Annotated in this window: 99 protein-coding genes and 4 pseudogenes (1 of these 103 cut by a window edge); 62 read left to right on the top strand and 41 right to left on the bottom strand. The window is 65.6% G+C overall.

What is annotated here, in order from left to right:
- Positions 1-190 precede the first annotated feature (190 nt).
- Positions 191-1,756, top strand: a complete 1,566-nt coding sequence (locus EB75_RS03625) for a GmrSD restriction endonuclease domain-containing protein (RefSeq protein ID WP_217267676.1) — start codon at positions 191-193, stop codon at positions 1,754-1,756.
- 20 nt (positions 1,757-1,776) lie between these two features.
- Here the strand turns inward: EB75_RS03625 and EB75_RS03620 are convergent, their stop codons facing one another.
- The 5 genes from EB75_RS03620 to EB75_RS03600 all read right to left on the bottom strand — a co-directional run bounded on the left by EB75_RS03620 (position 1,777) and on the right by EB75_RS03600 (position 5,159).
- Positions 1,777-2,583, bottom strand: coding sequence for a hypothetical protein (locus EB75_RS03620; protein WP_073694101.1), 807 nt, complete (start codon positions 2,581-2,583; stop codon positions 1,777-1,779).
- The gene (locus tag EB75_RS03615) at positions 2,570-3,163 is read right to left on the bottom strand and encodes a recombinase family protein (RefSeq protein ID WP_073694100.1); all 594 of its coding nucleotides are present in this window, start codon (positions 3,161-3,163) and stop codon (positions 2,570-2,572) included. The genes EB75_RS03620 and EB75_RS03615 overlap by 14 nt, the downstream gene beginning before the upstream one ends.
- A 294-nt stretch (positions 3,164-3,457) precedes the next feature.
- A complete protein-coding gene (locus EB75_RS03610; RefSeq protein ID WP_286150068.1) occupies positions 3,458-4,042 on the bottom strand; it encodes a hypothetical protein in 585 nt (194 codons plus the stop codon).
- Positions 4,043-4,089: 47 nt separating this feature from the next.
- On the bottom strand, positions 4,090-4,305 hold the full coding sequence (locus EB75_RS03605; protein ID WP_286150067.1) for a DUF2188 domain-containing protein: 216 nt from the start codon (positions 4,303-4,305) through the stop codon (positions 4,090-4,092).
- A 545-nt stretch (positions 4,306-4,850) separates the two neighbouring features.
- Positions 4,851-5,159: a hypothetical protein gene (locus EB75_RS03600; RefSeq protein WP_174557614.1), complete on the bottom strand. Its 309-nt coding sequence runs from the start codon at positions 5,157-5,159 to the stop codon at positions 4,851-4,853.
- Between the two features lie 215 nt (positions 5,160-5,374).
- On the opposite strand from EB75_RS03600, the gene EB75_RS03595 reads away from it, so the two are divergent.
- From EB75_RS03595 to EB75_RS03565, 8 genes are all read left to right on the top strand, one after another.
- Positions 5,375-6,235: a GIY-YIG nuclease family protein gene (locus EB75_RS03595; protein ID WP_083611946.1), complete on the top strand. Its 861-nt coding sequence runs from the start codon at positions 5,375-5,377 to the stop codon at positions 6,233-6,235.
- 39 nt (positions 6,236-6,274) lie between these two features.
- On the top strand, positions 6,275-6,847 hold the full coding sequence (locus EB75_RS03590; protein ID WP_083611944.1) for a hypothetical protein: 573 nt from the start codon (positions 6,275-6,277) through the stop codon (positions 6,845-6,847).
- A gap of 214 nt (positions 6,848-7,061) precedes the next feature.
- Complete coding sequence (locus tag EB75_RS28650; RefSeq protein ID WP_142239408.1) at positions 7,062-7,796, top strand: ScoMcrA-related endonuclease; 735 nt, start codon at positions 7,062-7,064, stop codon at positions 7,794-7,796.
- Positions 7,797-8,077: 281 nt separating this feature from the next.
- Positions 8,078-9,697: a peptide ABC transporter substrate-binding protein gene (locus EB75_RS03585; RefSeq protein WP_286150066.1), complete on the top strand. Its 1,620-nt coding sequence runs from the start codon at positions 8,078-8,080 to the stop codon at positions 9,695-9,697.
- 3 nt (positions 9,698-9,700) lie between these two features.
- Complete coding sequence (locus tag EB75_RS03580; RefSeq protein ID WP_073694097.1) at positions 9,701-10,627, top strand: ABC transporter permease; 927 nt, start codon at positions 9,701-9,703, stop codon at positions 10,625-10,627.
- A complete protein-coding gene (locus EB75_RS03575; protein ID WP_073694096.1) occupies positions 10,620-11,579 on the top strand; it encodes an ABC transporter permease in 960 nt (319 codons plus the stop codon). Before EB75_RS03580 ends, EB75_RS03575 begins: the two co-directional genes overlap by 8 nt.
- Positions 11,579-13,273: a dipeptide ABC transporter ATP-binding protein gene (locus EB75_RS03570; RefSeq protein WP_073694095.1), complete on the top strand. Its 1,695-nt coding sequence runs from the start codon at positions 11,579-11,581 to the stop codon at positions 13,271-13,273. The genes EB75_RS03575 and EB75_RS03570 overlap by 1 nt, the downstream gene beginning before the upstream one ends.
- 56 nt (positions 13,274-13,329) lie before the next feature.
- A complete protein-coding gene (locus EB75_RS03565; RefSeq protein ID WP_073694094.1) occupies positions 13,330-13,785 on the top strand; it encodes an SRPBCC family protein in 456 nt (151 codons plus the stop codon).
- An 8-nt stretch (positions 13,786-13,793) separates the two neighbouring features.
- On the opposite strand, the gene EB75_RS03560 is transcribed toward EB75_RS03565, so the two are convergent.
- A complete protein-coding gene (locus EB75_RS03560; RefSeq protein WP_073694093.1) occupies positions 13,794-14,477 on the bottom strand; it encodes a GAP family protein in 684 nt (227 codons plus the stop codon).
- Positions 14,478-14,710: 233 nt separating this feature from the next.
- Here EB75_RS03560 and EB75_RS03555 point away from each other — a divergent pair, with 233 nt between their 5' ends.
- The 4 genes from EB75_RS03555 (at position 14,711) to EB75_RS03540 (ending at position 17,802) form a co-directional block, all read left to right on the top strand.
- A complete protein-coding gene (locus EB75_RS03555) occupies positions 14,711-15,106 on the top strand; it encodes a hypothetical protein (protein WP_142239407.1) in 396 nt (131 codons plus the stop codon).
- A gap of 72 nt (positions 15,107-15,178) precedes the next feature.
- Complete coding sequence (locus EB75_RS03550) at positions 15,179-16,012, top strand: SDR family NAD(P)-dependent oxidoreductase (protein ID WP_073694121.1); 834 nt, start codon at positions 15,179-15,181, stop codon at positions 16,010-16,012.
- A 17-nt stretch (positions 16,013-16,029) separates the two neighbouring features.
- Positions 16,030-17,085 carry a DUF6670 family protein gene (locus EB75_RS03545; protein WP_073694120.1) on the top strand — a complete coding sequence of 352 codons (1,056 nt, stop codon included), beginning with the start codon at positions 16,030-16,032 and terminating at the stop codon, positions 17,083-17,085.
- A gap of 111 nt (positions 17,086-17,196) precedes the next feature.
- Positions 17,197-17,802, top strand: coding sequence for a TetR/AcrR family transcriptional regulator (locus EB75_RS03540; RefSeq protein ID WP_073694119.1), 606 nt, complete (start codon positions 17,197-17,199; stop codon positions 17,800-17,802).
- On the opposite strand, the gene EB75_RS03535 is transcribed toward EB75_RS03540, so the two are convergent.
- Positions 17,799-18,296, bottom strand: a complete 498-nt coding sequence (locus EB75_RS03535) for a nuclear transport factor 2 family protein (protein ID WP_073694091.1) — start codon at positions 18,294-18,296, stop codon at positions 17,799-17,801. The two genes, EB75_RS03540 and EB75_RS03535, sit on opposite strands and share 4 nt — an antisense overlap.
- Positions 18,293-19,156, bottom strand: a complete 864-nt coding sequence (locus tag EB75_RS03530; protein WP_073694090.1) for an LLM class F420-dependent oxidoreductase — start codon at positions 19,154-19,156, stop codon at positions 18,293-18,295. The genes EB75_RS03535 and EB75_RS03530 overlap by 4 nt, the downstream gene beginning before the upstream one ends.
- Positions 19,157-19,255: 99 nt before the next feature.
- Here EB75_RS03530 and EB75_RS03525 point away from each other — a divergent pair.
- The 3 genes and pseudogenes from EB75_RS03525 (at position 19,256) to EB75_RS03515 (ending at position 21,199) form a co-directional block, all read left to right on the top strand.
- A pseudogene (locus EB75_RS03525) lies at positions 19,256-20,067 on the top strand (SDR family NAD(P)-dependent oxidoreductase).
- A gap of 2 nt (positions 20,068-20,069) precedes the next feature.
- Positions 20,070-20,672 (top strand): TetR/AcrR family transcriptional regulator, encoded by a 603-nt coding sequence (locus EB75_RS03520; RefSeq protein ID WP_073694089.1) that lies wholly within the window; start codon positions 20,070-20,072, stop codon positions 20,670-20,672.
- 11 nt (positions 20,673-20,683) lie between these two features.
- Positions 20,684-21,199 (top strand): nuclear transport factor 2 family protein, encoded by a 516-nt coding sequence (locus EB75_RS03515; RefSeq protein ID WP_073694088.1) that lies wholly within the window; start codon positions 20,684-20,686, stop codon positions 21,197-21,199.
- 10 nt (positions 21,200-21,209) lie between these two features.
- Here EB75_RS03515 and EB75_RS03510 read toward each other — a convergent pair whose 3' ends face one another.
- From EB75_RS03510 to EB75_RS03500, 3 genes are read right to left on the bottom strand one after another with little or no spacing between them, the layout of a single operon-like run.
- Entirely contained in the window at positions 21,210-21,521 is a 312-nt protein-coding gene (locus EB75_RS03510) for a hypothetical protein (protein WP_073694087.1), read from the bottom strand.
- 21 nt (positions 21,522-21,542) lie between these two features.
- On the bottom strand, positions 21,543-22,907 hold the full coding sequence (locus tag EB75_RS03505) for a neutral zinc metallopeptidase (protein WP_073694086.1): 1,365 nt from the start codon (positions 22,905-22,907) through the stop codon (positions 21,543-21,545).
- 3 nt (positions 22,908-22,910) lie between these two features.
- The gene (locus tag EB75_RS03500; RefSeq protein WP_073694118.1) at positions 22,911-23,447 is read right to left on the bottom strand and encodes an anti-apoptotic protein; all 537 of its coding nucleotides are present in this window, start codon (positions 23,445-23,447) and stop codon (positions 22,911-22,913) included.
- Positions 23,448-23,683: 236 nt separating this feature from the next.
- On the opposite strand from EB75_RS03500, the gene EB75_RS03495 reads away from it, so the two are divergent.
- Positions 23,684-24,415 (top strand): LpqN/LpqT family lipoprotein, encoded by a 732-nt coding sequence (locus EB75_RS03495; RefSeq protein WP_073694085.1) that lies wholly within the window; start codon positions 23,684-23,686, stop codon positions 24,413-24,415.
- A 4-nt stretch (positions 24,416-24,419) separates the two neighbouring features.
- A complete protein-coding gene (locus EB75_RS03490; RefSeq protein WP_073694084.1) occupies positions 24,420-24,821 on the top strand; it encodes a hypothetical protein in 402 nt (133 codons plus the stop codon).
- A 1-nt stretch (position 24,822) separates the two neighbouring features.
- Here the strand turns inward: EB75_RS03490 and EB75_RS03485 are convergent, their stop codons facing one another.
- The 3 genes from EB75_RS03485 to EB75_RS03475 form a co-directional block, all read right to left on the bottom strand.
- Positions 24,823-27,903, bottom strand: coding sequence for an ATP-binding protein (locus EB75_RS03485; protein ID WP_073694083.1), 3,081 nt, complete (start codon positions 27,901-27,903; stop codon positions 24,823-24,825).
- Positions 27,904-28,007: 104 nt separating this feature from the next.
- Positions 28,008-28,604 carry a DUF3592 domain-containing protein gene (locus EB75_RS03480; RefSeq protein WP_073694082.1) on the bottom strand — a complete coding sequence of 199 codons (597 nt, stop codon included), beginning with the start codon at positions 28,602-28,604 and terminating at the stop codon, positions 28,008-28,010.
- Between the two features lie 159 nt (positions 28,605-28,763).
- Positions 28,764-29,933, bottom strand: coding sequence for a S1C family serine protease (locus tag EB75_RS03475; protein WP_073694117.1), 1,170 nt, complete (start codon positions 29,931-29,933; stop codon positions 28,764-28,766).
- A gap of 522 nt (positions 29,934-30,455) precedes the next feature.
- Between EB75_RS03475 and EB75_RS03470 the strand changes: the two genes are divergently transcribed.
- From EB75_RS03470 to EB75_RS03445, 6 genes are all read left to right on the top strand, one after another.
- Entirely contained in the window at positions 30,456-30,893 is a 438-nt protein-coding gene (locus EB75_RS03470; RefSeq protein WP_073694081.1) for a hypothetical protein, read from the top strand.
- A 145-nt stretch (positions 30,894-31,038) separates the two neighbouring features.
- Complete coding sequence (locus EB75_RS03465; RefSeq protein WP_237162773.1) at positions 31,039-32,670, top strand: metallophosphoesterase; 1,632 nt, start codon at positions 31,039-31,041, stop codon at positions 32,668-32,670.
- 48 nt (positions 32,671-32,718) lie between these two features.
- Positions 32,719-34,401, top strand: coding sequence for a serine/threonine-protein kinase (locus EB75_RS03460; RefSeq protein ID WP_073694080.1), 1,683 nt, complete (start codon positions 32,719-32,721; stop codon positions 34,399-34,401).
- Positions 34,402-34,456: 55 nt separating this feature from the next.
- The gene (locus tag EB75_RS03455) at positions 34,457-35,083 is read left to right on the top strand and encodes a TetR/AcrR family transcriptional regulator (RefSeq protein ID WP_073694115.1); all 627 of its coding nucleotides are present in this window, start codon (positions 34,457-34,459) and stop codon (positions 35,081-35,083) included.
- Positions 35,080-35,736 (top strand): enoyl-CoA hydratase-related protein, encoded by a 657-nt coding sequence (locus EB75_RS03450; RefSeq protein ID WP_073694079.1) that lies wholly within the window; start codon positions 35,080-35,082, stop codon positions 35,734-35,736. The genes EB75_RS03455 and EB75_RS03450 overlap by 4 nt, the downstream gene beginning before the upstream one ends.
- A gap of 34 nt (positions 35,737-35,770) precedes the next feature.
- The gene (locus EB75_RS03445) at positions 35,771-36,277 is read left to right on the top strand and encodes a pyridoxamine 5'-phosphate oxidase family protein (protein ID WP_073694078.1); all 507 of its coding nucleotides are present in this window, start codon (positions 35,771-35,773) and stop codon (positions 36,275-36,277) included.
- A gap of 49 nt (positions 36,278-36,326) precedes the next feature.
- Here EB75_RS03445 and EB75_RS03440 read toward each other — a convergent pair whose 3' ends face one another.
- Together EB75_RS03440 and EB75_RS03435 are read right to left on the bottom strand one after the other, a co-directional pair.
- The gene (locus tag EB75_RS03440) at positions 36,327-36,638 is read right to left on the bottom strand and encodes a GNAT family N-acetyltransferase (protein ID WP_073694077.1); all 312 of its coding nucleotides are present in this window, start codon (positions 36,636-36,638) and stop codon (positions 36,327-36,329) included.
- A gap of 78 nt (positions 36,639-36,716) precedes the next feature.
- On the bottom strand, positions 36,717-37,013 hold the full coding sequence (locus EB75_RS03435) for a WhiB family transcriptional regulator (RefSeq protein ID WP_064978846.1): 297 nt from the start codon (positions 37,011-37,013) through the stop codon (positions 36,717-36,719).
- A gap of 351 nt (positions 37,014-37,364) precedes the next feature.
- Here EB75_RS03435 and EB75_RS03430 point away from each other — a divergent pair, with 351 nt between their 5' ends.
- The gene (locus tag EB75_RS03430; protein WP_502689329.1) at positions 37,365-38,135 is read left to right on the top strand and encodes a transcriptional regulator; all 771 of its coding nucleotides are present in this window, start codon (positions 37,365-37,367) and stop codon (positions 38,133-38,135) included.
- A gap of 20 nt (positions 38,136-38,155) precedes the next feature.
- On the opposite strand, the gene eccB is transcribed toward EB75_RS03430, so the two are convergent.
- Entirely contained in the window at positions 38,156-39,664 is a 1,509-nt protein-coding gene (gene eccB / locus EB75_RS03425) for a type VII secretion protein EccB (RefSeq protein ID WP_073694076.1), read from the bottom strand.
- 133 nt (positions 39,665-39,797) lie between these two features.
- Here eccB and eccE point away from each other — a divergent pair, with 133 nt between their 5' ends.
- The 3 genes from eccE (at position 39,798) to EB75_RS03410 (ending at position 42,953) form a co-directional block, all read left to right on the top strand.
- Positions 39,798-41,426 (top strand): type VII secretion protein EccE, encoded by a 1,629-nt coding sequence (gene eccE, locus EB75_RS03420; protein WP_073694113.1) that lies wholly within the window; start codon positions 39,798-39,800, stop codon positions 41,424-41,426.
- Between the two features lie 39 nt (positions 41,427-41,465).
- A complete protein-coding gene (locus tag EB75_RS03415; RefSeq protein WP_073694075.1) occupies positions 41,466-42,254 on the top strand; it encodes a DUF5336 domain-containing protein in 789 nt (262 codons plus the stop codon).
- Between the two features lie 204 nt (positions 42,255-42,458).
- A complete protein-coding gene (locus EB75_RS03410) occupies positions 42,459-42,953 on the top strand; it encodes a hypothetical protein (protein ID WP_083611938.1) in 495 nt (164 codons plus the stop codon).
- A gap of 20 nt (positions 42,954-42,973) precedes the next feature.
- Here the strand turns inward: EB75_RS03410 and EB75_RS03405 are convergent, their stop codons facing one another.
- Both EB75_RS03405 and eccA read right to left on the bottom strand, forming a co-directional pair.
- Positions 42,974-44,020, bottom strand: a complete 1,047-nt coding sequence (locus EB75_RS03405) for a MinD/ParA family ATP-binding protein (protein WP_083611950.1) — start codon at positions 44,018-44,020, stop codon at positions 42,974-42,976.
- A gap of 64 nt (positions 44,021-44,084) precedes the next feature.
- The gene (gene eccA / locus EB75_RS03400; RefSeq protein WP_073694073.1) at positions 44,085-45,899 is read right to left on the bottom strand and encodes a type VII secretion AAA-ATPase EccA; all 1,815 of its coding nucleotides are present in this window, start codon (positions 45,897-45,899) and stop codon (positions 44,085-44,087) included.
- 163 nt (positions 45,900-46,062) lie between these two features.
- Here eccA and EB75_RS03395 point away from each other — a divergent pair, with 163 nt between their 5' ends.
- From EB75_RS03395 to EB75_RS03340, 12 genes are all read left to right on the top strand, one after another.
- Positions 46,063-46,398, top strand: coding sequence for a hypothetical protein (locus tag EB75_RS03395; protein WP_073694111.1), 336 nt, complete (start codon positions 46,063-46,065; stop codon positions 46,396-46,398).
- A complete protein-coding gene (locus tag EB75_RS03390) occupies positions 46,395-46,745 on the top strand; it encodes a YbaB/EbfC family nucleoid-associated protein (protein WP_073694072.1) in 351 nt (116 codons plus the stop codon). Before EB75_RS03395 ends, EB75_RS03390 begins: the two co-directional genes overlap by 4 nt.
- A gap of 113 nt (positions 46,746-46,858) precedes the next feature.
- On the top strand, positions 46,859-47,140 hold the full coding sequence (locus EB75_RS03385) for a hypothetical protein (protein ID WP_286150065.1): 282 nt from the start codon (positions 46,859-46,861) through the stop codon (positions 47,138-47,140).
- Positions 47,141-47,153: 13 nt separating this feature from the next.
- Entirely contained in the window at positions 47,154-48,548 is a 1,395-nt protein-coding gene (locus EB75_RS03380; RefSeq protein WP_142239404.1) for a WXG100 family type VII secretion target, read from the top strand.
- 15 nt (positions 48,549-48,563) lie between these two features.
- Positions 48,564-48,860 (top strand): PE domain-containing protein, encoded by a 297-nt coding sequence (locus EB75_RS03375; RefSeq protein WP_073694069.1) that lies wholly within the window; start codon positions 48,564-48,566, stop codon positions 48,858-48,860.
- A gap of 55 nt (positions 48,861-48,915) precedes the next feature.
- The gene (locus tag EB75_RS03370) at positions 48,916-49,989 is read left to right on the top strand and encodes a PPE domain-containing protein (protein ID WP_073694068.1); all 1,074 of its coding nucleotides are present in this window, start codon (positions 48,916-48,918) and stop codon (positions 49,987-49,989) included.
- Positions 49,986-50,798 (top strand): ESX secretion-associated protein EspG, encoded by an 813-nt coding sequence (locus tag EB75_RS03365; RefSeq protein WP_073694067.1) that lies wholly within the window; start codon positions 49,986-49,988, stop codon positions 50,796-50,798. The genes EB75_RS03370 and EB75_RS03365 overlap by 4 nt, the downstream gene beginning before the upstream one ends.
- Before the next feature lie 75 nt (positions 50,799-50,873).
- Entirely contained in the window at positions 50,874-51,143 is a 270-nt protein-coding gene (locus EB75_RS03360) for a WXG100 family type VII secretion target (protein WP_073694066.1), read from the top strand.
- A gap of 15 nt (positions 51,144-51,158) precedes the next feature.
- A complete protein-coding gene (locus EB75_RS03355; protein WP_073694065.1) occupies positions 51,159-51,449 on the top strand; it encodes a hypothetical protein in 291 nt (96 codons plus the stop codon).
- 72 nt (positions 51,450-51,521) lie between these two features.
- The gene (locus tag EB75_RS03350) at positions 51,522-51,878 is read left to right on the top strand and encodes a hypothetical protein (RefSeq protein ID WP_073694064.1); all 357 of its coding nucleotides are present in this window, start codon (positions 51,522-51,524) and stop codon (positions 51,876-51,878) included.
- 25 nt (positions 51,879-51,903) lie between these two features.
- The gene (locus EB75_RS03345; RefSeq protein ID WP_073694063.1) at positions 51,904-53,355 is read left to right on the top strand and encodes a hypothetical protein; all 1,452 of its coding nucleotides are present in this window, start codon (positions 51,904-51,906) and stop codon (positions 53,353-53,355) included.
- A 12-nt stretch (positions 53,356-53,367) separates the two neighbouring features.
- Positions 53,368-54,135 carry a hypothetical protein gene (locus EB75_RS03340; RefSeq protein ID WP_073694062.1) on the top strand — a complete coding sequence of 256 codons (768 nt, stop codon included), beginning with the start codon at positions 53,368-53,370 and terminating at the stop codon, positions 54,133-54,135.
- Here EB75_RS03340 and EB75_RS03335 read toward each other — a convergent pair.
- Both EB75_RS03335 and EB75_RS03330 read right to left on the bottom strand, forming a co-directional pair.
- The gene (locus EB75_RS03335) at positions 54,132-55,553 is read right to left on the bottom strand and encodes a 9-bladed beta-propeller domain-containing protein (RefSeq protein ID WP_142239403.1); all 1,422 of its coding nucleotides are present in this window, start codon (positions 55,551-55,553) and stop codon (positions 54,132-54,134) included. The genes EB75_RS03340 and EB75_RS03335 overlap by 4 nt on opposite strands.
- Positions 55,554-55,597: 44 nt before the next feature.
- Positions 55,598-56,596, bottom strand: coding sequence for a 3-oxoacyl-[acyl-carrier-protein] synthase III C-terminal domain-containing protein (locus EB75_RS03330; protein WP_142239402.1), 999 nt, complete (start codon positions 56,594-56,596; stop codon positions 55,598-55,600).
- Between the two features lie 169 nt (positions 56,597-56,765).
- Between EB75_RS03330 and EB75_RS03325 the strand changes: the two genes are divergently transcribed.
- The 10 genes and pseudogenes from EB75_RS03325 (at position 56,766) to EB75_RS03295 (ending at position 68,350) form a co-directional block, all read left to right on the top strand.
- Complete coding sequence (locus EB75_RS03325; RefSeq protein ID WP_142239401.1) at positions 56,766-57,560, top strand: hypothetical protein; 795 nt, start codon at positions 56,766-56,768, stop codon at positions 57,558-57,560.
- 142 nt (positions 57,561-57,702) lie between these two features.
- Entirely contained in the window at positions 57,703-58,035 is a 333-nt protein-coding gene (locus tag EB75_RS28645; protein ID WP_142239400.1) for a hypothetical protein, read from the top strand.
- A gap of 153 nt (positions 58,036-58,188) precedes the next feature.
- Positions 58,189-58,665, top strand: a complete 477-nt coding sequence (locus EB75_RS03320) for a YbaB/EbfC family nucleoid-associated protein (RefSeq protein ID WP_073694058.1) — start codon at positions 58,189-58,191, stop codon at positions 58,663-58,665.
- Positions 58,662-58,964: a WXG100 family type VII secretion target gene (locus EB75_RS03315; RefSeq protein WP_286150064.1), complete on the top strand. Its 303-nt coding sequence runs from the start codon at positions 58,662-58,664 to the stop codon at positions 58,962-58,964. Before EB75_RS03320 ends, EB75_RS03315 begins: the two co-directional genes overlap by 4 nt.
- Before the next feature lie 41 nt (positions 58,965-59,005).
- A pseudogene (locus EB75_RS30260) lies at positions 59,006-61,723 on the top strand (WXG100-like domain-containing protein); the annotation flags it as partial.
- Between the two features lie 100 nt (positions 61,724-61,823).
- The gene (locus EB75_RS30255) at positions 61,824-62,351 is read left to right on the top strand and encodes an SUKH-4 family immunity protein (RefSeq protein ID WP_502689334.1); all 528 of its coding nucleotides are present in this window, start codon (positions 61,824-61,826) and stop codon (positions 62,349-62,351) included.
- 374 nt (positions 62,352-62,725) lie between these two features.
- Entirely contained in the window at positions 62,726-65,578 is a 2,853-nt protein-coding gene (locus EB75_RS30250; RefSeq protein ID WP_502689333.1) for an alpha/beta hydrolase, read from the top strand.
- Positions 65,579-65,646: 68 nt separating this feature from the next.
- The gene (locus EB75_RS30145; RefSeq protein ID WP_073694055.1) at positions 65,647-65,850 is read left to right on the top strand and encodes a GAD-like domain-containing protein; all 204 of its coding nucleotides are present in this window, start codon (positions 65,647-65,649) and stop codon (positions 65,848-65,850) included.
- Between the two features lie 78 nt (positions 65,851-65,928).
- Positions 65,929-66,810 (top strand): DUF7161 family protein, encoded by an 882-nt coding sequence (locus tag EB75_RS03300; RefSeq protein ID WP_168175972.1) that lies wholly within the window; start codon positions 65,929-65,931, stop codon positions 66,808-66,810.
- 25 nt (positions 66,811-66,835) lie between these two features.
- Positions 66,836-68,350: a hypothetical protein gene (locus tag EB75_RS03295; RefSeq protein ID WP_142239399.1), complete on the top strand. Its 1,515-nt coding sequence runs from the start codon at positions 66,836-66,838 to the stop codon at positions 68,348-68,350.
- 143 nt (positions 68,351-68,493) lie between these two features.
- On the opposite strand, the gene EB75_RS03290 is transcribed toward EB75_RS03295, so the two are convergent.
- From EB75_RS03290 to eccCa, 5 genes and pseudogenes are all read right to left on the bottom strand, one after another.
- The gene (locus EB75_RS03290) at positions 68,494-68,880 is read right to left on the bottom strand and encodes a hypothetical protein (RefSeq protein ID WP_142239398.1); all 387 of its coding nucleotides are present in this window, start codon (positions 68,878-68,880) and stop codon (positions 68,494-68,496) included.
- Between the two features lie 159 nt (positions 68,881-69,039).
- Positions 69,040-70,461, bottom strand: a pseudogene (locus tag EB75_RS28355) (nucleotide-binding protein); the annotation flags it as partial.
- 923 nt (positions 70,462-71,384) lie between these two features.
- Entirely contained in the window at positions 71,385-72,716 is a 1,332-nt protein-coding gene (gene mycP / locus EB75_RS03275) for a type VII secretion-associated serine protease mycosin (protein WP_083611934.1), read from the bottom strand.
- A 32-nt stretch (positions 72,717-72,748) separates the two neighbouring features.
- A complete protein-coding gene (eccD, locus tag EB75_RS03270) occupies positions 72,749-74,242 on the bottom strand; it encodes a type VII secretion integral membrane protein EccD (protein WP_073694048.1) in 1,494 nt (497 codons plus the stop codon).
- Positions 74,239-78,270 (bottom strand): type VII secretion protein EccCa, encoded by a 4,032-nt coding sequence (gene eccCa, locus EB75_RS03265; RefSeq protein WP_073694110.1) that lies wholly within the window; start codon positions 78,268-78,270, stop codon positions 74,239-74,241. The genes eccD (EB75_RS03270) and eccCa overlap by 4 nt, the downstream gene beginning before the upstream one ends.
- Before the next feature lie 99 nt (positions 78,271-78,369).
- On the opposite strand from eccCa, the gene eccD (EB75_RS03260) reads away from it, so the two are divergent.
- Positions 78,370-79,869 (top strand): type VII secretion integral membrane protein EccD, encoded by a 1,500-nt coding sequence (eccD, locus tag EB75_RS03260; RefSeq protein ID WP_073694047.1) that lies wholly within the window; start codon positions 78,370-78,372, stop codon positions 79,867-79,869.
- A 30-nt stretch (positions 79,870-79,899) separates the two neighbouring features.
- Here eccD (EB75_RS03260) and EB75_RS03255 read toward each other — a convergent pair whose 3' ends face one another.
- From EB75_RS03255 to EB75_RS03225, 7 genes are all read right to left on the bottom strand, one after another.
- Complete coding sequence (locus tag EB75_RS03255; protein ID WP_073694046.1) at positions 79,900-80,079, bottom strand: hypothetical protein; 180 nt, start codon at positions 80,077-80,079, stop codon at positions 79,900-79,902.
- Entirely contained in the window at positions 80,076-80,663 is a 588-nt protein-coding gene (locus EB75_RS03250; RefSeq protein WP_073694045.1) for an RHS repeat-associated core domain-containing protein, read from the bottom strand. The genes EB75_RS03255 and EB75_RS03250 overlap by 4 nt, the downstream gene beginning before the upstream one ends.
- 395 nt (positions 80,664-81,058) lie before the next feature.
- Positions 81,059-81,277 (bottom strand): hypothetical protein, encoded by a 219-nt coding sequence (locus EB75_RS28640; protein WP_142239397.1) that lies wholly within the window; start codon positions 81,275-81,277, stop codon positions 81,059-81,061.
- Between the two features lie 12 nt (positions 81,278-81,289).
- Positions 81,290-87,247: a putative T7SS-secreted protein gene (locus tag EB75_RS03240; RefSeq protein WP_073694044.1), complete on the bottom strand. Its 5,958-nt coding sequence runs from the start codon at positions 87,245-87,247 to the stop codon at positions 81,290-81,292.
- A gap of 34 nt (positions 87,248-87,281) precedes the next feature.
- The gene (locus EB75_RS03235; RefSeq protein WP_073694043.1) at positions 87,282-87,881 is read right to left on the bottom strand and encodes a hypothetical protein; all 600 of its coding nucleotides are present in this window, start codon (positions 87,879-87,881) and stop codon (positions 87,282-87,284) included.
- Entirely contained in the window at positions 87,878-88,273 is a 396-nt protein-coding gene (locus EB75_RS03230) for an SseB family protein (protein ID WP_073694042.1), read from the bottom strand. Before EB75_RS03230 ends, EB75_RS03235 begins: the two co-directional genes overlap by 4 nt.
- A gap of 81 nt (positions 88,274-88,354) precedes the next feature.
- Positions 88,355-89,557, bottom strand: coding sequence for a MinD/ParA family ATP-binding protein (locus tag EB75_RS03225; protein WP_073694041.1), 1,203 nt, complete (start codon positions 89,555-89,557; stop codon positions 88,355-88,357).
- 342 nt (positions 89,558-89,899) lie between these two features.
- Between EB75_RS03225 and EB75_RS03220 the strand changes: the two genes are divergently transcribed.
- The 6 genes and pseudogenes from EB75_RS03220 to EB75_RS03195 all read left to right on the top strand — a co-directional run bounded on the left by EB75_RS03220 (position 89,900) and on the right by EB75_RS03195 (position 98,066).
- Positions 89,900-91,291, top strand: coding sequence for a MinD/ParA family ATP-binding protein (locus EB75_RS03220; protein WP_073694040.1), 1,392 nt, complete (start codon positions 89,900-89,902; stop codon positions 91,289-91,291).
- Positions 91,292-91,359: 68 nt separating this feature from the next.
- Positions 91,360-91,473: pseudogene (locus tag EB75_RS29815) on the top strand (hypothetical protein); the annotation flags it as partial.
- Positions 91,474-91,572: 99 nt separating this feature from the next.
- A complete protein-coding gene (locus EB75_RS03210; RefSeq protein ID WP_073694038.1) occupies positions 91,573-92,667 on the top strand; it encodes a hypothetical protein in 1,095 nt (364 codons plus the stop codon).
- Positions 92,668-92,768: 101 nt separating this feature from the next.
- Positions 92,769-94,247, top strand: a complete 1,479-nt coding sequence (locus EB75_RS03205; protein WP_073694037.1) for a neutral zinc metallopeptidase — start codon at positions 92,769-92,771, stop codon at positions 94,245-94,247.
- A 55-nt stretch (positions 94,248-94,302) separates the two neighbouring features.
- Complete coding sequence (locus tag EB75_RS03200; protein WP_168175975.1) at positions 94,303-97,350, top strand: ATP-binding cassette domain-containing protein; 3,048 nt, start codon at positions 94,303-94,305, stop codon at positions 97,348-97,350.
- Between the two features lie 11 nt (positions 97,351-97,361).
- Complete coding sequence (locus EB75_RS03195; protein ID WP_083611932.1) at positions 97,362-98,066, top strand: sensor domain-containing protein; 705 nt, start codon at positions 97,362-97,364, stop codon at positions 98,064-98,066.
- Here the strand turns inward: EB75_RS03195 and EB75_RS03190 are convergent.
- From EB75_RS03190 to EB75_RS03160, 7 genes are all read right to left on the bottom strand, one after another.
- On the bottom strand, positions 98,063-100,081 hold the full coding sequence (locus EB75_RS03190) for a serine/threonine-protein kinase (RefSeq protein ID WP_073694034.1): 2,019 nt from the start codon (positions 100,079-100,081) through the stop codon (positions 98,063-98,065). The genes EB75_RS03195 and EB75_RS03190 overlap by 4 nt on opposite strands.
- A gap of 9 nt (positions 100,082-100,090) precedes the next feature.
- Positions 100,091-101,266, bottom strand: a complete 1,176-nt coding sequence (locus EB75_RS03185) for a DUF7373 family lipoprotein (RefSeq protein WP_083611930.1) — start codon at positions 101,264-101,266, stop codon at positions 100,091-100,093.
- Between the two features lie 97 nt (positions 101,267-101,363).
- A complete protein-coding gene (locus EB75_RS03180) occupies positions 101,364-101,702 on the bottom strand; it encodes a YbaB/EbfC family nucleoid-associated protein (RefSeq protein WP_073694032.1) in 339 nt (112 codons plus the stop codon).
- Positions 101,703-101,981: 279 nt separating this feature from the next.
- Complete coding sequence (locus EB75_RS03175) at positions 101,982-102,239, bottom strand: HPr family phosphocarrier protein (protein WP_073694031.1); 258 nt, start codon at positions 102,237-102,239, stop codon at positions 101,982-101,984.
- Positions 102,240-102,275: 36 nt separating this feature from the next.
- Complete coding sequence (locus EB75_RS03170) at positions 102,276-104,294, bottom strand: PTS fructose transporter subunit IIABC (RefSeq protein ID WP_073694030.1); 2,019 nt, start codon at positions 104,292-104,294, stop codon at positions 102,276-102,278.
- A 25-nt stretch (positions 104,295-104,319) separates the two neighbouring features.
- Positions 104,320-105,297: a 1-phosphofructokinase gene (pfkB, locus tag EB75_RS03165; RefSeq protein ID WP_073694029.1), complete on the bottom strand. Its 978-nt coding sequence runs from the start codon at positions 105,295-105,297 to the stop codon at positions 104,320-104,322.
- Positions 105,294-106,073, bottom strand: coding sequence for a DeoR/GlpR family DNA-binding transcription regulator (locus EB75_RS03160; RefSeq protein ID WP_073694028.1), 780 nt, complete (start codon positions 106,071-106,073; stop codon positions 105,294-105,296). The genes pfkB and EB75_RS03160 overlap by 4 nt, the downstream gene beginning before the upstream one ends.
- 102 nt (positions 106,074-106,175) lie before the next feature.
- On the opposite strand from EB75_RS03160, the gene ptsP reads away from it, so the two are divergent.
- Positions 106,176-107,915, top strand: a complete 1,740-nt coding sequence (gene ptsP, locus EB75_RS03155; RefSeq protein WP_073694027.1) for a phosphoenolpyruvate--protein phosphotransferase — start codon at positions 106,176-106,178, stop codon at positions 107,913-107,915.
- A gap of 64 nt (positions 107,916-107,979) precedes the next feature.
- On the top strand, positions 107,980-108,954 hold the full coding sequence (locus EB75_RS03150; RefSeq protein ID WP_073694026.1) for a pirin family protein: 975 nt from the start codon (positions 107,980-107,982) through the stop codon (positions 108,952-108,954).
- On the opposite strand, the gene EB75_RS03145 is transcribed toward EB75_RS03150, so the two are convergent.
- Entirely contained in the window at positions 108,955-111,129 is a 2,175-nt protein-coding gene (locus EB75_RS03145) for an FUSC family protein (protein ID WP_073694108.1), read from the bottom strand.
- 257 nt (positions 111,130-111,386) lie between these two features.
- On the opposite strand from EB75_RS03145, the gene EB75_RS03140 reads away from it, so the two are divergent.
- From EB75_RS03140 to EB75_RS03130, 3 genes are all read left to right on the top strand, one after another.
- A complete protein-coding gene (locus EB75_RS03140) occupies positions 111,387-112,022 on the top strand; it encodes a TetR/AcrR family transcriptional regulator (RefSeq protein WP_020099981.1) in 636 nt (211 codons plus the stop codon).
- 27 nt (positions 112,023-112,049) lie between these two features.
- Entirely contained in the window at positions 112,050-112,982 is a 933-nt protein-coding gene (locus EB75_RS03135; RefSeq protein ID WP_073694025.1) for a class I SAM-dependent methyltransferase, read from the top strand.
- Positions 112,983-113,063: 81 nt separating this feature from the next.
- Positions 113,064-114,121, top strand: partial view of an aldehyde dehydrogenase family protein gene (locus EB75_RS03130; RefSeq protein WP_073694024.1) — the 5' portion only. 352 nt of this gene lie beyond the right edge of the window; only the first 1,058 of its 1,410 coding nucleotides appear in the window; the start codon lies at positions 113,064-113,066; its stop codon lies off the right edge, out of view.

The following is a 114,121-nucleotide window of genomic DNA, read 5'->3' as shown; positions in this document are numbered from 1 at the left end:
GGGCCACGGGACTCTAAAACACGCTGGACTCATTCACAGGGAACACGCCATCGACCTCGACACGCACGATGGACCATCGCCTCCAGATTATAGAGTCGCGAAGCGGCATCTGGTCGACTTTCGATGAAGTACGCTGGCAATTCTTGGCGAGCTGCGGGGAGCGACAATGCCTCTTACTATCCGGAAGATCTTGGAACAGGTCCAAAATGGAACAATTCGAGTTCCAGCATTTCAGAGGGGCTTCGTTTGGGATGCCGAACGCGTTGCGTACCTTATGGATTCGATCCATAAGGGCTACCCATTCGGTTCCCTAATACTATGGCGGACGAAAGAAAAGCTCATCCATGAGCGGCAGCGCGGCCCGTTTGTACTTCCAGACATCGAGCCCGAGTATCCGATCGACTACGTCCTCGATGGTCAGCAGAGGCTGACATCCATATTCGGCGTATTTCAAACAGAGCTAAACCCGGTGGAGGACGCGTCTTGGACGGATATCTACTTCGACATGGCTGCGGAGTCTGACCTCCAAGAAAGCCAATTCTTGTGCCTACCACGTGAAGAAGTGGACATTGAGCGCCACTTCCCTATAAGAACACTATTCGATGTAACAGCGTATCGACAGGCAACCGAGCACTTAAACTCGGACGAAGCGAAGCTGATCGATAGCGTTCAGGCCATCTTTAAAGAAGCTGCAATACCTACGCAAGAAGTAGCTACTGAAGACCGGGCTAAGGTCGCGATCGTATTCGAGCGTGTAAACCGGCTTGGAGTGGAACTGGATACATTCCAACTACTATCTGCATGGACATGGAGCGATAATTTCGATTTGCAGGAGCGAATTCGAAACCTTACGGAAGATGTCGCACCCTATGGTTTCGGGGATATCGCGGAGGACACCAACCTGATCTTGAGGTGCTGCGCAGCAATCGTCGCAGACGACGCGTCACCTGCGACATTGATGGGCCTTAAAGGGACGGAGGTCAGGTCAAGGTTCGACGAGATCGAAAACGGAGTGCGCGGGGCGATTGACTTCTTGCGCGCAAACTTGAGCGTAAAAACACTTGCAAACCTGCCGTATGCGTCTCTCCTGGTGCCGTTAGCCGTCTATTTCGCCGCGCCGGAAACTTCTAGTGTGAAAATGACCGATTCTCAGCGCGGAACCATCGAACGTTGGTTTTGGAGAGCGTGTTTCTCCAGGAGATTCAGTGCTGGTGTCCTACGGAATCTCAAACGAGACATTCACGAAATGAAAGCGTTGAAAAGGGGCGAGTCTTCTGCTCTAGACTCCTTTGTGGCGTCGTTGGATCAAGAATATTTCATCGAGCAGTCCTTCACTATAGGGACGGTTCACACGAAGGCATTAATTTTGATGCTAGCGCACAAGGGTCCGCGCTCGTTTATTTCAGGTCAGATCGTCGATCTCGGCCCCGTTTTACAGGCGTACAACCGTGAAGAGTTCCATCATCTAATGCCTCGTAGCTTTCTAAAGAAGCTCGGCAAGACCACGACAGACATAAACCGACTCGCAAATTTTGCGATTATATCGTCGATTGACAACAAGGTACTGAGCGGTGATGCGCCAAGCGAATACCGGAAACGTATGCCAGTCGCGGCGGTCGACGAAATAATTGCAGCCGCCATCTGCCCGAATTCCCTATTTGATGACGATTACGAAGCCTTCACCCGAGCACGTGCAAAAGCGCTCCTCGAATATGCGCGGGAGCTGATGGGCTTGACCAAATCTGTCACGAGTTAGTTAGGCATGCCTGAGTGGGGTCAGCCACTCGAGGACCTGAGCGGGGAAGGGAAGACGATAGGCAGTTCGTTGTCGTCTCCTACCTCGTTCTGTGGGCGAATTACAACCACAGCCATGGTGCATGGGGTTGGCGGCGCACTCCCACCGGTGATCAGCATGTCTCGTTGGGCGCCGAAGGCCGTCAGACCTTGGCTAGCGAGTTCATCGAGCCCGCGGCGCAGGTCTCGCTGCGCTTCGCGGATCGACTCGAATCCACTGTCTGTAATCACGTCGTGCAGTTCGCCGTAGTCCTTGAGGTTCGTGAGGAATTTGTCGGCGATGTCGCACGCTTCCGGCGAAGCGTCATCCTCGTCGACAGGGTCAAGGAGATAGAACGAAGAGCCGATGACGGCGTGCCAGGCGTCCTTGCCTGTGCGTAGGCGCGGTAGGACCATTCCGAGGCCGGGGTGTTTGAGGCGTACGCCCACGGGCGTGCTCGCCGATTCATCGGGCATGACATGTAGCCGATCGTGGACCCACTGCTCATGTTCGGACCTAATCGTGCGCAGCTTCTCAACGGTGTACGTGTGTGGCTGCTCATCGACGATCCGATGATCGATGCGGCACAAGAGAATTCGGTTGTAGTAGCCGTCGAAGTCCATCCCGGGAACAGAGGCAGAGCCGCGCGGACCGTTGCGGGATGCACTGATGATGTGGGCTTCTTCGCCGACGAGGGCATCGCGGTCATCGGGGTGTTCGGCCTGGTGGACCAGCCCTTTACGGCAAATGCTGCAGGTCCCCGCTGCTTTCCCCCACAGCTTCTTGCGGTCATGGTCAGTCATCGCCATGGGCTCTGTCTCCCGTCGTTCCGGTGATCGCGTTTTGGCGCAGTGCCCGATATACCGTCGAGCGTCCGACGAGCAGGGTGTCGGCAATCTCCGTGACCGCGACACCAGCGGCCGCCATCTCTCGCGCGTGCACCAGCCGGCTGCCGCGCAGCGCCCGGGGTCGGCCGCCAACGCGGCCCCGTGCCCGGGCGGCCGCAAGTCCAGCGATCGTGCGCTCGTGGTTGAGACTGCGCTCGAATTCGGCCAGCGCCGCAAAAACATGCAACACCAACCTGCCGGTCGCGCTGGTCGTATCAATTTGCTCTGCCAGCGACCGCAGCCCCACCCCGCGGTTCGTCAAATCCTCAACGAGATTCAGAAGATGTGGCAGCGACCGGCCTAATCGATCCAGTCGGCTCACCATTACGGTGTCGCCTTCTTGTACAACAGCGAGCAGCTCATCGAGCGCCGGTCGTCGTGCGCGCGCGCCGGATGCCACTTCGGCCCATACCTGCTCGCACCCGGCCGCCGTGAGAGCGTCGAGTTGGCCGGCACAACTCTGCTCGGGGGTGGACACGCGCGCGTAACCCAGTAAGCGCATGCCTTTGGTTTACCACGGGGCACCGACAGTTCTGGCACACGTTTTCGGGGCAGCAAACCGGCAGGTCGGCGTGTCGCGATTGAGATGTCCCAAAAATGGTCGTTATTGGCGTGGGTCCCGGCCGCCCACGGTCGGCGACAGTTGCGACCTACTTGAGGTCGCAACGTCTGTTGTGGATCCGAGTATCGAAGCACGGTCCTCGGAGACTCTTCGTCGCCGCGGGCTATGCACGGATATGTATGCCGCAGTTGATGAGTCGGTGTTTGGGCACTGCAAAGTCCAGTGCCCGCGTGCCTAGGCGGCCGGCCGTCCAATCGACCGAAGCATCCGCAGAAACGCCGACACCTCGCCCGAGAGCCAGGCGTCATAGTCACGCGAGCGGCGTTGGCGCGCTTGGTGAAGACGTGCTCGCCGAACATCAAGGACTGCTGCGCGACCATGCTCAGCACCGAACGTCAACTCAACAATGCGGGTCGCGGCCTGTGCGGCGTCGGTCGAGAGTTCTTCACCCTTGTAGTAGGGAACGACGAGTCGGCTGCCGCCGCGCTGCCGCCAAATGAAGGCCGGTGACACGTTCACTTGCAGTTGCTGCTCGCGCCACTTCTCGGTTGTGGCGAACACGGACAGGGCCTTGCGCTGGCGCCACTGCTCCCAGCCCGCGGCAACTGCCCGGTAGCTGTCCCGCCTATTGTCGCCGGCGTGGCTTGCTGCGGCTTCGTTCAGGCGGCGGACGTCATCGCCGCGAATGATCCCTTCGCGCAGCGCTTCTCGGACGTCTCGGTAGAAGTCGGGGCCCCGCGTGTAATCCTCGGCGTACATCTCTGCGATGGACCGCACCACGGTGATTCGCTGGCTGGCCTTCGCGGTAACGAAGTCCATGAAGCTGACGAGGCTGATCCTGGTCTCGAGTGGATTTGACAATGGATTCAGCCCTTCGGCGGGAAGGGGTCGTTGCCGGGGGCTACGGTGCTGGAATCGCGGATCTTGCCGTCGCGTCCGTGGATGCGGACTTCGCCTCCGCCGCTGTTGCGCACGATCTGCGTGGCGCGCCGGGTTGCTTCCTTCTGCGTCTCCGCGTGGGCACTCGAGCGGGTCGCCCCGGGCTTTTTCACGTCCCAGCCGCCGCCTTTGCTTGGAACCACGTGTCGGGCGTTCGGCCCCTGCCTGGTTGTCACTTTGTCGTCTCCTGTCTTCGCAAGTTGCGTAAGGTCCATCCGCACGCAAAAGCGAAGCCCAGGGTCGGATATCGGTGGGTTACCGACACCCCCAGCCGGCGCTGGTGTTACCGTCGAGGCCTGCCTGCCAGAGCAGCCAAGAGGTTCCAGACCGTGGGCTTCGGCTCCAACCCAGGTTCCTGGTCTGGAGCTTCTTGGATCATAGGACGCGCACCGGACACGACACGGCATCGCGAATCAACAACATTTCGGCGACGGTGTGGATACTCGGATCGAGACCGCCGCGCTTCTGTGGACAACTTCGTAAACACACAGTTCAGCGGGCTAGACGCCAGAATTACACAAGTGTAATTCTTTGTGGATAACTGCAGTGGGAAGCGGTCGTGTCTCGGCGTGTCGTGTCGCCGGGACGGCATCGAGATTTCTGTTCCGCGAGTTATCGATGAGGGCATCGCGGCTTGGCGCCGTACTCGAGATCCGATCCACCGGTATGCCTGGCCGCGGCGCACGGCTCATCGGCGACTCTCGGTCCGGCGGGCGTAGTCGTCACGCGCTGCGCGACGTCCGACGCTGGACGGCTCGGTGTTGAACTCCGTGGCCAGCTGGGCGTAGTCGACATCCAGAACGTGCTCCTTGAGGGCTTCGGCTCCCGCTTGCAGCAGCGCGCGCAACGCCGCCGCTTCCGACTTGATGTCGCCGGAGGCGTCGTGTTCGTTGGCCCAACGGCTTAGCACCTCGACGGCAGGTGAAACCTTGTCCAGGTAGGGACCAATCTGGGCCTCGTCTGAGTCGCTAAGGATCAGGCTCACACGCTTACTCATGATGAGAATTCTCGGCGCATAACCCAGCGCATATTGCGCGCTTTCTGGCCATGAGCGGTTGTGCGGAGGGTACGAATCGGCCTTGCGCACCGAGCCGAAGTCCACTCGAACGGCGATGCCTCGCAGGGGTTGTTCGATAGTCCCCGTGCGCGGCTATCGGTGGCTGCTCAAAGCGGGGTGATTGGGTGGATAACCTGTGAGCGCGAGGAGGTTCTATGGGTAAACAGCCGCATCAGCGCAAGCCGGATCTGGCTTCAATACCGCTGCGTGGGCTATTCGGCAATTTCGACGAGTCGGCCTTCAAGTTGCACTGCGCTGTAGTCAACGAACAGCAAATTCAGCCGATCGACGTTTTGGCCAACGATTGGGATGAGTGGGTCGGATGGAGTCGATGGCGCGGTGCTGTCGACCATTTCAAGCGTGACTTCATTTTCACAATGGCGCGAGAGCGCAAAGCCGCCGATCGATGGCTATTCGGCGGAGTGTTCGAGGTGGTGGGGCGCCAACCCATTTCGAACGCGCGCTCCTATGAACTGGAGCTGCGCGAGGACATCTTGGGCGAGTACATCAAACGCCTCGTGATTCAGTTCCGTCCCCCTGGGCGCAATACGCGGTTGAACCTGGAAGCACATATGGACCAGATGACTGTGGCATCAGTGCTGGAGCAGCCATACGAAGGTGAGGAGTTTCCGGGGGTCGACAGCATCGACCACTCGTTGCGGGAATTGCAGCGAATTGTGCGGCACAACCGCCCCGATTGGCGGAGCGCGCTGGAGGCGATGAAGGGCGTGTATGTGATCCACGACCAGCAGACCGGCGCCCCGTACGTCGGGGCCGCATACGGCGACACGGGGATCTGGCAGCGTCTCTGCACCTATGCGACAACGTTGCACGGCGGGAACGTTGAACTAAAAGCGCTCGTCGCGGAGAAGGGCGAACAGTACGCCCTCGAAAACCTGCGGTTCGCACTCCTTGAATTTCTGCCGTTGCGCACCGATGACCAACGAGTGATTGACCGAGAGGTGTATTGGAAGCAGGTCCTCATGTCGAGAACCTTTGGAAACAACCGAAACTAGCGGACCTTTGCTAGGGAGGATTCGCAGAAGGGATGGACTATGCCCCACGACAAGCACGGCGCCTTTGTCGAGATGAAGGACGCGTACGACGCGTGGGAGCCGTTCGCCATTGGGCTCCTTCGTGACACTGCCAGTCATTACAACAGTTTCGTCACCTACAAGCAGCTTGCTGAGTTTGTCCAGGACCAGACCGGCATCACCCACAAGGCGCTGATAACGAACTGGATTGGTGAGCTCCTCGGCCGTGTCATCAGGCACTGCGTCCTTAATGACCTCCCACAGCTCAGCTCACTATGTGTGACGGCGGAGGGAACCGTAGGAAACGGCTATCGCGCCGTGCTTGCAGCCGATCATCAGAAGAATGCCGGCGACCGCGGCCCGACGGAAACACTCGAGCAACTCGATGATCACGCTGCGAGGACGCGACTCGACTGCTACCGCTACTTCGGCGCAGACCTTCCACCCGACGGCGGCGAACCTACACTAACTCCGCAAGCCAAGGCATCGCGGGACTACAAGCGAGCGCAGGCCAAACGTGAAGCACCGCCAAAGCTCTGCCCTGTCCACCACACCCAGCTACCTGCAACCGGCGTGTGCGACTACTGCCCATAGTGCCAAATAACATGCCGTTGACCCGGTGCCCTCACGGACGGTCGGGGCAGGTCCGATCAGAGCCCCCTGACATGTTGGGCGGTGTTAGCCAGCGAGAATCCGAACCGCTGAACAGCAGACGCTCACGTGGGACAGTGCGTTCGACCCCAATGCAAGGCATCAGAATCCATCCGAGCAGCTCCCGAGTCCGAGCTTCACACAAGGAACGCGACCGATGACCAAACTGAGCAGTTCTGCAATCGAACGGGCCCACGTCCTCGCAGCGGTGGCAGATTATGACCGACGCGGACGGGGCGATTTCCTGCGGCATTACCGCTTCGGCGAGGCACGGTCGATATTTTTGCTGCACGACGGACGCCACTACGAGGCGAAGGCCATTGTCGGTGTTGCCAATGGCTACGCAACCGGCACCTTCATTACCGGCGGCGATCCGGACTACAAGGCAGGGCAGGCCCGCAACGTACTTCGGCGCCTCGGATTGACAGTCACCGATGAACTACCGTCGGCTCCGGCCAAGCCAGATCAGCGTGTATATGTGCGTTCAATCGCTCTGGAACAGAGCATTTCAGAGGTGTATACGGTGCAGTCGCCATTGGAGCCAGAGGGCGTGCGCCAACGAAACGAGGCGCTCCTTGTCGATGCATACGCGGCCCATCTCCGATCCCAAGGCCATACGGTCTATCGCCAGACAATCTCTGTCGAGGGTGAAGTACTGGTCACTGACCTCTTCGATGAGACGACAGGCGAGCTAACCGAAGCTAAGTCCTCGGCCGATCGTGGTGCGATACGGCTCGCTTTGGGGCAGATTTTGGACTATGCACGATATGTGCGTCCGGAGCTATTGACTGTACTTGTGCCGCACCGACCCTCTGCTGACCTATGTGCGCTACTGAAAGCGAATGAAGTAACTGCAATTTGGCCCGAGGATGACGGCTTCGTCCGAGATTGATTGCGGGACAATGAAAGGGTCTGCAATTGGGCCTTCGAGCAGCACCGCGCTGGGCGGCCAGACCGCGGGTGCGCGTGGGGTCGAGGATTCCCGCCGCGGATACGAAAGAACGCCGAACGGCGGTTCGTCATTCACCACAACCCGACGATGAACGCACTCGTCCTACGCGAGCGCGTAGCCGGCACCTAGCGATTCTTGCCTGGCCGACGGCATCGACCTGTGGAAATGTGAAGGCCCGCGATCGGAGGTCCACAGTGAAATGGGCAGCGAGGTCATTGTGCGTGGCGGCGACGGGCGTGGTGCTGGCTGCGTCGGGGTGCAGCCTGGAAGGCGCGCGCGGCAACTATGGCACCGGCCCGGACGCGATCATCACCGTCAACGGTGGTGAACCACAGAACGGTCTGGTGCCGACCAACACCAACGAGAACATGGGCGGTCGCGTCGTCGATTCGTTGTTCACGGGGCTCTACAGCTACACCGCCGACGGCACGCCGGTGTTGGCGAACGCGGAGTCTGTGGACACCACCGACAACCAGAACTACACGGTTCACCTCAAACGGGACTGGACCTTCACCGACGGCACCCCGGTGCGAGCCGAAAACTACGTCCGCGCATGGAATTTCGGTGCGGCCACCGTCAACGGGCAGCTGCAGCAGAGCTTCTTCTCGCCGATCGAGGGATACGAGGCCGTCGCCGCCGAGGGTTCGCCGCTGACCGAGATGTCGGGCTTGAAGGTGGTGGACGACTACACGTTCACGGTGCGCCTCACGAGCCCCAACATCGATTTCAAGCTGGGGCTCGGATTCACGCCGTTCAAGCCATTGCCCGATGTGTTCTTCACCGAGGGTGCGGCCAAGTTCGGCGAGCATCCCGTCGGGAACGGCCCGTACATGCTGAAGGGCCCGGACGCCTGGCTGCACAACGTCAAGCTCGACGTGGTGCGCAACCCGAACTACCAGGGTCCGGACAAGCCGAAGAACGGTGGCCTGAGCTTCATCTTCTACAGCAGCTTCGACACCGCGTACACCGACCTCGAGTCCGGCAACCTCGACGTGCTCGACACGGTGCCGGTGAGTGCGTTGGGCACGTACAAGAAAGTGCTCGGGCGCCGGGCGCTGACCAAACCGACCGCCCAGAACCTGCAGATCGGAATCCCCTATTACCTGCCCCATTTCAGCGGCGAGGAGGGTCGCCTACGACGCGCGGCGATCTCGATGGCGATCAACCGGCCCGAGATCATCAAGGTGATCTTCCGCGGCGCCCGTGGCGAGGCGCAGGACTTCACCGCCCGGTCGCTACCGGGCTGGGACCCGAACATCCCGGGTAACGATGTGCTGAAGTTCGACCCGGTCAAAGCCAAGCAACTGTGGGCGCAGGCTGACGCGATGGCGCCCTGGTCGGGATCGTTCGAGGTCGCGTACAACTCCGACGGCGATCACCAGGTGTGGGTTGACGCGTTGTCGAATCAGTTGAAGAACGCGCTCGGCATCGACGCGCACGGCGCTCCGCAGCCGACGTTCAAGCAGGTCCGGGACGAAATCACCAAGCGGACCATTCGCACCGCATTCCGCAGCGGATGGCAGGGCGACTACCCGTCGATGATCGAGTTCCTGCAGCCCCAGTTCGTGACCGGCGCGGGCTCCAACGATCCGGTCTACAGTTCACCGGCGTTCGACGCGAAGCTCATCGAGGCCGAACGGGCGCTCGACCCGAACCAGTCGTACGCGCTGGTCAATCAGGCCCAGGCGATCCTGATGCACGACCTCCCGGTGATACCCCTCTGGGACTACATCGCGGCCGGCGGCGTCGGACCGGGCGTGACGGCCCAGCTGACCTGGAACGGTCTGGCCGATTTCACCCAGATCACCAAGGGCGACGTCGCCGAGAACACCAAGGGATAGCCGATGCTGAGATACGGATTGAGCCGGCTCGGACAGGTGGTGATCGTGTTCTTCGGCGCCACCTTCCTGATCTACGCGCTCGTCTTCCTGCTGCCCGCCGACCCGATCTCCGCGCTGGGCGGCGGCAAGCCCATGTCACCCGCGCTGATCGCGACACTGCGTGCGCAGTATCACCTGGACCAACCGTTCTACCTGCAGTACTGGCACTACATCAGCGGAGTGTTCCGGTTGGACTTCGGCACCTCCTTCTCGGGCCAGCCGGTGTTCGACGTGATGAAACGCGCCTTCCCCGTCACGGTCGACCTCGCGCTCATCGCGCTGGCTGTCGAGGCGGTGTTCGGCGTGACGTTCGGCGTGCTGGCGGGCTTGAACAAGGGAAAGTGGTTCGACACCACGATCCTGATCGTGACGCTTCTCATCGTCGCCGTCCCGATCTTCGTGATCGGCTTCGCGGCTCAGTACCTGTTCGGTGTGCGCTGGCAGATCGTCCCCGTCACCGTCGGCGGCCACCTGGACCTCTATCACCTGCTGCTGCCGGGATTCGTGCTCGGCGCGGTGTCGTTCGCCTACGTGGTCCGGCTGACCCGCTCGTCCATCGCGGAGAACCTCTCGGCGGACTACGTGCGGACCGCGACGGCGAAGGGGCTGTCCCGCCCGCGGGTGATCCTGGTGCACGTGCTCCGCAACTCGCTGATCCCGGTGGTGACGTTCCTCGGCGCCGACCTCGGTGTGCTGATGGGCGGCGCGATCGTCACCGAGGGAATCTTCAACATCCCGGGAGTGGGCGGCACCATCTATCAGGCGGTGATCCGGGGCGAGTCGTCGACCGTCGTGTCCTTCGTGACTGTGCTGGTGCTCATCTACCTGGCGTCCAACGTGGTGGTCGACTTGCTCTACGCCGCCCTCGACCCGAGGATCCGCTATGCCTGAGGGCCGGACTCAACCCACTCTGTACCCCGGCCAGGAGCGCTTCGTCGCGGGCCCCGACGAGGTCAGCGTCGGCGCCATCGACGCGGTCGCCGCCGACGTGCAGCCCGCCGGCTTCTGGAAGTCGGCGTGGCTGGAGCTGCGCACCAAACCGGAGTTCATCGTGTCGATGCTGCTGCTCGCGATGATCGTGGTCGTCGTGCTCTTCCCGGGACTGTTCACCAGTCAGGACCCGCATTACGGCTCGCTCGAGCAGTCGCTGCTCCCGCCCAGCTCGGAGCACTGGTTCGGGACCGACCGGCAGGGCTACGACATCTACACCCGAACGATCTACGGCGCCCGTGCTTCCGTGGCGGTGGGCGTGCTGACCACGATCGTCGTGGTCCTGATCGGCGGCCTGCTCGGCACCGTAGCCGGCTTCTTCGGTGGCTGGATCGACTCGGTGATCGCGCGGCTGTCGGACATCTTCTTCGGCATCCCGCTGATCCTCGCGGCGGTGGTCACGATGCAGATGATCAGTTCTCGCACCGTATTCACCGTGGTGATCGTGCTCGCGATCTTCAGCTGGCCGCAGATCGCGCGCATCGCCCGAGCGGCCGCGATCGCGGTCCGCAACGAGGAGTTCATCACGGCGTCACGCTCGCTGGGAGCGTCCCGGGTTCGCACCCTGTTCACCCACGTCATACCCAACGCACTGGGCCCGGTGATCGTCGTCGGCACCATCTCGCTGGGCATCTTCATCGTCACCGAGGCGACCCTGTCGTATCTCGGCATCGGGCTACCGTCCACGGCCGTGTCGTGGGGCATCGACATCGCGGCCGGGCAGCAATTGCTCCGCGAGGGCACGCCGATCCTGTTCTATCCCGCGGCGGCGCTGGCGATCACCGTCCTCACCTTCATGATGCTCGGTGACGTGCTGCGCGACGCGCTGGATCCGAAAGCGAGGACCCGCTGATGGCTCAGACACCGAACGACGGCGCCGCGCCGCTGCTCGACATCCGCGACCTGCAGGTCGAGTTCCGGGCGCAGGGCAGGTCGGTGCCCGCGGTGCGGGGCGCGAGCCTCACCGTTTACCCGGGGCAGACCGTGGCCATCGTCGGGGAGTCCGGGTCGGGCAAATCGACCACGGCCGCCGCGGTACTCGGCCTGTTGCCGGGGACCGGCAAGGTGACCGGCGGTCAGATCCTGTTCGACGGCCAGGACCTGGCCACCGCGTCCCGCCGCGACTTCGAGAAAATCCGGGGCAGCGGCGTCGGCCTGGTCCCGCAGGACCCCAACACCAACCTGAATCCGGTGTGGCGCGTCGGATTTCAGATCCGCGAAACCCTGCAGGCCAATGGCGCGGCAAAGCGGGGTGACGCACGCAAACGCGCGATCGCGCTGCTCAGCGAGGCAGGCATGCGCGACCCCGACAAGCGGGTCAATCAGTTCCCGCACGAGTACTCGGGCGGCATGCGCCAGCGGGCGCTGATCGCGATCGGACTCGCCTGCCGGCCGAAGCTGCTGATCGCCGACGAGCCGACCTCGGCCCTGGACGTGACCGTGCAGCGGCAGATCCTGGACCACCTCGAGGATTTGACCACCGAGCTCGGCACCGCGGTCCTGCTCATCACGCACGATCTCGGGCTGGCCGCGGAACGCGCCAGCCACCTTGTCGTCATGTACAAGGGGCGGGTGGTCGAGTCGGGACCGGCCCTGCAGATCCTGCAGGACCCGCACCACGAGTACACCAAGCGGCTGGTCCGCGCGGCGCCCTCGTTGGCTTCCCGGCGTACCAACGGCGAGCTTGTCGGCGACCAGGCGCTGCAGCCCAAGGTCGGCACCACCCAGCACGCGCCGTCCGGCCCCCAGGACGTCCTGGTTGCCGCGAACCTGGTCAAGGAATTCCCGATCCGCGGTGCCGTCCCGTTCCGCGGCGGGTCCACCTTCCGTGCCGTCAACGATGTCAGTTTCACCCTGCGGCGCGGGACGACCACCGCGGTGGTCGGTGAGTCCGGCTCGGGAAAGTCGACGGTGGCGCGCATGGTGCTCGGTCTCCTGGAAGCTTCCTCGGGCACAGTGCATTTCGACGGGAAGGACGTCACGTCGCTACGCGGCGCCGACGCGAAGGAGTTCCGCCGCCGGGTGCAGCCGGTGTTCCAGAACCCCTACGGGTCACTGGATCCGATGTACTCCATCTACCGGGCCATCGCCGAGCCGCTGAACATCCATGGCATCGGAGACAAGTCCGCCCGCACCGCGCGAGTGAAGGAGCTGCTGGACCTGGTCGCGCTGCCGCAGTCGGTCATGCAGCGCTTCCCCAACGAGCTGTCCGGTGGTCAGCGGCAGCGCGTCGCGATCGCCCGCGCGCTCGCGCTCAACCCTGAGGTGGTGGTGTGCGACGAGGCAGTGTCAGCGCTGGACGTCCTGGTGCAGGCGCAGATCCTGACGCTACTGCGCGATCTGCAGAACGAGCTCGGCCTGAGTTACCTGTTCATCACCCACGACCTGGCGGTGGTGAAGGAGATCGCCCACAACGTGATCGTGATGTCCCGCGGCGAGGTGGTGGATTCCGGGCCCACCGAGCAGGTGTACGAGAACCCGACGTCCGACTACACCCGAATGTTGATCGACGCGATCCCGGGCGGAACGATCGGGCTCGCCGGCTGATCCGGGTGGACAAGCCAACGGGTCTGACGGGAATCACAGGTGGATAGGATCGCCGCATGAAAGGTTCGGTCACCGTCCACATGAACGCCCCGGCGGACCGGGTCTGGAACCTGATCGCCGATATCCGCAACACCCCGAAGTACTCGCCGGAGGTGTTCGAATCTGAATGGCTGGACGGCGCGACCGGACCCGCATTGGGAGCGCGGTTCCGCGGCCACGTCAAGCGCAACGAGATCGGGCCGATCTACTGGACGACGTGCCGCGTCACGGCCTGCGAGCCCGGTCGCGAATTCGGCTTCGCGGTGCTTGCCGGCGACAAGGCGGTAAACAATTGGCACTACGCCCTGGCGCCGGCCGGTGACGGCACGGATGTCACCGAGTCGTTCTGGATGACGCCCGGCCTGCTCGACACCGTGTTCGGCATCTTCGGTGGCCAGCTGCGCACCCGGCGCAACATCCGGGACATGACCACGACGCTCAACCGGATCAAGGCCGAGGTCGAGACTGTCTGAGGTCGGTGTCACCACCATCGGTTGCGGTGAACCACTGCGTCCGCGAACAACGCCACTCCAGCGACCAGGAACAAGAGGCGCACTCCGATCGGACCGTATCGGGTGAGACTTCGCACCAACCAGCGCTGCGCCTGGTCGGCCCGTTTACTTCCGCTGGTGGACAGGCCGAGGAGCACCATGCACGGCAGCATGGTGAGGACCGAGTACACGATCACTATTACTGGCCAGGTCGGCGGACGAGGGTTCAGAGCCGAGATCATCGCCAGGCCTGCCAAGTAGGGAACAGCGGTAGGAGCCTGGCCGAGACCGATTGCGGCGCCGAGGAATCCGAGGAGCCACGGGCGCTGGCGCATCGCAGCCAGGGCCCACCCCGGCGCAGTGGTTTGGGCGACCATCGGGAAGAACGCCAGCACGATCAGAACCAGTCCCAGCACGATCTCGCCCCAGTACCTCACCGTAGGCGTCAGCTGGAAATTGGTCAGTTCTGTTAGTAAGCCCAGGCCCAGGACGGCACACAAGCCGAAAACCGTTGTCACCGCCAGGACTCCGGCAATGAAACACACGCCACCCGGTATCGCAGACTGACGGTTCAATCGACTGCCGTAGATCACCGCCGAGACGACACCGATGTTCAGGACATTGAGCGAGTCGAGGAACGCCAAACCCGCCAATGTCAGCAGGAGTGCTGTCATGCTCCGCAGCCAAACCGCATTGAATCTCCAGCCCCCACCGGGCCAGTATGGCGGAGCCGCCGGCGCTGCCCATGGCAAGCGGGTGGCAGCGGTCGTCATGACCAGCGGGCCGGATGCTCTAGGCGCCGAATCTTTGATTTGTGCGAGGAACCTGGCCGATCAGGCCGGCGATCCTTCCTTGATCACGGTGCCCATGCCCACACTCGGTGCACGAGCTGGGGAAGGGGATCGGCATGAGGGCACAGATGGTCCACGAAATCCCGGCACCTGCGTGGGTCGCACCCGAACCCGGTGTCGATTGGCGGACCGTCGTGGAGGCGGCGGCGACGTCCTGGCGCCGGCCGTCGGTGCTCCGGTGGGCCGCCGATGTCGATGAACGCGGGACGCACCACCGCAGCGAGCGATACGACATCTCTGAGCAGTCTGTACCGGACCTGCCCAAGTACGTGCTGACCGGCTACGGGCTGGATTTCATGAGTGGCAGTGTCGACTTTCTGAAGTCGGTGGCCGACGAACACTACGAGCGGATGACACGTCGCCGGCGGTGGAGCGGCCTGAATCCGTACGCCGCGAAAGGCGACCATTGCGAGCCCCCGTTGTGGATGGGCGGATCCAGCATTGCAAGCTGACACCGCGCCCAATAAGTGACCGCATGGTAATATCGGCGACGTCCCGGTGAGATCACCGTGTGGGAGGAAGCCATGTCCGTTCGCAACGCCATCCTGGATCTCGTCCAGCGCCGCACGCTGCTGCCCGAGCGGCTCGACACCGCGCTGGCAGGGCCGGGGCGAGATGTCGGTGACCTGACCGTCGTGGTGACGGGCGCATCGGCCGGTATCGGGCGTCAGGCCGTCACCCAGCTCAGGGCCCGCGGAGCCACTGTCATCGCTGTCGCGCGCCGCGAGGACGAACTGCGAACCCAGGCCGACGAGACCGGATGCTATTGGCGCACTTGTGATCTGGCCGACCAGAACGCCACCGCCCGGATGCTCGAGGACCTCACCGGCGAGCGGGTGGACGTGCTCGTGAACAACGCCGGCCACTCGATCCGGCGCAGCATCGTCGACGCCACCGACCGGCTGCACGACTACCAGCGCACCATGTCGCTGAACTACCTGGCCGCCGTGCAGCTGAGTCTCGGATTGCTGCCGGGCATGATCGAGCGCGGCCGCGGTCAGGTGGTCAACGTCTGCACCTGGGGGCTGCACGCCAACACCTTTCCGCGGTTCTCGGCGTACGCGGCGTCGAAGAGCGCGCTGGCGATCTTCGGCCGCAGTCTCAACGCCGAGCGGCCGCATCCCGGAATCTGCGCCACCAACGTGTACTTCCCGCTGGTGCGCACCGAAATGATCGCGCCCACAGTCGAATACGCAGGTGCCGCCGCATTGTCGGCGCAAGAGGCGGGACGCTGGATCGTCCGGGCCGTGACGCACCAGCCGGTCGAGGTCAGCCCCGCCGTGCTGCGCGCGGTGCTGCCGACCATCGACCTGATCTCCCCCACCGCGGCCGACCGCGCTCTCGCGGCCCTCACGTGACCCCAGGCAAGGACCCCATGAAGAAGCACATGATCTCCCGCGCGCTGTCGCGCGTCGTCATCGACGGCGTGCTGCCACTGGTCGACAGTCGGTTGCCTGCGTCTCGCCGGCCGTTCGACGCCCCGGAGATTCTCCGGCCCCACGATGTCTCCCGATCCTGGGGCGTAACGCATTTCGGGGTATTCGTTCCGGATCTCCCGGACCCGTACCGCTACCTGAACACCATGACACTGCTGGGTGCGTCGGGTGCGGAACTGTTCGACCTCGACCACCTGGTGGCCCCCGACGCGCGCGATACGTCGACGGTGTTCTCGTCGACGGCGCACGCGGACCAGCGCTTCTACCGGGCCTACGACATGCACACCGACTGCTGGTTCACCAGTGACGCTCGTCGGCTGCGCTGGGCCGACGACCTGGCCATCAATGTGGCGCTGCCCCACGTCGTCGTCCGCGGCCGCTACCCCGAGTTCGATGTCGACCTGAAACTCGATGTCACAGACCAGGTTTCGTATTTCGTGAAGTCGCCCATCTACGACCACCTGAGCCTGCTGGCGCCCTACACCGGCACCGTCGACGGCGTCGAGGTCGGCGGTCTGGGCACCTTCGAGTACGCGAGAATCCGCACGCACCAGGCACTTACGCGCCGTCCGGTGCCGGCCCGGCTCAAGCTGCCGCTGGACTTCTTCACCTACCAGATCATCAACCTCGACGCGCGCACCCAGGTGCTGCTGACCGACGTCCGGGCCCGCGGCCGGACCGCCTGCAAGTTGGCCCACGTGCGCGTCCTCGGCGGAGAAACAGAGGTCTACTCGGACGTCCACTTCGCGGTCACCGAGTACGGCGAACCCTTGGTCGACGACCGCGGCAACACCATGCGCCGGCCCCGGAGGTTCAAGTGGTCGGTGCGTGATGGCAGCCGTGAGGTGCTGGCCCTGGTCGGCACCGTCGACTCGCCGTGGCGCCACGGACACGGACCGGGATATGTCGCCGCGTACTCCTATACCGGTACCTGGGGTACCGGACCGGTCTCGGGCAGTGCGTATCTGGAGTGGATCGACGTCCAGCCGGACTGAATCGGCCCGTTCGTCCCGGGTAGCGGTCAAGAATGTGTCATGAACGTCAGCCGGCTCTAGGCTATCCCGATGACCACGCGGCCCGTCAGCGGCAGAACCGGCACCAAAGGGGTGCCGCGCGGTGAGCGTGAGCAGCTGATCATCGAGGCCGCGATCGCCGAATTCAGCCGAGTCACCTACGCGGGTGCGTCCCTGGCCGCCATCGCCGCCCAGGCGGACGTCTCCAAGACGCTGATCATCAGCTACTTCGGATCCAAGGAGGCGGTCTACGCCGCATGCGTCGCCAAGATCGGAAACCAGATCGAGGCGGCGGTCGGCGACGCGCTCAAGTCGCCTGATCACCTGACGGGGGCGGGTGCCGCCGCAGGTGAGCCGGTGCTGGCGGCCATCTTCTCGACCTTCGAAGGGCATCCGGGCGACTGGCATGTGCTGTTCGACCGGTCGGTCCCCCACGGCCCGGCACGTGACGCCGCGCGAGAGCAGCGGACGATCCTGCGCCAGCAGGCGTTCGCGGGGGTGTCACGCTCCCTCGGAGGGGTCGGGCTGACGGATCCCGTGGATCTCGTCGCCGCCACCGGCGTGTGGGAGCACATGGTGTCGGCGCTGATGTTGTTCTGGCGTAATCACCCCGAGGAGTCCGCGGCGGCGATGGTCGCCCGTGCCCACCGGGTCCTGGCGGCCATGGCCGGGCAGACGCTGGACAGCGCGCGGGGCTAGTTCAGGATCCGTCCTGCGATGCCCGCTGCCAACAACCGGCGGGGCGGCTCGGTCCCGTCGAGCAGGCGCGTGACGCGTTTGACGATCAGCCAACCGTGCGGCGATTCCGCGGTGCGGCGCAGGTGGAAGTAGCTGACACCGGCCCGGATGGCTTCGTAAGTCGTTGTGCGCCTGAGCAACAGCGTCGACTCACACACCGCGACGGCCTCGTTGCCGTCGATCGTGACGACGGCAGGGCTCAGGAAATGGGTGCACCCGGTGGTGATGAACTCCTGGTGGCCGGGTGAGCGCACCATGGCCGCGACGTCGGCGGGTCCCGTCATGAGCCAGTTCTCGACGTCGTACACCCCGTTCGGTGCCCACATCGCGGCGACGGCGTCGGCTTCGCCGGCGTCGACGAGTGGCCCGTAGGACGCGATCATCCGCTCGACGGCGCGTTCGTCCTCGATGCGGCGCAGCCGGGCCTCGAGCTCTGCGAGCCGTTGTTCGGTCACCGTTGATCCGTGAGGAGGTTCGTCAGATCGGCCAGCGCGCCGAGCTGTTCGCAGCAGTGCGCCGCGGATCGGGAGGCGATGACGCACGTCGCGGCCGTCGCACCGGCGTCGTCGAGCACGCCGAGTTCGTCGAGCGTCTGTTGTGGCGAGCCCATCGGATCCAGCGGCCGCGTGGTGAGCACGATGTCGAAGAACTCGGGAAGTTCCACCGCGGCAAGCATTGTCGAGATCTCGGCTACCGAGAGGCCGAAGGGCATCCAGCCGTCCCCGAGTTCGACGGCGCGGCGAAGCGAACGGCGGGTCCGGCCGCCCACCCAGATCGGTACCCGGTGTTGCAGCGCGCAGGGAGCCATGACGAGCGAGTCGTACTTGTAGTAATTGCCTTGGTGCACTGGGCGATTGGTGGACAGGGCGTCTCGCACGGCGCTCATCGCCTCGTCGGCCCGGGCCCCGCGGTCATCCCAGGCGGCGCCCAGCAGATCGAACTCTTCGCGCAGCGATCCGACGCCCACGCCCAGGATCAGCCGGCCACCGCTGACCTGGTCGAGGGTGCCGTAGCGCTTGGCGATCTCCAGCGGATGGTGGTAGCCCAGCACAAGAACCGAGGTGGCCAACCGAATCCGTGACGTGCGTCCGGCGATGAAAGCCAACGTGGCCAACGGATCCCAATACGTCGATCCCCGGATGGCTGCGACGTCTGATGGCACGACGACATGCTCGGAGCAGGTCAGGTAGTCGATGCCGAGCAGGTCTGCGACGGCGGCGATCTCACCGATCTCGGCTGCGCCGGCGCTCGCTTCCCACGTCGACGCCGTGGCGGGAACTTGGATCACCACGGGTGTCTGCAGGCCTATCCGCATGCGTACGCCCTTCCATTCAGGCGTCTGGATCGGATACCCTCGGACGCAGAAAACTAAAATGAATTTTAGATATGGAGCGAGAACTTGTCTAGCGAGGACATGCTGCAGGTGCAGCAGTACGGGCCGTGGGCGGTCATCGCGGGTGGCTCGGAAGGCGTCGGCGCCGAGTTCGCGGCCCAGCTCGCGCAGGCCGGCCTCAACCTGGTGCTGATCGCACGCAAGCCCGGGCCGCTGCACGCCACCGCGGCCCGCTGTCGCGACCTCGGGGCGCCGAGGTACGCGAACTTGCCGTCGACCTCACCACCGAGGATGGCGTCGACGAGATCATCAGTGCCACAGACGATCTGGAGGTAGGCCTGGTCATCTACAACGCCGGCGCCAACACCCACAGCGCGGAGTTCCTCGACGGCGACCTCGCCGCCTTCCAGCGCGTCATCGACCTGAACGTCACAACCCCACTGCGGCTGGTTCACCACTTCGGTGCCCCGATGCGCGAGCGTCGCCGGGGTGGGCTGGTGCTGGTCGGCTCGCTCTCGGGGCACCTCGGCTCGGCTCGGCACACCGTCTACGGCGGAGTGAAGGCCTTCAGCCGGATCTACGCCGAAGGCCTCTGGCTGGAGTTGCGCGAACACAACGTGCACGTGCTCGAACTGGTCCTCGGCCTCACCCGGACGCCGGCGATGGAGCGGGTCGGCCTCAACTTCGACATCCCCGGGATGCCGGCGTCCGATCCGGCCGACGTCGCGCGCGAAGGGCTGGCAAACCTCGCCAACGGTCCCGTCCACATCATCTCGACGCACGCCGGCAGCCCGGCCGTCCATGCCACCGACAACCGCGGCCAGGTGCTGCTGGCATCCCACGCGATGATCCAGAAGATGTTGCAGGGCACCCCTTCTGGGCCACCGGAGTAACCATGCCCCGTGCACCACTCGACCGGGAACCGGCCATTCCGCGGACCCCCGCGCAGATCGATCGTTGCGAGCGGATACTCGCCACCGCGGCGCGGCTCGGGGCGCGGCACGGACTGGAGGAAGTCCGCATGCAGGACGTGGCGGACCAGTCCGCGGTGTCGATCACCACCGTCTACCGCTACTACCCCACCAAGCACCATCTGTTCGCGGCGTTGTTGTTTCACTACACCCAGACGGCCGCACCGCCGGGCCCGACGACGGGCCATCCCGTCGCCGACGTCACCGAACTGATGACCGGCATCATCCGGAACATGTTGGCTCGCCCCCGACTTGCCCGCGCGATGATCACGTCGGTCAACGCCCGGCGCGCCGAATCGACGGTCAGCGGCGACTACAACCTGCGGAGCAACATCCTCACCGTTGCCGGGATCGCCGCGCCCACCGCCGATCAGACGCAGATCGCGCTCCTGCTCGAGCAGTGCGCGTACGGCATCTTGTCCTGGGCCATCACCGGAGAGACGACGCCCGAACAGGCCGAGCGCGACATGCGCCGGGCCTGCGAACTGCTCCTGGCGCCCTGGCGCCGGCGCACCCGAACCACCTGAAACGAGATCGCATGACCACCGAGATCACCCTGAGCACCGGCGACCAGGCGCACGCCATCGAGGCCATCAAACGTACCTTCGCCCGCCGGCTGCGGTGCATGGACACCAAGCAGTGGGAGGTCTATCCGACCTTGCACACCGACGACGTCGTCTCTGAGACCTGGGATGGGTTGCCCGACAACAACAACTGGACGCCCAAGCCCGGATCCACGAACCGCGTGGTCGGCAAGGAGCCGCTGACGCGGGCCATCCGGTCACTGCTCGACGGCGGCACCACCGTCACGACCGTCCACCACGGCCACACCCCCGAGATCGAGTTGACCAGTGACACCACAGCCACCGGCATCTGGGCCATGGAGGACAAGTTGTGGTGGACCAACGGAGACGTCGAGGAACACCTGCACGGCTACGGCCATTATCACGAGCAGTACCGTCTCGAAAACGGCGAGTGGCTGATCAGCTACCGCAAGCTGACCCGGCTTCGGGTCGACACCACACCGCACTTCTTCGCGTTCCTCAAGCGGTAGGGGCGCACGCTCACTTCAGTTGACTGGCCGCGTACTCCTCGGGCCTGTTCGTCTTCATCCAGGCGCGCAGGGGCCAGAACAACACCCACAGCACTCCGTACCCGGCGTAGTAGACGGCTCCGCACAGCGGCGCCGCGATCAGCCAGCCCGGATAGATCAGCAGCAGACAGAACTGCAGAAACTGTTTGACGCCAACGGGATAGCCGTCGGCCATCGAGAAGAAGACCTTCGGGTGCATCGAGTTCAACAGGCCGCGCCCGGCCGAGGTCTTCTGCTCCTCGGGTACCTCGCCGGCGGCGGCGGTCGGGTCGGGTTGGGTCATGGTGCTCCTTGATGAGGGATATCAGAGGGTCAGGCAGGGCTTGGCGCCGTCGTACACACCGCGGTGGTAGGCGTCGATGCGTTCGGTCCCCTGGCCGTGGTGTTCGACGTCGCCGCCGTCGGTGCGGTAGAGCAGCAGGGCGGCGACGGCCTTGTCCAAGTCGCCCGGTGAGAGGCTGTATCTGCTGTTGGGGCGGTTGTGCAGCAGGATGCTGGCAGCCCAGGAACCCGCCAGGCAGTCTGCGCGCAGCGAGGTCTGTTTCGAGTCCTGAGGCTGACCCATTCGCATCAGCGCCGCCAGCCCGTACTGCGTTGCGATGAGCGTCGCGACCGAGAAATCGCCGCCGCTGTCATAGATCTCGGGCATGGTCTTCACGTTGTCGAACGCGACGTAGTCGCCGTCCACGCAGTAGTACAGCACCTGGCCCTTCATCGACTTGCCGCCGCAGTCGGGTGCCTTTTCGGGATCGATCTTGCGCGGCGCCTTCAGCGGTGTCCAGTCGTATTTGCCGTCGGTCAGCTCGGGGATCAGCTGCGTGAAGTAGTCCTCGAGATCCTCTGGGACACCGTCGATTATCGCGTCATACGGGGCCTCGCCCCCCGAGGCCTGGTCGGCGGCGTCGTTGAAAGGCAATTCGACCACGACCGGGTCGCCGTTGCGATAGTCCGCACAGGCCTTCGGGCCCTTGCTGAACCCGGTGCGGAACGAGCTCACCCGGTCGAACCCACTGCCGTGCGCACTCAGATCGTGCTTGGCGGTGCCCGGTTCATCGCGCAGGAACAGGAAACCGGCGAGGGCGTAGTCCATATCGCCGCCGCTGACGTTGTAGATGTCTTTTGCGTGGGCGGCCCACGCCCCGGCGAAGCAGTCGGCCTGGATTTCTTTGGTCACGGTCTCGCCCTGGAAGTTGGCCCGCGCCTGGATGGCGTGGCCCCACTCGTGGGCCAAGACGACCGGAATGACGAAGTCACCGAATTTCTTTTGCAAGTCGGGTAGCAGCCCCGTCGCGTCCCAGGCCACATCGTCGCCCTTGGAGCAGTAGAACGCATTGCCGGCGACCTCCTCCGGCGAGTCCGCGCAGGGCGGCACCGGGCCCTTCTTCGGGTCCACGCCGTAGAAGCCGCCCTTGACCGGCGTGTAGTCCTTCTTGTAAAGCTTGGGAAACTCGCTCGTCCAGTAACTTTCGATGTTGCCGATGGCTTGGGCCACGATCTTGTTCACGGGATCCGAGGCGTCGCCGTGGATCTCGGCAGGCGGTGCCATCGGCTTCGTCGACGACGACGGCTCCGCTGCGGGCTTCAGGTGCTTGTCGCCGCAGCCGGCGACAGCCAAGGTGCAGACCGCCAATAGCGCGGAGGCCCGCCGGAGGGCCCGGTGAATTCGCATCGCTTACGACTTGGGCTTGTCGTCGACCTTGAACCCGTAGTTCACGTCGGAGCCGTCGACCTTGTTGACGGTGACCGTGACGCCGTACGTCTGGCCGCTGTCCTTGAGTTCACACCGAAGGGTCGCGCCGGGTGTGCCTTTCAAGTTCTCCGGGCAGGTCAACGATTCGGGCTTGGTCCCGAACTGCTGGCCCAGCTCCTCGCTGATCTGGTTGGCGACCTGGTCCTTGTCGATGGTCTGGACCATGTCGAACTTGACCTGTTCGCCTTCGATGCTGGTGACCGTGACGTTGACGGTGCTGGTCCGGTCGCCGACCTTCATGGTGCAGTTGATCTCGGCGCCCTTCTGGCCGGCAAGGTTCTCGGGGCAGGTCACCGAATCGGCTTTCTTGCCGTCCGTCCCGGTCATCTTGGTCATGATCTGGCTCTCGACGTCCTTCTTGCTCACGGACGGCGTCCCGCTGGAGCAGGCGGCGGCGCCGAACACGGCAACCGTGATCGCGGATGCCAGAACGAGCCTCTGACACGTCGTGTTGGTCATGTCGCCAACCCCTTCCAAGTTCGGGCGCCAACCACCGGCGCCGCACTGATCAAGCCGGACGGCAAAAGTTAGCGCCGCGGAGTTGGAATCCGGTTGGAATTCCGCCCAGGTCAGGTTGGCGAGCGGCGGTATTCCAACCACCGACGGCACCGGGTTCAACGAAATTCCAATCCACCGTCAATACGGTGACGCCGAGGACGTGACCGACGTCCGCCGCCTACCCCTGAGGAGTCACGATGCAGATGTCGCATCGGCCTGTCATCGCCGTCGCCACCGCGGTCTGCCTGAGCTTGACGCTCGGCGCGTGCGGAGGCAGCGACAAGGGCAAGAGCACGAGCAGCTCGAGCTCTACCTCGTCGAGTTCGAGCAGCAGCTCGAGCGCTACGTCGTCGGCCAAGGCGGCGCCCAAGCTCAAGCCGCGCAAGGCCGACGAGTCCGGCGGCAAGAACCAGACCATCGCCGACTACATCAAGGAAGAGAAGATCCAGGAGACGTCGATCCACCCGGGGGATCCAGGTTCGCCCAACGTGGACATCGACCGCCCGGCCGGCTGGGACAGTGCCGGCGATGACACCCCGGACTACGCGTACGGCGCACTCGTCTACACCGGGGAGGGCGCGCAGAACATGAGCTACACGCCGAACATCATCGCGCTGGTGTCGCGCCTCGACGGTCCCGTGGATCCCGACAAACTGCTCAAACTCGCCGGTGGCGAGGTCAAGAACCTCCCCGGTTTCGAGTCCGTCGGTGAAGAAGCGGGCGAGTCGGCCGGCTTCCCCGCGTTCCGGATCGCCGGTACGTACGACATGCAGGGCGGCAAGGCCGCCTTCGGTCAGGAGACGGTGGTCTTCAAGGGGCCCGACGGTCTGTACGTGCTGCAGATCAACGCGACCAGCGACGAGAGCCAGGGCCACGAGCTGTTCCAGGCGCTCGAAGCGGTGGACAAATCGTTGAAGATCACGTTCTGACGCAATGGCGACCGCGCCACCCCGGTCCAAGGCATATCTCCTCAAGAGCCGCACCGATACCTGGGTGGTGAACGTCGAGCTGGAGTTGACGGACACCCAGGTGCGGTGTCTTGCGTCCGAGTACTCGAAGTGGGTTGACGACCGGCTGGGCCTGGCCGACTACAAGGCGAGGCTCTCCGCGGGTGAAGAGGTGGTGATCTTCGACTTCCCGCGCGACGCGGTGACGGTCACCTGGCTACGTCAGTTGTACCGGGGAGGCTGCGAGGTCAGTCGCGGAAATTCCCGCAAATGGCTTGTCTCCCTGGTATATCCGTCCGGGTTCGGCAGTGTGCTCGACCTGATGACGGACCGGGCGATCTGGCGACAGTGGCGCGAGGAGCTGCCCGACCGGGCAGCGCGGGCCTGACTCAGACGGGCTCGACCGACTGGGCGGCCAGCCGCTGCGCGATGCCCCGGGCGAAGGCGTGTTCGCCGGTGGCATCGGCCAGGCGGCTGGCCCGCTGCAGCAGGTCGCGGGCGCTGTCGGGACGGCCCTGGTGCAACTCGATGTCCGAGAGCAGGCACAGGAACATCGTGTTCATCACGGTGGTCCCGTCGCAGGTGTACTCCTCGAATGCCCGGAACGCCACGTCCGCGTCGCCCTCCCCGGCGCCGAGGACCTGGGCCCAGACCCGGACGATGCGGGCACACGCAGCCCACTGGGGGCTGCCCGCCGCGCAGAATTCGACGTCGACCCGGTCGGCCAATTCCACGATGCCGTCGGTGATACCGAGGACGGCCGCGCATTCGACGTAGGTGAGTCTGGCCGCCAGGATGTTGAAGACGTCGCCCCGGCTCTGGGCGAGATGCAGTGCGCGGCGGTGGTATTCGCGCATGGCGTCCAGATCACCGCGGACGGCTTCGGCGATGGCCATCCAGCAGTACACACGCGGATGGAAGAAGTGCAGCGGGTCGGTGACGGTCTCGGGCGGCGGAAAGTTGTCCATCATGTGCAGCCCGGTGCCGATCAGCAGGTCGGTGTTGCCCCGCAGCGTGTAGAGCAGGATGTGCACGAAGTCGTTGACCAGACCGATCACCGGATCGGTGGATTTGTCGTACTGGTCCTGCAGGCCGACGGCGATGATCTCGACCTCGTCGATCCGCCCGTGAGCGCACAGCATCATGGACTGCAGTGCGATGGCGCCATAGAAGTTGCGGCCCTTGACTTCCTGGCCGATCTCGAAGGCGCGCTGGACCGCGGCGGCGGCCGATTCGCTGGCCTGCCCCTCCAGGATGTTCCGGGCGCCGGCCAGGTGCAGCCACAAGGTGGCCTGCCGGTCCAGGTGCTCGGGTTTCGCCGGCAGCCGGTCACCGATCTGCAGGGCGTGCTCGGCCAGTCCGGCGACGTCGTGGTACGCCGACCGATTGAGGGCCCGCTGGATGGCCGTTTCGAGAATGCCAAGGGCCACATCGGGATTCAATTCGGCACCGGCTCGCCAGGCATGGTCGGCCGTGGCGATGACGTGCTCGTACGCGGCGGTCGCCAGCGTGGCCGTCCGCGTGGTGGCGATGGCGGCGTGCACGCTGGTGCGGTCGGTGGTGGCGAGTTGGGCGATCAGCGCGTCGCGCACCAGCCCGTGGCTGAAGCGGTAGGCGCCGGGGCGTTCGGGTAGTTCGTCGAGCAGCCCGGTCTGGTAGGCCGGACGCAGCCGGCTCTGCACTGTCGAGACCGAGAGGTCGACGATGTCTGCCAGGTCGGCGACGTTGAATTCGGGTCCGACCACCGCTGCCGCGCAGAGCACCCGTCGGCACGGCCGGTCCAGCACGCCGAGCCGCCGTCCGACGACACCGACCACCGCATCCGAGAGCGCGGGATGGCCGCGTTGCGGGGCGCCGTCGGTGTCGAGCGCCCGCGCGAGTTCCTTGATGTAGAACGGGTTTCCGGCGGCCTGCTCCCAGACCTGCGCCGAGACGGCGGGCGCGATCGCGCCGCCGGCGACCGCGTCGACGAGGTGCGCCGCGGCCGCGCAGTCGATGCCCTCCAGGTGCATCGTGACGGTGTCGTTGGACCGGACGAGGCGTTCGAACGACGTCCGGTTCATGGGCCGGTCGGCGCCGAAGAACGTCCAGTTGCCGATCACCTGGATGGGGACGCGCGGAAACTCCTCAGCCAGCAGGACCAGCGCGTTGATCGACGCGGGGTCGGCCCGTTGCAGGTCGTCGATGACGAGCACCATCGGTGCCATGGCGGCCAGCTCGCGCAGCGCCGACACGATCCGCTCGATCAGCGCGAATCCTGTTGGCGCGAGCCGGCTGCCGGAGTTGAGGTCGTCCTCGTCGTGCCATTCGGGAACCAGGGCGGTCACCACGCCCGGCGTCTCGCGCAGCACCGCCTTGCGGCCGGCGGTACCGAGCTCGCCACCCAGTTGGCGCAGCAGCTGGATCCACGTCCACAGCAGCGGCAGCTTGACGCCGCTGGGATGACCGGCCCAGGCCACGGCGATCCCGGCGGCGCGGGCGCGGTCGAGCGCCGCCTGCGCCAGCGTCGTCTTGCCGATGCCGCTGTCGCCGGTCACCAGCGTCAGTCCGCCTGCGCCGCCGCCGGCCCGGCGCACCGCGGCGGTGACGGCACCGAGCTCGGTGTCGCGGCCGACGAACGGTGGCGGTGCCGCGGGGTCGGGATCGAGGACGTGCGGCGTCGGCGCGACCCGCAATTCGGCGGCCCCGTCGCGGATTTTCTCGAACAGGGTCTGCAGCCCTTCTCCGGGCCGGGTGCCGATCTCGCGGTCGAGTGTCGTACACGCGCGTTCGAAAGCCTGAATGGCGTCGGCGGTGCGATTGGACCGGTGCAGGGCCAGCATCAGGTGGCCCCACAACCGTTCCTGCAGTGGATGTTCCGCCAAGGTCCCCTCGATCTCGGGGACCAGTTCGCCCCCGCCACCGAGTTGCAGCGCGGCATCGAAGCGGGCCTCGATGGCGGTGGTGCGCAGGGCGACGAAGCGGATGGCCTCAGGTGCGGCGAATTCGTGATACGCGAACTCCCCGAACGGATCTCCGTGCCACAGTGCGAGTGCCTCGGTCAGCATCTCGACCGCGGCGCCGGCCGAATGCCGAATGAGTGCGGTCCGGCCCTTCGCCACGAGGCTCTCGAAGCTGAGCAGATCGATGGAATCGCCGGCGAGGAGATTCAACTGGTAGCCGTGTGGATGCGAGGCGAGCCGCTGCAGCCGGCTGTCCAGGCGACGGGTGTCGTGGGCCTGGTCGGGTCCGGTGTCGGCGCCGGGGTCGAGAACGCGACGGAGGTTGGCCACGTAGGAACGGACGGAGGCCAAGGCCTTCGCAGGCGGTTCGTCGCCCCAGACGGCGTCGATCAGGCGGTCGATGCTCACCACCGTGCCGTGATTGGCCAGCAGCACGGCCAGTACGCACCGCTGCTTCGGTCCGCCGAGCGCTGCCGGCGTGCCGTCGACCCGGGCCGCTACTGCTCCCGAGAGGAAGTACTGGACCATCTGCCCCGATTCACAGCAAAAGTCAATTTTGGGGAGACGATACATCTGCCGGTGACCTGCGGCAGCGCAGTTGAACCTGGCAATTTACTGAAGAGGCCGTTAATTCAGATGATTTCCGGGCCGCGCCTGCGCCCGGCCCGGCCGGCGATCCCGAATCCGGTGCCCACCAGCAGAAACGGGGCGCCGATGATGGCGAGCAGCGTCGGCAGGAACCACACCTGCCAGTAGGCGTTGATGGTGGCGTCGTGGGGGTTGTCGAGGTGGTACAGGACGTCCACATGTTCGCCGGGCTTGGCCGGTGGCGGATTGCTGCTGATGGTGCTGAGGAACCGGATGTGGCTGCCGGTGGAGGTGGTGAATTCGACGCGCGCCCGGTACCGCGGACTGCTGCCGCTCCCGCTGGGTACCAGCTCGACGACCGTGCCGTCGGCGTGACTGGTGGACGAATTCGATTGCGCGACAAACGCTGCGCAGACTCCGGCCCCGACCATCAACGACAGTCCGATCGACAGGAACACCTTCGCCAGGACCGGCGCCACGGATGCCCTGGGCCGTCCGGTGGTGCCGAGTTCTGTTGCGGTGGTCGCCGGGATCATGGCGGCGGCTTTCCGGGCGCGCTGCTTACGCAGCAGCGCAAGGAGAATGGCGAGATCCGCGACGACGATGACAGCGATCAGCACCACCACGTACTCGATGCGCATGGCCCCTCCGGAAGTGTCGACACGGGAAGGCTACGACGATGTGCCCGGAATCGGGTTGGCGTTGGGATACCCGTGAAACGCCTGTGAGGGTCGGGTACGCGTATCTCGGGTTTCGCGTACCCGACCCTCACAGGGATGCGGGAGCAGGGCGTCGGGGAGCTACGCCTGTGTCTGCCCCAAGGTCACCGCCGCGGTGTGCTCGGTTCCGGAGGGATCGGCGTAGGTCACGGTGACGTTGTCGCCGGGAGCCTTGGACCGGATGGCCGCGACGAGCGCTTCGGGTCCGTCGATCGGCTGATTGTCGACCTTGGTGATCACGGCGCCCTTGTCCAGACCGGCCGCGGCGGCGGGACCGTCGGCGACGACGCCGGTCACTGCCGCGCCCTGCGCCTTGGTGTTCGCGGCCAGCTGGACGCCCAGTGAGGCGTGCTGGACCGTACCCGTCGAAATCAGTTGGTCGGCAATCCGTTTGGCCTGATCGACCGGGATGGCGAAGCCGAGGCCGATGGAACCGGGCTGCGCGCCACCGGAATCCGGGCCACCACCGAGCGAGGCGATGGCCGAGTTGACGCCGATGAGGTTGCCGTTCATGTCGACCAGCGCACCGCCGGAGTTGCCGGGGTTGATCGCCGCATCGGTCTGGATGGCGCTCATCACAGACTGCTGTCCGGTCTGCTCGTCACCGGTGCTCACCGGCCGGTTCAGCGAGCTGATGATCCCGGTGGTCACGGTGCCCTGCAGGCCCAGCGGCGAGCCGACGGCGACCACGTTCTGTCCGACGCGCAGGTCCTTGGAAGAGCCGATGCTGATCGGGGTCAGGTCGGACACGCCCTGCGCCTTCACCACTGCGATGTCGTCGGCCGGGTCCGCGCCCACGACCGTGAAAGGCACGGTGCGCCCGTCCGCCAGCGTGACGGTCGCCTTGGTCTGGCCGCCGCCGGTCAGGCCGCGCGGCAGCCGGCCACTCGGGCTCAGCCCGCTGGGCAGTGAATCCTGTTCCGCGGCAGACTGATTGGCCTCTGCGACGACATGGTTGTTGGTCAGGATCAGGCCATCCGCGGTGAGGACGATGCCGGAGCCCTCGCCGCCCTGCTGGCCGGTCTGCACCTGCAGTTTCACGACGCTCGGCAAGACCTTCGCCGACACCGCCTCGACGGAGCCGGCCGGCGCCGCCGGCGCGGGTGCGGAAGCCGTTGGCAGCGAGCGGTTCTGAATTCCGGCCGCGAGCGGAACCTGCGCCGTCGGCGCCACGCTGCCATAGTGATCGACCGCGGCCATGGTGCCGGCCGCGCCCGCCGCGATGGCTACCGCGGCGACACCGAAAGCCAGCAGCCCGGAGCGCGAGCGCTTAGCTGGCGCCGGCGGAACGGGCGCGGCGGGATACTGCTGCGGCGCCACGTACGGAGTCCGAATCGGTTGGGTGTGGGCGTCCGATGCGTGGGGACGCTGGTAGCGGTCATTGCTCCACTGGACCAGTTTCTCCTGCTCAGCGGCGTACTGCCGCGACCAGAGGTGCTGGTTGTCGGGGGTCGGCTGTTCTGACGGGTGTCTCATTGGCGTTGACTACTTTCTCGAAACGTCGGTAAGACAGGCGTGCTCGCGCTTGATGTCTCCACCGTGCCGCCGCCAACTGAGGCGTTGCTGAGAAAGAGTTCGGGACAGCCCAAGACTTTTCAGATCACAAAAAGTGTCATTTCGGGTCGGCCGCGCGGATCCACGTGAGGGTGTTGCCCCGCCCGACGTAGCTCAACTCCAGCTGCGCGGCAGCCGCGCTCACGTGAGGTGTCCAGGCACCGCGATTCATGGCTTCAGCGTATGGCGTACTCGTGCTGACCTCGATACCGTCACCGCATGTTCCGACGAGTGGTCGTGGTGCTGCTGACGGTGTCGTTGTCGATCCTGATCGGTGCCGCGCGGGCCGGGGCGGGCCCGGGCGTCGACCCGGGTTCGCCGACCGGAGCGGCCATCGTGGCGCCGGCCGTCGCGGCGCTGACGGCCGAACTCGGCAAGCCCGCAACGCTTGCGGTCGAGGCCATCAACGTCTCCGGGCCGTGGGCTTTCGTATACGGCGGTATCCGCGGCACCGACGGCCGGCAGTTCGACTTCCGCGGGACACCGCTCGCCGATGGCGCCGCCGAAGGGTTCGTCTCGCGGACCTACGCGGCGCTGTTGAACCAACACGGCGGCGAGTGGACGGTATCGGAGCAGGCCGTCGGCCCGACGGACGTCGCATGGCAGAACTGGCCACAGCGGTACGGCGCCCCGGCGTCGTTGATCGCGGTTCCGTGAACCGCGGCTGAACATCGGCCCTGATTCCGGTGTCGGACTCGCGGGACGGACCGTGCTGGGCCACCATCGACTGGTGCGTCCGACCCGACTGACCGCCGCCGGTGAAATCCCGGACACGGGCATCCCCGACGATTTGTCGACGACCATGAGCATCGCCGAGCAGTACGACTGGCACCAGCAGTACCTGCGCCGCCACCGGGTATCGCGGCGGAATTTCCTGCGCGGGTCGGCGGCCGCCGCGGCCGTGGCGGCCCTGGGTCTGGCGCCGTTCGGGCGCCGCGCCTACGCGCAGGACGCGCCGCTGAGCGTGGCCAACCGGCGGGTCGGCTTCGGCGGCGCCGCGGACAGCCAGCTGCGGCTGGCCGCGCAGCTGTCGCGAAATCCCGGCGGTACCAAGGTGTTCGTCGACCACGGGCCCACCGATCAGTTGGGCGCGACCATCGAGGCCGAGGTGCGCAACCTCGTCACGCAGATCCCGACCAGCGACCGTGGTGTCCTGGCGGCCGAGCAGTTCTACGCCCATGTACCCGTCGACGGGCTGCCCGGTGGTAGCGCACATTTCTACCGGTGGCGCACCGAGGACGGCTTCGTCAGCGACGTGCGGTCGGCCAAGACGGCGCTGCCCAGCGTGCGAAAGGCGTTGGCGCCGTTCCGTTTCACCATGATGGGCGACCAGGGCACCGATGAGGTGCCCCGCCAACCGGCGGGGCTCAAGCGCGGTGACTACGACGACAGCTACTACAAGCCGGACAACGAGCCGGACGTCCCGCACACCGCCAACGTGTTCAGCCAGATCGTCGCGTCGAACCCCGAATTCCATCTTCTGGCCGGGGATATCGCCTACGCCGACCCGTCCGGCGGCGGCCGGCCGCTGTCGTTCGTGCCGTCCGGGAGCAAGGTCGCCAACGGCTTCGACAAGTACAACCCGTTCGTGTGGGACGTCTATCTGGGCTCGATCGAGGCCAGCGCGGCGAGCACGCCGTGGATGTTCGCGACCGGTAACCACGACATGGAGGCCTCGTACCCCAGTCACGGTTACGGCGGTCACCTGGCGCGCATGGATTTTCCGGACAACGGCCCGGCCGCCTGCCCGTCGGTCTATTCGTTCACGTACGGCAACGTCGCGGTGCTGTCGCTCGACGCCAACGATGTCAGCTTCGAAATCCGGTCCAACACCGGCTATTCCGATGGCACCCAGAACTCCTGGGTCGAGCGCACCCTGGCGGCCTACCGCGCCGACCCCAACATCGATTTCATCGTCTGCTTCTTCCATCACTGCGCGTACTCGACCACCGACTCGCACGCCAGCGACGGTGGCGTGCGGGCGGCCTGGTGCGAGCTGTTCGACCGCTATCAGGTCGATCTCGTGCTGCAGGGACACAACCACGTGTACGAACGCACGGACCCGATCCGCGGCGACCGCCCCACCAAGGTCGCCGGGGACAACTCGACCGTCGACGCGGAAACCGACGGCACCGTGTACTACACCGTGGGCTGCGCCGGCCGGCCACGGTACGGCTTCCAGCCGGGCGAGCCCGAGAGCTTCCGCGGCCACGAAGCGCCCGACACCTTCGTTCCGAACAGCTATGTGTGGACTGCGGACGGCAAGAAGAAGGCGGAGGCGGTCGGCTGGTCGCGGGTGCGTTTCCGCAATTACGCCTTCATCCGCGTCGACGTCCGGCCCGGGCAGCTGCTGAGCGAGATGGACGTGACCGCGGTCGACGAACACGGCCGGGAATTCGACAAGGTCACCTATCGCCGCAGGGTGCGTGCGTAACCACGCATCAGCCGGGTACGGCGGTCATGCCTGTCTTATGGTTAGCCGGTGGAAGGGACACCGTTCGGCCGGTACCGGCTGATTGAGCTGCTCGGTCGCGGCGGCATGGGTGAGGTCTGGAAGGCCTACGACACCACGATGAAGCGCGTCGTCGCCATGAAGGTGCTGCCTCCGACGTTCGCCGACGACGAGCAGTACCAGGTCCGGTTCCGCAGGGAGGCCCACGCCGCAGCGGGCCTGGATGAGCCGCATATCGTGCCGATCCACGACTTCGGTGAGATCGACGACCGGCTGTTCGTGACGATGCGGCTGATCGACGGCAAGACCGTCCAGCAGTTGTTGGCTGACGGCCCGCTGGCACCCGAGCGCGCCGTCTCGATCGTCGAACAGATCGCCGCCGCGCTCGGCGCCGCCCACGGGGTCGGACTGGTGCACCGCGACGTGAAACCCGCCAACATTCTGGTCACCCCAGATGATTTCGCGTACCTCATCGACTTCGGCATCGCCCGTGCCGCCGGCGAGACCAAGCTGACCCACACCGGCGCCACCATCGGCACCGTCGCATACATGGCCCCCGAGCGGTTCACCAGCGACCGGTGCGACGCGCGTTCCGACATCTACGCGCTGACGTGCGTGCTGCACGAATGTCTGGTCGGCGCCCCGCCGTTTCCGGGCGACAGCATGGAGCGGCAGATCACCAGCCACCTCTATTCGGATCCGCCGCGGCCGTCGACCATGCGGCCGGGGATTTCCGCATACATGGATCAGGTCATCGCCACCGGCATGGCCAAGGATCCCGAACTGCGGTACGCCACAACCAAAGACCTGGCCGGTGCCGCCCGTGCCGCGCTGAGCGGACCGGCGCAGAATGCGCAGCCCGCTCAGCAGACACCGCCGCCGGCGTGGGCCGCGCCGTCGGCCCCGTACCCCACGACCGGCCCCGAGTCCTACCCCGCGCACGCGCACACGCAGTACGCGACCCCGGCACACGGTCTGGGCGCCGGATCTGCGCAGTGGTCGCCGCCCCAGATGACGAATAACCAACCGGCCCAATCATGGTGGCGCAACTCGGCGGTGGTGATCGTCGCGGCCTTGGTCACGATCGTCGTCCTCGGGGGTGCCGGCATCGCCTACGTGATGTGGTCCGACAGCGGTTCGGGCGATCAGCCTCAGGCGACCAAAGAGCCCAGCGCGCAACTGTTTCCGTCGGTGCCCACCGGTCCCGGTGGCACCACCGGGTACCCGACCGGTTCGATGTCGACCCCCGCCTCCACCGCGGCGTCGACGCCGGCGGGACCGAGCCAGCTGCAGACCGCCGACGGCCTCACCGATCTGATCGGCACCATCAAGGCGAAGTTCGGCGACACCATGGGATTCAAGCTCGTGGTCTACCCCGACTACGCGGTCATGGATCGCGTCTCACCCACGAACAAGCACGTCGACCAGAGCTTCATGTACCGCGGCGGCAGCTGGAACAAGTGGGGCTCGGACACCAGCACCAGTTCGTTCGACGTGCTGGCGGACCTCGGCGCGATCAACACGCAGGCGGTGGCCGCCACCATGGCCGGCGCATCGCAGCAGCTGGGTGCGGAACCCGGCTCGCAGCTGTACCTCATCATCGAGGGCGAAGAGGGCGGCGGTCTGGGGCTGGCAGTCCACTCCACGGCGCCCGGAACCGGATACATGCAGGTCAACGCCGACGGGACCATCAAGCAGATCTATCCGCCGTAACCGGCCATGCGCCCGCTGCGTAGTAACGGAGCGATTGCTCTGTTATGGTGTGCCGGTGCCCCGGCCCCGTGTCTATGACCTCGACTCGGTGCTCGACGCCGCCGAGTCGCTGGCCGTCGAGGCCGGGCCGGCCGGTGTCACCACCCGTTCGGTGGCCGCCGCGGCCGGCGTCTCCAACGGCGCGATCTATCACAACTTCGGCTCGCGATCCGAGCTCGTCGCCCGCACCTGGCTGCGTGCCGCGCGCCGATTCCTCGACGTACAAACGGAATTGGTCGACGCCGCGCTGGCCGATGACGCCGCCGATCCCGTGGACGCGGTCGTCGCCGCCGCGCAGGCACCCGCGGTGTTCTACGAACGTCAACGCCAGTCGGCCGAACTGGTGTGGCGGGTGCAGCGCGACCAACTGCTCGGCCCCGACCTGCCGGGAGCGCTGGCGGCCCAACTCAAAGACCTCGACCGCGAGCTCATCGACCTGATGGTGCGGCTGTCGTCGCACCTGTGGGACCGGCGCGACGGCGCGGCGGTCGACGCCATCACGGTGTGCATCGTCGACCTACCGACCGCAATCATCTTGTCCCGCAACAGAATCAGCAACAGCTGGGCGCGTGATCGGCTGACCGCAGCTGTCCGTGCCGTCCTCGCCGACGAACCCACCCCAACCAGGAGGAAACAACCATGACCATCACCGTCAGCTACCAGGACAAGATCGCCATCCTGAATCTCGGCGACGACGAGAACCGGTTCTCGCTGGGCTTCCTCGACGACATCAACAGTGCCATCGACGATCTCGTCGCCGGTGGCGCCCAGGGGCTCGTGACCACCGGTGCCGGGAAGTTCTACTCGAACGGGCTGGATCTCGACTGGCTGATGGCGCACGGCGACCAGATGCAGGCGTACGTCGGGCGGGTCCACGCCCTGTTCGCGCGGGTGCTGACGCTGCCGATCCCGACGGCCGCCGCGGTCAACGGGCACGCCTTCGGCGCCGGCGCCATGCTGGCCATGGCCCACGACTACCGGACCATGCGCGCCGACCGCGGGTTCTTCTGTTTCCCCGAGGTCGACATCCGGATTCCCTTCACCCCGGGCATGGCCGCGCTGATCCAGGCCAAGCTGACGCCGCAGGCGGCCATCGCGTCGATGACCACCGGCCGGCGCTTCGGGGGCGACGACGCCGCCAAGTACGGCATCGTCGAGCTGGCCGCGGCCGAGGACGCGGTGGTCTCCGCCGCCGTGGATCTCGTGATTCCGGTGTCGGGCAAGGATTCCCAGACCATGGCCGCCATCAAGGCGACGATGTTCAGCCCGGCGATCGCGGCGCTGCGGGGCGAGTAACGGCCCCCAGAGGCGGCCTGATAGGCATAAGAGCGTGGGACAGAACGAGCGCAAGAAGATCGTCATGACCGACGACGAGATCGTCGAGTTCATCGATCGCAGCCGGACCGCGACCATGGCCACCGTCCTGGCTGACGGCCGGCCGCACCTGGTGGCCATGTGGTACGCCGTGCTCGACGGCGAAATCTGGTTCGAGACCAAGGCCAAGTCGCAGAAGGCGGTCAACCTGCGCCGGGACCCGACCATCACCGTGATGATCGAGGACGGTGACACCTACGGCACCCTGCGTGGTGTGTCGATCGACGGCACCGCCGAGATCGTCGAGGATCCCGACACCTGCCTGCGCGTCGGCATCAGTGTCTGGGAGCGCTACACCGGCCCGTACACCGACGAGATGCGCCCGTTCGTCGACCAGATGATGAACAACCGCATCGCGGTCCGCGTCGTACCGAGCCGCATGCGCAGCTGGGACCACCGCAAACTCGGCATGCCCGACATGCCGGTCAGCGGCTCGACCGCGCAGTACCTGGACCGGCAGTGATCTCGGCGCGCCCCGTATCACTCTCCGATACGGAGCGCGCCCAAACCACTCAGGCCTGGTCGACCAGCGGCGCGTATTCGGGATGTTTGGCGATGTATCCGCTGACCATCGAGCATTCCGGGACGATGCGTAACCCTGCGGCCCGGGTGGCGTCCAATGCCTCGGCGACGAGGATCGTCGCCAGTCCACGGCCGCCGTACTCGGGCTGAACTTCGGTGTGCGGGAAGATTCGTCGGCCACCCTGGTCGATGTAATCGATCAGCCCGACCGTCTTGCCGTCGACGGCGATGGTGAATCGCCCGGCTTCGGCGGTGACGGTGGTCGGTGCTCCGGTCTTGTCGGTGGTGCTCGTAGTGGCCATAGGAGCCACGGTAACCCTCGTGCGTAAAGCCGCTGCCCGCGCTGCCGCCCCCTCAAACGGCAGCGTGGGCAGCGGGTACTACGCGACTTCGAGGAAGATTCGGCGCTGGCGGCGGACCGGGTAGCCGTTGGCCTCGGCCAGGGACCGCAGTTGCTTCATCGCGAACGTCCGGCCGCGGCCCTCCTCGGCCGGGATGACGATGCCTGCCCAGAGGCCTTCGGCGCGGGGCAGTTCGACGGCGTCACGCGCGCAGGCCCAGCGGCGCGGGCACTGGCGGCAGAGGCTCTTGGCCTCTTCGCTGGCGATCGTCGTCCACTGCTCCGGGCTCCGGGTGCACTCACCGAGCGGCAGGCCGTCCATGGCAATTGCGGTCATCGGAGTACTCCTTTGTTGTTGCGCTGCGACTGTTCCGTCGCGGTTGGGAAGAATCTATAGCGCCAGACTGCAGTATCGCAACAGGTAAACCGTAGCGCTAGATAAAATCGCAGGTCAGCTAGCTATTGCGGCTCAGAAATCATGCGAATAGTCCGGAATAACACTGGCGAAAGTCGACAATCAGGTGGGGTGTACGGTCTAACTGAAGCGCTTGGCGCTCCACCGATACGGTTCAGTGATGGTCAACGCGATAGTTATGCGGGACGGAACGGGCTAAGCTGTACCGGACTGCTGACAGCGCTCCGGATTTCGTGTTGAGCGCGGGCCGCAAGTGATGGGAGGTGACATCGGGTGCCGAACATCGATCCCGATGACGTCACCGAATACATCGCCCTGCCCGCAGTCGATCCCGGAATGGAGCGCGCCGGTGCGGCCGCCGCCGCTCGGCGCCGTGAACTGGACATCAGTCAGCGCAGTCTGGCAGCCGACGGCATCATCAACGCCGGAGCGCTGATCTCCTTCGAGAAAGGCCGGAGCTGGCCGCGGGAGAGAACGCGCTTGCGCCTCGAAGAGGTATTGCAGTGGCCGCCGGGAACCATCGCACGGATCCGTAGCGGCGAGCCGGCCCCTACCCAGGTGCCGGCCGCGGCCCAGGCGCAGGCCGCTCCCGCCCCGCCGTTGACCAACGCCGGCGAGGTGCCGCTGATCGCGCAGGCCGTCGTCGCGGCGGTGAACACGTTGGGCGCCACGGCCGATGCCCTGCCGGCGATCGAGGATTCCGAATTCACGCCGTGGGTCACGCAGATCCTGTCCGACCTGCGGCAACTCGAAGCCGTCGCCGCGAGCGCCGCCCGGCTCGGGCCGGTATCGCCGCCGCTGATCAAGGCATTGGGGCTGGTGCGCTCGCGGATCGACGAACTGACATTGCTCGGCGCGAAAGCCCCGACCGCGACGCTCGGGCAGCGGCTGTACGCAGCCCGGCGCGGTGCCAATCTGACGATTCAGGAGACGGCGCTTGCGGCCGGGGTCCCGGAGTCTGTCGTGGTGGGTGCCGAGGCCGAAGCCGCGGTGTCCGACCAGGACAAGGAATTGGTCGAAAAGCTGCTCCTGCAGCTGGTCTAGTGGCGAGGCTCGATGGCGACTCAGGCCTTCGGCGGGTTCACCTTGAAACCGTCGGGGTCGGCGGCCATTCCGTCGTGGGCGATCAGAGCGGCCTGCTGGGATAGTTCGGGGCCGGGCGGCAGCAGTGAGATCACCGGCCAGGGTGCCGACTGTGGGACCTCGTTGGGGCTGTCGGCGGCCTTGACGCCCGTCGTCCCCAGCGCAGTGGCCGTGGGCAGGTCTTTGATGTGATAGCGAACTCCGGTGTCGGCGATGTAGAACAGTTGGCCCATGGCCCGGCTGTCCTGTTCGCCGCCGGTGGACTGAACGTATTCCCCGGTACCGGGTTTCAGGTAGGCGTAGTCGAGTCCGGGGCCATTGCCGTCTGCTGTCGCCAACCGCACCGGCTGGGCATCTTTGGGCAACGGAAGCCGGTGCCCGACGAGTAACCGGTTGGTGGCCTCGGCCGCGGTGTTACCGCGTTGCCATGCCATGCACACCACCCGGTCGGGTTCCACCCGGATGAATTCCGGTGACGCCTCGGGATAGTGGTCGACATGTAGGACGTGAGTGACGGGGGCGTGGCTGATCACCGCAGGTGAGATGGTGTTCGGCTCCGACAGAGTTGGCGACTGTGCATCGCCGTAGCGGATGATGTCCGCGCTGGCCTTCGAAATCGGCTGCAGCCCTTCACGAAGCACCACATACAGTTGTTCGCCGCGGGAGTCGACGGTCTTGATGATCGATCCGATCCGGTACTGGGCGTCCAAATAGGTGGTCGGTTTCCCGACCCCGTCGATGATGATCGGCAGGATGGGGTCGACGAGCGGGAACGCGTTGAGCAGGCCTGCAGACACCTCGCGGGTCTCCGCGTCGCCGAGGTGAAGCGCGCTGTGCAGCACCGGGTTGGCTGGGTCGATTGCTGCGCGCTTGCCGTCATAGATCAGAAACGTGGTGTCCCCGGTCCTGGTGAGCAGCATCTGCGCCGGGGTGGCGGCTCGAATGTCATCAGTCAGCACCGGATTGTTGCCTAGCACTGTCGTTTCCACCGCGAAACTGCCCACCGTCTCGGTGACTTTCGGCGTTTGCGTGGTGTCGCATACCGTCCAGGACGACATTCCCATGTCGTCGCCGTGGTGAATTGCGGTGGGAGCGCCCACGATACCGACGAGGGGACCAAGCGGAACGGTATTGAGGAACTTGTCGTCGACCTGCTTGGGCGCGTCGTTCTTTCCGGAGATGAGCCGCGCCGAGGCCAGATTCAGCACCGGATGCAGCTTGTCGCCGATGCGCACGAAGATGGTCCCGCTGGCCTTGCTGAGCATGATTGTCGAATTACCGAAGTTCGGCATGGGTTTGAAGAAGGCGAGGACCCCGGCTGCTCCGGTGATCAGGATGGCGATCACCATGCCGACGAGCAGGGCCCGCATCTGCCCGCGCATCGGGTCGTGGATCATCCGCGAATCGCCGCGAATCAGTGCATGTTCGAGGCGCCTGATGAGAAAGCGGTACCCGTTGACTTGAGCACGCGTGGTAACTTGCGCTGGCATGGCTGGCCCCCAATCAGCGATCAGGGTACAGCCGTTCAACGGATGGGGGACCGCGGGTGTGAGAGTTCGTCGTGGCACCGAGCGACGCCGGGGGACTTCGGTAGGGCCTGGACAATTCGCGCGTACGGTCGACATCATCCCGCAGCGTGCGCTGCCGTTACGTGACCTTCTGCTCGTGCAGGTGCTCATCGCGATCGGCCTCGCGGCCGCTCTGCTAATGCGTCAGCCGGGCTGGTACGGCGCGGCGGCAGGCCTGGCTGTGGCGCTGCTACTGGTGGTGCGCGTACGCCGTCTGTCATTCCCGCGGTGGGTCGCCATGCGGGCAGGTTTCACCAGAGCACGCCGCGACCGCGAGAAGCGCAGTGTGCGGTTCGAACCATTCGACGCGGACCTGACCGATGGCGGGCAGATCGGCTTCCACTGGGACGGTAAGACGCTACTGTCGCTGGTGCGGATCCAGGAGAACCCGCAGGCAATGACCGTGATGGAGCCCGGAGTCACGGTGTCCGGTGAGATGGTGTCGGTGCAGATGGTCTCCGACTGCCTGCACCAGTTCGATATCACCTTGGACTCCATCGACGTGATCAGCCAGGGCGCGCGCTCACACGGCCATGGCCAGATCGCCGCCATCTACGACGCCGTGCTGGGGCCGCTGCCGGCCATCGCGCAGCGCACTGTGTGGGTTGCCGTCCGGTTCGATCCGACTGCGTGCCCAGATGCGGTCCGCAATCGGGGTGGTGGTAATGAGGGCATCATCCGCACCGCGGGGACCGCGACGCGACGGGTCGCGAACCGGCTGGCCGAGGCGGGTCTGCGGCCGCATATCATGACTGCCAGCGAGATCGCCCAGGCCACCAACCAGCTGTCCGACGGTGTGGCGCTGCACAGCGTCGAAGAAACTTGGTTCACCTGCCAGGAGGGCCTGTTCCAGCTGCGCAGCTTTTCGGTGCGGCCGTCGATGTTCACCACCGCGGGCCTCGGGTTGCTGTGGACCATCCCGAGCTACTCGACCACTGTGTGTATTTCGCTGCGTCGCGATGAGCGTAGCGGCGCCGTGAAGATCCGCGGGCTGGCGCGATTCGACAGTCACGGACGCACCAAGGTGCGGCTGAAGGGCCTCGGTCAGCTTCGTGGTTACCAATTCTCGGCGCTGGCCTCCAGCCTGCCGTTGCCTACGCCGCGTCGGCCGGTCGACCGCTGGGCGTATGCGGTGGGTGAGGACGCGCTGACGAATCTGGCGCTGCCCGCATCGGGGTGCGGGCAGGTGATCGGTGCTGACGCGCATGGTCGTGCTGTTGCCCTTCCGTTGTTCGGCCCCCAGATCGAGCGGGTGGAGATTTGTGGGACGCTGCACCTGGCACAGCAGGCGGTGTTGCGATCACTGGCATTGGGTGCCCGCGTCCGGGTGCACACCCGCCGGCCGGCGGCATGGCGGGACATGGTCGAAGCCGTCGCTGATCAGAACCTGTTGCGGGTCACCGATTTCAACCGCGGGACCATACAGGCGGGTGTGGAACGCAACTATTCGGTGGAGATGTTCGACGGGGTGGCCGAGCAGGGGGTGCGCGTCGGCGTCACCTCCATCGTGGTGAAACCGCCTCAGGCGAAGCCGTCCCGGGATGTCGATGTCAGCCTGCAGTTGATCGACCGGGACAACGATGTCGTAGCGGTTCGCACCCGGTCGGGTTCGGCAGAGGTGACCATGGTGGCCACCGACGACGAGATGCGATACATCAGAGCGTCATTCAACTCCGCTGACTGACGTACTAGGTTGGGTGCCGAGGACGTTTGATGGAGGGCCATGACGAATTCGCCAGGCTATTACTACTCGGGGTACGGCGACGGGTACGCGTTCGATCGCGCGGAACCGGAGTCCGATGACGGTCGTGTTCGTATCTTGTGGTCGGTGGCGGCAGCATTGGGGCTGCTGACGTTCGGCGTCAGTTTCGGTGCGCCCATCGCACTCGGCTGGGTGGTCTGGTTCAGTGTGCTGTCCGCGGCGGTCGCCGGCCTCGGGCTACTGCCCCGTCAGTCCGTGCGTGGCTGGCTGGTTGCCGCGTCCGCGGTGACGGGTTTCCTTGCGGCGCTGAGCAATTGGATTCACGCGGAGGGGGCCGGATGGGCGTTGGTGGTCATCATCGTGCTGAATCTGTTGCAGGCGGTGACGTCGGTGGCGGCTCTATTGCTCGGCGGGGACGCCGAGGCCGACGGGAACTCCCGACCCGATTACGCGGCGTACGCGGAATATGCGCAGGCCTACCAGGCGTATGCGGCGCAGTATCAGCAGGGACCGCCACCGCGGATAGAGGCGCAGGGGCAGGCCACCGCTCGGGCCAACAGCGCAGCGACGGCACAGGCTCGTGCCGGTGCGCGCGGCGGCGGGGTGCGGGAGTCCGGAGAGTCGCTTCAGGACCGGTATCAGCAGTACAGCCAAGCTCCTCCTGCATCCCCGCACCTGCAGGCACAGGCGGGGACGCGGTCAGGCGGAGCAGTACCGGATCCCGGGATCCCGAGTTACGGGCACGTCAGTGCAGCACCAGCGCAGCCGGGGGAGCAGCATGAGGAGTCGGGCGAACCGTCCTCGAACTGACCGCACGGAGGACCAAACGTGACTACACCCCCGCCCGGGGCTGCCGGGCCTGAGCGACTCCCGCCGTCGGACTCGGCCGTCGAGTCATGGGACACCCTCTTCGAACTCGACGACACCCGACGTGTCACGAGACCCTCAGCGGCACAACGACGTCCGTTTAGCGCGAAATTCGCCGCGACCGGTGCTGTGGTACTTGTGGTTTCAGTGGTCACAGCGATTATCTGGGTGCTGAATGGCACCGACGAAGGTGCTGACACGACAGCTGGTCCGGCGACGCCCACCCCGCAGGCACAGCTATCGAGCATGTTGCCCGGCGGGTATGCCGCCGACGGCTGCAGGTCGGTCGATCCGTTGGCAAACCTGTCTGCCACGGTGACATGTGACCGCAATACCGACGCCGGTGGGCCGGTGTCGGCCACGTACGGCTTGGCCTCGGATTCGGCTGCGCTGACCGCGGCATTCACAGCGTTGCAACAGCGCTCGATCTCCGCCGAGTGCCCGGGCCACCTGCGGTCGCCCGTGCCGTGGCGGCGAAGCGCCACCCCACAGGTGGTCGGCGGAGCGATCTACTGCGGCATCCAGCAGAACCAGCCGGTGCTGGCTTGGACCGACGAAGCGCAACTGCTCCTTCACGAAGTGCGCGGTAACGCTCAGGTGAGCCTGTCCGACTTGTTCAACTGGTGGTTCGCTCACGCCTGAGTTGGCGGTCGGCGGGTGAATCAGTCCAGCCGGGGGGCCCGCCCGACACGGGTGAACCGCTTGGAGAGGGCCGCAGTCAGGTCAGTGAATGCCTGTTTGGTCTTGCGGTTCAACAGATCCATCGAGATGTCGGCGCCTTCGGCAAGATGGTCGTCGAACGGGATGACGAAAACGGAACCAATCCGCGCTTTGAAGTGGCGGATCATTTTCTCGATGTCCAGAGGGACGGTACCGGGGCGAGCCGAGCTGATAACCAATGTGGTGTGAGGCACCAGGTGGGCGTAGCCGTGGTGCTGCAGCCAGTCCAAGGTTGCCAACGCGCTTCGGGCGGAGTCGACGGCGGGCGACGCGACCAGCACCAGCGCATCTGCCGTATCGAGCACTCCCTTCATGGCCGAATGAGTGAGCCCTGTACCGCAGTCGGTGAGGATGATGTTGTAGAACCGGTCCAGGATGTTGTGCACTGCGCGGTAGTCGGATTCGGAAAATGCTTCCGAGACAGCGGGATCGCGCTCGGAGGCGAGGATTTCCAGACGGCTGGCGCTCTGCGAGGTGTGGCGACGCACATCTGCGTACCGGAAGATTTGCTGTTCGGAGAGGAGGTCGCGCACGGTTGATCGGGTGGTGTTGGGGCCGCGTTGGGCCAGAGTGCCGAAGTCGGGGTTCGCGTCGACGGCGACCACGCGATCGCCGCGGCTGGACGCGAACATCGAACCCATGCACACCGTGGTCGTCGTCTTGCCGACGCCGCCCTTGAGGGAAAGCACAGCTATGCTGTACGCCCCTCGGGCGGGCTTGCCCTGCCCTTCGCCCGGCGCACGGTGACGTGAAACTGATTGGGGTGCAGCGACATTCACTGTTCCGCCGGTCATTCGGTTCATGACCTTGCGAAAACCGTTCTGCGGTGCCTGTTTGCGGGGCAGCAGGCCAAGGTCCTCGGCACTTGCACGCGTCGCGTACTGGATTGTCGGGCCGTCCGGTTCCGCCGTGGTGAAGTGCGTCGAGATGGGCGTCAGATCGGGGTGCTGACGGGGATAGTGCGTGTCGTGGTCCGGTGCAGCTGTCATGCGGATGGGGCCGGTGATGGCGTCGTCACCGGCGAAGCCGTCGTCATTTCGCGGGTTCAAAGCGTCACGAATTCAGATTCAAGGTTTGCAGGATGTTGCTCAGTGCCGCCTTCATATCGACGGCTTCGATGCGCATCAGCGCTGCTTCGTCCAGATTTTCCAAGTCGGCGTGGTCCTGGCTGAGACGGTATTCGCGCTCCTCTTCGGCGGATTCGATGACGTTCCGGATGAAGCGGCCGTTACCGGCGAGGTCGATGTTGCGGCGGACGTTGCCGTCGTCGTCGGTGGACTGCTGCGCGCACAACCGGGTGCACGCGGCGACCAGCTCGTCGAGAGCCTCAGAACTGAGATCCGAATCGCGCGCCTTGGCAGTCAGCCGCCCGATGTCACCGAGTTCGGTAGGTTCGTAGGACGCGAACCGGATTCGCTTGGTGAACCGCGATGACAGACCCTCGTTCGACGCCAGGAAGCGGTCGATCTCCGCGTCGTATCCGGCGATGATGACCACCAATCGGTCACGATCGTTCTCCATCCGCGCCAACAGGGTGTCTACCGCTTCGCGGCCGAACGCGTCACCGCCGGACAGCCCGGTTTGGATCAGCGTGTACGCCTCGTCGATGAACAGCACCCCGTCCATGGCGCTGTCGATGAGTGCCGACGTCTTGATCGCGGTGCTGCCCAGATGCTGTCCGACGAAATCCTGCCGCTTGGCTTCGATCACCGCGGGGGTCTTCAAAAGACCCAGACCGCAATATGTTTGGGCGACGACTCGGGCGATGGTCGTCTTGCCGGTACCGGGTGGTCCGGTGAAGGCCAGGTGCAGGCTGCGGGCCGCAGTGGTCAGGCCTTTGTCCTCGCGCACTTTGGCCAGCTTGGCCGCGGAACGCAATTTGGCCACCTGCAGTTTCACCTCGCCGAGGCCGACCTGGCGATCAAGTTCCTGCTGTGCGGTGCGCAGGTATTCGTTGCTGCGTTCGGTGAGGTTGTCGGCGTCGAAATCGGCTGCCGTCCGTGCGGAACTGGGGTCCCATTTGTCGGTCCGGGAGTCGATGATTTCTTTCGTCGTCACGATCAGGCGGTACTTCGGGTCGTTGAGCGCGGCGTAGTTCGCCTCGAAACCTGGTTCCTCGCTATAAATGCGCTCGAAGATGACGCGGGCATCCGGTTCGTTGCCCATCTCGCGCAGGGTGAGTCCCTTGCAGAATTCGGCTGCACGACGAGCCGCCGGGATCGGACCTTCAATGGCTTGATCGAGTCGGCGAATGCCCTCACCGAACAAGCCCATCTGTGCGCAGGCCGAGCCGACCATGAGGTGTGCGCCGGCGGCGATGTACTCGTCGGCGAACTGATTCGAGGCAGCAAGTGCGGTCAGCACGTCGGGCCAGCGCTGCGTCGTGAAGTGCAGGACGCCGCGGAGATAAGCGTAGATTTCGTCCGAACCGGAGTCGTCGGGAATCTGGGTGCGCAGGGCCTGGAGCTCGTTCAGCGTCTTGTCAGCTTCGGCGAAATCCTTGCCCTGGATCATGCTGGCGGCGTATGCCAGCCATACCTCGGTTATCGAGCTCAGCGTGTAGTCGAGATACAGGCCGGTCTGAAAGCGGCCGGCGAGGGCACGTGGAGCCAGGCCGAGCCGGCGTTGTTCGCGGCCCAGGTTCTTGCTGGACCGGTGCAGGTGGTGGATCACCTCCGGCGTCGATTCGCCGGTGGCGGCGCGGCCTAGCCAGGCGTCGCACATATCGGGGTCGTACTCTGTGGCCCGCTTGAACGCCAGCGTCGCGTACTGGACGTCGCGCTCGGTCTCCAGCCCGTCGATGGGGATACCGAGGGAGAGAACACCGGCATCGAATACCCGCTGTGCGTCCCTGGTGCCAACGCTCATGCGTGGATTCCTATCCTCGGTTTCGATGATGCCGAACCGAGTCGCCGGAATGGACGAGATCGGTTCGCAGCCCCCAGGGCACCCCATTGCTGCTGCCCAGCCTCCCGCCAGTGTACTAAGTTCGAGGTCATACAGCGCCCGCGGTTGGGGGAGGAGCACTGCATTGGCTGACCGACCGGTCCGATCCGCAGGCGGCGGCATTGAGGTCCTCACGACCGACCGCGGCCTGCCCATCCGGCTCAAGCTCGCGCAACGCGAGCTCACCCGGCAACCGCAGGATCTCGCGAAGGAGATTCTCGCGCTCTGTCAGCTTTCGGCGAAGCGCGCTCAGGTCGAGATTCGGCATGAGATGGCCGCGCGAGGGGTCAGTCCGCAGATATTGCGTGGCATGAAACATCTTGCGACCGAAGAAGAATTTGCTGCGGCCAAGGCTGCTTTGACTGCGACCGATGACGACGAGGGTGGCAGCCTCCCCGACAGTTGGCTGAGGTCGGTATGACCAGCCTGGCTGAATCGCTCATTGCCCGCATCATCAAGCAACGCGACCTGATGCAGGCCATGGACGAACATTTGCGGACCATCACGGTGCGGGTGGCGAGCAGAGACCAATCGGTGAGTGTCGAGGTCGACGGTATCGGCACGATGACGGGGCTGTGGCTGGCCGACGGGGCCTACCGGCACGGTCCCGAAGGGCTGTCCAATCTTATTGTCGAGACCGCAAATGCGGCGGCGAAGATGGCTCTGGAGCGGCAGAGCTATCTGGTGAAAGAATTCAATCAACGGATGTCGAAGCTGCAAGAAACGCCGTTGACCAGGTGGGATGGCACAACTGTCACACCATCCTGACGGAATTTGCTGCACTGGAAAATTGGCGCCTGCCACCAGTCGATTCCCAGGTTATAGTTGAAAAGCAACGAAGCGGCGTACGCGCCGCCGGGTTCAGGGGGAGGTAATTTACAGTGACGTTATCGGTGATTCCCGCAGGGATGGAAGCATTCAATGCCGCAAACACGGCGGCGTCGGGGGTGATCTCGGCCGCCGGATCGGCCGACTCGGCCGCCATGCTGAGTGCGGCGGCAACCGCCATCGGGCCAATCGGAGCAGCGCCGTATCTGGGGCCGTACGCGGGGGCTCAGGCCAGCAACCTGGCCGGGACCTTGCTCACCGGGGCTGTCCACGCAGCCATCGGTGTTGCCACCGAGATGTCCAAAGTCGGCTATGTCGCCGTCGATAGCGTCTAACACCTAGGCAACCATGCCCCTTATCCCTTCTCCGGCTCCGGTCAACCCGTTACCGGTCAGCGGACCCGCGCATGTTCCCGCCAATCCGACGGGACAGTTGGCCCAATCTCTGCCGGGCTTTGACCCGACTCCCGCCATCAACGCGCAGGAGGCGATCCTCGCCGACTATCTGAACCAGCCGGTGCAAGACATCCTTGCCAAGCTCGGGCTGGGACCGCTGCCGAACGGCGCGCTGCCCCCGGGGGCGCCGCCTCCGGAGGGCACCCCACCTGCGGGTAATCCGATGGATCCGAGTTCCATGATCCAACCGGTGGTCGATGCACTCGGAACCTTGGGGACCGGACTGTTCGAGAATCTCGATCCGACCAAAATGTTCGAGGGCATTTCGAAAGCGTTCGAGTCCACAGCCAGTTCATTGAAGGACGCAATGAGTTCGCTGGGCGATATGTGGTCCGGCGAGGGCGGTCCTGCTGCCGCGGCCAAGACCGGCGAAGCCGTGGCTAACGGTGCCGAGGTCGGTGCACAGTCGGCCGGAATCGGCGCCAATTTGTCCACTTCGGCGGCCAATGTCCAGCAGGCGCAGCAGCGCCTCATCGAGATCATCAACGAGTACCACGCCAAGATCGCGGCCATCGGGCCGAACATCATCTTTCCGTGGGGTCAGGCGCAGGCCGTTGAGGCGGCCACCCAGGCGACCACGATGACCACCGAGGTCATCACCGAGTTGCAGAGCACCCTCGCCGCGCAGGGTGGCGCTGTCGCGGCCACTGGTGCGCCGGTAGCGGTGACCGCCGCACCGGAGATGGGTGCGCAGATGATCGGCCCGATGATGCAGATGGCGACGGGCATGATCTCACCGATGATGCAGGCGGCGACCCAAGGGTTGTCCTCCGGCATGCAGGCGGTTACCGGCGCTGTCCAGACCGGGATCGAAACCGCGACCGGCCTGGCATCGAGCCTTGGTGAGGCGGCCGGTGGTGCCGGTGGACCTGCCGAGACGGGCGCAGGTGCGGCGGGCGCTCCGCTGAGCAAGATGGGCGGCGCCAGTGGAGCCCACGTCGCTGGTGGCGGTGGTGGTGGCGGCGGTGGTCACGCAGCTGTCGCGCCGACGCGAACGATGGCGCCGATGTCGTTGCCGACCTCGGAGAGCACGGCTGCGGTGCAGGGTGCGGCCAAAGCCGGCGGTGCCGGCGTCGGCGGCGGCGGCATGATGGGCGGTGGCGGGGCGATGGGTGCCGGCCACGGCGCCGGTAAGGCCGGGGCAGATAGCAATGGCCACAATGCCGCGACCTTCCTGCACACGTCCGACCAAGGCGGCGAGATCGTGGGCGATCTCGGGAACGTGGCGCCGCCGGTGATCGGCGAGATCGACCCCAATGACAGTCCTGATATCGAGTTGCGGATTTAGACGAGGAGATTCGACATGGCCAGCACCAATGATTTCGCGATGGCCCCGGCTGAGGTTGCCGATGCCACCAAACAGCTCGACGAGCTTGCCAACCGGGTGGAGAAGGTCATGCAGACCGAGGCCCCCAATCTGACTGTGACGGCGTCCGGTCGGGACGAAGTGTCTCAGCGCGTGGCCGCCACGCTCAACCAGGTGCACGACGCGTTCGGCAAGTCGGCCGAGCAGGGCTTCACCGAGATTCGCGAAGTTTCCGCGACCCTGCGGGATCACACCGACAACGTCGTCGCCGCCGACCAGGACTTCGCCGTCTGACGCCGGCACTACAGCGCCGTTCGCGGCATTGATAGCGAGGGGAGGGGGTTAGAACATGGGTTTCACCAACGTCAACTGGGAGTCGCGCAGCACCGAGCAACTCGCTCGTGATCTAACCGACGGACCCGGACCGACTTCAGTGGGCCAGGCGGGTGCCGCCTGGATTCGGGTGGCCAACGAATTGGCCAGTGTTTCAACTGATTTCGACAAGATCATCGAACGGATCAAGGCTTCGTTCGCAAGCCACGGCTCGGACGCCGCGACGCGGAAGCTCGAAGAGTTCAGCAAGTGGCTGCAGGCCGTCAGCCTGAGTGCCGCGGCCAACGGTCAGCGTGCCGAGGAAGCCGCCGTCGCGAATACCGTTGCGATCCTGGCGATGCCGAGCGTGTCCGAAGCAGTCGAGGCCAAGGCCTCGCAGGACATGATGGCGTCGCTGGCCGCCTACAACGGGGCGGTGCTGAACGGCACGTTCGCCGAGTTCGACGAGGCGGCCACGGCCGATCAGGCGAATGCCGCGGCCGTGATGCAGCAGTACGAGGAAGCCTGCGCCGCGCTGGCCGAACCGTGGGAGCAGCCCCTGCCGCCCGACGTCGCCAAGGGCGATGCGCTGAAGGCAGAGCAGGATGCCAAGGCCGGCGAAGGTTCCGGTGGCGGCGGCGCAGGTGGGGGTGCCGGTGTCGCTCCGCCGCCGTTGTCGCCGTTCCGGGTCACCACCGCTGCCTCCAGCGGCGAGGCCAAGAACCTGCAGAAGGTTGCCGCCGCGGGTGGCGGCGGCGCCGGGATGGGTGGCGGCGGGTACGGGCCGATGGCCGGTGCCCACGGCCGTGGTGACAGCAACCGCGAGCATGAATCATCCATGCCTGCAGCGGCTTTGGCCGGCGGTGGCGAACCCGGCGCCGGGCTCTCCGATAACGGCGGCTCGTGGTTGCCGGCCGCGGCGCAGAATGATGCACCGTTCACCGCCAGTGTGAGCTGGGGACCCAACACATCGGTGTTCGACGAGCTTGTAGTGCCCGATGGCCCTGAAACACCTGGTTACGCCGAGGAACCCGAGCGCACGTTGCAGCAAGTGTCGGATCAGTGGGTGGCCCCGTCGGTGATCGGTGTGGACAAGGGGCTATCGATATGACGGCGTCGCTGCAGCCGCAGATCATGCTTACCGATGATGAGCTGCAGGTAGCCGGTGCGCGGGTCGGGGTGCTGAGCTTCCCGGCCGTCCTCGCGGTGCGGGCCCGGCACACCACATTGGATCGTCTGCACACTGCATTCGACCGTGCGACACAGACATTGGCGGCACGCGGGGTGATCGCCGACGGCGTCGTCGACGCCGATCTGGTACCGCTGCTGCAGGTGTTGCAGCGCCCCGACCGGGAACTGGCGATGCGCCTCGTCACGCCGGAAGGTACCGCGCGGATCTGCGTCGCCCGTCGCGGTTCGCTGTGTGTGCTGGCCCGCCGGGTCGCGCACGACATCACGCTCCGGGTCATCGGCCGTGGCGTTGAATTGCGTGATGCGGCAGCGGCATTGCTCGCCGAGCTACCGCGCGCGGCGGCGGCCGACATCACCCCGGTCGGAGCGCCGCTGGCGGCGATGGTCGAAAACCTCTCCGGCACACACGACCCGGCGGTATTGGCCGATCGGGTGCGGGCACTGGGCGCCGAACCGCGAGCGGCCATGCTGCTCGGCTCGGCGCTGGCATCCCGGCAGGCGTTCGCCGAGATCGTCTACTACGCACTCGATAGCGACGACGACAGGATTTCTCGCAGCCCCGCGGCGGTCGGTGTGTTCTACACCAAACGTGGCCGCATCGTGGGCGCCCCCAGCTCATCTCCGGCAGGGCAGCTCTGGTCGACCCTGAAAGCTGGATCCGATCACGCCGTAGGGCAGGCGATCGGCCAGCTGGTGGAGCTTTCCGACGAGGGATGGGGGGACCTTTAAGGGGAATGCTGTTTGGCCCAAAGGCAGAAAACCATGGACGACAAGAGATTACGAATAGAAAGCGAGTAGTGACACATGACAGTTTCACTCACCCCGGCCGAAGCCGAGGCGAAGATCGAGCAGATCAACGCCGCGCGTGACCAGGCCGTGCAGAAGCTGAACCAGATCGAGGACGCGCAGCAGCAGATGTTGTCGGCCTCATGGCACGGTGACTCGGCCGGCAACTACGGCCGGGTGTCGCAGAGCCAGCGCGAAGAGTTCGACCAGATCATTTCCACACTGAACAACATCGTCGAAAAGGGCTCCGAGCACATGCGTTCGGTTGCCAACCTGGACCAGAGCTAAGGAAGGCAGGACATCATGGCTGCAGACGGAATTCTCTACAACTTCGGCGCCAACGCCGGACACCTCGAGGACATCACCGGGATGACGAACGCCATCCAGGAGGTCCGTGAGGACATTCACACCATCTTCACCACGCTGGCCGAGGTGTACGAAGGTGACGGCGCGGCTGCGCTGACCCAGGCGCACCAGGAAGTCAACAACATGTTGGAAGAAGCGCTGAACACCACGGTGAACACGCAGAAGCAGGCGCAGGATCAGCAGGACGCCATGCAGGCGATGGACCGGGCCAACGCTGCCGCGTTCTGACCGGTAACCGTGGAGCCCGGACCCGCCAGGTTGGTGGGTCTGGGCTTTGCGGGTTGATTGGGAGGGTGAACAATGTCAACAGATGTAAATATCGCGACTGTTCAGGCGATCACCGAAGCCGCCAAGAACGGTACCGGCGATTTTGTGAAGTTAAGCCCGGACGCCAAGAAGGCGTGGGTCACGGCAATTGATGAGTGCCTAGCTGATTTGAACACGTTGAAACCTCATTTCCAGACAATTCGGTCGAACTATGCGGGTGAGATCGACGGAGTCGATCTTCTCTCGGCGACAGAAACCAAGAAGCTGTTGCAGCAGACCGCGCCGGACAGCGTGGAGGATGCTGTCAATAAGTACAAGACGTATCTGGAAGATCTGAAAGAAGCGATCGAGACTGCCTACAAGCGACTGCAGAATGTCGACCAGAGCTAGGCGAGATCAGTAAGGTTCACCAATCGTGTGTGGAGACGATCCAGATTCGACCAAGGCGTTCGATGACAGTGACGTGCAGGGAGACAAGGCACTCAAACAGGGCCTCGCTGCATCTGATGGTCAGGATGCGCTCGTCATCCCCAAGAATGACTTTGGGAAGTTCAATGAGGCGTTCGGCCGGGATTTCGTCTCCATGTTCAACGAATTCAAGCCGGTGCCCGAGTATGTGGTGCCAACGTCGGTTGATCAAGCGTGGCGAGATATCGGCAACGGGCTCAGGAAGGCTTCACGGTCGTTCGAGCGCAAATTGTTAGCGCTGAAAAAGGACGGCGCCTGGGAGGGCAAGACCATACAGGCCGCGTTCGACAACGCAATGCAATCTACGGCTGAGCCGTTCTATACCGGTACTGCCGCGCTGCGGGCAGCAGAACTTGTGCACAAGTTCCGGGATACGTTCCAGTATGTCAATAAACATCTTGTGCAAGACATTGATGGAACCTTCCCGACTCTGTACGACCGGTACCTCGATGACAAGAGCGCGAAGACCGAAACGCGATCAGCAGGGCGCGGCGGTGTCTATCAAGTAACCACGACGCCAAATGTCAAGCAGGTCGAGGAAGATTACAACTCCTGGATGCGGTCCATCATGAACGGCAGCTACATACCGGGGGTCAAGGATGTTCAAGGCGGTTACCCGCAGTTCGTCGTCGATACAACATCGAAGCCGAACACGCCGCCGCAGATTCCCGGCGTGAACCTCGATTCGCCTGGTTCGGGCGCACCGAGTCTGTCGTCGTCGGGGGGCGGTACGCCATCGATGTCAGCGGGGGGAACGTCCACGCTTCCTACGATGCCCACGGCATCATCCCTGGGCAAGGGGGGTCTGGCAAGTACTGGTGATCAAGGGCAGCAGCAGGCGTCGCAGGGTGCCACCGATGCATTGTCGGGGGCAGCGGATGCGGCGAAGAGTGGATTGAGCGGCGCATCGGATGCTGCGAATCAGGCGATGAGTGGCGCGACCAATGCCGCGACGCAAGCGGCTAGTGCGCTCCAAGGTCTGGCGAACAAGAAACCGGGGCTGCCGGAAGGCGTTCTCAATTTGGGCAAGGGCGCGAAGGCGTCCGGGGGTAGTTCGCTGGGAGGAGGCCGAGCGGGGGGCGGCGGTAGCGGTGGTGGCGCGCGGCTTGGTAGCGAACTCCCGGCGAGTCGGCCCGCGGCGCAATCGGTCAGCGCAAGCTCAACCGGTGCGAACCCGACAACAGCCGCAAAGGCCGGCATCGGCTCCTCGTCACCCGGTGCGGGCGCACCGGCCGCGGGCTCGAAAGGCGCGGGAGGCGATGGTAAAGAACACAAGGTCAGCAAGGCCCTGCGGACTCGCAGAAACGGGGCCACCATCGCCGGAGAGGCAGAGGCGGTTGTGTCGGTGGTGGGCGATGAGGGACAACAAGAAAGCGATGCGCAGGCGTCCAGACAGTAGGTTGCTGCGTCGATGAATCGACAGATCGGAACCATTAGCGTCCTGGATTTGGAGACGCTCACTCACCACTACGGGAGGAAGTTTCTTTCCTACCCGTTTCGCCACCTCGAGCCACTTCCGTATGTGTATGAACAGGACTTGCAGCGGTACCGAAGGCAACTGCTCGGGGAGTTTGACGATGGACGGTTTCGTCACCTTGAGAAATGGCTTGATGTCCAGCTACGGGAACACGATATTCGCGTCGAGTGCTTAAATGTCACGGCAAAAACCGGTAGTTCACTTGCTGTATCCGCTACTCGACGCCAAGATATCGGATTCATTGCGACACAGGGTGACGACGACACCATTTCCGTGCGGCAGGTATCTCCGTACGAATTGGGAGCGGAGGTCGCCAAACTTGCACAGCTCACCGGTAGGCCCGGCACGTCCCCGGTAGTCACCGTGCCGAGCGTCAGAGTGCATGACCGCGCATCGACGCGGACGCTCGGCAGCGCCAACATCCTTGATCGCGTCACAGTGGCCGACCCACCTATCGTGGTTCCTTCAGATGAATTGCTGGCGGGAGGAGAAGTGCAGACACACTATCGACCGGCATCCCGGTGGGGCCGAGACAGAACCAAGCCGTTCATCGGGTGGATCGCCACGAAGCAGGGCGACTACATCGTCCGCGAGCCCTACGAAACAGCCTCTCCCGTCACAAGAAAGCGATTGGCAGAGAGCATTGATCGCCTGATTGCTGCGGATGTTGTCCAGGTTCGAGCGCGCAGGGAAGGCGACTAGCTCGGCGGCACCAGCGAGACGATCTCCTTGGTATCGAAACGGGACTGTATCAACGTTGATCCGACAGCCCATAGGCGCGTGTGAGTCTGTGGGTCGGGTAGCTCCCACTGTCGGGTGCAGGTGTTTGTATCGACCGCGACAAACACTGGATCGCTCGGGGTGGCACCGGAAATCCATCCGACTACGACGGTGCCGTCAGATCCGACGTAATTGACCGCGTCGACGGGCAGGCCCGCGCATGCCGAGACGCTGTTTCCGGTGGTGAGGTTGTATTTGCTCCAGATGGCGTTGGGTTTGAAAGCGGCGTCGTCGGGGGCGGCGTACATATCGTTGCCGATAAATCGGATGTTCAGGGAGTGTGTTTTGGTTTCGGCGATGAGTTGGCCGCTGGCGGTGAAGATGAGTTGCTTGGCCCCGTTGGATCCGATCTTGCTGAGGGTGACGATGGCGCGTTGTCCGTTGCCGGCGATTTCAGCAGATTCGCCATCTTTGGGGCGGTATTCGCCTTTCTTGTTGCCGTTGTTGTCGTAGAAGTGGAACGCCGAGGGTGATTGGCCGTCCATGACAACGAAGCCGCCCATGACCGGTTCGACCCAGCCGGGGACGTGGTCGAAGATTTTGCCGTTCTCGGCGGAGAACACCAGGCCAGGCCCGTCCTGGTCAGCGACCAGGTTAGATACCGGATCGCCGGGAAAGTCCTGCTTCCCGACGGTGTGGACAACACCCTCTCCGGTACCGGGAACGAACCAGGTGCGCTCACCATGATCGCCGAGCCCGTACCAGCCCACACCGTAGTGGAGGGCGACGGCGTAGTCACCGACGGAATCGACGGTAAAGAGCGACGGATCTTGTGTGGTCACGCGCAGGTCGGTGGGCCCGCGAGAGACTACGGCGCCACTATGGCTGTCGATAACCCATGCTTCGATCTGATCGTCACTGCCGCGATTGTTGAGGCACAGGAGTGGGTGTGGTCCGTTGACGTAGCAGTCGGCGCCCATGTAATCGAGAATTTCGACTGGCGGGAAGAGCGGTGTGCCGTGCTTGACGTCGAGTCCGACGATCCACGCGCGTGGGTGGTTGCCGGGGCCGCTGACCGTGAAGTAGGCGTTGTCGCCGAGGTATCCGAACATCTGGGCTTGCAACCGCTGATTTGTGTTCGGGATCAGCTCGTCCAGTTTGACTCGCCAGCCGGGTACCGGCTTTTGACGTAGCGAGGGAAGCAGGACGGCGCCGGGGATGGCGATTTCCCGTTCGGCGGTGGATTGACCGGTGTTTGTGTGGAGCCATCGCGGAATGACCACGACCGCGCCCGCGATCACCAGGACCACAACCGATGCCAGTGCGATCCAGAGGCCCCATCGGCGTTTCCGGTGCGGGTTGGGTTCAGAGGGAGCTTGCCAATCGGTGTTTACGCCCACAGGTTCAGCCTAGCCAAGCCTCTTGAGGTCGCCTGGACATGTGCTCAGTGCACCGTGACCACGCGGTCTTCGATGGAGAGCTCCGGGCGGCGGACGATACGTACGACAACAGCGGTAGCGCTCAGGTTGTATTCGGTTGCGACGAGCAGGACGGTCGCGCCGTCGTCGAGGAGCCCCAACCGAGCCAGGTGGCCGAGGCCCGCAGCTTGTGCTGACACACTGAGATATCCGTGATCCAGATGGAATTGGTAGAGCTCGTCCATCCACGGCAGGCCCATGCGTGATGCGAGCAGCCGGTACGGTTCGCCGGTGCGCGAGCTGGGTGGCACGAAACAGGTGACATCTGCCGGATCAAGGCCAGCGTCGGCCAGGGCCAAACGCAGCGCCGTGGCAATCATTCTCGTCGATGCGCGCATGGTCGATGGTGCGCGCGATCCTATTGCGTTCACGTATGCGTCGCGAAAACCCTTCTGGGTCATGTGCTCCCAGAACTGATCATCGGAGCGCCAGGCATCTGCATGGTCAGGGCAGCTGGCATTCCCGGTGCTGAGAATCTGGGCGAACCCGCTCGGGCCGATTACCGCGGCGCTCGCCACATCAGCGAAGGGTTCGCCGGCATCGTGGCGTGAGAGTGCGAATCGGTCTGTCCAGGACCAGTTGTCGGCGGCCGTGCATACGACGGCACGGTCGGGACGGCGCATCGAATCAGCGAGTGTCCACGACGTCAGGCCGCCCGCGCAGAACTGCCGGACCTCGATCGCGTTGCCATTCGAGCCCAGGACAGCTGCTTGTACGGCGTGATGGACCGGCCAAGAACGTGCTCCCTGATAGCCGCTGCCGGTGTGTATCAGCCAATCGAACTGTGCACTGTCGATACCGCTGCGATTGACTGCGGGAATACCGACCTCGACCGCCATCTCGACAGGCGTCCCGCCGGGGTATTGGCTGACCGCGCGCCATTCAGGTGCCGAAGCGACATCTTCGAATACCGTTACGGCAGGCGGCAATTGGACTGAGACCGCTGATAGGTATGAATCAGTCAAGGGCTACCGTCCTGCCTGCGTGGAAGGGAGCATCCCAGTCGCTTGTTCTGCTCACGCTTCAAGCCTAATCAACATGCCGCGCTGCAGGAGCAAGGACCGGTGTCATGGGCAATTGCGCGTAAAGCGGGGTGCTGGCGGTTCATTCGGACTTGGGGTAGACATTGATTCGATGCCTGACGACCGCTCGACACCTGGTGCGACGCACGTGGGGGCCGATTCACCCGATGCTCGAGTGTTCGCCGATGCCCTGTCTGCTGAGCTCATTCCGTTGGCTCCACCGGCCTGGATTCACATTCGGGCCGAAATCGACCCCTCGGGCCGCGGCGAGGCGTTTGCCGTTACGGCGCAGGGTTCACATTGGCTGCAGATCCCTGACCGCGCCACCGCACTGGTCCGTGGTTTTCGCCCGCCTTCTGAGCCGTGGGCACGACTCAGAATCGATATCGATCCCGGTGTGCCCGCTGTGCTTGACCTTGACTCCCGCAAGCCGCCGCAGCGTGCGCGTGCGCTGCTGATCGCGTTTTCGGCGGTCTGCCTCACGGCCGCCGCAGTTATCTCATTGGTGGCCGTGTTCCGTTCCCCGCCGCAGATTCCTGTCGAGGTTGCGCCGCCGGTGTCGGATGCTCAGGCTGAGGCTGAACAACTGGTCCGCGGATGGTACGACAACGAAAAGAGTGCCGATCCGGCCTTTCTGCGGCAGCTCGTGTGCTCGGCGCCGAACGGGATAGTTGCCCTGGAACTGGCGAATGCCGAGTCGGGTTCATTCCGCGACGCGAAGGTTCGCATCGAAGGTTTCACCGATTTCGTAGACAACGGCGGGACCGCGCAGATCAAGGTGTACTACACCGGGCACGCGCTTTCGGCTGCGGCGGCGCAGCAGATCGAGAGCCGCAAAGAGGGCTACTTCATCTGGACTTTCGTTTTCACACGTGAGAACGGTCAGCTGAAACTGTGCGGGGGCTAGTGTGGCTAATCGACTGAGTTCACGTGTTCCACTTACGATTTGGGTGGTTGTTGCGGCGGTGTCGGTTGCGCTGCTGTCTGGATCCTTGTGGTGGATGCTGCGCCCGCACCCAACCGTACGGCCAATGTCGATGAGTTCATCGATGAGCGATCAGCAAGCACGTGACGCGGCGGAAAGCACCGTACGAGCCTGGATCGGCGCGTTAAACGCCCGGAATGTGCCCAATCTGCAGGCACTTTCGTGCGAGCGTCCGGCGCGGAAGATGTCGATTCCGTTCAGCAGTGAAGAACCGGACCCATCGCTCACCCATATCGACGCAGTCACGACGGGTTCGTTTGAGCGTGATGGTGATACGTGGAAGTTGCCGGTGTTCTTTCGCTCTCCGGGCGCCGGATACGGTGGCCGAGTGTTCTCGCTGTCTCCTGCGAATGGCGCACTGCGTGTGTGCGACATAGCGGTTCCCGAGCCGTGGTGAAGCCTCAACGGATCAATGGCAACCTCGGATCAAGCGGGTACTGCAAGCGCGGGATTCGGTTATTGACGGTGGCGGCTCATCCGGCGTTCTGCCAGAATCGACGGTGCGCCGTGCCACAGGGGGTTGCGGTGCGTATCCGGGGAGGGGTACCTGGTGAGCAACGACGCGGCTCGGCATGAGCTGGCTGAGGTGCTGGCGCTCGCCCAGGAGCAGATGGCTGACCTGGCGGTCATGCAGAAGAAGCGCGCCGCACTCACCGCGCACGCCGCGGTGGCTGACGGGACTGTCGAGGTCACGGTGAATGCCCAGGGGCTGATCACCCGGACAGTGATCGACGAGGCCTACCTGGACGAATTCGACTTCGCTGACCTCGGCGGTTACGTCACCCAGGCTGCGCAGGCGGCGGCCCAGGAAGTGGGGCGGCGTTCGGCCGAGCTGCTGGTGCCGCTGAACGAGCGGCGTAAGAAGTTCCCCTCGCTGTCCGACATCGTGGACGGCGCTCCCGACTTCCGGGAGCTGATGAACGATGTCACGATGAAGCTTCCGGACCCCGATGTGAAGGCGCCCTCGCCTTCCCCGGACGACGGCTGGGATGACCACACGTCCTACAACCCGACTGTGAGGGGATGACGATGAGCCAACCACTGGGCGTGACACCGGAAGGGTTGCGGTCGACTTCGGATCATCTGGCGGACGTCAGTTCGCGGATGAAAGGCGTTCTCTCGTCGCTGCACGGCAAGCTCTCCGGTGAGGGGGCGGCGTGGGGTGATGACAAGATCGGTAGCCAGTTCGCTGACGGCGGCAGTGGGTATCTCGCTCAGCTCGAGTGGGTCGATGGCTCGATTGACGCCAAAACCGGCCTGCTCGATGACTATTCAGAAGGTCTGCGCACCGCGGCCGATACTCTGGAATCTCAGGACCAGGCGTAGCTCCCCGTCGATGTGATCGATAACGGGCTCGGGGATCTTGCGTGACGATCAACATCCCCGGTTATCTGCAGTGGGTTTCTTATCTCACCGGGTCGGAGTGGCCGCAAGGTGATGAGGACGCGATGCGGCGCATCGCCGATTGTTGGCGTGATGCCGCCGGCGATCTGAGTGATCTTGTCCCCGATTTGAATCGGGTGCGCTCGGAAACCATGTCGGTGCTGATGGGCGAGACCGCCGACGCCGCCGAGCAACAGTTCGCCATGTTGTTCGACGGGGATTATTCGGTCGACAAACTCGCCGAGGCGATGTCGGCGTTGGGTGAACTGGCCGGCGGTGCCGGCACCGAGATCGAGTACACCAAGCTGCAGATTTTGACCTCGTTGGCGATCGCTGCCGCGGAGATCGCCTGGGCACTGGCCGCTGCTCCGGAAACCTTCGGTGCGTCAACGGCTCTGATTCCGGTTACCGAGGCCGCGACCATCATGACGGTGCGTCAGTTGGTGGCGATGCTGCTGCGCCAGCTGGTCAGCAAGCTGAGTCAGGCGTTGACGAAGACGGCGGTGCGCCGGTTGTTGCGGGAGATGGGCAAGGAAGCCCTGCAGGAGACGGTGGTCGGTCTGGGTCAGGAGCTGGCCATTCAGGGCTACCAGGTGGCCCAGGGCAATCGTGATGGGATCGACTGGGACCAGGCCCGCAATGTCGGGATTTCGTCGGCGGTTGGTGGTGCGGCCGCGGCGCCGGTGCACACCGGGACCTCGCGCCTGCTTGGGGATGCCAATTCCATGGCATCGGGTATCACCAAGGGCGCGATCAGTGGGTATACCGCGGGGGTGGCCGGCAACGTCGCGGGCACCCTGGCCACGGGTGGCCAGTTGGATGCGCTGTCGATCTTCGGTGGTGCGGCCAGCAGCGCAGCGACCGGAGGTGTACACGGCGGTAAGGGCCACGGCGGGACCACCGACACCGGAGCGCGGCCGGACGCTGGTGGACCCGACAGCAACGGGGCGGCGCCGAGCCGCAATGGCAGTTCGAGCTATGACGCCGGCGGCTCGACGAGTAACGGTCAGCAGTCACACAACGGCAGTAGTCAAACATCAAGTAATACAACGACTTCCAATTCTGAATCCGGGCCGGACAGTCACGCGGGTGTTTCCGGAGCGCAGGATGGTACGGCCGGGTCGCCGCATGCCACCAGTTCGTCGGACCCGTCCTCGCATACCGCCGCGTCGTCGGCACCGGCCGGCCCCGGTGACAGCGGAGCGCAGGATTCCGGGCCGACCCATAGCGGTGGCGATGGTGGTCCGTCGGGGCCGTCGGACTCCGCTCATGCTGCCGATGGGCCCGATGGTGGTGGGTCCCGCAGTGACGGCAAATCCGATCCCGTTGGGCCGCAGGATCATTCGAGCCAGAGCAATCACACCCAGACCGATACCGCGCAGCAGCCGCATGACAACGGCCAGCACTCCGGCGATACCAGGCAATCGGGCAATACGCACGATCCAGCGGCACCACATTCCGATACGGCCACACATGCGCCGGCCGCTACGGAACACTCAACAACACAGGAACATTCGACTCCGCAAGCGGTGTCATCGACGCCAAGTGCGGCAGGAGCGAGTTCGTCGATGTCGACGCCGGCCGCGACGAGTTCCGCACCGACCGGCACCCCGGCTGCGTCTACATCGACGTCAACGTCGTCGTCGACCACGCCGGGCCCAACGACGCCAACCACCACCACGCCTACGAGCAGTGCACGCCCGTCGTTGTCGGGCACCTCAACTGCGGCCTCGCAAACCAAGCCAGCCGGAGCGCCGGCCGCCCGCGTATCGGACGCGGCGGCCACGACATCCGAAACCGGCCAGCAGCATGATCCTACGGCCGATAGCACTATCCCGCCCGTCGCGGTGGCTCCGGTCCTGCCCACAGCAGGTGGTGATTCCACCCCCTCACGTGGCGCGACCGGTCAGGCTGGACCAGCGCAACCTCGGGTGACGACGTCTGAGGCGCAAGGTGTTTCGCGGACAGATCGGCCTGGAGCTACGCCCGGTAACGGCCCGGACAATCAGCACGGCGGTCCGTCAGATGCCGGTTCGACACCCGATGGGCCGGCCACGCATGGTCCTGTTGGAAACCCATCGGACGCACGCATTTTCGGCCCTGGTGAGCTGACCAATGTCGAAGACCCGGCGCATCAGACTGCGGTGGAAAATGCACTGCGCAATCCCGACGGTTCGTACGCGGTACACGCTGACCCGCGTACGAACGCATACGGGGACCTCATCAACGACGGTGGCACAGAAGTCGACGGTCGACGGAACAACTGCCTGGACTGCTCGCTGTCGGCGCTGTCGTCGTTTATCGGCGACCCGACCGTGTCGGCACCGCGATTCCCCGACGAGGTGGCACCTGGGGTTATCGACGATGTCACCGGCGAACAAGGTGGATTGCAGAGAGCCGAGAATTGGCTCGGCGGTGGACTTCTGGAATTCCCGAGTGAGGTGAGGTCAGCGCAGTTCCCCAGTGATCCGACTCCCAACCAGTCCATCAACGATGCAATGGCACGCCAGTTCGCGGCGCTGCACGAGTACGTGGCAGGTCTCGGACCCGGATCCGCGGCACTCGTAGTGAACGGTTGGCACGGAACTGACGAGGCGACCGGGGCATTCCTGTACAACCAAGACGGCACCCCCGTCAACGATGGCTCACATGCCACGGTCATCGTCTATCCCGAGGGAGCCAACACTCCCGTTTGGTGGGATCCGCAGCAAGGCTTGACATCTGACCATCCTCCGGCGTGGATGGTTGGAGCCTCCACCTATCTGCATTTCACGCCCATCGACCCGCCACAAGGAGTGCACAATGCCGGAACTGGAAACCAGGGAACAAGCTCTGGCCTACCTGGCAGAAATGTCACCGACGGAGACGTTTCGCGTGTACCCGTTCGAGCACGGATGGGTATGTACGAAGGTGCCGACCCCGCAGCAGGTGAGTTCGGGAGCAACGGTCGGGATGGCGCGGTTGGTGATCGACTCGCAGACGGGGAACGTGTACGTGTATCCGAGCCTGCCGGTGCCGATGGTGGCCGAGATGCATTCAGAGGGCAAGCGGACGGGGCGCAACAAGGCGGGCGAACCGATCTACCCGCATCGGTGGAGAATCACGATGGACAAGACTCTGGAGGACGACGCGACGGTCGAGTATCAGATGACAGTGGAGTCGCTGACCGATCCTCCCGAACCGAACCAACGCTTTCCGATGACCATCAACAAGCAGACGTTTCACGTTCAACCGCCCGGACGACTGACGAGACGGGCGATGGCGCGCGCGGAATCGCTGAGTCGTCAGAATCAAGGAGTCTGGCCGGAAACGGCCGAGACCACAGTCTAGCGGGATCGTCAGACGGCTCCGATCGTATTGGCGCGCCTCATGATTCGCCTGATGACCCGCCACGTGACGCCAGTGACCACAATGAGCACCGCGCGCAACAGAATGACGCGGCGGCGCAACATTATTCGCATGAGGTCGGCCAGATCATCGACGTCCTGGCCAATCTCAGGACCGATGCCGACAACGGCCAGACGCATGACGTTCACGAAGCAGCACAACAGGTTCGCGATCACTGGAACAACCTGAGTCAGGCGCAGCGTGACGCCGTCATCGCACACGAGATCCAGACCGGGCACCGTACGAAACTCGGTGATCTTGACGGCCTTCCGGCAGAGGTGCGTGACAAACTCAACCGGCACAATCTGGTTGAGGACATGGCAGCGGGCCATCCCGACGGCGAGACGGATATACGCCGGTTAGCGCAGCAGATGCAAGACCATCTCGCGGACCCCGCCGAGAACGTCCGGCCCGCGCCCATCGGCAGCGACCAGCTGAAACCTTCGCGGTTGAAGCGACTCGCGTCGTTGTTTTCGGGCGATGCCGAAACGCGTTCGAGGACGAGAAATGCGGACGCTGCGTGGGATGCCGTGTACGGCTATCCCGAGAACGGCAAACCACGGCAGCTATACACCTACGATCCGATGGCATTCAACGGCGATGGCCGCATCGCCGTGGTGGTGGGCAATCTCGACACTGCTGCCGCTGTTGCCGTCCACATCCCAGGAATCACGACCACCATTCGGAGCGCCGAGCTCAACGTCAACAACGCGGAGAATCACTATCTTCGGGCTCAATATGAGCAAAGGGACGTGGAAACAGCGGTAGTGTCGTGGATCGGCTATGACGCTCCGTCAGGAAACGTGGTGAAGCTCGGACGGGAGACTGCCACTCAAGCCTTCGCCGAGGCGGGTGGTCACCGCCTGGCTCACGACGTTGCTGGCATCGTTGGGTCCCGCACCGAGAGCCCGGACGTGCATCTGTTCGGGCACTCCTACGGGTCGACCACGACCGCACATGCCGGCGTCGACGGCAGGCTTGCCGATTACGTCAGTACCGTGACGTTGCTCGGCTCTCCTGGTGCGGGTCCACTCACGCATGCAAGTGATTTCGGGATCGGCGCGGACAATGTCTATGTGGCTTCGGCCAGTAGGGACGTCGTCACCTGGACTGGTTCGCACTACGGCGGGGTTCCCAATCGTGGTGCAGCGTTTCTGCAGAATTTCAGCGCGCAGACCTTCGTTGCTGCGCTCAACCACTTCGGTCCACTCACGAATGTCGCGATGGGAGTGTCTGACCTCGCGCACCGTGCCTTCACCCGAATGTCAGGTATTGGGCAGGGCATCGATCCGGCGCTGCGAGACTTCGGGGCCAATCGCCTGACGGCGCAATATCGTTCGCCGGAGCATCTGGGTGGAATCAACCCGCACACGCGGTACTTCGCCACAGAACAGATCGGTAGCGATGGTGACCCTGTTCTGTTGCGTGATGGTCCTCATGCGCCGGTCACCGAATCGCTGGACAACTTCAGCCACATCCTGACCGGCAATGCCGACAGCCTGAGTTTCGAGGCTGACCACCGTGGCCCTGAGCATATTTTTGGCGACCCGGCCCGTACGCGGGCGGTGGAGCCCGTTCCCGGATATCCGGCGAATAACTGTGTGCCGGAGGCGATCGAGGGATTCCGAAACCGGCACCCCGATACGACAGTCACCGATGTCGAAACAGATCACGGAAACCGGGGTGTGCCGCGCTCTGACTACGAGCAGGCGCTGGGCAGCGGCCTGCGTGATGCGACTTTGGACGACATCCTCGCCGCGACTCAAAATGGGGAAAGCGTTGTCGTCGTTGACACTTACCACGCCGAAGGATTACCGGCTGGACATCCCGGATCCCATACCTACGCCGTCGAACCCAACCCGGATGATCCGGAAAACCCCCACGTTTACGAGGGTAACGAACGCACCCCACGTCCATGGCCTCCCGCCGGAATCGACCGCGCGTCCCATACCCAGATCGCAACGTTCCATCCCGATGGCACCCCGACGCACCCTTTGACCGAGAATCAGGCGCACCCGCGGGACGGTGACGATCAGCGCATCGCCGGCGATCACACCGATCCCACTGAGCTGCCTGCGCACCACCGCGACGCAGACTATTCCGCCGATCACATCTCGAACCTGCTCGATCTGCCGGCCTACCACCCGGGCTCGTTGTCTGATATTGAGGTCCGTTCGGTGTATCTCAACGGCGAGCAGCGCATGGCCGCGCTGGACGAGAGCCTGAGGAACCAAGGGGTTGATGCCGAGGCGCGGGCGCGGACGATGTTCGAGGCACGTAACGAATTACGCTCCTGGGCGCGGGAATTGATGAGTGACCGCGACGGTGCCGACAGGCTCACCCGGGAAAATCCCAATCACTCGTGGGATGACATCGTGGCCAAGTATCGTGAACGCGGACTGGACGGCGACGACCTCTACCACACCATCGCCGAACGTTCGATGGCCAGCCGACCCAGTGTGAATCAGCAACTAGGCCTGGACCCGGACCGCCCGCCGCCGCTACCGCCGATGCGTGACGCGCCCGATCCGCGAATAGGTGCTGCACATCCGCATGCCGAACCGGCAGCCGCTCATCCCGACACGACGCATGCCGGCGATGCCGCGGATCCGCAGGACCGGCCGCAACATTCCGAGGAACATCACGTCGATTTCAAAGAAGGGACGACGCCGACAACCCAGGACAAAAGCGCCGAGTACGAACGGCAGATCGGGCGGCAGATCGACGGTCTCAACGACATGACCGCGAATGAGCTGATTCACAACATGGATCATGTTGAGCGAGAAGGCACGGCTCAAAGCGAGGCGCGAACACAGTATCGAGAAGCGCTGCTGGAAGATGAGATTGAGAATGCGTTCGAAATGTTGGACGCGGATCCGGATGCTCTGGGCGATTTGACTCCGGCGGAGTATGCCGCGAACGTGGTTGACGAGACGATGGCTCTGCTCGCGGCCCTGCATGAACCCGATCTCGTGGCCGGTGGCGACGATGTGATATCCAACGGATCCGACGGCAGACCCAGCATGGGCGATCGGCATGTGAACTCGTCAATCGGTAGTCAATGGCGGCACCGGGTCGAAGCCCTTCGTGCGTATGCCCAAACGATGATTGACGACGGTCACGGGGACGAACGGTTGAACGTCACGTGGTCGTTGAGTCAGCGCACATAGAAATGTCGGCGGCACATGAAATACTCACCAATGCCGACCAGGAGCAGAGTTGAACTGGAGCGATACCGATGAGTAGGGAGCCGGATCGCTTTATCGGGGTCTGTGGCGAGCCCACTGCCGCGCATCCGGTCCCGGATGAGAGATATGCGCAATTCGCTGGACTGGTACCTGATCTGCTAATTGACTTTTGGCGGCAGTACGGATTTTCGGGATTCGGTAGTGGTCCTCTTTGGATATGGCCCTGTCGACGGTTCGTGTTCATCCTGTGGTGAGTCCGTCGGCTGGTGTATATGTGCGTTTTGATCAACTCGCGGTGCGGGACTAAACTCAGAGAATGATTGGGGTATGACGTGAGTCGCGAAACCGACGAGTTCGTCCGGAAGTGGGGCGTCCCGACCGTTTCGAGTCGTGCGCCCGACGAGCGTCTTGAGCAATACCGTGACGTGGTCCCCGAACTGCTGCTGACGTTCTGGCGCGAGTTCGGCTTCGCGGGGTTTGGCAACGGGTTGTTCTGGCTATGTGACCCCGTGGCATGGCAGCCGGCCGTCGACACGTGGACTGCAGGCTTGAACTTGGCGATGGGTGACGATAGTTGGTTGGCGGTGAGCCGGAGCGCATTTGGGCGGATGCAGCTGTGGGGTCAGCGAACTGGAATGAGTCTGACGATCACGCCGTACAGCGGCTGGGTGCGGCCCAACGATCGTTCGCATCGAATGTCGACGTCTGTGCGTCGAAACGGCCAGATCTACGCAGCGCTTTTCGCCCCAGACACGACGAGTCTGGATGTTATTGGCGACGACGACCAGCCGTTGTTTGGTCGCGTGCTGGCACGTCAGGGTCCGGTGGGACCGGACACGATGTACGGATTCGTGCCTGCACTCGCGGTGGGTGGCTCGTTGTTGCCCGATCGAGTCGAGATTTTCGACGCAGATGTGCACATGCAACTCCTCAGCGAATTGACTCCCCGTCAGATCCTCACCGACGTAACGCAAGCTCCTCGGTGGCGTCCAGTGCGTCTTGATCAGACGGGTCTGAGCGGTGTCACTGCCCGGTTGTTGACAAACGATCCAACCGATGATGCGGGGTGGCCGGCTGATCTGCCCTCGGGTACGACGGAGGTGGTGATCGTTGACGACACTCCGGGGCCGCTGTTGACGGTTCGTGTGCATCCTGTGGGGAGTCCGTCGGCTGGCGTTTATGTGCGCTTTGATCAACTCGCGGTGCGGGACTGAACAGCAGAGCTAGGGGATACCTACGGTGACTGAGCCTCAAGACTTCGACCCGGCGCGGGTTGCGGCGGCTGCGTTGGCAGGCGCGGGAATCGACGGTGTTTCAGCTGAATCTGCCACGGATCCAAAGACTTTGGTCGATCAAGCTGTCGCGCTTGTTGCGCAGTCGGCGCCGCGGGGGTGGACGTCGATCCACGGTGTGTTCAGCATGGCCGGTGGTGAGGAGATCGCCAAAGCGGTTGCGGTGACACCGCACAACGCCGTTGGTTTTCCGGTTGTGGCCCGGGCTGCGGAGTTGATTCGGCGTCAGCGTGAGGTAACGGTGGGTCCGCAGGGGCCGTGGTTGCGGCTGTTATTCGATCTGGATGCGGCCGGTGAGGTGAAGGTGTCATTCGACTACGGCGACAGCGAGATTCCCGCGGATCAGCTGCTGGCCGGTGAGGCCTACCTTCGTGATTTCGAAATGTATCCGCGGCCGGATGTCCCGGTGTGGCTGTTGGCGCATATGGGCGACGAAGGCCAACAGGCACGAAACCCGGTGAGGGCCCAGCAGGACAGCGTTGGCCCGGCCCAGGTGCATCAGGCTGCCGATGAGATTCCCGAGTTGCGCGAGTTGTGGGCTCGCATGGCGGTGGTGGCGGCGCTGTGCCGGGGCTCGGATACGTCGATCGGCCCCCGCGTTGATCCGGCATTCGCGGTGCACCGTGGGGACAACGGAGGGTGCACCCTGGCTCGGCTTCCCGGTAACCGTGCGGTCCTGTCGGGCGGCCGTACCGACTCGGTGCTGCTGTCGCAGGCCTACAAGGGGGCGATCGCCTGGCCGGACCTGTATGCCGGTGCGCCGTGGTGGGTGCAGGACCTGTATCTGGATCCTCGTGCTGCGCGCGGAATGTTGTCGTTCTGCTACTGGTGGGACGGGCGCGCCTGGCTGCGGTCGGAACTTCCGTCGGCGGCCACGCCGTCAGGGGATCCGGTGTGGCGGCCGACCGATGAGATCGTTGCCGGGATGCCGGGGGTGTGGACGGTCGAGACGACTGCTGAGTTGGTGGTGAAGCTGCTCAATCGGATTGGGGTTGAGCTCGCCGATCGAAATGCCTACGCGGCGGTGTATCTGGTGCGCGCCGCGGAAGCGGGAGTGGCCTCGGTGAGGTATCTGAACCGGTTGTTTGTCGATGGGGTGCCGGACAGTTTCAGTGTGGCCGAGGCGTTGGCGCAGTTGGATGCTGCTGGTGTGTTGTTGCCGGCGTATCCGCCGATCGATGAGCAGACCGCCAAGGCGCTGGTGGTCGATTACTGTCACGCCAACAATATCGATGCGGCCGATTACCCGTTGGATGCCCTTGTGGCAGCGCGGCTGGATGCGGGATGGCAGGTGTTCGTGCCCGTCGCTCCCGGCGAAATCGCCATCGGGCGTGGCTTTTTCATGGTTGCTGATGACCGCGTTGTCGAGCAGGCCTCGACGTCGGTGCTCCCTGATGACTTGGCGCTGATCTTCGCGACGCGATTTGCCTTCCGGGTTCGCGGCCGGAACCGCCCTAAGTGATTTGGCTTCCTCGCCGACGCCGATCTACCGCCGATACGTGGGCGTACCCGTCCGACGATTGGAGGTAATCGTGGGAGTGCGTGTAACCGGGCCGTTTTGGCAGTCCAGACACTATGCCACTTGGGGTTGGTGGCTTCTGGTCATCAGCTCGCTAATGTCCACCATGCCAGACCTGGCAGCGTCAACAGGTAGGCGATACCGGCCCATATCCCGCAGGTATTGACCGCAGACTCGACGCGACCGGTCGCCTTGGAGAAGCGCAATATCGGGGTTTGCCTCTTGAGATCGCCACCGTCGGGCAACATCAGAGCCGATGCAATGAGCAATACGTCGGCCGCAACGATCAACGGCACGGCTGCGGGCGGAGCGGCGAAGCCGGCCCAGATCAGCGTTCCGAAGACTGCTGCGGGAAAAAGGCCGAGGGATGCGACGCTGATGGCCGCTGCGATCATGAGGAACCAGCCGGGCGTCACACAACGGATGAGGAGTGCCGTTACGACGACACCGATCTGAATCACTCCCGGCGTCATCTACCGCTCGAGCACTTCGTCAGGATGGGGTGCTCCTTGCATGTTTGACTGGATGTTTGGGATCTGTCTTCACCGTAGTCGAATTGAGCGCGCGCCATCGACAAGCGGAAGGTTTGACGGCCATCGCTATGGCTATCGCCAGTCGAGATGGAAACTCGCCTACCGTCCGTCGTACGACGCGCGCAACCGCGAGAATTTTTCCGAGACCGCACCGGCCAGCTCGATATAGGCCTGCATTGTCGCTGGCTTGAGCAGACTGAAGTCGATATCTGCGCCCTCGGCGAGGTGCTGATCGAACGGGATCAAATGTATTGACTGGCAACGGGCTTCGAAATGCTCGTATACCTTGTCTAGTTTGAGTGACGCGGATCCGGGCCGAGATGCGCTCAGCACCACGTGCGCCTCGCGCACCAGCCGGGCGTGCCCGTGCTGCATCAACCAGTCCAGCGTCGCCGAGGCGCTGCGGGCGGCATCGATGGCCGGCGAACTCACCAGCACAATGGCATGAGCCAGATCGAGCACCCCGGACATGGCCGAATGCATGATGCCGGTACCGCAGTCGGTGAGGATGACGTTGTAATAGTGCCGCAGGATGTCCATCGTGTGGCGGTAGTCCGTCTCGCCGAATACTTCGGCGACGGCCGGGTCCTGTTCGCTGGCAAGTACTTCCAGTCGGCTCGATGCCATCCGTGTGTGGGCTCGGACATCGGTGTAGCGCCGGATGTTGGGATCACGCAGCAGGTCTCGCACCGTCGAATGCGTTGAGTAGTCGCGGACGCGCTCGGCCAACGTGCCGCGGTCAGGGTTGGCGTCGACGGCGATCACCCGGTCGGTCCGGACCATGGCGAGCGCAGATCCCAGGCCCAGGGTTGTCGTGGTCTTCCCGACACCGCCTTTGATGGACAGCACCGCGATGCGGAAGTCGCCGGCGATGGGCTGACGGATCTGGGCGAGCAGTTCCTCCATCTCACGGTTCTTCCGCGAATCACCTGGGTTGACGCGGCCGCCGGTGGCCTTGTGCAGGGTACGCCGCCAGCCGGACTGTGGAGCGTGGCGGCCACGGTTGAAGATCTCAGCCTCGTCCAGCGAGGTCGGCACCCGAAAGGCCTGTGGCGGAAGGTAATCCGGCGGCGGCCCGGGCGGCGCTGCGTGGCGCGACCGGCCGTTGGTGTCGGAGTGGTCTTCACCGTTGTAGGGCGGCTCCGCGCCGCTGGCATGTGCGGCGGCGGGCCGCCAGCCCGGCGGTGGCGGTGGCGGCGGCATCATGGCGGGCCACGGCGGTGCTCCCCGCCAGCCCGGTGGCGGTGGCGGGGGAGGCAGCGGAGCCCACCCCGGCGGCGGACCAGCCTGTTGCGCCGGCGGCCAGTTGGGCTGCGGCCCGGGCCTGACGGCTTCGGGTGCGGTATCTGGAACAGCCTGCGGGGCAACCTCTTCGACGGGCACCGGCTGTGGCTCGGGTTCGAGCTGCACCTCTGCTACCGGCTCCGGCTCGGGTTGCGCCTCAGCTACGGGCACCGGTTCGGGTTCGGGTTGCGCCTCGGTTACCGGCTCCGGCTCATGCTCAACCGCTGCCGGCTCGGGAGCGGATTGCTGTACGCGGCGTGACTCCATGAGTTCGAACAGCCGGGCCGCGCGGGCGTCGACATCATCGAGTTGCGGTGCGGGCTCGGGCTCCGGTTCTGCGGCGACGACGGGTTCGTCCGCAACGACAGGTGTTTCCGTCACCGGCGGTTCGGGCTGAGATTCCGGCTCGGGCTCAGGTTGGGGTTCGGGAGCCGGTGATTGTGCGCGGCGTGACTCCATGAGTTCGACCAATCGCGCCGCGCGGGCGTCGACGTCATCAGGTTCCGGAGCGGGCTCGGGGACCACCCGCTCGAATGCCGGGACAGGCTCCGGGGCCGCCTGATCGGGGACCGCCGGCTCTAAGGCCGCGGCAGGCTCCGGGGCTGCCGGCTCAGACAAGACCGGCTCCGGGGTCGCCGGCTCGAGCCCAACTGGCTCGGGAACGACACGTTGCGGCTGCCGATATCCCCGCGGAACTTCGTTGAACAACGGGGAATCGGTCGTCGCCTCGGGCGTCGTCCACTCCGGCGGAGCCGCGGGCTGCCAACGCGGAGGGGTATGCCGAGGCGACGATGGCGGAGGCGGCGGAGGCGAATCGAACTGCGCCGGCGGCTCCGGCTCCCGGACGCGGGCCGGCGGGAGAGACAGAACGGTATCTCCGGGCAGTGGCGACGGGTCGGGTGCGATCGGCGGATCCTCACGATGCGATCTGCCGCGCCGCGAGCGGCGCCGTTCCTCGTGTGGTTCTTCTATCGGCATCGCTGACGCATGCGTCAACCAGGGGGGATGCGCGGGCCCGCTCCGTTCCGCCGGAGGCGGTTCGTGATCGGCCACGTTTCCCTCGATCCCCTCGATGCGCGCGAATAGGCACTCCAACTCGTCAATTCTACGGGGATTCTGTAGGCGTGCAGGCGGCGGATTGGACGCCGGCAGCGACGGGCTTAGTCGCGGGTGCGTTTTACGACTGCCAGCGCGACCGCAGCACCAGCAGCGCACAGTCCCAACACAGCTAGAACGATGTTGCGGGCCCGCGCGCTCGCCGGATCGGGATGCGGCGGGCCCGCGATCGGATGGCCCTCATCTGGGTTGGGCAGCTCATTCGCGGGCGGTAGTTCGTAGGTCAGGGCCGCCACTGGGTCCACGACGCCGTAGCCGGTGGCCAGATTGGGGCCGGCCTCCGGGGTGCGGGCGGTCCGTTTGATCCGGTCCATCACCTGACCGGCCGACATCCACGGGAACCGCGCCCGCACCAAGGCCACTACGCCGGAGACGAACGGGGTGGCGAAGCTGGTGCCGTTGATCGGCACCAGCGCACCGTTCTGGTCGACGAATGCGTTGATCACGCCCGGCCCGTTCGGGCTCAACGAGGTGATCTTCTCGCCTGGCGCTGCGAGATCCACCCATGGTCCACGCAGGCTGAAATCGGCGGGTTCGGCCTCGGGCGTCAACGCCCCGACCGTGAGCACGTAGTCCTGGAACCACGCCGGGCTGGCGATCGTGCGCACCGTGCCCCACGCGTCGGCCAGCGGCAGATTGGGGTCGCGGATCTCGTTCTGGGTGCTGCACAGACCCTGCTTATTGAAATTGCCCGCCGCGGCCACCACGACAACGTTTCGCTCGAAGGCAAACCGCACCGCGCGGCCCAGATCAGCGTCGTCCATACCGGCACCGACAGGTGCGCATGCCACCTCAGACAGATTGATGACCGTCGCACCCAGGTCCACCGCCCGCACGATCGCCCGGGCCAGCGTCTGGGTGCTGCCATAGCCGACTGACACCGAGTTCGGATCATTTGCCGCCGAACTGGAACCGCGCACCGAGTACACGCCGCTGTTCTGCCGGATGGACAGGATCGCGGCGTCCGGTGCCACCCCGGCGAACGCGTCATCCTGGCTAGGTGAGGCCGCGATGATCCCGGCCACCAGGGTGCCGTGCGCGTCGCAGTCGACCAGGCCGTCCGACGAGGAAACAAAATCGCCGCCGCCGTCGAGCACCCGCAACCGCGGATTCGGCGCCACCCCGGTATCGATCACCGCGACCTTCTGGCCGAAGCCTGTGGAGAACTTCCATGCGTCGCTGAAGTTGAGCATCGCGTCGGCACTGGGCTGCAGGCTGAAATCGCTGTTGGGAAACACCCCGCCGACGCCGCAGATCGACTTCTGTTCGGTGGCGTCGGGGGCGCCGCCGCCACCGCCGGGCGGCGGTCCCGGCGGAACGATCGGGGGAGCTATCGCGTGCGCGGAGGGCGCCATCCCGATCCCGACCACCACCATTGAGGTGGTCACCAGGGCCGCCCATCGGCGCATCAGAACCCCAACCGGCTGTAGACCCCGGCCACCCACAGCGCAATCGGGACCAGCGCCGCCGTGGCCAGGTAGTCGACGTACGCCAGCGCTGTCCTGGTCCTGCCCGACGGCCCGCCGTCGGACACCCGCATGCCCACCACTGCGGCGCCCACCGCGGCCAGCAGCACCACCGAAAACGCCACGAGGGGCAGCGGTTGCGCCCCGTCCTGAGCGGCCCAACAGGCGTACCCGCACAGCGCAACCGCCGGCACGACCAGGGAGGCACGCTCGACCGCAGTGGTCGGTCTCCGGGTGTAAAGCGCGAGTGCCGCGACGCACATCAGGGCGAACACCAGCCCCGACCAATGCGGCGGCTTCTGCGCGCTGAGCACAACCGACCCGCCGACGGTCGCGGCCACACCGAACCCGGTGTACAGCGCGGCACGGGTCAGCTGTGCAGAACGCACCCGATCCCACACACCTTCGGCGGTCGGGGTCGACGATGCGGGCTCGTCGGTGGCGGCCGGAACCGACGGCTGGCTGAACGGGTTCTCGAACATGGGTGGCTCGGGTTCGGGTTCGTCGCGGTGCCGCGGCGGTGTGAAGCGGCCCATCGGCGCCGTCAGCCACGGCACCGTCAGGCACGCCAGTACCCCTACGACGGCGAGGCCGGCACCGACCAGATCAGCCCGCACCCCGACCTGGTGGAGCACCAGTGCCAATCCGCCCAGGGTGAAAAATGTTCCCGCAGCTAGGTACGCCCAGCGTCCTGTCCCGATCGCCCGGTAGCAGCAGTAGCACACGAGCACAAGCACCGCGCATCCCGCGGCCGGCCCGTACCCGCCCAATCCGGACAGCAGTGCCCACACCACGCCCGCGCTGATCGGGATCGCCGCCCAGCCGAGTGCGGCACCGGCCGAGGGCTCACGATAGGACCGGTGTGCCATGGCGCCAACACCGACCAACGCCAGTGCGACGACGATCGACAGTCCCGCCAGGGCACCGCGGTGCCGTGAGAAGGCGTCCCCGACTAGGAAGAACAGCAGCGTCAGGGCAGCCAGATGGATCCCGGCGTAGGCCATCCAGCGAGCCGCGGTGGCATCCCAGCCCGTGTACGACGCCTTGTTGAGCCGCGCGGCGGCATCGACCACATCGTCGTAGAGCGTCGGGATCGTTAGCGCCCGTTCTGAACTCAGCCGCAGCAGCGAGCCGTTGACGACTCCGGCCTCCCGCAGCGTGGTGTCCGGTGCCAGGGGTTCGCCATGGGCGGCTGTGGCGAGCACCCAGTAGTTCCGTTTGGCGTCCTTGGCGCTCGGAGCCTCGTCCGGCGGCGCCACGGGGACCCCGTCACGGGACTGGACGAGCCTGACCAACTCGGGCAACAGGCTTGCGATGGTGGCATCGAGCGGCAGCGACACATCGAGCTGGGTGTGTCCGCCGAGCACGGACAGTCGAACATGTTGCGGGGCAGCCGGCTCCACCCGGAGCTGGACGAGTTCGCGCGCGCCGGTCACAGGTCTGGCATCTTCGACAGTTGGACGACGTCACTGCGGACCGTCCGGGAGACCAGCATGCCCCGCCCTGGCGGCATCGGCTGGGCCTTATAACCGAAAAGTGCCCCTTCTTCTTTGGTGCCGTTCATCACCAGACCATTGCACGAGAGGTCCCGAAGTCGGCCGATGATCGGGTCCATGATGGCGCGCCCGGCACCGCCGATGCGCCGGGCGATGATGACGCGCAGGCCGATATCGCGGGCCTGGGGAAGGTATTCGATCAGTGGCCCCAGTGGATGATTCATCGAGCCACCCGGGATGAGATCGTAATCGTCGATGAGGATGTAGAGATCCGGCCCGCTCCACCAGGACCGTTCCTTGAGCTGCTGTTGGGTGACGTCGCTGGGTGGCAGCCGGTCCCTCAGTGATTCGGCCAGCGCCTTCATCAGCTCGGCACAGGACTGTGCGGCCGTGGCGTATCCGCCCAGATAGTCGTTGTCGACGACACCGAGCATGGTGCGCCGGAAGTCGACCAGGATGATCTTCGCCTCGTCGGCGGTGGCGTTCTCCATGATGCCGGTCGCGATATTGCGCAACAGCCCCGTCTTGCCGCATTCGGTGTCGCCGAATACGACCAGGTGTGGCTGCGCATCGAAATCCAAGACCACCGGCGCCAATTCGGACTCGCTGATGCCAATCGCGATCTTGGCCTTGCCCAGCCGGCCGGCTGTCCGGGCGGCGTTCACCACCTGGGCTCGGTCGAGTTCATGCGGCAGCATCCGCAGGCGCGGAGCCTCACGGTTGCCGTAGTACCGGCGCACGGCCTCACAGGAGGCAGCCACTCCGGCGGGCAGATCCTCGACATTCGAACTGGAGTCCAGTCGCGGCAGGCCGATGAGGATGTGCAGACGCTCGGCGTTGATGCCGCGACCGGGACGGCCCAGGGGTACCAGTTCGGCGAACTTGCGGCCCACATCGCTGTCGATCGGATCACCCATCCGCAGTTCAATGCGGGTACCGAGCATGTCCTTGACGGCGGGCCGGACTTCCATCCAGCGGGTCGCGGTGACGGCCAGGTGAATTCCGTAGGACAGGCCCTGAATCGCAACGGCCTGCAGCGCCGCTTCCAGGATGTCGAAATCGGCCTTGATGGTGGCCCAGCCGTCGACGACGAGGACGACATCGCCGAACCGGTCCTGACTCAACAGATCTCGGGCTGCTGCCTCGGGCGGCATTTTGGCCAGCTCGGCTTTGCGCTGCCGGAAATCACGCATCGACTCGATCCCGAGGTCGCGGAACCTCAGCTCGCGTTCGCGCAGGAGGCCGGTGACTTCGGCGACGGTCCGCCGGATGCGGTCGTGATCCATCCGACCGGCGACGCTGCCGACATGTGGCAGGTTGGTCAGGCTGCCCAGGGTGCCGCCGCCGAAGTCGAGGCAGAAGAACTGCAACTGTTCGGGCGTGTGGGTGGCCGCCGCCGACATGATCATGGTGCGTAGCGCCGTCGACTTACCCGATTGTGGGCCGCCGACAATGGCTACGTTGCCCTGGGCGCCGGACAGGTCGATGGTCAGCACGTCTCGGCGCTGATCGTAGGGCCGGTCTACCACACCGATGGGTAAGAGCAAGCGGCCGTTGATATTCCGAGGATCGGTCCAGGTGGAGTCGGGCAGCAGATCGTTGACGGCGGGGCTTTCCTCCAGCGGCGGCAGCCATACCTCGTGGGCGGGCCGGCCGTGGCCCTTGAGGCGGCTCACCACCATGTCGAGCAGGGTGATCTTGGTAGGCGACGACGGCTGCTCCGGTTCGTGATCGGGTTCGGTGATCTGCACCGGGGCCGCCGGTACCGGGTCCTTCTTGACTGGGGTGGCTGTGAACAGTTTTGGGGCCAGCGCGCCGAGTTGCGTGGTCCGTCCGGAACGGTTCGCCGACGCCCGGGGTTTGACGTATTCGCCTGATACGTAACAGGTGTTGAAGCGCAGCGGTTCGTCGGCATCACATTTGAGGAACGCCGAACCGGGCACGCTGGGCAGATGGTAGGCGTCGGGAACGCCGAGCACACTGCGGGATTCACCGGCGGAGAACGTCTTCAGGCCGATGCGGTAGGACAGGTGGGAGTCCAGGCCACGCAGCTTGCCTTCCTCCAACCGCTGAGAGGCCAGCAGCAGGTGGATGTGCAGGGATCGGCCCAGTCGGCCGATCATGACGAACAGTTCCGCGAAATCCGGCTTCTGGGAGAGCAGTTCGGAGAACTCGTCGACCACGATGAACAGCGCGGGCAGCGGTTCCAGTTCGGCACCGCTGGCCCGTGCCCGTTCGTACTCGGTGACATTCGGGAAGTTGCCGGCCGAGCGCAGCAGTTCCTGGCGACGGTTCATCTCGCCGGCCAGGGCGTCGCGCATGCGGTCGACCATGGTCAGCTCGTCTTCGAGGTTGGTGATGATCGCGGCGATGTGGGGGGCGCCGTCCAGGCCGAGAAACGTTGCGCCACCCTTGAAGTCGACCAGGACGAGGTTCAGCGCCTCCGGCGAATGGGACGTGATCATGGCCAGCACCAAGGTGCGGAGGAACTCCGACTTGCCGGATCCGGTGGCGCCGATGCACAGCCCGTGCGGGCCCATGCCGTTCTCGGCGGACTCCTTGATGTCGAGTTCCAGTGGCTGACCGGACGGGGTGTAGCCGATCGGCACGCGCAGCCGTTCGCGCGGGGAGCGTTGCCGCCAAACATCTTCGGGCACAATGTCGGCCGCGTCGGGAATCTTCAGGAGCGCCATCAGGCCGGGGTCGGTGGCCCGGCTCTCGGCTTCCAGGCTGACGATGTGGGCCGCATTACCCGGCCGGAACCGGCCGAACCGGCGTGCGGTGGCCTGCGCCTCGGCGATGGTCAACTGGTCCGGGTTGGCGAATCTCTCAGTGCCCGCAGCGGTTTTGGCGCCGATGTCGTCGTTCTCGACCAACAGGTGCAGACCGCGTCGCGCGGCCGCGCTGTCCGGTGGTCCATTGAGGTCCAGCACCGTGACACTGTCCAGGCCGGCATCGGTCACCAGCCGTTCGTCACCGGTGACGTATCCGTCGTCGATCACGATCACCAGCTGCTTCATGCCTTGGGGCAGTTGCGAATTGCGGTTGAACCGGCCGCGTTCGGACAGGTCGTTGCCTAGGGAGCTCTCCAACAATTCCAGCGACGGGTAGAGCATCCGCATGGTGCCGCAGCCGTCGCTGACCGTCGGATGCTGCGCCTGCGGCAGCCATTTGACCCAGCTCCAGTTCTCGTTGTCCGGGTTGGCCGTCACCACGGCGATCTGCAGATGGTCAGGTCCGTGGAAAGCACACAGCTCGAGGAGCATCGACCGCACCAACCGCTGCGTCAGCTTGCGATCCCCCTCGAAGGTGACCGTCGGAAATGCCCGCAACGACACCGCGGTGGGCAGCGCGTGCACCACCGAATGGGTCTTCACGAAACGGCGCAGCGCCACCGTGGACACCGGTTCCAGGTCTTCCGGAGGACCGGTCTCCGGTGCCAGCAGCCGTGTCGCCAGCCGGTGGGTTCCGACGCCGACACGGACATGGCAGAAATCCCCGTCACTGGGCCGGCGCTCCCACATCCGGCGGGTGCCGGCCACGTCGATGAGGGTGCGCGGGTCCGGGTGACTCCACTCCAGGGACGTGCGCTGCGAGGCGCCGGTGCTGTCGGCGTCGTCACGCAGATTGGCCAGGTAGCTGAAGTAGTCCTTGCGTTCCTCGTTCAGTTCGGCGGCGGCCTTGCCGGAGCGTCCGCCGCCGCCCATGAACATGCCGGCCATCGACATGATCATCATCATCGGGAAGATCAGGAACATCGGGTTGCGGGTGAGGTCACGTCCGCCGACGGTGATCATCAGAGCGATCATCCCGACGACAGCGACGATCATCACGAAGGGCATCAGCTTCGTCAGCAGATTGCCGGGGACGACGCGGGGGACCTCGGGCGGTGACTGCAGGTTCACCTCCCCGCCGGGCATCTTGGGTGGCGAGACCCGCAGACGACGGACAAATCCCTGCGTGCCCACGCTTGCCTCCCCCACCCCTGGATACTCGCCCGCTCAGGCTACGAGCGATCGTGGGTATTGTCACACCGTCAGGATTGATGAGGTGGGAGGCCCTATCCGATGACGTTGCCGCCGTCGCTGTCGGAACTGGAGTCGCATTCGGAATCCGAGCAGGAGCTCAGCCGGGTGACAGTGCTCGTCGGAGGGTTGGTCCTCGATGTCGGGCTGCCTACCCACGTCAGCATCGCCGCCGTCATCAACGACGTCATCGACCTCGCCAACGATCAGGTGCCGGCTCACAGCATGCTGGTGGACGTCGAGTTCGACAACGCCGAAGACAAGTGGACATTCGCGCGACTGGGCGGCAGCGCGATCGACCCCAGCAGGTCTCTGGCCGAGGCCGGAATCTATGACGGCGACTTCCTGGTGGTGCAGGAGATCGGGGTGCCCGCCGCGCCTCTGCTGTTCGACGATGTCGAGACCAACAAGGCCGACACCGACAGTCGCAAGCAGTGGCTGATCGACAATGCGCGCACGGCAAGTTGGTTCGCGCTGAGCATCGCGGTGGGCGTGCTGACCGCGGTACTGCTGCCGCGGCAGACGGTCGCCGCCCTGGTACCGGCAGTGCCGATCGCCGCCATCGCCGCGCTGGTACTGGGGGTGACGTGCGCGGCGGTCGCGTGTGTCCAGCCCTACCGATCGGGGCAGCCGAAACGGTCAGCATGGCTGGCCGGTGCGTCGATGCCGCTGATCTTCGGCGGGGCGTTGTTCGCAGTGCCCGGTGCGCACGGCGTCAAGGCGCTGCCGATGGCCCTGGGTCTCACTGCACTGGTCGCTCTGTTGATCCTGCTGTCATCCGGCCGTGGCCGATCGCTGTACACGGCCGTGATCGGGATCGCCGTGCTGTGCATTCCAGCAGCCGTGGCCGAACTGGTACTCAGCCCGGCGCCGCGGGCGGTTGGCGCGATACTGGCGACCGTCGCGGTGACCGTCGTGTACATGGCGCCGCGCACCACCATCATGCTGTCGAAGCTTCCGGTGCCTCGGGTTCCGACCGCGGGCGAGCCCCTCGACGACATCGAGACACAGGGCGGTACGACGGTCGAGGGCGTCAACGCCATCGGCAAGCAGGTCATCCCGACCGAGGAGGGGATGACCGAGCGGGTGCGCCGTGCCAACGAATACCTGACCGGCATCATCGCCGCTGCCGCCCTGACCGCTGCCTTTGGCTGCTACTTGGCCGTCGATGTCAGCAACGGATTTTTCTGGCAGGGAACGGCTTTCTCGATTGCTGTCGCCACCGTGCTGTGCCTGCGTGGCCGCAGCCACCACGACCTGGTGCAGTCGGCAACGTTGATCGGCGCCGGGCTGCTGATCGTGCTGGCGATGATCGCCAAGACGGCGCTGAATCTCGAAGGCTGGCAGATCAATTCGGCCCTGATGTTGGTCGGTCTGATCATGCTGGTGGTGTGCACCGGGCTGGTGGCGCCGCGTTTGGAGTTCTCGCCCGTGCAGCGGCGGCGGGTGGAACTGCTGGAGTACCTGGCCATCGCGCTGGTCTTCCCACTGGCGTGCTGGATCATCCGGCTATATGCATTCTTCCGCGAATTGCATCTGTAGCTTGGGGCTCTCGGGTGGCGGACGGTTCAGTCAGCCGGGGAGCGCGTCCAGCGCCGCTCGGTATTTGGCGGCGCGTTCTGGAGTGGTGCCCGTCGACCCGCGGAAATGAAAATTCAGCATGATGTCACCTTTGACGTGAATCTCATCTGGCGTCCACATGCGGGCGGCACTATCCAGTTCGGCCCGATTCGGAAACTGGATCACCGTCACACCATCCCCTTTGAGGTTCTGTACGCACCGGATCTGGACGCACAACCCCGGTCCTCCGTCGGTAGTTCGGTCGGTAATCCGGTGGCGACGATGATCGCATCGAACACCTCGGCAGCGGTCAACCCGCCGGGATCCGCTGGCTGGTTCGGTGGCGGAGGGGTGGGGCAGGTCGCGCGATAGAACGGCTGCACCTTCGCGGCGGTCTGCCCAGCGGTGAAGGCGCCGTATGCCAGGCGCGAGATTGTTCGAGCGAATGCGGCCGCCTTTACACCATGGGCCACGATGTGGTGGGCTGCGTGTCCTGCTGGCAGCGGACCCATGCCATGGCGTTCCATGTCTTCGGCTAGTAGTTGCGACGGACATGGACTGAGCCCGTAGGGGTCTGCGAACGCGGTGGGGTTGGCGGGGTAGGTGTACGGATTTGGTGCGGGGGCCAGTCCGAGGGGGTCGGGGGTGAGGTAGGCGCCGGTGGTGGGTTGGTAGTAGCGGTGGTGGTTGTAGTGGAGGTTTGTTTCGGGGTCGTGGTATTGGCCGGGGTAGCGCAGGGGGGTGTCGGTGCCGGTCCAGGTGGTGGTGCCCCACATGGTGGTGTGTGCGTGGCCGGTGAGTGTGTTGTGTGGGTGTGGGTTTGGGTGTGGGGGGTGTGGCGGCCGGGGAGGTAGGACCAGGACACGGTGTCGCCGGCGCTGTCGGGTTGGCGGGGTAGGTGTGGGGGTTGGGTGCAGGCGCCAGTCCGAGGGGGTCGGGGGTGAGGTAGGTGCCGGTGGTGGGTTGGGCAAAAACTCCCCGAATGGGTCGAGTGTTGAGCGCACACGAGCAAGATCGCCGAACTCGAATACAAGATAGCCTGGAGTTAGCGCAAGAACGTTTGGGGGCGTCAGTAGTCGCCCGTGTTCGTCGTGCTCATGAATCCTGAAAAATGGCTCACTCCAATCGACTGGACTCGCCTCTGAAGTGCCAACTCCTGCAACTACGCGGCCTACAGTACGATTGGTTTGTATGCAAGTGCCTTGTCCACTATCTCTTCGGCCGAGCGAAATTCTGAATCCTGAAAGATGTAATCGATGATATGCGGATCGGCTACAGCAGAGGAAATCTCATCTGCCAATCGCTCATGATCCGCGTCTACATCACCCGGCAGTGGATTCATTAATCGACGTACTAAGACGATCAATTCGCCCCGACTCAATTTATTCATACTGTATACCTTTCAGCGATTGTAATGATACCCAGTGTCGAGAACGTCAGCGTGATACCTCGGAGTTACGACCGCAATATTGTCCAGGTCATAGACCCTGCCGCCGTTGTATATCGGATCGATATGATGCAAATTATAGACCGATGAACCGTTATGCCATTGACTCTGAGCCGCGAATGGTGAATTGCCATTCGCTATTCGAACCTGATTTTGCGGGCTAAATTGACCTCGCAACTCGGGGTGTTGCGATATTTCCCGCCAGAATTGTTGGCGGAAATCGTCGAAAGTCTTGAAGTCGCGTCCCCTCATGGCGTCAGCGATCTGGCCTGGGATCCGGCCTGCGTTGCCCTCCGTCCCGCGGAGCCACCGTTCGCCCTGACTTATGTGCCGAAGGCCTTCGCCGCCCGTGGCTGTACCGGGCGACTTCCGAGGATCGCATGGGCTCAGTCCGTGGGGGTCGGTGTATGCGGTGGGGTTTCCCGGGTATGTGTACGGATTTGGTGTGGGGGCCAGTCCGAGGGGGTCGGGGGTGAGGTAGGCGCCGGTGGTGGGTTGGTAGTAGCGGTGGTGGTTGTAGTGGAGGTTTGTTTCGGGGTCGTGGTATTGGCCGGGGTAGCGCAGGGGGGTGTCGGTGCCGGTCCAGGTGGTGGTGCCCCACATGGTGGTGTGTGCGTGGCCGGTGAGGGTGTTGGTGGTGGGGTCTAGGAGTGCGGTGGGGGTGTCGATGTGGTCGGTGATGATGGCGTAGAACTGGCGGTCGACCTCATTCTGCTGCGTTGGTGCTGCGGGGCTGTTGAGGGCGAGTTGGCCGGGGCGCAGGGCCGAGTGTGTTGTGCGGGTGTGGGTTTGGGTGTGGGGGGTGTGGCGGCCGGGGAGGTAGGACCAGGACACGGTGTCGCCGGCGGTGCTGTCACCGGCCGTGGTGGTGGTTTGTTCGACGAGTTGGGTGCCGTGCCAAGCGAAGCGGGTGGTGGTGTGCCCGTTGGTTTTGGACAGGCGGCGCCCGGACGGGTCGTAGGTGTAACGGTAGGTCTGCCCGTCGGGGGTGGTGACCGCGCGCAGGCGATCGGCGGCGTCCCAGCGGTAGTGCCAGATGTCGGGTGTGCGGTTCAGGCGTTTGGTGACGGTGCGGATGAGTCGGCCGGCGGGGTCGTAGTGGTAGCGGGTACGTCCGTCGTCGATGAGTCGGGTGCCGTCGTAGCGCCAGCGTGTGCCGGGGTTGGTGGTGATGGTGGGGTTGGCGGCCGGGTCGAAGAGGGTGGTCTCGACGCCCGCGTCTGCGGTGTGTCGGGAGACGAGGCGTCCCAGGGGGTCGGTGCCGTAGGTGGCGGCGGTGCCGAGCATGGGTGTGGTGGGGTCGGTGGTGGTGACGGCAGCCAGGGTGTCATCGGGCCGGTAGGTGTAGGCCGCGGCGGCCAGTACCTGTGGGCTGGAGGCGGTTCGGCCGTCCAGGTTCAGCACGGACAGGTCACGCAGCCCGGCCAGGACGTGGCGTGCAGCCAGGCGCCCGGTGGTGTCGAAGGTGGAGTCGATGGCGGTGGTGCCGTATTGCAGGCGGGTGGCACGCCCGGTTTCGTCGCGGGTGATGTCGCAGCGCTGCCCGGCGGTGGTGAGGGTGTCGATGTCCCCGCGCCGGTCATAGGACAGGGAGGTCCGCACACCCGTCGGGGTGAACGTTTCGATGCGTTCGCCGGCGGTGTTGAACACCGACTGGACCGTGTGCCCATCGACGGTTTCGGAAATCACCCGCCCCGCCGCGTCATACCCGTATTCGACACGCCCCCACGGCATCTGCGCCACCACCAACCGACCAGCCACATCGAAGGTGTAGTCGGTGCGCTCGCCGGCGTAGTCGCCACCGCTGCTGACCTCGGCGGTGACCCGCCCGGTCCGATCACGGTGGTAGGTCAGGGTCTGCCCCGCGGCATTGGTGCGTGAGGCCAACCGGCCCGCGCCGTCGTAGATGTAGCTGGTGGTCGCACCGTTGAAATCGGTTTGCGCGGCGAGCATTCCGTCTGCGGCGTAGGTGTAGGACCAGGTTAGTCCGGCGGGGTTGGTGACCGCGACCAGCCGGCGCGCCGTGTCGTAGCTGTAATGGGTACGCGACCCGTCAGCGTCGACGCGCGTCACCGGCAGGTCGTAGAACCCGTACTCCCAGCGGGTGGTCGAGCCCACTGCATTGGTGTGCGAGGTGCGGTTGCCTTCACCGTCATAGGTCCAGGACTCCGACGATCCGTCCGGCGCGGTCCGGGTGAGTAACCGGCCTGCGGAGTCGTAGGTCAGCCGGGTCACCGTGTGGTCCGGGCCGGCGATCTCGATCAGATTACCGAAATCATCGTAGGTGCAACCGGTTTCGAAGCCGGCCGGGTCGGTGATGACAGTCGGCAACCCGGCGGCGTTGGTGGTGTAGGCGGTGCGTCGCTCCAGCGGATCGAACCGTTCGGTGATCGCGCCGGCACCGTTGTATCCCCAACGCCAGGTGCCGCCGCCCGGGTCGCGCATCTGCACCCGGTTACCGGCGTCGTCGTAGATGAAGGTGGTCACCGCACCATCGGGGGCGGTGATCCGCGCCGGCCGGGGCCCGGCGGCGGTGTCGGTGTAGCCGATGGTGGTGATCTGCCCGAGCGGGTCGGTGATCTGGGCCGGCATGCCCTCGGCGGTGTACCGCAAGGTGGCGGTTGCACCGGCGGGATCGGTGATGTCCAGTGGGTCGCGGTCGGCGTTGAAATCGGTGCGGGTGACCCGGCCGAGCGGATCGGCCACCGCGCGGGGACGCAGATCCGCATCGAACCCGAAGACCGTGGTGGCACCGAGCGCGTCGGTGTAGGTGCTGGTACGGCCGTTGCTGTCTTCGGAGTACGTGAACGAACCCGACCAGACGCCATTGTCACCGCTCTGGTGCACAACCCGGCCGCGTTCGTCGTAGGTATTGGCGTAGTGGGCGCCGATCGAATCGATCCATGCCGTCATCCGATGATGCGCGTCGTACTCGAATGTTGTTGTCGCCCCGGCGGCGTCGGTGACGGTCGTGAGATCCCCACGGGTGTAACCGAACCGGCGCAGCACATGGGAGGTGGTGTCGGTGGCCAACGTGTAGCCACGGATCCGTGGCCCGGCGCAGTCCACGCCGACGCGGTAACCACCGGAGTGCACCACCCCGGAGGGGGCGCCGGAATCGTTGTAGGTGAACAGGATCCGATTGCTGTGGGCATCGGTGATCGCGGAGATGAAGATGACACCCGCCGCGATGTCCGATCCGCGCAGGTGTGGTTTGGGTGCGAAGTGGTAGCTGCGCCCCGAATGCGGGGGTGTGAGCCGGTAGCCGCCGCCCGGTGCGTTCCATAGCTGCCACGCCCGCCCGGTGCGTGCGGTGCTCGGCTCATCTGCGACCGGGTGGTCGAAGGACAACATGGTGCCGTCGGCGTCGACGGTGGTGATCGAATCGGTGGTAACGATGACCCGGGAATCGAAGGTGCACGACCACGACGGACCCAGCCACACCCCGGCGCGATAGCCCGATTTGTGGATGCGGGTCAGACGCAGGCCCAAGACCGCGGGCAGGTCGACGTCGACGGCCGGCAGCGTGTACTCGCCGGTGGCCATGTCGACCGGGTCGCCGCAGACTTTGGTGTCACCGGGCTCGTTCGAGGCGGACGGGTCGTTCTTGGCGTGGTCCGCCGCCTCATTGTTGGTGAAGGCGCCGTCATCTTTGGGATCGTGCGGATCGTCAGTGCCCTTGTGGCCGTCACCATTGCCGCCGTGGTCGCCGGCCTTGGTCGGCGCCGCCTTCTCCGGCACGGCTGCCGGGCCGGGCCGATCCACCACTGCGACAGCCTCAATCGGGCGAGCACCATCCGCCGGAGCGGCTGCTGCTTCTTTGGCGGCAGCGGCCACGGGACGAGGCGTGTGGTCCGCCGCCGACGCGGGGCTGGGCTTCGCGCTCGCGGGGATGTCGGCCTTGGCTGCAGGCGCATCGCGGGCGACCGGCACATCACGCGGAGCCGGGCCGGGCGTGTCCCGCGCCGGCATCGGTCCATCGGCACGCGCCGGGTTCGCCGGCGACGGCTGATTCGGTGTATTCGTATGGGGCGCAGGGGAATTGTTGTTTGCCGGAGCGGAGTCGTTCCGGGCCGGCTCGGCGGGGCGGTCCGCAACATGTGGACCGTCCGGTTTCGGCGCTGCGGTGTCCTGCGGTGCGCGGGCTGGTTCGGTGCGCTCTGTGGTCGGGCGCTCGGCGGGTTTGTCGGCGTCCGGCTTGGGATGTTCGGACGGCGCGTCAACGTCCGGTGTTTTGTCGTGCGGGACGGGCCGCTCGGCCGGGCCGTCCGTGTGATCGCGCGGGGTGGGCGTCTCGTCGGGGGTGCGTTCCTGACGCGGCTCCGGGTCACGCCCGTCGGGATCGTGGCGTGGTGTGTCCGGCTCGTCGGGGCGGTGGGGGGACTCTGAAGGCCGGTCATGCGTAGACGGGGAATCGGCATGCTGGTCGGGAGTCCGGTCCACCGCCGGTGATTCGTGGTGCGGCTGCGGGTCGGGGGACCGGTGGTCCAGCGCGCCCTGATCGGGGTTCTCGTGCCGCTCGGGTGATGGCGAGTGATCCGCAGGAGGCCGTTCGGCCGACGGCGGATCGGCGGTCCGGGGATGCTCGGCCCGTGGTTCGGGTTGATGCGATGTGTCGTGCGGCGTCGCCGCACTTTCGTGAGGCTGCGCCGCGGGGGTGGGGTCCGAGTGCGGCCGGGTGTCGCTGAGGCCGGCACCGGGGCTGTCATGCGGGGTGCCGTGAGCCACCGCGGGGGAATTCGGCGTCGCGGCGCCCGCGGCTGAACGTTCGACCCCGTGGGCCGCGCTGCGCTCGCCGCCGCGGACAGCGTCCGACAACAGGGATTTCATGACACCGGAGCCCTTGGGGCCCATCGGAATCAAGTTCGCGAGCAACGCACCTGTCGCCTGACCCGGATCGGTACCCCACCCGGTACCGACGATCCCTTCGATGAGCTTGTCCGGGTGGGCCGCCATATTGACCAACCCGGCGCCCACCTGCGAGGTGTTGGCAAGATACTGCGCCGGGTGAGCGACGTTGTAGGGGTCGGTCGGATTCACCGTGCGCAGCAGCTTGCCCATGTCGGTGACCGCCCCGGTCAATCCGACCAGCATATGCCCGGTGAACATGTTGCCCACCTCGCGCAGATCACCGAGGTTGGCCAGCAACCGCTCACCGCCTGGCGGCTTCTCCGGTGCGTCGTCGGCAGCGTCCTTGAACGCCGCCGCCGCAGTGGCAGCGGCAGTGTTACGGGACTCGCGTGCCCGGTTCAGGGTTTCGACAGCATGGTTTCGAAGACCTGGCCCAGGGTTCTCGCCCGGATGCGGTGGCAACGTGATGTCGGCACCGGCGTTCTTGCGGTCGACCGCGTCGTCGTAGGCGTCCCTCTTGGACTCCCACTCCGCTTCCTTTTGTTTGGCCTCGTTCCACAGTCGGATCGCTTCGGCCGCCTGCGTCTGCGCCGACTCGACCACCGGAGCGAGGGCATTGAGCGCACCGGACGCTGCGCCGGCCGACGCGGCGGCCGTCAGCCATTTCGGCACCTCTTCGTTGATGGTCTGGTGGTAGGCGTCAGCTGCCTCACCCTCGAAGTTCCCGACACTGATGCCGCGTAGGCCCTCGCCTGTCGACTGAAAATTCTTGCTAAGGTTCTCCAACTCACCGGCTCGGCCCCGCATGGCACCCGGATCACCGTGAATCAAATCCTTGGGGTCATCGGATTCACCGAGGTTCTTCTCGGCGGTTGTCGCGCCCAACTGATCGGCTATGCCGCCGCCGAAGTCGCGGACGTCGTCGGCCAGGCCGTCGGCGCCCACCGCATCCAGCACATCCCCGGCAGCGTCGGTCGTGGTGTCGACTACCTCGCCCAGCAGTCGCTTGCCGCCGTCGTAGAGATCCTCACCGACGTCGACCAGATCGTCCCAGAACCCCACCGTATTTCACCCGACTCCGCGGAAATGGGTCCGGCTAGGGCGCCGGATGGCTGGGCTCGGTGGGTTTCTGCTCCGGCGCGGTGAAGCCGTCCACTGTCGACTGGATGGCCTCACCCGGAATGATCAAATTCCGGGTGGCCTGGCCGGCGTTCTCCTGGATCGAGTTCCAGCTCTGCTCCAGCGCAGGTTTGGCGACGTTTTGGAAAGACTCCGCTGACCAGTCCGGGTTGGTCAGTTGGTTGACGTTGTGACCGACCAGCGCGCCCCAGGACATCTTGTCGATCTGTTCTTTCTGCAGACTGGGGTCACCGACCAGGTCATTGGCCATGTCCTTGAGAGCGTTGTTGTAGTACTCCTCTTGGAGTTCATATCGGCCAGCGCCCAGATCCAGCGCCTCACCGATATCGTTCGCCTTGACGATCAGGGCGCGTGTGCCCCACTCCCAGCGGTCGAGATAGTTGTCGTAGGCGGATTTTGCATCGGGGTGGCTGATCTGCTCGCCCGTCAGTGACAGGTCGCTGAAGCCGCGACCCATCTGGCCGCCGTAGCCACCCAGCCCATCGATCACCCCGTTGATACCGTCGCGGGCCTGTTTGAGGGTGTCCGGGTTGACATTGAGAACCTTGACGCTCACGTCTTCACTACCTCACTGGTATCGAGGTCTATGTAGCAATGCGGGGTCAATTCCCGCGTCGAAGGAAACACCATCACGTCATGGCTGGCGGCGTCTACCACCAATCCCGTCGGTGTGGGTGCCTTGTCCAGAATTTCGTCCACCAATGCGGCCCCCCGCACCGTACGAACCTCGATGGCGCTGGTATTGCGACCTGCGGCCAGTGCGAATGCCTCGCAACGCCGGGCACTGGTGAATGCGGCGAGCCAAGGAACGCCGTTCCAGATCCACGTGGGTATCTGGCCGTCGACGTCCAGTGGCAGGATCAGAGGCGCCGCTCGGAGCCCCGCGATCAGGGCAGCGCCATCGCCGAATCCCGCGCAGAACGCGGCACGCTCTTGGACGAAATCCACGGCTCCCCCCGGTGCGCTTGGACAACCTTTCTCATGCAGGGTACCTGGCCATCGAGCTGGTCGTCCCGACGTCCTATGGGATCAGGACCGATCGCGGTGCCGGTCGTCGGCGGTCGGGAAGTTGGCGGCCAGCGCGGCGGCGATCTCGATGAACGCGCGCCGGGTCGCCGGTGTCATCTCCCGTGTGCCGGCGATGACGCCGCCCGGCCGCAGGTGCCCGTCGAACGGAACTTCGACGACGGCCTGCCCCTGCCCGGCGAACTGCTGCGCCAGCACCGAACGCGTGCGTTTGTCGGCATGACCGTCGGAATCGTTGAGTACCACCACAGTTCGCTGCAGCAGACCATTGAGGCCGTGCGCCGCCAGCCAATCGAGCGTCTGCCCCGCCGCGCCGGCGCCGTCGACCCAGGGCGACGACACCACGATGAGCGCGTCCAGGTCCCGGAGCACCTCCTGGGTGACGGGGCTGTCCATCGTCGAGCTGCAGTCGATGATCGAGATGGTGAAATGACGATCCAGCCGCGCGGCCGCCTCCCGGTACACCGCGGGATCGAGCACGCGGCGCCGGGCCGGGCTGGCCTCACCGGCCAGCACGAACAGGCCGGCGGCGTTGCTGCCGACCCGGTTGCGGATGTCGGCGAAACTCTCGAGATGCTGGTCGGACGCCAACTCCCAGTACGAGCTCAGCGCCTTGGGATCGACCCGGCTGCCGAGCTTGCCGAACGCGGTGTCGGCGTCGACAGCCACCACCCGATCCTCCTGCCGGAGCTCGGCGAACAGCGACCCGATAGAGGCGGACACCGTCGTCTTACCGACGCCGCCCTTGCCCATGACGCCGACCTTGTAGTGGCCCGACAGCGCCGACCGGATCCGGTTGATCTGCTGGGCTTCATGGATCTCGTCGGGAGACGGACCGAGATTGACCAGTCCGAATGTCGCCTTGAAGAGCGACTTGCGCCAGCCCCGACCGGGCTCGGGCTTACGGGCCCGGATCAGGTCGTCGCGGCGGATGGCGTCGGCGTATGACCCGGGCGCCGTGAACTGGCCCTGCGGGCCATGCGGCCACGGCTGGTGCGGCGGCGGGCCGGGCTGGAAGGGGCCTGGCTGGATGGGACCCGGCTGCGGTGGGTATCCGGTGCGGCGTTGCAACGGCTCGGTGTGCTGCATGCCTGAGGTGTTGTTCGCCGGCGGATTGACGCGGGGCCAAGCCGGCGGCGTGTTCACGGGATGGCCGGCAAAAGCGCTTTCCGGGGGGCCCGGCTGCGGTTCGAAGTGGTCAGTCACCGAATACGCGCTTTCTCTCCTGAAGTTCGCTCGACGCGGGTGCCATCCCAGTATCGACCACGTCAAGCACTGCCGAGAGAACGGCTAGGCCGGTCGCCGTGCCGAAGGGTATGACGGACTTCGGTACAGCTCGTCACCGGATGTCACCTACCGACACTTCGCCCCGACACGCAAGGGGGTCGGGGAGCGCATGCTGCACACACACGGGGACCGGCGTCACAGCGTGGTTCGGCTGAGCGATCCACACGAGGCAACACAGGAGGTGTGCAGGTCGGCGTAGGGTCGACCCTGCCCACTGGATGTGCGTTCCCGGAGGAATCCGCACACAATCGAGAGGTACTCATGTCCGCCGACTATGACCGGCTCTTCAACAACTCGCCGGGCCAGGCCGACAACGAGGAAGCCACGCGCACCGTCGACCATGCGACCCTTGCTGCCGCCGCGCAGATGTCGGCTTCCGCAGCCGCTGCCTCGGCTGCCGGGGCCGAATCGCCGTCGGGACCGCCCGTTGCCGGCCAGCCGCAGCAGCCGCCCGGCATGGTTCCGCCGCCGCGGCCTTCTGAGGTGACCACTCAAATACCGCCCACGCCAATGCAATTCATGCAGAACGGCCTGATGCGCCCGCCGCAAGGTGCTCCCATGGCCGGCGCCCAGTACGAGCAGCCGCAGCACGCCCCGATGATGCCTCCGCCCCCGCGGCACGTGCAGCCTCCGCCACAGCACTACGCCATGAATCCCCGGGTGGACAGGCAATGGACCGCGCAGCACATGCCCGACCAGACCTCCGCCGCCACCATCGGTGACCACCGCGCCATCGACGCGCTGTCGCACGTGGGTGTGCGCGCCGGGGTGAAGATGCCGTCGCAGCGCGGCTGGCGTCACGTGCTGTACCTGTTGACCCGTATCAATCTGGGCCTGTCGCCCGACGAGTTGTACGAGTTGGACCTCTACACCCGCATACGGCGAAACGCCCGCGATTCCTACCAGATCGGCGTCCTCGGGCTGAAGGGCGGCGTCGGCAAGACGGCCGTGACCGTCACCCTGGGCTCCGTCATGGCGAAGGTCCGCGGTGACCGGATCCTGGCCGTCGATGCCGATCCGGACGGTGGCAACCTGGCCGACCGGGCCGGCCGGCAGTCGGCAGCGACCATCTCGGATCTGTTGTCCGACAAGGAACTTGCGCGCTACAACGACATCCGCGCGTACACCAGCATGAACGCCTCCAACCTTGAGGTGTTGTCGTCGGCCGAGTACAGCGTGGCGCGCCGCGACTTCAACGAAGACGATTGGGCCGCCGCGGTCAAGATCGTCTCGCAGTACTACAACCTGGTGCTCGCCGACTGTGGTGCCGGCCTGTTCCACCAGGCCTCGCGCGCCGTGCTGTCGACGGTGTCGGGGTTGGTCATCGTGGCCAGCGCCTCGATCGACGGTGCCCGCCAGGCCGCGGTGACCATGGACTGGTTGCGGCAGAACGGATATCAGGATCTGCTGGGCCGGGCGTGTGTCGTCATCAACCACGTCACACCGGGCAAGACCAACATCGATGTCGATGATCTAGTGCAGCAGTTCGAGCGGCATGTGCCGGCGGGCCGCGTCATCGTGTTGCCGTGGGACAAGCACATCGCCGCCGGATCGGACATCCAGTTCGATCTGCTGGCCAAGACGTACCAGCGCCGGATCACCGAGCTGGCCGCGGCGCTGTCCGACGACTTCGACAGGCTCGAGTACCGGTGACCGCATCTGCCGGCCCGCAACCGCCCCACCCGCCGCGGCAGCTGACAATCCGACCAGGCAGTCGACCACCGGTGACCAAGCGCATCCTGGAGCTGACCGACGGTGCGGCGATCGCCGCGGTGATTCCGCTCCTGTTGTGGATAGCAGGGGTCTACGACACCATCCGGAACATCCGGTTCTGACTTTCCGTCCGGTCACACGAATGAGTAACATCGCCGCGCGACCGACCCGGCGGCGCCCGTACGGTGTTTGAGTAGTCAATTTGTTAGGGAGACCACGATATGTCCGAAAACCACGACGCCGGCTCCGTGAGCGAGCAGCAGCTGCCGGTGGCTGGCGACGAGGAGAAGACCCAGTTCGTCGATCGGTCGGCGCTCCAGCAGCCGACTGCGGCGAGCCCGCTTGCCGGTGACCAGACCCAGGTCGTGCCGCAGCAGCAGTGGCAGCCGCCGCAGCCTCCGGCCGCTGCCCCCTACGGCCAGGACGTGCCGCCGGCGGTACCGCAGTGGCAGGCCCCCCAGCCTCCGGCGGGACATCAGTGGCAGCCCCCGCAGCCGGGTTATCAGCAGCCGGCTCCGCAGCCGCAGTTCGGTCAGCCCGCAGCGCCGTTGCCACCGCAGCCCGAGCAGTCGTGGAATCCGGCGGGTGCGCCCGTGCCGCCGCCCCCGCCGGGGTTCGGCGCGCCGACCTACGGCGCCCCTGGTTTCGGTGCCCCGGGCTTCGGTGCGTCGGTGCCGCCGCCGGGCTTCGGTCCGGGTGGTGCCCAGCCTGGCTTCGGTTCACCTCAGCCGGGCGGATACCCCGGTCCGGGCGGACCGCAGTTCGGCGGACCGCAGTTCGGCGGACCAGCGGGTCCGCAGCAGACGCCCGTCGACATGGCGAAGTCGCTGCTCACCAAGGGTGATTCGTTCATCTTCCGGTTGATGACGCGCGGTGTCCGCGGCGAGCTGATCCAGCAGCCGTGGTTCCAGAACATGCGGAACAATCCGCAGGGCTCCAACCAGTTCGTCTACCTCGGCTACGGCGGAGCGGTGCTGATCGGGTTGTTCCTGAGCCTGTTCGGCGGGATCGGTTCGCTCATCGCAAGCGTGATCTGGCTCGGATTGGCCTACTGCTTCCTGGCCTTGGGCACGAAGCTGGCCGCGCAGTTCGTGGCCTACGGGATCTGTGGTGTGGGTGCGGTGGCCAGCCTGCTGGGTTTGTTGTTCGGCATCATCGGCCTGGCGGGTGTCAGCAGCAGCCCCTACGTCAGCGGTAGCCTCACGGCAATGCTGATCCTTGCTGTGGTGATCAACGGCGTCATCGCAGTTGTGCTGGGCTACATCGGAATTCAGGTCCACAAGGGAATTCAGAAGATCGCTACCGGTCAGTTCTGACAGCCCGACCGATGAACGGTGCACCCTGAAATCGGGGTGCGCCGTTCGCTGTTCTGAAGCTGCCGGCAGGCCATAGTCTGAACCGAACGTCAGGGGGCACGATGACAGGCGATTTCGGATTGCGGGTGAGAAGCGGAACGGCGCTGCGACGTTCGGTGGCGCTGTGCGCGGTGGCGATGCTGGCCGGCTGCGCGCCGACCGTCACCGGTACCGCGGTGTCGCCGGTCAACGACCCCTTCCATGTCGCCGACCTCCCGGCCAAGGACGGGCCGAGCGGGTTGCGGGACAACGCACCCGCGGCGGTCGGCAAGGTGCAGAACACCAACAACAGCGACGTCGACCGACTGGCGTTGCAGGCGATCAATGACATCGCCGAGTACTGGCAACACGACTACAGCGCGTCGGGTTTGAAGGGTTCGTTCAAGCCCATCGAGAAGTTCCTGTCGTACGACGCCCGCGATCGGAACAGTCCGGAAGCGTGTGACGAGGACACCGCCGGTCTGGTGAACGCCTTCTACTGCCCGAGCGAGAAGCTGATGGCCTGGGACCGCGGCATCATGGTCCCGACGGGGCGCAAGTACTTCGGTGACGTCTCCGTCGCGGGGCTGATCGGGCATGAATACGGCCACGCGATCCAGTACATGGCGAAATTGGTGACTCGTAGTACACCCGTCATCGTCCGTGAACAGCAGGCCGACTGCTTCGCCGGCGCCTATCTGCACTACGTCGCGGCGGGTGATTCCAAGCGGTTCATGATGAGCACCGGCGACGGCCTCAACCATGTGCTCGCCGGGCTGATCACCGTCCGGGATCCAACGCTGGGACCGCACGACGACGACATGCTCACCGACGGCCACGGCACGGCGCTGGACCGCGTCAGCGCGTTCCAGCAGGGCTTCACGGTCGGACCGCAGGCGTGCGCGGCCATCGATCTGAACGACATCAAGCAGCGCCGCAAGGGCCTGCCGATGGAGCTCGAAGATGAGCCGACGGACGACGATCACCGGTCCGCCGACCTGCCCATCGACAAGGACACGATCGGCACCCTGGTCGAGTTGCTCGGGGTGATCTATTCCCCGAAGCAGCCCCCGAAGCTGACATACGGTCCGGCGAAATGCGATACCTCGCAAGGTGATTCGCCTGCTTCATACTGTCCGTCGACGAACACGATCTCGGTGAACCTGCCCGCCCTGCAACAGATCGGCACACCGGCTGACATGGCCGAGAAGACTCTGATCCAGGGCGACAACACGGCGTTCTCGATCGTCGTGTCGCGGTACATGATGGCGCTGGAGAACCAGCGTGGAGTCAAGCTGGACGACCCGACGGCCGCGTTACGCACAGCCTGCCTGACCGCGCAGGCCCAGCGTCAGATGGCCAAGCCGCATGACCTGCCCAGTGGTGCCAGCCTGCAGTTGACCGCCGGCGACCTGGACAAGGCCGTCGCCGGGCTGCTCACCAACGGATACGTCGCCACGGCGGTCGATGGGCAGGGTGTGCCGGCCGCGTTCACCCGGATCGCGGCGTTCCGGGCCGGGCTGGCCACCGACGACGAGGGCTGCTACAAGCGCTACCAGTGAGGAGAGTGCATTCGTGAGCTCCGTCCCGCCGCTCATCGTGACGCTCGGCGGCGCCATGTTCACCTTCCCGCCCGGCAAGGAGGTCACCGTCGGCCGCGGCGAGGCCTCGGACGTCAGAATTCCTGACGCCGGCCCTGGCGCCAAGCACGTGGTCTCCCGGTTGCATCTGATCATCAGGGTGGACCCCGGTGTCGGTCAGTGGGTGGCAATCGACAAGTCCCGCAACGGAATCTTCGCCAACCGGACGCGTGTGCCGTCGGCTGTCATCAGTGACGACCTCGTCCTGGCTGTCGGTGCTCCGGACGGACCGCAGTTGCATTTCCGGACCGCCACACAGGTCATCCCGGTCGCCAAGTACCGGCAGCCGCCGCCACAGACGGCGGCCCCGCGTCCGTCGCAGCCGGCTCCTCCATTGCCGCCACGGCCGGTTCAGCGGCAGTCGCCGCCTGCACCGCCGCGTCAGCCCGCCCCCGCGCCACAACGCTCGTCGGGTCCGCCCCCTGGGGCCGTCACCATCGGGCGACACTCGACTGCGACCATCAAGGTCGAAGATTCGCTGGCCTCCCGAATTCACGCCTACCTGGTGCCCGCCCCGACCGGAACGCAGTTGTACGACAACGGTTCGGGCAATGGCACTTTCGTCAACGGTCACCGCGTCGAGGCGGTCACGCTGCGTCCCGGGGACGTCATCACCGTCGGCAACACCGACCTGGTGTTCACCGGCGGTACCGCGGTCCAGTCGCGGCAGACGGTTGCGACCGGTGGCATCGAGGTACGCCAGGTCGGCCTCGCCATCGAGGGCCACCAGCTGCTGACCAACGTGGCGTTCGACGCTCGGCCCGGCACTCTTACGGCGGTGATCGGCCCGTCGGGCGCAGGCAAGTCGACGTTGATCAGGCTGCTCGGCGGCGTCACCAAACCGACTTCCGGGCAGGTCACCTTCGATGGACACGACGTGCACGCGCACTATGCGTCGCTCCGGTCACGGATCGGCATGGTGCCCCAAGATGACGTCGTGCACCGGCAGTTGACGGTCACCCAGGCGCTGAATTATGCCGCCGAACTCCGGTTGCCACCCGACACCAGCAAGGACGATCGCCGCGCGGTGGTGGAACGGGTGCTCGCCGAATTGGAACTCACCCAGCACCGCGACAAGCGCGTGGACAAGTTGTCGGGCGGGCAGCGCAAGCGGGCCTCGGTGGCGCTCGAATTGCTCACCGGCCCATCACTTTTGATCCTCGATGAGCCCACCTCGGGATTGGACCCGGCGCTGGACCGCCAGGTCATGCAGATGTTGCGGCGGCTGGCCGATGCCGGGCGCACGGTGCTGGTGGTGACGCACTCCCTCACGTACCTGAACATGTGTGACCAGGTGCTGCTCCTGGCGCCCGGCGGCAAGACCGTCTACGCGGGACCGCCGCAAGCGGTCGGATCGGCGATGGGAACGCAGGACTGGGCGGACATCTTCGCCTGGGTATCGGCCAATCCCGATGCGGCGCATGCCGTCTTCCTGCAGAACAACCCCGCTGCCAACCAACCGCCGGCACCGCCGGAACCTGCCGGCCCGCTCGGCGCACCGGCGCGCACCAGCACCGGTCGCCAGATGCTTACCGTCGCGCGCCGGCAGTTGCAGCTGATCTTCGCCGATCGGATCTACACCAGCTTCTTGTTGCTGCTGCCGTTCATCCTGGGGGCGATGTCGCTGATTGTGCCGGGGGACACCGGATTCGGGGTGGCGACTGTGGGCCACTCCCCCAACGAGCCGAACCAGTTGCTCATCGTCGCGAATATCGCGGCAGTGTTCATGGGAACCGCACTGACGATCCGTGATCTGGTTGGCGAGCGCACCATCTTCCGCAGGGAGCAGGCGGTCGGGCTGTCGGCCGCCGCGTACCTTTCCGCCAAAATCGTTGTGTACAGCGCGTTCACCGCGATTCAGACTGCGATCGTCGTGGCGATCGTGGTGATCGGCAAGGGCGCGCCCACGCAAGGCGCATTGTTGCTGGGCAGCGCGACCCTGGACTTCTACGTGAGTCTGACTGTGGCAGCAATTGTTTCGGCGATCCTGGGCCTGCTGCTGTCCTCGCTGGCGCGGTCCAGCGAGCAGATCCTGCCGATGCTCGTCGTCGTCATCATGCTGTCGATCGTGTTCTCCGGCGGCATGATCCCCGTGACGGGACGCGTCGGCCTGGACCAGGCGTCGTGGTTCCTGCCAGGGCGATGGGGATTCGCGGCGTCGGCGAGCGTGGTCGACCTGCTCAAGATTGCGCCGCTCATGTCGGTCGACGACCAGCTGTGGCACCACGAATTGCGCTGGTGGGCGCTGGATATCGGTGTCCTGTTGCTGCTGGGCGCGGTTGCCGGTTTCGTGGTGTACCGACGACTTCGGCTGCCGGGCGGCACGAAAGCGGGTCCCCCGAAAGCTGCGATGATCGCGGTCGCCGTAGTGCTTGCGGCAGGATTTGTGGCCGGCATGACCTACCTGACCCGCGACTCCGGAAACCGGCCGACGCAACCGACGGCGCCCGCGGCACCACCCAGGGCGGCTATCCCCGGGCAGCGCATAGATCTGGCGAACCTGCTCCCCGACGGAAAAGCCGTGAGCACCGTCATGCAGTCGCCACCGATGGCGACCGCGACCATCGTCACGGCGGAGACCCCGCGACGCGGCACTGCGGCTCCTCCACCGTGTGCCGGCGTCGCGGATGCGGGTAGTGCCACGACCTTCGCGCCGGGATTCACCGCCATGTCGGGTATGGAGCTGCACAACCCGGCAGATCCGAACGTCTGGATGGTGGCCTATGTCGTCGGCTACCCGGGACCCCAAGCGGCAGCGGCTATTCCGGCGGCGGCGACATGGTCGGGATGCGCGAATACGGTCGTCACGTTCACGGCTGACGGAGGGCCGCCGCGGCAGTTGGCGGTCGGTGCGGTCACTGTGGACAAAGACACCCTCACTGCGGCCTTCACGGAGCCTGGGCGCAGCTGCCAACACGTACTGACCACGAAGACCGATGTCGTGATCGACGTGTTGGCGTGCACTTCGGGTGGCGGCACTCAGGCTGCCGAGCTGGCCAAGCAGATCGCTGACAAGGTCAGCTGAGAAAGGAACAGATGAACCCCTGGCGTACTGGGCTGGTCATTGGCGCGGTGGTTGTTGTGGCGGCGGGTTGTTCGTCCGCCGACCGGAAGGTCTCGGGCACGGCCACGACAGCCACGGCTGTCGCTTCTCCGACGACGTCGACGTCAGCTGTCGCCAAACCTGTTGATGATGCCGGCCTGCCGGCATTGTTGGCATCCCCGTCTGAGATCAGCGACGTCGTGGGCGTAGCCATGACACCGGAGGCGATTTTCAGAAAGCCAGAGGCGAAGCTGAACGTCGACCCACTTCGGTGCACCGAAGCCTTGATGCCGGGTCTCGACACGGTGTCCTACTACGGCCGAACTGGTTTCGCGGGGCAGGGTCTCCATGGCGATCGGCACGCGCGGGTGGTTCAGGTGCTCGCCTCGTTCCCGTCGGATGCGGACGCAGAGACCTTTCGCGGTATCACCGTCGGCCGCTGGCGCCTATGCCAAAGTCAGCAAGCCACGATTACGGACGGTAAGAGCACTGCCACGTACGAACTGGGCAACGTTGACTCTGTGGATTCCGTTGTCAGTGTGTCGATGTCGGGCACCGCGGCAGACGGCGGCAGCGTGAGATGCCAGCATTCGTTGGGCACTCGCAAGAATGTCATCGTGGACGTTCGGGTGTGCGCCTCCGACGTGAGCAACGAAGGGCGTGATCTGTTGTCGAAAATCGCGGCCAAGGTGAGTTAGCGAATGTTTGCCATCATTGGCACGAAGTTGCTGTCGAGGTATTCGGTAGCCAGGTAGCCGCCGGGATCAGCAAGTGCGGCAATGATATTGGGGTCATCCACGATGATTATCGAGCCGCGATAGGTCGCGAGTTGGCGGGGCCGCCCCGCTGCGCCCCCATGCCCGGCAGCTTTGTCGGTTCTCACCACGACCAGCACATCGGTGCGAACTTGGTACAACTTGGCCACGTCGGGCATTGTCCGGGCAGAACCCTGGTCGCCAGCTTGGCGCCCCAGTGTGGGGTCGTAGTTCAAGCCAAGCGAATTCAAGTAGTCCGCCGCATTCGACGGGGTGAGTGTCTGGCTGACGCCGCTGTCGGACACGTTGATCACCTGGACGCTCTTCCCAGCAGCCCTGGGGTTCTGATTCTTGAGGTCGGTCTGCTGCGAGGCGACCTGGTCGATCAGGCTGTCGGCGTCCTTGTCGCGACCGAGGATCTTGCCGATCCACTTGAGCTGTGTTTGCCAATTCCAGGTCCGGCTGGTGTCTTTCGGCGCAGTGACGGTCGGGGCGATTGCCGCGAGGCGCTGATAGGTCGTGTCGTCGATGTCTCCGGTGGCGATGATGACGTCGGGTTTCGCGGCCTCGATGGCGCTGGTGTCGATGAAGCCGACGGTGTCTTTCACCGACGGTTTACCGGTGATCTTGGACTGCAACCAGGAGGGCAGGGTCGTGCCCGCGCCGGCGATGGCTGCGGGTTGTAGGCCGAGCGACAGCACGGCATCGGCATCGCCGGGTCCGAGGGCGGCGACAGCGGTTGGCGCCCTGGTGATTTCGGTGGTGCCGTGGGCGTGAGTGAATGACTGCGCGGTATAGGCGGGCGCGCCCGGTTTGCCGAACAGCATGATCGAGGCGACGACCACGATGACGGTGACGACAGCGGCGACCGCACCGCCGATGACCAATCGACGCTTGCGTGCATTGTTCGGCCCAGCCGTCAGCGGCCCGGCCCCCGTCATCTGCGGTGGCATCGGGCCGCGCGGCGGTCCCGGGGGGTACGGACCGCTGAACTGCCCGCTCGGATAGGTCAGCACGCCACCGGGTGGTGTCGGTTGGTGCGGCTGCCACGATTGCTGCGCGGGGGGCGGTATTTGGCCGGGAGGTTGTTGCGCCGGACTGGAATTCGCGACGGCAGCCGTTGCCGCGGCGGCGAATTCCCGCGCGGTCTGGTACCGGACGTTGGGATCTTTCGCCATGCCGCGGGCGATGACCTCGTTCAGTGCCCACGGCAGATGGGGCACGCGATCGGTGACACGCGGGATTTCTCCCGTCACGTGCGCTGCCGCGATGGCGGCGATGCCGCCAGGTAGGCCGCCGTATGGCGTCCTGCCGGTGAGCAACACGAAGAGGCTGCAGGCCAGCGAGTAGACGTCGGCGCGCGAATCGACATGCTGTCCGCTGAGTGCCTCGGGTGGGGCGTAGGCGATGGACGCCATGACTGAGCCGTCGGTGGTCAGGTGTGCGGCATCGTCGAAGGCGCGGGCAATTCCGAAGTCCGCCAGGAACACTCGCTCGTCGTCGCCGGGATCTTCGGCGGCCGCCAGCAGAAAGTTGGCGGGTTTGACGTCGCGGTGCATGATGCCACGTCGGTGGGCGTAGTCGAGTGCCTTCGCGACTTCGGTGATGATGCGGGCCGCGCGTGCCGGTGTCATCCGGCCGGAACGGACTTCCTGGTCGGCGTCGGTGCCTGCGACGTACTGCATGGCGATCCAGAGCTGCCCGGCCTCGGTCTCGCCACGGGAGTAGACCGCGACGATGTTGGGGTGGTCGAGCGTCGCTGCAACGTTGGCTTCACGCAAGAACCGTTCCCGGAACTGTCCGTCACCCTGTATCGACGTGGTGAGGACTTTCAAGGCGTCACTGCGGGGCAGCTGCGGGTTCTTGGCCTTGTAGACCACGCCCATGCCGCCGACACCGAGGACGGCTTCGATGGTGTAGCCGGCCACGATATCGCCGGGATTGAAAGTGGATGTCATTGCGGTCGATTATTTCGCAGTCAGGAGCAGATACTGCGCAGCCATCTTCTGAGTGGTCTCAAATGGCTGAACCGCAAAGGCTTCGAACGCCCACCGGCCGACAGTCGCGTAGCAGGTGTTGACCTGGGCCTTGATCCGCTCGTTGGTGACCGCGACACATCTGGCCGAGGGCAGGCCCGGAACGGTCGGGCCGGGCTCGGTGCCGGTACTCGGTTCGGTGAATTTGGCGGCCAAGCGCGTTGCGGCGGCATTGTCGCGGGCCTGGAATACATGCGTCCCGCGAATTGACACGACGTCGACTCCGGCGTCGGTGAGGATGGCTGAGCTGACGATGGGGTCGTCTTCGAAATGGAGATAGCCGCGGGGCGCCCACAAACCCTGGTTCAAAACCGGCTCCTTGGTGGGCATGGTCCGTCTGAGCAGTCCGTCGGGGTCGAACTGCATGTTGGCGAACTGGCTGGGGTCCGTCGGTCGAAAACCATCAATTCTTGGGGCCTGCAAGTCAAGCATCTTGACAGCCAACTGCGTTGACACATCGGCGCCTTGCTCTGCATCGGCATACTGTGTCAGCACAAATGGGCCGTGCGGCGAGTACGCCACGGTGGCGAATTGCCGGTCAGGCATCATGAATCGATATGCATGAGTCTCGGGGTGACCGGGTATCGGAAGATTGAGCTGCGCTGATGGATGGTGGGTCATGGGATCCTGCGCATAAAATTCCGCCGCGGCGGCAGCTGCGGCATCTGGGTTGGGAAAACGCAGTACCGCATTCTGTATGCCACGTGGGTGGTCAGCGTGAGCGCCCGCGCCGCGCGCTGAGCCGAACCCGTAGATGAATTGATGTTTTTTCGCGATGTCGTCGGCCACGGACGACAGCGGCTTTGCATCGAGCCACAGACCCGTCGAGGTCGCGTCGACGTCCAGAAGCTGGGGGTCAACCTCCCACGGTCCGACGACGTATTCCGCCATGCGTTCGGCGTCGAAGATCCGTCCGGTTTCGGCACCGGGTTTGACCGCAGGCCCCGGTTTCGGCGCCGTCGGGTAGTTACCGGGGTTCAGCAGGCTGACGACTGCATCGCCTGGCTTGAACGCCGGATCCCGTGACGCATCGCCGTTTGTCACCGTTGTGCAGCCTGCCAGCAGTGACACTGCGGCGGTCGCGGCGGCCAACTTGGCGATATTCATGACGCTCCCCATCGTCTCCCCTGACTACACAGCGCGAGGCGCCGCGTAGTGACTCCCCGCGAACTGTACGCACTCGAGCGTCTGAGTGCCTCAGCCGCTACTGCTGGCCGCGCGGAAAATCCGTGGTGATTTCGGCGACCAGGTCGCCCAGTCGCGCCCGATCGGCGTCGATGGACTCGGTGGCCTTCGCGGTCGCATTGCCGAGGGCTTCATTGATTCGAGCTTCGACGGTGTCGGCGCCGAGGCGTAGGAGGCCGTCTTCGATGAACAGGCCTGTCAGCCAGTGGTGACCGTTGAGGGTGACCTCGACGGTTTTGGCTTCGTCGGTCGCGGTGAACGACTCGGTGTTCATCTTGGCGAGCTGCTCGTCCATGACCGACTGCAGGCGCTGGGCCTGCTGGAGAACCGCGGCGACCTCCGGATGCATCTCCATCATTTGGTCTCCTTCTTGTCATCGATCTTGGTGCGGCGCCGGTGCCCGATGACGCCGTCGGTGAAGGCGCGGTCCTCCGTGTACAGGACCTCGTCGGGTGAAAGCACCGCGTTGCGCTTCTTCTCCTTGCCGCCTTCGCGGTTGCCGCCGTGACCACCATGTCACCGCACTCGCCGCCGCCGACAGAGGCAGGACCCGCTGCCTGGCTGGCGCCGCACCGCGGGAGCCTGACGCCGGCGCGACTGCGGCCGGCTGCATCGGCTGTCCGCCCAGCGTGCCGCCTCAGGCGTCGAGGTCCTGGGAGACCAGGTCAGCCACGGTCGCGAGGGCTGTTTCGTCGTCGGAGGCCACGGTCACCTGGGCCCCGTTGCCGGCCCCGAGGGTCATGATCATCAGGGCCGAACCGGCGTCCACCGGCTCGCCGCCGTCGACCGACAGGGTCACCTCCGCGCCGGAGTTGACGACGGCTTCGGAGATGACGGCCGCGGGACGGGCGTGCAGGCCGATGGCGGATCCGACGGTGACGGTCTTGCTGGGCATGGGTTTCTCCTTTGGTTGGTTGTTGATTCGGATAGTTCAGTGGCCTGCGGGCTGCAGGTCTGCGGAGGTGTCGACGGACGGGAGCGTCCTGCCTGCGCTCTTGGCGACGATGACCGCCAGCGCGCTGCAGACGGCGCCGACGAGCACCGCCACCACGAACCAGATGAGGTTTCCGATGGCGAAGAAGACGAAGATGCCGCCGTGCGGTGCCTTGGACGTCACGTCGAACGCCATCACCATGGCGCCGGTGACGGCGCCGCCGAACATCATCGACGGGATGACGCGCAGCGGGTCGGCGGCGGCGAACGGGATGGCGCCCTCGGTGATGAAGCAGGCGCCGAGAAGCCATGCGGCCCGGCCGTTCTCGCGTTCGGGTTCGGTGAACAGGCGGGGCCGGAGGGCGGAGGCCAACGCCATGGCCAGCGGCGGCACCATGCCGGCCGCCATGACGGCGGCCATGATCCGCAGCGATGCGACGTCGGTGATGTTGAGCCCGGCGGCGGCGAAGGAGTAAGCGGCCTTGTTGACCGGTCCGCCCAGGTCGAAGCACATCATGAGGCCCAGGATGACACCCAGCAGGACCAGTGAGCTGCCGGACATGCTGCCGAGCCAGTGGGTCAGGCCCGTGGTGATGGCGGCCAGCGGACGGCCCAGCAGCAGGAACATGGACAGACCGACGATCAGTGAGGCGCCGAGCGGGATCACCACCACCGGCATGAGGCCGCGGAACCACTGGGGCACCTTGAACGAGCTGATCCACAGCGCGGCGAACCCGGCGATCAGGCCGCCGACGATACCGCCGATGAACCCGCCGCCCACGGTGACGGCCACCGCGCCCGCGGTGAAACCCGGTGCGATGCCGGGCCGGTCGGCGATGGCGAAGGAGATGTATCCGGCGAGCGCGGGGACCAGGAAGCCGAAGGCCAGCCCGCCGAGGGTGAACAGCACCGCGCCGAGGTACTGCAGGATTCCACCCGGGGGCAGGTTGGTCAGCGAGTTGGTCGTGGCGATGATGTGCGCGAGTGAATCCGATTTCCCGGCAGGCTTGTTGGCGATCTCATAGCCCGCGAACAGGAAACCCAGTGCGATCAGCAGGCCGCCGGCCGCCACGAACGGGATCATGTAGCTGACGCCCGTCAGCAGGATCTGGCGCAGTCGGGTGCCCCAGCCCAGCCCGCCGCGGTTCTCGGTGGCGGGCGCCGCGGCGTCGCCCTGGACTCGGGCGGCCTGCGGATCCTTCGCCGCCGCAACGGCTTCGGCGATCATGGTGTCGGGTTCGTTGATGGCCCGCTTGACCCCGGAGGCGATGACGGGCTTGCCGACGAAGCGCTGCTTGTCCTTGACCCCGACATCGGTGGCGAAGATGACGGCGTCGGCGGCGGCGATGGTCTCGGCCGACAACGGGGTGGAGCCGGACGAGCCCTGGGTTTCGACGGTGAAATGCACACCGGCGCGGTCGGCGGCCAGTTTCAGGGCGTCGGCGGCCATGTATGTGTGGGCAATTCCGGTGGGGCACGCCGTGATCGCGATGATCGAGGCCTTGGGTGCGGGCTCGGCGGCGGGAGCGACCGGAGCCGGCGTCGCGGATGCGGACGGGGCTGCCGGCGCCGGGCTGACCACGCCCTCGACGAGTGCGACCACTTCATCGGCGGTGCCTGCGGCACGCAGCTGTTCGACGAATTCCTTGCGGACCAGGGCCCGGGCCAGGCTCGACAACAGCTTCATGTGCTCGGCACCGCCGGATTCGGGGGCGGCGATGAGGAACGCGAGGTCGGCGGGACCGTCGGGTGCGCCGAACGGGACGGCGGGCGCCAGCCGGGCGAAGCCGATGGTCGGCTCGTCGACATGGGGCGATCGGCAGTGTGGGATCGCGATACCGCCGGGAAGCCCGGTGGCCGACTGGGATTCACGGGCCAGGGCGGCCTCGACGAGTCCGTCGCCGTTGGTGGCGCGGCCGGTCTCGGCCATTCGGGCCGCCAGCAGTTCGATCACATTCTGCTTGTCGGGGCCGGCGTCGACGTCGAGTGCGACGAGGTCCGAGGTGATGATCGGCATGGGGGTTCCTTTTGGATCGGGCGGATCAGAGGTGGGCGGAGGCGGACGTGACAGCCTGAACCTGAACAGCTTTCACGTCGATCTGGTCCGGGCTGGGCAGTGCGGAACCCGGCAACGAGGCAGCAGCGCTGCCGTACGCGACGGCGGTCTGGAGCCGCTGCTCCGGCGCGGCGCCGGCGATGGTGGCGGCGAGGTATCCGGCCAGCGACGCGTCACCGGCGCCGACGGTGCTGCGCGGCACGATCGACGGCGCCGTGGCCGCCCACGTCCCGTCCCGGTCGACCAGGACGGCGCCCGCGCCGCCGAGCGTGACGAGCACGGTGCCGGCCCCGCGGTCGACGAGCTGACGGGCGGCGGCTACGACGGGCAGTGGATCACCTTGCGCGGCGGCGTCTTCCAGTTCCTGCGCGGAACGGCCGGTCAGCCAGGCCAGTTCCTCGGAGTTGGGCTTGATGAGGTCAGGGGCGGCGGTGGCGAAGGCTTCGGCCAGGGCGGTGAGCGGACGCTCGGAGGTGTCCACCGCGACGCGGCACGGCAGTGCCGCCAGCCGGGCTGCGACGTCGGCGTACCAGTCGTCGGGAACCCCGGGCGGCAGCGACCCGGACAGCACCACCCAGGTGGCTTCCGCTGCGCGGTCGCAGACGACCGCGGTCAGGGCTGCCAGCGCGGCGGCGTTCAGATGTGCCCCTGGTTCGTTGAGTTTGGTTGTGGTGCCGTCTTTTTCGGTGATGGTCAGGTTGCTGCGGACGACGCCCGGGATGGCGATGTTGTGGAACCGCACGCCGCGGGCCGTCAGCCCCGCCAGGATCGGATCGTGGTCGGCGGCCGGCAGCAGTGCGACGGTGTCCACACCGTTCTGGGTCAGCGCGCGAGATACGTTGACGCCCTTGCCTCCCGGCTCGGTGGAGACGGGCGTGAGGCGGTGTACCGCTCCCCTGGTCAGCGGCTCGTCGAGCGACAGGGTGCGGTCGAGGCTCGGGTTCAGGGTGACGGTGACGATCATGCGCCGGCCTCAGCACAGATGACGTCGACGCCGGCGTCGATGAGTTGTTGACGCTCGTGGGCGCGGATCTCGGTGTCGGTGACGACGGTTCGCACGGCCGACAGTGGCGCGAAACTGACCAGGTCTTCCCGGCCGAACTTGCTCGAATCCGCCGTCACGACAACGTGGTTGGCGCAGTGGACCATTGCGCGCTTGATGGCGGCCTCGTCGCTGTCCGGAGTGGAGAAACCGTGCCGGACGCTGATGCCGTTGGTGCCGAGGAAGGCGACATCGACACGCAGGGAGTCGAGTGTCCGCAGGGCCTGCTCCCCCACCACGGCCTGGGTGAGGCTGCGGACGCGGCCGCCCAGCAACTGCAGGGACACCGTCGGGCTGGACGTCAGCTTCGCGGCCGCCGGGATGGAGTTCGTGATGACGACGAGGTCGCGGTCGGTGGGGATGAGGTCGGCGATGCGCGCGGTGGTGGTGCCGGCGTCGATCAGCACCGTTCCGCCGGTGGCGGGCAGCAGGGCGGCGGCTGCCGCCGCGATCGCGGCCTTCTGCTGGGTCTGGGTGGAGTCGCGCTGGACGACACCCTGCTCGACGAGGTGCAGGGTGCGGGCGGGCACCGCTCCCCCGTGCACCCGCCGGATGACGCCGGCCTTGTCGAGGACGTCGAGGTCCCGGCGCACGGTTTCGGTGGTGACGTCGTAGGTCTCGGCGAGTTCGTTGACGGAGGCGCGACCGTCGGCGAGGACTCGCGCGGCGATGGCTTGCTGCCGTTCTTCCGCGTACATGACCCTCCAGTGGTGTGGGAACGCATCCGATTCGATCTTTGTATTGTTTGTTTTACGCTTGGATGTGTTGACTTGTCAACGGTTCGGAGTAATCTACATCACATGAGCCAGACATCTGTGAGCCCGTCGCCTTTGGTGGTCGACGTGGAAACCGATCGTTCGCCCAGCGGTGCACCTGTGGTGCTGCACGGGGTTCCCGCCGTCGGCGGAGTGCGGTACGCGCCGGTGCTGTGGCCCGGGGCGCGACCGAAGCCGGACGCCGACGGCATCGCCGCTGAACTGGGAGAGCCGGAGCGGCCGGGGGAGCGGGAGCGCTTCGCGGCAGCCTCGGTGACGGTCGCGGACCGGCTTCGCAGCCGCGCCGCGCGAGCCACCGGAGCCGCTGCCGAGGTACTGGCCACCACCGCGACCCTTGCGCAGGACCGCGCCTGGGCGTCGGCGACGGACAAGCGCATCGCCGACGGCATGACCGCGGTGCGTGCGGTCGTCGCGACGGCGGACCAGTTCGTCGAGATGTTCACGCGCATGGGCGGACTCATGGCCGAACGCGTCGCGGACCTCAGGGATATCCGGGACCGGGTGATCGCCGAACTGCGCGGGCTGCCCGAGCCCGGCGTGCCGGTGCCGGACGTGCCGTCGGTGCTGTGCGCCGAGGATCTGGCGCCCGCCGACACCGCCGGGCTGGACCCGAATCTGGTGGTGGCGTTGGTGACCAGCCTGGGCGGGCCGACCAGCCACACCGCGATCATCGCCCGGCAACTGGGCATTCCGTGTGTCGTGGCGGTCGCCGGACTCGAGCAGGTGCAGTCCGGAACGATGGTGCTGGTGGACGGCACCAACGGCACCGTGGAGATCGAGCCCGACGCGACGTCGGCCGCCACTGCCGTGGCCCGTGCGCGCCGTGAGGCCGACCTCGCCGACAGCTGGCGCGGCCCCGGTGCCACCGCTGACGGACATCAGGTCGCGGTGCTCGCCAACGTGCAGGACGGTGCCGCGGCGCACGCGGCGGCGCAGACGCCTGCGGAGGGCATCGGTCTGTTCCGCACCGAATTGTGCTTCCTGAACCGCGATCTCGAACCGACTGTCGACGAGCAGGCGCAGATTTACGGCGACGTGCTGGCCGCATTCCCGGACCGGAAAGTGGTGGTGCGCACGCTCGACGCGGGTTCGGACAAGCCGCTGCGCTTCGCCGGGCACGCCGATGAGGCCAATCCGGCGCTCGGGGTCCGAGGCATCCGCATCGCCCAGGGCAATCCGGAGCTGCTGACCCGCCAACTGCAGGCCATCGCGGCCGCGGCCGACGCCACCGGCCAGCGTCCGTGGGTGATGGCCCCGATGATCGCGACGCCCGCCGAAGCGAAAGCCTTTGCGGCACAGGTACGGTCGTTCGGCCTGACGCCCGGAGTGATGATCGAGGTGCCCGCCGCGGCGCTGTTGGCGGATCGGATTCTGCGGCACGTCGACTTTCTGTCGATCGGCACCAACGATCTGACGCAGTACACGATGGCGGCGGACCGGATGTCGGCCGACCTGGCCACGCTCAGCGACCCGTGGCAGCCGGCGGTGCTGGCGTTGGTGGGTACGGCCGCCAAGGCGGGTGCCGAGCAGGGCAAGCCGGTCGGGGTGTGCGGGGAGGCCGCGGCCGATCCGGCGCTGGCGTGTGTGCTTGTCGGATTGGGCGTGACGTCCCTGTCGACGGCGGCTGCCGCGGTGCGTGCGGTCGGCGCCGCGCTCGCCGGGGTGACGCTCGAGCAGTGCCGGGCGGCCGCGGAAGCGGCGCTGGCGGCCGAGTCGTCGGCGGACGCCCGCAGCGCGGCGCTCGCTGCGTTGGCAACACGCTGAGCAGCGGTTATCGGATGCGCATAGCACCCGGAATTAATCGGACTGCAGTCCGGTTATAGGTGACATGCCTGCTATCACCGCTGACACGATCAGCTTGCCGCGTATTGCTTCCGCTGCGCCGAGTGACACAGAACGCCCGGTGCGGTCCATCACCACCGGCCCTCGTGGCTATGAGGGCGAGGGCTTCCCGGTGGTCCGAGCCTTCGCCGGGGTCAGCCCGGCGGACCTCGACCCGTTCGTCCACCTGGACCAGATGGGTGAGGTCGAGTACGAACCCGGTGAACCGAGGGGCACCGACTGGCACCCGCACCGCGGGTTCGAGACGGTGACCTACATGATCGACGGCCGCTTCGCACACCAGGATTCCCATGGTGGCGGCGGTCTGATCACCGACGGTGCCACGCAGTGGATGACCGCCGGGTCGGGCATCCTGCACATCGAGACGCCGCCGGCCGAACTGGTCGAGAGCGGCGGACTGTTCCACGGCCTGCAGCTGTGGGTGAACCTGCCCAAGAAGGACAAGTTCGCCGCCCCCAGGTACCAGGCCATCGAGGGCACCGACGTCACCCTGTTGTCGTCGGACGACGGTGGCGCGCTCGTGCGCGTCATCGCCGGCGAGATCGGCGACGCCAAGGGCCCGGGCGGCACTCACACGCCGATCACCATGGCGCACGCGACGATTGCGCCCGGCGCACGCCTCGACCTGCCGTGGAACCGCAACTTCAACGCGCTCGTCTACATCCTGTCCGGACGTGGCAGCGTCGGACCCGTCGGCCATCCCATTCACCAGGGTCAGTTGGCGGTGCTGGGGCCGGGCGACCGGATCACCGTCGCCGCCGACGAGGGCCAGGACTCCAACCGGCCCGCGCTCGAGGTGCTGTTGCTCGGCGGTCAGCCGATCCGGGAACCGGTCTTCCACTACGGCCCGTTCGTGATGAACTCCAAGTCGGAGCTCATCGAGGCGTTCGAGGACTTCCAGTCCGGCAAGTTCGGCACCATTCCGCCGAACGCGTTGAAGCCGCACCGCCCCGGGTACTGATCACGCGGGCGCGGTCTCCGGGTAGAGGAGTTCGAGCTCGCCGAGGCTGGCGGCGACGGTCACCAGAGGCAGCGCGGCCTCGACCGACAAGTTTCCGCCGCCGGTCTCGGCGCGCAGGGCGAGCACGAAATCGTCACTGATGGGTGTGCGCGCTGCGGCGTCGGCGTCTTCGGTGCCCATGATCCGGGCGCAGATCGACGCGGTGTGCGCTTCGAGGACCTCGCGGGCGGCGCGATACGGGGCCAGGGGCGGTGGCACGACGTCAGCGATGAGGTCGGCCGCCGCCCGCAACCGGACCGTCTGATTGGCGGCCCGGACCACCGGCGCCCGCAGTTCTGTCGCCCCGCTGCTCTCCGAAAGGAAGTGGCGCACCGCATCATCCACGGTGCGGGAGGCCGTCAGCGCGTCGAAGCTCAGGGCGTGCACCCGGTCCGTGGCAGCTTCGGAGGCGCCGCGGGTCACTCGCCGCACGGCCGCGGTCAGATACCGGGTACCGGCGACGCGCGCCGCTTCGAGCGTGCGCTGGACGACCGCCGCCGACCCGCGCGGCCACAGCAGCAGCGACACCACGATGCCCACCGCGGCACCCACCAACACGTTCTCGAGCCGGATCAGCCCGACGCGCCAGCCGGCCGGGCTGATCAGGTTGTAGATGGTGAGCACCAGCATGGTGAACATCGCCTGGCCCGCCACGAACGAGAACACATCGGGCACATAGGCCGAACCGAACGCCACGATGGGCAGGACGAACCACAGCAGGACGGGGTTCGCGCCGATCAGGTGGATCACCACGGTGCCCAGGAGGAATCCGATCGCGGTGCCGCCAACGGCGCGCAACACGCGGGTCCCGGTGGTCAGCGCGCTGCTGCGCAGTACCGACAGCGATGCCATGGCGATCCAGAAACCGTGCTGCAGGGGAAACAGATGGACGACGGCCACCGCAACGGCCAGACCGATGCCGGTACGAAGGCTGTTCTGTACCACCACCGCTCGCGTCGCGACGAACCCCGACGGGATGGCTGACACGGCCTGGGATTCGGACAGCACGCGGTCGAGGTTCCCGGCCGCCGGCAGTCGCCGACCCAGGACGCGGGCCCACACCGGCCGGGCGTCGGCGTCGGCCGCCAGTCCGATGACGCGTCCGGTCGCCCCGATACAGGCCGAGAAAGTGCGCAGCCGCAACAGCTTTCGGCCCGTCGCGACGGCCAGCAGGTCGTCCGGTTCGGCGCGGATCAGCTCGATGTCCTCGCGGTAGCGCCCGCGCGTGGCGGCCCGATGCGCGGTCAGGGCGTCGGCCAGGTCGGCGCGGTAGCGATCGCGGCCTGCGGCGCGCGGCGTGCTCAGCACCCGGGCGCAGTCGTTCAGTACCCGGATGGCCGGCTCGCGGGTCTCGGCGAGCAGGGAGCCGGTGGCGTCGGTGGCGCGGTCGCACAGCCAGCGCAGGTCGTCGACGACTCGCACCAGGGCGCGGCTGCCGGCGGTCAGACCGACCGGGCGGAAGTCGGCGCCGAGGAAGTTGGCGCCCAGCACCTCCATCGCATCGAAGAGCTCCTGCGCCGTCGCGGACCCCTCGAGCCGGGCGGCCAGCAGGCGGCACACCTGTGCGGCGTGCTTGCGCAGGTCGTCGTGATGCGTGGGCGGCAACAGGAACAGCGCGGCCGGGACGGCAATGGCCCAGGCGACGGCCCAGCCGAGCAGTCGATCGGGGACAGGCCCTGCCGGCGTGCAGACCGGCAGCACGAACGTCATCAAGGTGGAGCGCTGACCGGCGGCGATGATCTCGCTGAGGACACCCGAGAACGTCACGAGCAGCCCGATGGCGAACATCGCCGGCACCGCCAGCCACGGATGGGGGGACAGCAGTGTGCCCAGGGTGATCAGGACCGCGCCGTTGAAGCCGAGCCCGGCGTAGGCGAGCGCCCGCGCCGGCCGGTTGCCGGGGAAATCCACCACCACCAGCAGCGCGACGGCGCCGAAGATCGCGAACATGGTCGTCTGCGACCGGCTGCCGACGGCGGTACCGACGGCCAGTCCGACGATCGCGACGACCGGGAGCACCACACCTGCGCGGGTCGCGCGCCGGAGGGCGTCGTACTCGGGGTCCTTGTCGCGCAACCGGCTGACGAGCTGCTGCCGGCGCAACGCCGGCGACTCTCGCGACACCACGCCCGCCATGGCGCCCAACATTAATTTGGCTGACGTCGACATGCGCCGGCAACAACACGCCTGTGGCCGCGGTGTTTCGCAGGCGCCGGCACACCGGCGGTCGTTCCTGGTCGGGCTACCGATCGGCGCCGGCCCGCGGCCGGGAACCGCACGCCGGGCAGCCATCGGTTGTTGACAGATCTGCAAGTTTGCTGGGAGAAGCAATTTCGACGGCTGTCCCGCGCATACGAGCAGGGTCGGGCCGAGATCTATGGCACAATTTGACGATGCCGTACATCGCCACCCGTGGCCCGGGTCGCCCTCCCGCGGCGAAGGCGGCCGAAACTCGTGAGCGCATCCTGCGCGCCGCACGCGAGGTTTTCAGTGAACTTGGTTATGACGCAGCAACATTCCAAGCCATTGCGATCCGTGCGGATCTGACGCGCCCAGCGATCAACCACTACTTCGCGAACAAGCGTGTGCTCTACGGCGAGGTCCTCGATCAGACCAACGCCATGGTCGTCGCTGCGGGCCGTCGCCGGGCCGAGGAAGAGACCACCTTCATCCGGCGCCTGTCGTCGTTTTTCGTCGCCGCCATCCAGGCAGACTCCGAGGACCGGTCCGCTGCGGCGTTCCTGGTGACCTCGATCCTCGAGGCGCAGCGGCATCCCGAATTGCGCCAGGAGGAACACGACGCGCTCGTGGCCTCCCGAGACTTCGTGACCTGGGCCGTCACCGACGCCATCGAGCGCGGCGAGTTGGCCGTCGATACCGAGGTGTCGACCGTGGTGGAGATGCTGATCGCGGTGATGTGGGGCATGGGCTTCTACGCCGGGTATGTCGGCAGCCATCAGGAGCTGACCGCGGTCATCGAGCGGCTCGAACTATTGCTCGCCAACAAGCTGTGGCAGGTCACCGAATAGACCGGCATCAGCTGGTACATCTAGTACATGGGCAGCGAGCGCTCCGACGACGACACCTGGGATATCGCTAGCAGTGTGGGTGCGACGGCGGTGATGGTGGCTGCCGCGCGCGCCGGGGAAACCGAACGCGACGACGCCCTGATCCGCGATCCGTTCGCGAAGATCCTGGTCGCCGGCGCCGGCACCGGCGTGTGGGAGACCATCCTCGACTCCGATTTCAACAACCGGATGGCCGGCGCCGACCCTGAGGTCGCCGCGGTGCTCGAGCACATGGGCAATTACCAGGCGGTGCGCACGCATTTCTTCGACGCGTACTTCGACGACGCCGCCGCGGCCGGAATCCGCCAGGTGGTGATCCTGGCGTCCGGGCTCGATTCGCGGGCGTATCGACTGGACTGGCCGGCCGGCACGACGGTCTTCGAAATCGATCAGCCGAAGGTGCTGGAGTACAAGGACCAGACCTTGAAGGCGCACGGCGCGTCGCCCGTCGCGACACTGCACCAGCTGCCCATCGACCTGCGCAACGACTGGCCGAAAGCGTTGCAGGACGCCGGATTTGATGATTCACAACCGACCGCCTGGCTCGCGGAGGGGCTGCTGATGTATCTGCCGGCCGAAGCACAGGACCGCCTCTTCGAGAACATCACCGCGCTGAGTGCGCCGGGCAGCCGCATCTCGGTCGAGACCGTCGGCGAGCACGCAGCCGAGCGCCGCCAGCGGATGCGCGACCGGTTCGACAAACTCGCCGGCCAGTTCGGCATGGGACAGGTCATGAACGTGCAGGACCTCATGTACGAGGACCCCGATCGCGCCGACGTGGCCGAGTGGCTGGACTCGCACGGCTGGTCGTCCACCTCGGTCACCTCGCAGGACGAGATGCGCCGGCTGAATCGGTGGGTGCCGGTCGATAATGCCGATGACAAGGCGTTTTCCACGTTCGTGACGGCGCGCAAAGGCTGATCCCCAGCAGTTGACCCTTCTGCCCAACCGGCTGGTTGGTTAGGATTCCGGTGTTGCCTGGCTCACGTAAGGACATTCGCCATGACCACCGACTCCGTCGCCGCAGTAGGGGCGAGCATTGAACCCGGCCCGTCCATCCCGGAAATCGTCGCCGGGCTGCGCCGGACGAACGCGACCGGCCGAACCCGCGACCTGCAGTGGCGCAAACGGCAGCTGTTGGCGCTGGCGCAGGCGGTGGAGGACAACGAGTCCGCCATCGCCAAGGCCCTCGAAGCCGATCTGGGCCGCAAGCCGTTCGAGGCCTGGCTGACCGACACCGTCGGCACCATCGCCGAGGCCAAGGACGCTGCCAAGAACGTGCACAAGTGGGCGAAACGTCGCTACCGCCTCTTGGAGCGCTCGCAGCTGCCCGGCCGCGGCTGGGTCGAGTACGAGCCGTACGGCACCGTGCTGATCATCGGCGCCTGGAACTTCCCGTTCTTCCTCACCCTGGGCCCGCTCGTCGGTGCGCTCGCCGCGGGCAACACCGTGGTCCTCAAACCGTCTGAGTTCGCGCCCGCATCGTCACGGCTCATGGCGGAACTCGTCGAGCGCTACCTGGACACCGACGCAATCGCTGTCGTCGAAGGTGACGGCATGGTCAGTCAGGAACTCATCGCACAGGGCCTCGACCGCATCATGTTCACCGGCGGCACCGAGATCGGCAAGAAGATCATGGCCGCCGCAGCGCCCCATCTGACCCCGGTCACGCTGGAACTGGGCGGCAAGAGCCCGGTGATCGTCGCCGCGGACGCCGACATCGACGTCGCCGCCAAGCGCATCGCCTTCGCGAAGCTGATCAACTCGGGCCAGATCTGCATCGCCCCCGACTACGTGGTGGCCGAGGCGCCGATCCGGGATCAGCTGGTCACCAAGATCCGGGACGCCATCGAACAGTTCCGCGCCAAGGACACCGGTGGCATGCCGATCGTCAACGAGCGCCAGTTCAACCGGCTGACCGGCTACCTGAACACCGGCGGCGAGACGGTCATCGGCGGCAACGCCGACGCCCGCGCCCTGACCATCCAGCCGACCGTCGTCGTCGACCCGCCGCTCGACGGACCGTTGATGTGCGAGGAGATCTTCGGTCCGATCCTGCC

This window comes from Mycobacterium sp. ST-F2, from assembly GCF_001905655.1.
Taxonomy (GTDB): domain Bacteria; phylum Actinomycetota; class Actinomycetes; order Mycobacteriales; family Mycobacteriaceae; genus Mycobacterium.
This window is presented reverse-complemented; position numbering and strand designations above follow the sequence as displayed.

What these genes read in the sequence shown, in the direction of transcription:
- EB75_RS03620 (WP_073694101.1), bottom strand. Translation starts at nt 2,583, where the DNA reads ATGGCGATGACTGACCATGACCGCAAGAAGCTGTGGGGGAAAGCAGCG.
- EB75_RS03615 (WP_073694100.1), bottom strand. Translation starts at nt 3,163, where the DNA reads ATGCGCTTACTGGGTTACGCGCGCGTGTCCACCCCCGAGCAGAGTTGT.
- EB75_RS03610 (WP_286150068.1), bottom strand. Translation starts at nt 4,042, where the DNA reads ATGGACTTCGTTACCGCGAAGGCCAGCCAGCGAATCACCGTGGTGCGG.
- EB75_RS03600 (WP_174557614.1), bottom strand. Translation starts at nt 5,159, where the DNA reads ATGAGTAAGCGTGTGAGCCTGATCCTTAGCGACTCAGACGAGGCCCAG.
- EB75_RS03595 (WP_083611946.1), top strand. Translation starts at nt 5,375, where the DNA reads ATGGGTAAACAGCCGCATCAGCGCAAGCCGGATCTGGCTTCAATACCG.
- EB75_RS03590 (WP_083611944.1), top strand. Translation starts at nt 6,275, where the DNA reads ATGCCCCACGACAAGCACGGCGCCTTTGTCGAGATGAAGGACGCGTAC.
- EB75_RS28650 (WP_142239408.1), top strand. Translation starts at nt 7,062, where the DNA reads ATGACCAAACTGAGCAGTTCTGCAATCGAACGGGCCCACGTCCTCGCA.
- EB75_RS03580 (WP_073694097.1), top strand. Translation starts at nt 9,701, where the DNA reads ATGCTGAGATACGGATTGAGCCGGCTCGGACAGGTGGTGATCGTGTTC.
- EB75_RS03575 (WP_073694096.1), top strand. Translation starts at nt 10,620, where the DNA reads ATGCCTGAGGGCCGGACTCAACCCACTCTGTACCCCGGCCAGGAGCGC.
- EB75_RS03570 (WP_073694095.1), top strand. Translation starts at nt 11,579, where the DNA reads ATGGCTCAGACACCGAACGACGGCGCCGCGCCGCTGCTCGACATCCGC.
- EB75_RS03565 (WP_073694094.1), top strand. Translation starts at nt 13,330, where the DNA reads ATGAAAGGTTCGGTCACCGTCCACATGAACGCCCCGGCGGACCGGGTC.
- EB75_RS03560 (WP_073694093.1), bottom strand. Translation starts at nt 14,477, where the DNA reads ATGACAGCACTCCTGCTGACATTGGCGGGTTTGGCGTTCCTCGACTCG.
- EB75_RS03555 (WP_142239407.1), top strand. Translation starts at nt 14,711, where the DNA reads ATGAGGGCACAGATGGTCCACGAAATCCCGGCACCTGCGTGGGTCGCA.
- EB75_RS03550 (WP_073694121.1), top strand. Translation starts at nt 15,179, where the DNA reads ATGTCCGTTCGCAACGCCATCCTGGATCTCGTCCAGCGCCGCACGCTG.
- EB75_RS03545 (WP_073694120.1), top strand. Translation starts at nt 16,030, where the DNA reads ATGAAGAAGCACATGATCTCCCGCGCGCTGTCGCGCGTCGTCATCGAC.
- EB75_RS03530 (WP_073694090.1), bottom strand. Translation starts at nt 19,156, where the DNA reads ATGCGGATAGGCCTGCAGACACCCGTGGTGATCCAAGTTCCCGCCACG.
- EB75_RS03520 (WP_073694089.1), top strand. Translation starts at nt 20,070, where the DNA reads ATGCCCCGTGCACCACTCGACCGGGAACCGGCCATTCCGCGGACCCCC.
- EB75_RS03515 (WP_073694088.1), top strand. Translation starts at nt 20,684, where the DNA reads ATGACCACCGAGATCACCCTGAGCACCGGCGACCAGGCGCACGCCATC.
- EB75_RS03510 (WP_073694087.1), bottom strand. Translation starts at nt 21,521, where the DNA reads ATGACCCAACCCGACCCGACCGCCGCCGCCGGCGAGGTACCCGAGGAG.
- EB75_RS03505 (WP_073694086.1), bottom strand. Translation starts at nt 22,907, where the DNA reads ATGCGAATTCACCGGGCCCTCCGGCGGGCCTCCGCGCTATTGGCGGTC.
- EB75_RS03500 (WP_073694118.1), bottom strand. Translation starts at nt 23,447, where the DNA reads ATGACCAACACGACGTGTCAGAGGCTCGTTCTGGCATCCGCGATCACG.
- EB75_RS03495 (WP_073694085.1), top strand. Translation starts at nt 23,684, where the DNA reads ATGCAGATGTCGCATCGGCCTGTCATCGCCGTCGCCACCGCGGTCTGC.
- EB75_RS03490 (WP_073694084.1), top strand. Translation starts at nt 24,420, where the DNA reads ATGGCGACCGCGCCACCCCGGTCCAAGGCATATCTCCTCAAGAGCCGC.
- EB75_RS03485 (WP_073694083.1), bottom strand. Translation starts at nt 27,903, where the DNA reads ATGGTCCAGTACTTCCTCTCGGGAGCAGTAGCGGCCCGGGTCGACGGC.
- EB75_RS03480 (WP_073694082.1), bottom strand. Translation starts at nt 28,604, where the DNA reads ATGCGCATCGAGTACGTGGTGGTGCTGATCGCTGTCATCGTCGTCGCG.
- EB75_RS03470 (WP_073694081.1), top strand. Translation starts at nt 30,456, where the DNA reads ATGTTCCGACGAGTGGTCGTGGTGCTGCTGACGGTGTCGTTGTCGATC.
- EB75_RS03465 (WP_237162773.1), top strand. Translation starts at nt 31,039, where the DNA reads ATGAGCATCGCCGAGCAGTACGACTGGCACCAGCAGTACCTGCGCCGC.
- EB75_RS03450 (WP_073694079.1), top strand. Translation starts at nt 35,080, where the DNA reads ATGACCATCACCGTCAGCTACCAGGACAAGATCGCCATCCTGAATCTC.
- EB75_RS03440 (WP_073694077.1), bottom strand. Translation starts at nt 36,638, where the DNA reads ATGGCCACTACGAGCACCACCGACAAGACCGGAGCACCGACCACCGTC.
- EB75_RS03435 (WP_064978846.1), bottom strand. Translation starts at nt 37,013, where the DNA reads ATGACCGCAATTGCCATGGACGGCCTGCCGCTCGGTGAGTGCACCCGG.
- eccB (WP_073694076.1), bottom strand. Translation starts at nt 39,664, where the DNA reads ATGCCAGCGCAAGTTACCACGCGTGCTCAAGTCAACGGGTACCGCTTT.
- EB75_RS03415 (WP_073694075.1), top strand. Translation starts at nt 41,466, where the DNA reads ATGACGAATTCGCCAGGCTATTACTACTCGGGGTACGGCGACGGGTAC.
- EB75_RS03405 (WP_083611950.1), bottom strand. Translation starts at nt 44,020, where the DNA reads ATGACAGCTGCACCGGACCACGACACGCACTATCCCCGTCAGCACCCC.
- eccA (WP_073694073.1), bottom strand. Translation starts at nt 45,899, where the DNA reads ATGAGCGTTGGCACCAGGGACGCACAGCGGGTATTCGATGCCGGTGTT.
- EB75_RS03390 (WP_073694072.1), top strand. Translation starts at nt 46,395, where the DNA reads ATGACCAGCCTGGCTGAATCGCTCATTGCCCGCATCATCAAGCAACGC.
- EB75_RS03380 (WP_142239404.1), top strand. Translation starts at nt 47,154, where the DNA reads ATGCCCCTTATCCCTTCTCCGGCTCCGGTCAACCCGTTACCGGTCAGC.
- EB75_RS03375 (WP_073694069.1), top strand. Translation starts at nt 48,564, where the DNA reads ATGGCCAGCACCAATGATTTCGCGATGGCCCCGGCTGAGGTTGCCGAT.
- EB75_RS03370 (WP_073694068.1), top strand. Translation starts at nt 48,916, where the DNA reads ATGGGTTTCACCAACGTCAACTGGGAGTCGCGCAGCACCGAGCAACTC.
- EB75_RS03365 (WP_073694067.1), top strand. Translation starts at nt 49,986, where the DNA reads ATGACGGCGTCGCTGCAGCCGCAGATCATGCTTACCGATGATGAGCTG.
- EB75_RS03360 (WP_073694066.1), top strand. Translation starts at nt 50,874, where the DNA reads ATGACAGTTTCACTCACCCCGGCCGAAGCCGAGGCGAAGATCGAGCAG.
- EB75_RS03355 (WP_073694065.1), top strand. Translation starts at nt 51,159, where the DNA reads ATGGCTGCAGACGGAATTCTCTACAACTTCGGCGCCAACGCCGGACAC.
- EB75_RS03350 (WP_073694064.1), top strand. Translation starts at nt 51,522, where the DNA reads ATGTCAACAGATGTAAATATCGCGACTGTTCAGGCGATCACCGAAGCC.
- EB75_RS03340 (WP_073694062.1), top strand. Translation starts at nt 53,368, where the DNA reads ATGAATCGACAGATCGGAACCATTAGCGTCCTGGATTTGGAGACGCTC.
- EB75_RS03325 (WP_142239401.1), top strand. Translation starts at nt 56,766, where the DNA reads ATGCCTGACGACCGCTCGACACCTGGTGCGACGCACGTGGGGGCCGAT.
- EB75_RS28645 (WP_142239400.1), top strand. Translation starts at nt 57,703, where the DNA reads ATGAGCGATCAGCAAGCACGTGACGCGGCGGAAAGCACCGTACGAGCC.
- EB75_RS03315 (WP_286150064.1), top strand. Translation starts at nt 58,662, where the DNA reads ATGACGATGAGCCAACCACTGGGCGTGACACCGGAAGGGTTGCGGTCG.
- EB75_RS30255 (WP_502689334.1), top strand. Translation starts at nt 61,824, where the DNA reads ATGCCGGAACTGGAAACCAGGGAACAAGCTCTGGCCTACCTGGCAGAA.
- EB75_RS30250 (WP_502689333.1), top strand. Translation starts at nt 62,726, where the DNA reads ATGGCAGCGGGCCATCCCGACGGCGAGACGGATATACGCCGGTTAGCG.
- EB75_RS30145 (WP_073694055.1), top strand. Translation starts at nt 65,647, where the DNA reads ATGAGTAGGGAGCCGGATCGCTTTATCGGGGTCTGTGGCGAGCCCACT.
- EB75_RS03290 (WP_142239398.1), bottom strand. Translation starts at nt 68,880, where the DNA reads ATGACGCCGGGAGTGATTCAGATCGGTGTCGTCGTAACGGCACTCCTC.
- mycP (WP_083611934.1), bottom strand. Translation starts at nt 72,716, where the DNA reads ATGGTGGTGGTCGGGATCGGGATGGCGCCCTCCGCGCACGCGATAGCT.
- eccD (WP_073694047.1), top strand. Translation starts at nt 78,370, where the DNA reads ATGACGTTGCCGCCGTCGCTGTCGGAACTGGAGTCGCATTCGGAATCC.
- EB75_RS03250 (WP_073694045.1), bottom strand. Translation starts at nt 80,663, where the DNA reads ATGTGGGGCACCACCACCTGGACCGGCACCGACACCCCCCTGCGCTAC.
- EB75_RS28640 (WP_142239397.1), bottom strand. Translation starts at nt 81,277, where the DNA reads ATGAATAAATTGAGTCGGGGCGAATTGATCGTCTTAGTACGTCGATTA.
- EB75_RS03220 (WP_073694040.1), top strand. Translation starts at nt 89,900, where the DNA reads ATGTCCGCCGACTATGACCGGCTCTTCAACAACTCGCCGGGCCAGGCC.
- EB75_RS03210 (WP_073694038.1), top strand. Translation starts at nt 91,573, where the DNA reads ATGTCCGAAAACCACGACGCCGGCTCCGTGAGCGAGCAGCAGCTGCCG.
- EB75_RS03205 (WP_073694037.1), top strand. Translation starts at nt 92,769, where the DNA reads ATGACAGGCGATTTCGGATTGCGGGTGAGAAGCGGAACGGCGCTGCGA.
- EB75_RS03200 (WP_168175975.1), top strand. Translation starts at nt 94,303, where the DNA reads ATGTTCACCTTCCCGCCCGGCAAGGAGGTCACCGTCGGCCGCGGCGAG.
- EB75_RS03195 (WP_083611932.1), top strand. Translation starts at nt 97,362, where the DNA reads ATGAACCCCTGGCGTACTGGGCTGGTCATTGGCGCGGTGGTTGTTGTG.
- EB75_RS03190 (WP_073694034.1), bottom strand. Translation starts at nt 100,081, where the DNA reads ATGACATCCACTTTCAATCCCGGCGATATCGTGGCCGGCTACACCATC.
- EB75_RS03185 (WP_083611930.1), bottom strand. Translation starts at nt 101,266, where the DNA reads ATGAATATCGCCAAGTTGGCCGCCGCGACCGCCGCAGTGTCACTGCTG.
- EB75_RS03180 (WP_073694032.1), bottom strand. Translation starts at nt 101,702, where the DNA reads ATGATGGAGATGCATCCGGAGGTCGCCGCGGTTCTCCAGCAGGCCCAG.
- EB75_RS03175 (WP_073694031.1), bottom strand. Translation starts at nt 102,239, where the DNA reads ATGCCCAGCAAGACCGTCACCGTCGGATCCGCCATCGGCCTGCACGCC.
- EB75_RS03170 (WP_073694030.1), bottom strand. Translation starts at nt 104,294, where the DNA reads ATGCCGATCATCACCTCGGACCTCGTCGCACTCGACGTCGACGCCGGC.
- pfkB (WP_073694029.1), bottom strand. Translation starts at nt 105,297, where the DNA reads ATGATCGTCACCGTCACCCTGAACCCGAGCCTCGACCGCACCCTGTCG.
- EB75_RS03160 (WP_073694028.1), bottom strand. Translation starts at nt 106,073, where the DNA reads ATGTACGCGGAAGAACGGCAGCAAGCCATCGCCGCGCGAGTCCTCGCC.
- ptsP (WP_073694027.1), top strand. Translation starts at nt 106,176, where the DNA reads ATGAGCCAGACATCTGTGAGCCCGTCGCCTTTGGTGGTCGACGTGGAA.
- EB75_RS03150 (WP_073694026.1), top strand. Translation starts at nt 107,980, where the DNA reads ATGCCTGCTATCACCGCTGACACGATCAGCTTGCCGCGTATTGCTTCC.
- EB75_RS03145 (WP_073694108.1), bottom strand. Translation starts at nt 111,129, where the DNA reads ATGGCGGGCGTGGTGTCGCGAGAGTCGCCGGCGTTGCGCCGGCAGCAG.
- EB75_RS03140 (WP_020099981.1), top strand. Translation starts at nt 111,387, where the DNA reads ATGCCGTACATCGCCACCCGTGGCCCGGGTCGCCCTCCCGCGGCGAAG.
- EB75_RS03135 (WP_073694025.1), top strand. Translation starts at nt 112,050, where the DNA reads ATGGGCAGCGAGCGCTCCGACGACGACACCTGGGATATCGCTAGCAGT.